Below are 111209 nucleotides of genomic sequence, written 5' to 3' on the forward strand. Positions count from 1 at the left end.
GCTGAGCCCCGGGGAGACCCGGCTGCTGTTCCGGTTGGTGGGCGAGATGGCGCGGCAGGGCATCACCTTCATCTTGATCAGCCACTTCCTCGACGAGATCCTCGAGAACGCCGACCGGGTGACCGTCATGCGCTCGGGTACCGTGCTGAGCACGCTCGATGTGGCGTCGACCACGGCACCCGAACTCATCGCGCTCGCGCTGGGCGAGGACTCGGGCGTCCTGGCCGGCACGTACTCGGATGTCGCGAGCGAGCTGCCCGAGCCCAAGGCCGGGCCGGTGGTGCTGGCGGCCCGTGACCTCAGCGTGGGATCGGCCGTCTCGCACGTCAGTTTCGATCTGGCGCAGGGCGAGATCCTCGCCATCTACGGCGAGCTCGGCTGCGGCAACGAGACGGTGGGTGAGGCGGTGTTCGGGCTCAGCCATCCGACGCACGGCGAGCTCACCGTGCTCGGGCACCGGCTCGCACGGCAGTCGCCCGACGAACTGCGGCGCATCGGGGTCGGGTACATCCCCGCCGACCGTCGCGCGGCGCTCGCGCTCGAGCAGCCGATCTACCGCAACATGACGCTCGCCGCGCTGCGGTTCGTGAGCCCGGCCGTGCTCCGGCCGGGGAAGGAGAAGTCGCTCGCGTCGGGGCTCATCGCGCGCCTCGGCATCCGCGGCGCCACCCCGGCGCTGCCCGTCGGCAACCTCTCCGGCGGCAATCAGCAGAAGGCGCTGATCGCCCGCTGGCTGATCGAGCTGCCGAAGGTGCTCGTGCTCGGCGAGCCCACCAGGGGCATGGATGTCGGCGCCAAGAGCGACGTGCTGCGCACCATCGAGTCCATCCGCGAGCAGGGCGTCTCCGTGCTGCTCATCACGAGCGAGCCCGAGACCGCGCTCGCCACCGCCGATCGCATCATCACGATGAGCCGCGGCGCCATCACCCACCAATTCGCGGGGGCCTCCGTCACCGCGCGAGACCTCGTGGAGGCAGTGTCATGACCACCCGGATCGTCATCCCGCAACGCCGCCAGAGCACCACGCTCTGGCTGGCCTCGAACGCCCGGCTCATCGGGCCCCTGTTCGCCCTCGTGCTCCTCGTCGCCATCTTCACCGCGCTCGCGCCGGGCAGCTTCCCGACCGGGGCGAACGTCACAAACATCCTGTCGCAGGTCTCGGTGCTCGCCGTGATGGCGGTGGGGCTCACCTTCGTGCTGCTGCTCGGGCAGATCGACCTCTCGGTGGCGAACGTCTCCTCGTTCGCGGGCGTGACCTGCGCCACCTTCTTCTCGGGCAACGCCTTCGGCCTGTTCCTGTTCGGCGAGGGCAAGTTCACGCCCGAGGTGACCTGGATCGCCATCCTCGGGCCGGTGCTGCTCGGCATCCTCCTCGGCTGGGGCTCGAGCCTCATGATCAACTACGCCGGCATCCCGAGCTTCGTCGCCACCCTCGCGGTGTTCGAGATCGCGAGCGGCTGGGCGCTGTACTGGAGCCAGGGCAACACGCTCTACGACATCCCGCCGTTCGTCAGCTGGCTCGGCTCCGGCGTGCTCGGGCCGGTGCCCGTGATCGCGCTGGTCGCCGCCGTCATCATGCTGATCGGCCACTTCGTGCTCCAGCGCACCCGCTTCGGCCGGCAGGTCTACATGACCGGCGCGAACAGGCGAGCCGCCGAGCTCAGCGGCGTTCCGGTGAAACGGGTCATGCGCAACGTGCTGATGATCTCCGGCGGCCTCGCGGCGTTCGCCGGGGTGCTCAACGTGGGCCGGCTCGGGTCGGCGCAGGCCGAGCTCGGCAACGACCTGCTGCTGCCCGCGATCGCGGCCGTGGTGCTCGGCGGCACGAGCCTGTTCGGCGGGGTCGGCGGCATGGGGCACACCATGCTCGGTGTGCTGATCTACGGCGTGCTCGACAACGGCCTCGACCAGCTCGACATCGACATCTTCCTGAAGCCGTTCATCCGCGGGCTCTTCCTCATCCTCGCCCTCGTGCTGAACGTGCTGGCCATGGGGGTGGCGGCGCGGTCGAGCCAGGCGCGCATCACCCAGATCAATGCGGATGTCGCGGCGCAGCCGGATACGTCGTCGCCGGGTGATGGCGCGCCCCGCGACCGGGAGCTGGTGACCAAGTGAGGGCCGCGCTGATGGACACGAGGGCCCACCGCGCCTTCGTCGACGAGCTGCCCGAACCGGCGCTCGCCCCCGGCGAGGTGCTCGTGGCCTCGAAGGTGGTGGGGCTCTGCCGCTCCGACATCGAGTTGCTGCACGGCAGCCTCGACGGGCAGCTGCCGGTGCCTGCGCCGATCGTGCCCGGGCACGAATGGAGCGGCGTCGTGGTCGCGGCCGCCGACGACGTCACGGGGTTCTCCCCGGGCGACCGTGTCGTCGGCGAATGCGTCATCGCCGACAACCACTGGTTCGGGTTCAGCTACCACGGCGCCGCGTCGGAGGTCTTCGCGGTCCCCGCCCGGCTGCTGCACCGATTTCCCGACTCGATGGGATTCGATGTCGCCGCGTTGATCGAGCCGTTCACCATCGCCTACAACGCCATCCGCGAGGTCGGCGGCGTTCAGCCGGGCGACACCGCGGTGGTGATCGGAGCCGGGATGATCGGGCTGGCGAGCACCAGCATAGCGCGGGCGATGGGCGCCCGGGTGGTGGTGATCGAGCCGTCCGAGCGGCGGGGCGAGCTCGCGCGGCAGTTGGGCGCGGCCGAGGTCCACGCGTCAGCCGGGGACACGTCGGGCGCCGACCTCGTGATCGAGGCGAGCGGCACGGCGGGCGGCATCGCCAGCACGTTCGGGCTCGCGCGCTTCGGCGGGCGCATCGCGCAGATCGGCATCTGCGGTGACGACGACATCACGGCCCCGTTGCGGCTCATCCAGGCCAAGAACCTCACGGTCCGCGGCGTGACCGGGTCGGCCGGGGTGTGGCCGGAGGCGATCGCCTTCCTGCTGCGTCACGAGATCGACCTGTCGCCGGTGATCACGGCGCGCTTCCCACTCGAACAGCTCGACGACGCGATCGCCGCGACGGCCTCGGGCAACGTCAAGGTGCAGCTGGTGGTCGATGAGCGGGACTGAGCCGGGCGACGACGCCTTGGCCGCCTCGGCCGCCGCGGCCGGCTCGGCCGGCACGGCCGGCTCGGCGGGCGCGCACCCGGTCGCGCTCGTCGCCGGGTCGGGCGGGGTGATCGGGCGGGCGGTGGTCGAGCGGTTCGTCAGGTCGGGCATCCGCACCCGGGGACTGAGCCGGCGGAGGCCTGAACGGGCGGCCGGCTGGGAACACGTCCCGGCCGACCTGCTCGCCCCCGCCGCGACGCGCGACGCGCTGGCCGCGGCGGGGGCCGGCGACACGACGCGACTGGTGTTCGCCGCGTACGTGGAGAAGGCGCATCCGGTCGAGCAGATCGATGCCAATGTGGCGCTGTTGCGGAACGCACTCGACGCCCTGGCTGCCGTCAGGGCGCCGCTAGAGCACGTGACGCTCTATCAGGGCATGAAGTACTACGGGGCGCATCTCGGCGCCTTCGCGACTCCCGCGCGAGAGGACGACCCGCGACTGATCGTGCCGAACTTCTACTACGACCAGGAGGACCTGCTGCAAGCGAGGGCGGCGGAGCGCGGTTTCGCGGTCACGCTGTTCCGGCCCGAAGGCGTGATGGGTCACGCGCAGGGCACACCGATGAACCTGCTGATGGTGCTCGCCGCCTACGTCGCCGTCAGCCGCGAGCTCGGACTGCCGCTGCGCTTCCCGGGCCCGCGGGCCGCCTATGACGGCGTGCTCTACCAGATGTCCGACGCGGCGTTGCTCGCGCGGGCGACCGAGTGGGCGGCCGGCGCATCCGCGGCGCACGGCGAGGCGTTCAACGTCACCAATGGCGACGTCATCCGCTGGCGGCAGCTGTTCACGGCGATCGCCGCGCACTACGGGATGCCGCTCGGCGAGCCGCAGCCGTTCCGGCTCGCCGAGTCGATGCCGTTGCACGAGCCGGTGTGGGATGCGATGGTCGCCCGGCACGGATTGGTGCCGACGCCTTGGGCGACGCTGGTCGACTGGCGGTTCGGCGACGCCATCTTCGGGGCGACCAGCGACAACGTCAGCTCGACGATCAAGCTGCGCCGGGCGGGCTTCGCCGGCTGCCTCGACACCATCGACCGCACGCTCGAACTGCTCGACGACCTCGCGGCGCGCCGCGTCGTGCCGGCGGCCGGCGCCGCCGCGGCTACGCCAGATTCTGGCGCGGCACCACGACCTTCTTGATGATGATCAGAATGGATGCGGTCACCGGGCACGCGATCAACGCACCGAGGAGCCCGAGCAGCGTTCCGCCCACCATCGCGCCGATCAGCACCAGGGAGCCGGGGATGCTGATGGCCTTGCCGACGATGCGCGGGGTCAGCACGTACGCCTCCACCTGCACGTAGACGAGCATCACGATGCCCACGACGAGCGCGGTGCCGGGCGAGGTGAACAGCGACACCACCGTGACGAGCACCAGGTTGATGACGCTGCCGACGAGCGGGATGAGCGTGATGGGAAAGGCGAGGGCCGCCATGATTCCGGCGTAGCGCACCCCGCAGATCGACAGCAGGAGGAAGGTGAACGCCGCGTTCATCGCCGCCAGGATCACCATGCCGCCTAGGTAGGAGCCCACCGACTTCGTGATCTCCTCCGAGATCTCGATGAAGCCCTCCCGCCTTGAGGCCGGCACGAGCGAGTAGACGGCCGCCTTGATGCTCTCGAGCCCGGCGACGAAGTAGAGGGTGAGCACCAGCACGAAGATCACGTTGAAGGTGCCGTTCAGGATGTTCACGCCCACCCTGAAGGCGCCGCCCCCGATCGCGAACCAGGTGTTCGGGTCGCTCGCGGTCTGCTGCAACCACTGCACCGCCGGCGTGAGCGCGCCGCCGAAGCTGTCGTTCAGCGACACGAACCAGTCCTGGGTCTCGATCTCGCCGAAGCCGTGCGGCAGGTACGTGAACAGCTCGGTGAGCTGCTCCACCACGACCGGCACGATCAGCCAGAGCAGCAGGAGCATCAGCACCACGAACCCGGCCATGACGGTGAGCACTGCGAGGGCCCGCGAGAACTTGCGGCGCTCAAGCCACTGCACCACCGGGTAGAGGCCGAGACACACGAAAAGCGCCACGAAGACGAGCGTGAGCGCCGTCGCGAGCGACGACACCGCGAGGCCGAGCAGCAGCGCGAGCAGCACGCCCAGGGTCGCGACGAAACCGAACCGGAACGGACCGCTGGTGAGGAGCTTGGGCATCGCCATGCGCTCAGACTAGGGGTCGCGGACGCGCGGGCGCAGCATCCGCGGCGAGCCGGGAATTTAGTTGTCGTTACAAGTGTTTAATTGACTATCATGACGAACGCATCCGATCTCCTCGCCCCCGACACCGTGATGGGAGCGGTCACCCTCCGCGTGGGCGACCTCGACCGCATGATCGCCTACTACCGCGACGCCGTCACCCTCGACGTCATCGCGCACGAAGGCGACAGCGCGGTGCTCGGGCGCGGCGGGGTGTCCGCCGTCATCCTGCAGCACGCGCCCGAGCTGAAGAACCCGGAGCCGCGATCGGCCGGGCTGTTCCACACCGCCATCCTGTTCGACTCCGAAGCCGCCCTCGCGGCGGCGGTGTACTCGGTGGCGACGCGGTTCCCGCACAGTTTCACCGGGTCATCCGACCACCTGGTGTCGAAGGCGTTCTACTTCGACGACCCGGAGGGCAACGGCGTCGAGCTGTACTGGGACCGCGACCGCACCGAGTGGAGCTGGACCCACGGACAGATCGAGATGTCGACCCTCTTCCTCGACCCCAACGCGTTCCTGCAGCAGAACCTGAGCCCCGAACTCGTCGCCGACCCGCGCGTGGGGAGCGCGGGCGTCGGGCACGTGCACCTCTCGGTGGGTGACGTGGCGCAGGCCCGCGACTTCTACGTCGACACGCTCGGCTTCGAGGTGACGACCGCGTTCGGGTCGCAGGCCCTGTTCGTCTCGGCGGGCGGCTACCACCACCACATGGCGATGAACGTGTGGAACTCGCGCGGCGCCGGGCGACGTCAGCAGACGCTCGGGCTCGGTCAGGTCGAGATCGTGCTGCCGGCCCCCGACGACGTCGCCGCCACCGACGAGCGGATGCGCCACCGCGGCCTCCAGACCGCCAACGACGGCCGCACCGTCACCGTCAGCGACCCCTGGAACAACATCATCCTCCTCCGCCCCGCGTCGGCGTGATGAGTTATTAACGGAATCCGGGGCACCGGGGGCGAAAAGCGCCCCGGTGCCCCGGATTCTGGTGGTTACTCGGGGTGTGCCGCTACTGGCAGACGGTCAGGTCTTCCACCGCCTCGGTGAGCGTGTTCACGCCACCGAGGAGGGTCGCCCGCTCCGCCCCCAGGTCACGGATCTGCGCCAGCGTCTCCGCCGGGACGCAGGTGCCGGGAACCGTGAACAGCGGGGCGTCGACCTGCGGTCCGAAGGCCGAGCCGGCCAGCGCATCCGGGAAGGTGACACCCGTCGCGATGAGCACCCGGCCCGCCTCGTCGAAGTAGTGTGCGTTGATCGCACGCGAGGCCGCGTAGCGGTCGGCACCACCCAGACGCACGGTCTTGGCGATCGACCAGGCGTCTTCGTAGATCCCCGACGAGACCGAGTTCGGCCCGCCCGCGATCACGATGTCCTCCACGCCGAGACCGTCGAGCAGGTCGGTGGTCGCCGCGTCGAGCGACTGCTTCGAGCCGTCCACGAGGATGACCGGAGCCGTGCCCGCGACCGCCGCTCCGGCCGACAGGGCGTCGGCGAAGGTGGCGCCCGAGGTGAGCACGGCGGAGTCGACCTGGTCGGGGAAGGTCGCCTCGGCGACGTTCCGCGAGACCTCGAAGCGGTCGGCACCGGCGATGCGCGTGACGTCGGCGATGGTGCCGAGGTCGGTGGCGATGGCCGCGCTGACCGACTTCTCGCCGCCGACGATCACGATGTCGGCCGGGTCGAGCCGCACGATCTCCGCCCGCACCGCGGCCGGCATGCCGGTCGTGGTGGTGAGCAGGATCGGCGCATCGTCGGCCGCCGCTGCCGGAGCTGCGGACAAGGCGTCGGAGAAGACCTCGCCCGACACGACGTAGACCGTGTCGGCGCCGTCCTTCCAGCCTTCCTTCGAGGTGTTCACCGCGACGTCGTAGCGGGTGGGCCCGTCGATGCGGTCGGTCGCGATCTTCAGCACCTCGACCGGCACGTGCACCACGGTTCCGCTCGGCTGGGCGGTGAGCACGAACTCCCCGGCCCCGGCCGCCGCGTCAGCCGGCACCGTGAGCGACACGGATGCCGCACCGTCGGTGACCGGGATCGGGTCGAACGTCGCGCTCGAACCTGTCCACGTGGCCGTCAGGCTGGTGTTGCGCGGGCTGCCGAGCGAGGTCAGGTCGAGACCAGCCACGTCGAAGCTCACGGTCGAGCCGCTGAGCACCGGCTCGGTCGGCGCACCCGTCACCTCGACGGCCTTGCGGTCGAACTCGGGGCTGAGCCCCTGGTTCGCCTGCAGGTAGGCGATCCACGCGTCGCGGTCGATCAGACCGGAGTCGCGCGCATCCGCACCCTTGGCCAGCTCACGGAAGTTGTCGCCGCCCGAGGTGAGGAAGCTGAACGTTCCGATCCGGTAGCTCGCAGCCGGGTCGATCGGCGCACCGTCGATCCAGATGCCCGTCACGTGCTCGCCCTGCGGCGCCGCGGCGTCGTAGGTGTAGTTCACGTTGTCGGAGAGGCCGAGCTTCAGGAACGGACGCGACGGGATGGTGCCGTCGGGGTTCGTCTGCCACTGCTGCTCGAGCACGGTCTTGAACTGGGCGCCCGTGAGCGACGTGGTCCAGAGGTTGTTCACGAACGGCAGCACCGCGTTCGCCTCCGCGAAGGTGACGACGCCGTCGGTGTTGGCCGGGTTCGACGTCGTGTCGCCGGCGAACCGGAGCTCGTCACGCAGACCGCCCGGGTTGACCACACCGATGGTCGCACCGCCACGATCGGCCGAGCTGAGGCTCGACACCAGCGAGTCGGCGACCAGGTTGCCCAGGGTCGACTCCGACGCACGGTCGTCGCGGTTGCCGCCGGCGTAGCCGGTGGGGCCGTAGGCGCCGCCCAGGAAGGCGGTGGTGATGTCGGCCGTGACCGATCCCACCGGCTGGTTGCCGATGATCGCCGCTGCGGCGAGCGCCGCGTCGGTGATCTCCTTCACCTTCGCCACCCGCGGGTAGTCCGCGACCAGCTTGGCGTCGAGCGCGGCGCTGTTGGCCGCTGTCTCGGCCGGGGTCGCGCCGGTCGCCGCGGCGAGCCGGGGCACGTTCCGCTGGGTGTAGCTCTGCACGTCTCCGGTCGTGGCGTCGACGGTGAGCTTGACGTTGCCGATGTTCTCGCCGTAGTTGCCGGTCTGGAGCACGGGGCGCGTCTTGCCGGTGACACCCGGGATCGGGCCGTCCCACGCGTACTGCTTGTGCGTGTGGCCGGTGAAGATCACGTCGACGGCGGCCGAGGTCTCGGTCACGATCTTCGCGAAGGCACCGCCGGCCGCGATCTCCTGCTCGAGCGAGGCGCCGTCGGGCGTGCCCGCGCCGGCCCCCTCGTGGTAGCTCGCGATGATCACGTCGGCCTCACCGTTCGACTCGTCGCCGTCGGTGAGCTGGGCCGCGACCCGGTTCGTGGCGTCGACCGGGTCACCGAAGTCGAGCGACGTGATGCCACCGGGCGAGACAAGGGTGGTCGTCTCCTCCGTGACGGTGCCGATGACACCGATCGTCAGGCCGTCGACCTCCTCGAGGGCGTACTCGGGCAGCGCCGGGGTGGTCGTGCCCTTCTCGTACACGTTCGCACCGAGGTAGTCCCACTTCGCGTTCGGCGCGTCGGACGGGCCCATGATGCGGTCCACCAGATCGGCGTAGCCCTGGTCGAACTCGTGGTTGCCCACGGCGCTCGTGCGCAGTTCGAGCGCGTTCAGCACGTCGATGGTGGGCTGATCCTTGGCCGAGGCCGAGGCGAACAGCGAGGCCCCGACGTTGTCGCCCGAGGAGACGAAGAGGGTGTTGTCCTCTCCGCCCTCGGCGCGCAGCTGCTCGATGGTTCCGGCGAACTTCACCGTGTTCGCATCGATCCGACCGTGGAAGTCGTTGATGTCGAGCAGGTTGAGGTCGACCGTCGAGGGAGCGGCCTCACCGAACGAATACCCGACGACCACCGGGTCGTGGTCGCTCGAGCGGTAGACGCTCTCGTCGTAGAAGTTGGTCGCGTTGTAGTTGTAGCGGCTGTACTCGAGGGCGATCGACTCGCCGGAGTTGATGTTCCAGATGTCGGTGCCGGTCACCTTCGCGTCGGCCGAGGGCGAGGCGAAGATGTGGTCGAGCGAACCGGAGGCACCGCTGAACGAGTAGCTGTACTTGCCCGACTTGGCACCCTGGTCGACGTACCCCGCGTCCGTGATCGCCACGGCCGGGTCTTCCTTCGAGTAGGCGTTGAAGTCGCCGATCAGGAAGACGTCGCTCGTGCCGAGTTCGGTCTGCAGCTCGTCGGAGAAGCCGAGCAAGGCGTTCGCCTGACGCAGCCGGTCGCCGTTGAAGTACCCCTGCGGCCCGTTGGCGTTGTCGCCCGATGCACTGTCGGAGCTCGACTTCGACTTGAGGTGGTTGACGATGGCGATGAACGCGTCGTCGTCATCCGTCGCCCCGGCCGGCTCGAACTCCTGCGCGAGCGGCTGCCGCGCGTTCGAGAACGCGGGGTCGACCAGCACGTGCGAGTCACCGACGGGCTGCACGGCGTCTTCCTTGTAGATGAAGGCGGTGCGGATGACGTCCTGCTGCGCCACGGGGGGCAGAGCGGATGCATCGGGCGAGGGCACGAAGGCCCACTCGCCCTCACCCTCGGGCAGCGCCGCGTTCAGCGCATCCGTCAGGGTGCTGAGAGCATCGTCGCGGTCGAGGCCGAACTTCACCGAGTTCTCGATCTCCTCGAGCGAGACGACCTCGGCGCCCAGGCCGTTGATGGCCGCGACGATCTTCGCCTGCTGGCGCTGCAGATCCTCGTCCTCCGCGGCACCACGGGCGTCGCAGCCGGTGTTGACCGTCACGGGGTCGCCGTCGCGGTCGACGTAGTACGAGCATCCGGAGAGCGAGTCGCCGGTGGTGGTGAAGTAGTTCAGCACGTTGAAGCCGGCGATCTGGATGTCGCCACCCACCTCCTCGGGAGCCGCGGCGCGCACGTTCGAGAACGTGGCCGGCGCGGTGCCGTCGGCGGTGAGCTGCGTGGTGGGCTGGAACTTCCAGGCGTTGTTGCGGTAGTCGAACACCACGGGTGCAGTGAAGCTCACCGCGGCGCCGACGGTGATCGGTGCCGTGTCGCCCGCCTTCAGGTACGGCAACGGGATGTCCTGGTTGTCGCCCCCGCCGTTCGGCAGGAAGTTGATGCTGGCGCCGTCATCGAGCGTCACCGCGCGGGCGGCGTTGTCGGCCACCGCGGTGTCGTACTCGGCCGTGCCGGGCCGGGCGATCTCGGTGGGCGTGATGAGCGGCGTCGTGCCCGAGGCCAGGCCGATCTCGGCGTACTGGTTGGTGCTGTACGTGTTGCTCACCGTGTAGTCGCCCTGCGGAGCGAGCAGCATGCCCTCGAGCGACTCACGGGCCGAGGCGTCGCGAGGCAACGCCACCGTGGCGGGCTCGGGCGCGGCGACGGTCGACTTGTCGAGCTGCACCAGGCCATCGGCGGAGGTGACGTTGAACTCCGTGAGGCCCTGGAACTCCGTGACCGTGCCGGTGACCTGCACGTAGTCGCCGATGGCGACGGATGCGGCGGTGGCGGCCGAGTAGACGAAGATCGCGTCGGAGGCGGTGTGCGTGGTCAGGTCGACCGCGCCGCCGGTGCCGGGCGTCTGGATGTAGTAGCCGTTGAACCCGCCCGTGGCGTAGGTCGCGGTGACGACACCGGTGGTGGTGACGACGGGCCCCGGGGTGGTGGCGAACGGTGAGGTGTCTCCCGTGCCCTGGAGCTCGGCGATGGTGTGCGCCTCGGGATCGGCCGGGTCGGTGGGATCGGTCGGGTCGGTGGGATCGGTCGGGTCGGTCGGGTCAGTGGGATCGGTGCCGGCGGAGTTCTGCGGGGTGACCGTGGTCGCGACGGAGAAGTCGGCCGAGTTCACGTCGCTGTCGGCGGCGTCGGTGCGGGTCAGCGATTCGGGCACCGAGTTGGCCGCCAGCGCCGGGGTGGCCGTGCCCTCCCAGGTGTTCGAGCCGTAGCCCACGAGGTCGACCACGTCGGCCGTGCCGGCGGCGTCGCCGACGGGCAGGGTGATCGGCGCGGCCGTGTCGGCCAGATAGATGGTGCCGTCGGTGCCCTTGGGGTTGATGGCGTTCGCGACGTCGAGATCGGGAGTGGGCAGGTCGGCACCGGTGGCACCGTTGCCGTTGATCTGCACGAGGTAGTAGCCGTCGGCCGCGATCGTGCCGCTCAGCGCAGCGACGCCGCTCGGCGCACCGGAACCGCTGGTCGCGCGGTATTGCAGCGACCAGCCATCGAGCGACACGTCGGCGTCGCCCGGGTTGAAGAGTTCGACGAACTTGTGGTTGTAGGGGGCGTTCGCTGAGCCGCCCTTGGTGTAGACCTCGTTGATCACGACGCCGGTTCCGTCGACGCTGGCGGAAGCGGACGACGCGACCCCGATGAGAGGCGCCGCGAACAGCGCACCCCCGAGGACCGTCGCGAGAGCCGCTTTCACGGATCTCGTGGCTGACTTTGACATGGATCTCCTAGAGCTCGCGGGTCACGGGGATTCGGCCATGCTAGAAGGCTCCGGTAACGAAAGGAAGAGTAAACATTTCGCGGAGGTTAACTTAGCAGAACTGAACTTATGTCACCCTTACGGGGGTCATAGGCTATCGGCAGGGCAAGCATCCATTCAAGGCTTCGAGGCGAATTTCTGAAGAATTTCACCCTCGAACAGGGGTGGCGGGTGGCGATCGCCCCGAGGCCGAGCCCAGACCGGCGGACGGTAGACTGGCAGCACCTCTTCCCGCCGATCCGCAGGAGCGCTCCGTGCCGAAAATCGTCGTCGACGTCATGCCGAAGGCCGAACTTCTCGACCCCCAGGGCAAGGCCGTGGCCGGCGCCCTCGCCCGCCTCGGCAACGAGCACTTCTCCGCGGTGCGGGTGGGCAAGCGCTTCGAGCTCACGGTCGACGGGCCGGTCGACGAGGCCGTGCTCAGCTCGGTGCGCGAGATCGCCGACGAGCTGCTGTCGAACTCGGTGATCGAAGACGTGGTGAACATCACCGTGGTCGACGAGGCCGGCGAGCACAGCGCCGCCGCGGCATCCGGAGCACTCGCGTGACCCGGGTCGGCGTCGTCACCTTCCCCGGTTCGCTCGACGACCGCGACGCCCAGCGGGCGGTTCGTTTCGCCGGCGGCACGCCGGTGGCCCTCTGGCACGGCGACCACGACCTGCAGGGCGTCGACGCCGTCGTGCTGCCGGGCGGCTTCAGCTACGGCGACTACCTGCGCTGCGGCGCCATCGCGTCGCACTCGCCGATCATGCGCGAGGTCGTCACCGCCGCCGAGCGCGGCGTGCCGGTGCTCGGCATCTGCAACGGCTTCCAGATGCTCACCGAGGCGCACCTGCTGCCGGGCGGCCTCATCCGCAACGATCACGGTTCGTTCATCTGCCGCGACCAGGTGCTGCGGGTCGAGAACGCCTCGACGGCCTGGACGAACGGGTACGCGGCCGGCCAGGAGATCACCGTTCCGCTGAAGAACGGCGAGGGCGGCTACATCGCGTCGGCCGAGACGCTGGAGCGGCTCGAGGGCGAGGGTCTGGTGGCGTTCCGCTACGTCGGCGTCAACCCCAACGGCTCGCTCAACGACATCGCCGGGGCCACGAACGAGCGCGGCAACGTGGTGGGCCTCATGCCTCACCCCGAGCACGCCGTCGAGCCCGGCTTCGGCCCCGACACCGCCGCCGCCATGCGCTCGGGCGTCGACGGCCTCACCATCTTCACCTCGGCCCTGCGCTCCCTCCTCGCCGTCTGAGCCGCACGCAGCCGGTGGGTCGGGGTCGCGGGCTGTACGGCGAGACGCTGATCCACGCCGACCTCGAGACGGTCTGGCGCCTCACGCAAGACCCGGCGCTGCATCCGCGATGGGACCTGCGGTTCAGCGCGATCGAACCGATCGGCACGGATGCGCGTGGCCGCACCCGGTTCCGGTACGAACGCGCGCTGCCGCTGCACCGCATCCGTGGCACCGGAGTCTCGCTCGGCGAACGCACCCGACCCGACGGCACCCGCACGTCAGCGCTCGCCTTCGACACGACCGACCGGTTCTCGCCGTTGCGCAGCGGCCGAGGGTACTGGCGCTATCGGCCCACTCCCGAGGGCGTGCGCTTCATCACGGGGTACGACTACGTGCCCGGATTCGGCCGGCTGCCCGACCTGCTCCTGCGGCCCCTCGTGCTGTGGCTGACGGCGTGGAGCTTCGACCGGCTCCGCATCTGGGCGGAGACCGGCGAACCGCCGGAGCGCTGGCGGCTGCGCTCGGTGCTCGCCTTCTGGCGCGCCGAGCGGCCGCGCGCGGCTCGGTGCCGCACCCGACTCCCACGAGCCGGGGCCATGGCCGATGCCCCGGCCACCTTGGCGGAGCTGGCGTGACCGACTCGATCTTCCGCACCGCTCTGGGCGAGGAGCGCTTCGCGCGCCTGCATCCGATGCTGCAACGGCGCTTCGGGGTCTCGCTCGAAGCCGGCTACGCCTGCATCGGCCGCGGCACGATGGACCTCATCCGGCGCGGGCCGTGGTGGACCGTGCCGTTCCTGCTCGTCGGACGTCTCCGGCACATCCTCGTCGCCGACACCGGAGTGCGGGTTCCCTTCACCATCGAGAACTACCCCTACCGCGACCCGTTCGGCCGTGAGACCGTCACCTTCGTGCGCGAGTACCGGGTTCGACGCCGACCGGCGCGGTTCGACGCGACGATGGTGCTGGATGCCCGGCGCGGCGTCGTGGTCGACTACCTCGGCACCCACCAGCACCTCGCGGTCGACCTCGAGCTCGACGTCGACGAGCAGGGCGGACTCGTGCTGCGCTCCGCCGAGCAACGCTTCTACGAGGGGCCGCTCGCGTTCCGCTTCCCGCTCCTGTTCTCCGGCTCCGCCGAGCTGCACGAGCGCTGGGACGAGGAGCGGAGCGCTTTCCACATCTCGCTCGTGGTGCGAAACCGGGCGCTCGGCTTCCTCTTCGGGTACGAGGGCTGGTTCGAGTGCGAGTTCCCGGCGGCGACGGACGCGCCGGCACGCCTCAAGCCCGTGCGGCACGAGCGGCGGCTCTGACCGGCCGAGGCCGGATCGTGGCCGGATGCGCCAGGGACCACCGGGCGCGATCGCTCACAGCCAGCGGGGCGCCTCCGGAGCGGGCCCACCGGCGCCCGTGGTGACGCCCGCCCGCGATCGTCCGGTCGTCCAGGCGAGGAGCGCCGGGAGGGTGGCCCGGATGCGCTCCGCCGGCTGAGCGGTCGACCCCGCGGCCCTGAACTCCTCCCCGGTCGCGGCGTCCACGAGCACGTACTCGATCGAATCGCGCGATGACCAGGTGGTGAGCACCTCACCGATGAGGCGGCGCGCGACGTGCGCCGGCACATCCTCGAATCGGCCGCCGTTGCCGAGGTCGATCGCGTGCAACCACACCTCGCGCGACCGCAGCCACACCGTCTCCGACACCGGCACCTCGCGGCCCTGGGCCGTGCGCACCACGAACGACCAGCGCTCCACCGGAAGGTCGCGCCACGCGACGTCCAAGGCGATGGCGGCGTGATCGGAGAGGTGACGCAGCGCCCGGGGCGCGAGGGTGGCGCCGAAGGAGATCTCGCTCGCCCGTGCGTCGGGCGACGAGTACATGGGTGACGGGACGCCGCTCTCGGCCCAGTCGACCAGACGGTTCAGCCCGCGGGCGTTGTAGCCGACGTGCGCGATGACGTGCGCGCGGGTCCACCCCGCCAAGCGCGACGGCTCGAGCAGCTCCGCATTGCGGAGTTCGTTGAGCTTGCGGCTGAAATAGGCCTGACCGAGCCGCACGTCACGCAGGTCCGAGAGCACCGCCGGATCGGTCGCCCGGTCGGTGAGAACGGTCATCGTTCGCGGCCCGCGACGTACGAGCGCTCGAAGCTCAGCCGTTCGATGACCGGGGCGTCGGAGAACCGGAACAGGTCGAGCTGGGTCTCGGCGCGGAACTCCCACGGCTCCCAGGAGGGCACCACCACGAGGTCGCCCTTCTCCAGGGTCCAGGTCTCACCCGCCACCGCCATCTCGCCGCGGCCCTCGAACACCTGCCACACCGAGGAGCCCACCTCCTGCCGGCTGGGCGTCTGCGTGCCCGCCCGCAGCCGGTGGAACTCGGCGCGGAGGGTGGGCATGACGTCACCCCCGTTGGTCGGATTGGTGAAGCGGATGCCCGCGTGGCCCTGTTCGACGGTGGCCGGGAAGCCCTCCTCCTCCAGCAGCAACTGCTCGCGCAGCGCGCGGTCGGTGTGCTCCCAGCGGTAGGCGGCGATCGGCGAGTTGACGTGCGAGTCGAGACCGGAGAGCGGGCGGAGGCCCGGGTTCGCCCACAGCCGCTCGGCACGGGAGACCGATGGCGTCGAGTAGTCGGTGACGCGCTCCGTGCCGAACTCGAAGAAGCCGACGTCGAGATGCTCGGCCAGCGGGACGTCCAGCCCGTCGATCCAGGCCATGGGCTGATCGGTCTCGTTGTGATGCCCGTGGAAGTTCCAGCCCGGCGTGAGTAAGAAGTCACCCCGGCGCATCGCGACCGGATCGCCGTTGACCACCGTCCACACGCCTTCCCCCTCGACGACGAAGCGGAACGCGTTCTGCGAATGCCGGTGCTCGGGTGCCGTCTCGTGCGGCCCGAGATACTGGATCGCGGCCCAGATGGTGGGGGTGGCGTACGGGCGTCCGTTCAGCCCCGGGTTGGCGAGCGCGATCGCCCGCCGCTCGCCACCACGCCCCACCGGGACGAGATCGCCGGAGCGAGCGGCGAGCGGCAGCAGCTCGTTCCACCGCCAGACGCACGGCTGCGCCTTCGAACGCGGCACGTCGGTCATCACCTCGCCGAGCTGGGTCCACAACGGGCTGAGATTCTTTGCGGCGAAGTCCGCGTACAGACGGCTGAGCTCAGGGCTCTCGCCGTCCATCGCGTTCTCGACGTCGTTCATCGTGTTGTGGTCGGTCATCCGAACTCCTTCGTTCTGCCAGAGCGGGGCCGCGCAGCGGGCTTCCACGGCGCGCTCAGATCAGCTGGAAGTGCACCCACTTCTGCCCCTCGGCGAGGCCGGCGAGCTGCCGTCCGGCCGACTGCAGGATGATCGGCGACGACGAGATGTGCTGCGTGCCGGCGTGCACGTCGCGGTACAGCCGCTGGAGCGTACCTCTCCGCAGGGCGTCGCTACCGGCGCTGCGGTAGACGAATCCGGAGATCTGGTCGAGTTGCTCGGTGGCGTTGCAGAGCGCGGCACGGTTCAACGTCTCCAGGCGCACCGACATCCGGTCGCCCTCGGCGAGCACGCCCTCGATCTCCTCCCACACGTCGTAGAGCAGGGCCTGGGCCGAGCGGAGCTTCAGCTCGGCGATGGCGTACTGCTCATGGAAGCTCGCGTTCTCGGCCGACGACCCCGCGCGGCCGGCCTTGGCACGCACGGTGGCGGCGAGCTCGTCGAGCAGGCGCCGGCCGACTCCGATGGCCCAGGCGCCGTGGTTGATGCTCGCGAAGTTGCCGATGCCCACCCGGTACAGCGATCCGCCGGTGACCGGCTCCACGCTCAGCGAGGGGTAGCTCATCTCCGTCGGCACGAACACGCCGTCGAGCGAGTAGTCGATGCTGGCGGTGCCGCGGAGACCGAGCACGTCCCAGTTGTCGACGAAGTCGACCTGATCGACCGGCACGATGAAGAAACGCGTCGTCCCGGACGTGGTGTCGGCGGCGGCGGTGTGCAGGTGGGTCGCGTGCTTGATGCCCGAGGCGAACGACCACTGGCCGCTCACCCGGTAGCCGCCGTCGACGGGCTCGGCTCGGCCGGCCCGGGTGCCCTGTCCGGCGATGCCGAGCCGCGGGGTCCGGAAGAGTTCCTCGGCCGCATCCCGCTCGAAGAAGGCGCCGGCGAGACCGGTCGACATCGCGAGCGCCATCGTGACCCAGCCCGTGGACGGGTCGGCGTAGGAGAGTGTGCGGTAGACGTCCATCGCCTGCCGCGGGGTCATCTCGCTGCCGCCGAGCTCGCGCGGCGTGATCACGCCGATCGCGCCGCTGTCGTACAGGGCCTCGACCACCGGTTCGGCGATCCGGCCGTCGATGTCGTTCTGCGGCCCGTGGGCGTCGACCAGGTCGTGCAACCCGCTCACCGCGGTGAGGACCTCGCTCGCGCTCGGCGCGCCGTCGGTGGACGCGAGGGTCCGGCGCTCGGCCAGCTCGGTCATGGTGAACTCCAATGTTCGTGGCGAAAGTACTCCTGGTGACGCTAGCCCGGCCCGGAATGTGCTGAACAGATGTCGTTGATAGGCATTCGCGGCGGAGTGAGAGCGATTGGTTATCGCGCCTGTCGCCCGTCGGCGGCGATCACCGGGCGCTATCACTGGCAGCGAACGGATATTGGAGAAGCGATCACGAAACGCGTAGACCTGGAGATCAGGAGCAGCGGTCATTGCCGACCGCTCGACGAAAGGTCACTTCGATGTCCATCACCGCACCCGCAACACCCCCCTCGCTCGCAGGCCAGTCCGACGAGCTCACCGCAGCCGACTTCCGGGCGGTCTGCTCGAGCTTCGTGACCGGTGTGACCGTCGTCACCGCGCGCTCGGCCGGCGGCGTGCACGGCAGCACCGTCAACTCCTTCACCTCTCTCTCCACCTCGCCGCCGCAGATCATCGTCTGCCTGGCGCGCACCACGGCGACGCTCGGCCACGTGCTCGCCAGCGGCAAGCTGGCCGTGAACATCCTGTCGCACGACCAGGAGCAGGTCGCCCGCGTGTTCGCGTCGAAGGAGAGCGACAAGCTCGGCCGCGTCGACTGGACGACCGGCACGAACGGGGCACCCCTCCTCTCCGGCTCGATGGCCTCGCTGGAATGCACGGTGACCGATGTGCAGGAACAGTCGACGCACATGCTGATCGTCTGCCAGGTCACCCGGGCCGTGCACGAGCCGGCCGCCGCGCCGCTCGTGTTCTTCCGCAGCGCGATGACCGCGGGCGAAGCCCTGCAGACCTCGGCGCTCGAGCGGGCGGCCGCGCGGGCCGCGGCGACCGTGGCGGCCGGGGCGGCGACTCCGGTCGCGGACGCCCGGTGAGGGCACTCGTCTGGCGCGGACCCTTCGTGCACGAACTCGCAGAACTCGACCGCCCGGCCGCGGGTACGGGCGAGGTTCTTATCGAGGTCGCTCGCGTCGGCATCTGCGGCTCCGACGTCACCGCGCACAAGGGCGTGATGGGCATCTCCAAGCCGGGTGCCGTCCGTGGCCACGAATTCGCGGGAACGGTGGCGGATGCCGGCGCTTCCGCGCTCACCGTCGGCACCCGCGTCAGCGTCGATCCCGTCGTCCCGTGCGGACGCTGCCGGGCCTGCGCCGAGGGGCGGACGAGCTCGTGCTCCGACATCCGGATCGTGGGGGTGCACCGGCCCGGGGGCTTCGCGACCTTCGCTGTGGTACCGGCTCGCAACGCCCATCCGGTGCCCGACACCCTTTCCTGGGAGGCTGCAGCCACGGCCGAACCGCTCGCGCAGGCCCGCCACGACGTGCGCCGCGCCGCCGAGCTCGGTCCCGTGGGGGACTGTCTGGTGATCGGCAGCGGCTCGATCGGTGTGCTGATCGTGCACGCTCTGCGGCTCGAAGGAGCGACGAGCATCACCGTCGTCGATCCGGTCGCATCGAAGCACGCAGCCGCGCTCGGCGCCGGCGCCACCGGCTGCGTGACGGACGTCGACGCCCTCGCCGCGGCATCCTTCGACACCGTCTTCGACGTCGTCGGTGTGCCGGCGACCCGGGGTGCGGCGATCGCCCGCGCGCGCAACGGCGGCACCGTCGTGGCCGTCGGCCTCGGTGCCGACGAGGTGGCGGTGCCCTGGTTCGACCTCGTGCGCCGTGAGGTCACGGTGCGCGGAGCGAATTGCTTCACGGCCGAAGACTTCGCCACGGCGCTGAGCTGGCTCATCGACGGCACCGTCACCCTCGCGGACGACCACCGGGTCGTCGACCTGGCGCGCGGCGCAGAGGTGTTCGCCGGAATCGTCGATCACAGCGATCCGTTCGCGGGCAAGACCTTCTTCGCGCCCTGAGCGACCTGTCAGACGTGCGCGTAGATCGGCGAGCGCACCGTGCGGGTCAACCGGGCGTCGACCACGAACGGTCCACGAGACCGGTCCCACGAAGCGAGTGCCGGTTCGAGATCGTCGATCGCCTGCACCACGGCGCTCTGCGCGCCCATGCCTGCGGCCAGGGCGGCGATGTCGCCGTAGCCGAAGATCGCCTGCTCGACCGGCACGCCCCAGTCCTGCATGTGCACGAGCTCAGATCCGGCGGCGCCGTCGTTCATGCACACCACCAGCAGCGGCACGCGCTCGCGCACGACGGTCTCGAGGTCGCCGAGGGTCATGTAGAGACCGCAGTCCCCGATGAAGAGGACCGATGTGGTCCCCGGGTCGGCGACGGCGCTCGCGAAGCTCGCCGCAAGGGCACTGCCGACCGCGCCGAAGTCGGGCATCCAGATCAGTGAACGGGGCTGCCGATGGCGGAGGTAGAGCATCGGGAACGCCCCGAAGTGCCCGTTGTCGACGACGATGCGGCGCCGGCGGGGCAGCAGCCGCTCGAGCTCCAGACTGAGCACGCGCGGGTCGAGCAGACCTCCGCCCGAACGGTCGTCGTCGCGGGCCACGCCTTCCGGGGCGAGGGGCTCGAGAACCCGCGGGCGTCGTCCGCGGGCGCGCAGCTCCGCCACCAGAGCGGATGCTCCGGCACGCGCGTCGGCGTCGATCACGACGGTGGCGGCGGCGCCCTCGATTGCGCCGGTCGCGGGATCGACGGATGCCCGGCGAACGATGTCGGCGGGGGTCGAGATGGCAGCGGTGGGCGCGGCGTCGATGCGCACCACGGTGCGCCCCCGGGTGAACTCGCCCTTGCGGGTCTGGAAGGTGTTGAGCGACACGCCGACGGCGATCAGGCAGTCCGCGCGCTCGATCAGTCGTTCGGTCTCACCGATCGAGAAGCCGCCGAAGGCCCCGATGACGGCCGGGTGCTCACCGAGCGCCCCCGACGCCGGAACCGAGGTCGCGACGCGAGCACCGAGCAGTTCGGCGAGCTCGAGCACCTCGGCGGAGGCATCCGCCTCCACCACTCCTCGGCCAACCACGATCAGCGGCGCGGCCACCCGCTCGACGGCGTCCGCCGCCGCCGCGACCTGGGCGGCCGACGGCTCCGCGGCCGCCACGGCGACGTCGACGGCGCCCTCACCGTGCGCGGCGGCGCGAACCGCGGCCGCGAGCGGCTCGGCGGTCACCTTGTCGAGGCCGGCCGGCATCACGAATGCGATCGCGCGCCGCTCCGTCCGTGCTCGCTCGATCGTCTCGATCAGCCGGGCACCGGCATCCGCACCGTCCGCTCGGACGCTCAGGATACCGAGCGGGTCGAGCAGCGCCTCGGGAGCGAGAGCCTGCATGCCGCCCGCGAACGGGAACCGCGCGGGGTCGAGATTGGACGAGTCGCTCACCAGCAGCACCATCGGGCTGCGGCCGCGATCGGCCGTGAGCATCGCCGTGATCGTGTTCGTGAAGCCGGGGCCCTGCGTCACGGTGGCCCAACCGAGTCGCCCGGTGCTCCTGGCGTAGCCGTCGGCGGCGCCGATCGCGCCGTTCTCGTGCCGCAGATGGTGGATGGCGACCCCGTGCTCCGCATCGAGGTGGTGCACCAGCCACAGATTTCCGGCGCCCATCAGGGTGAACAGGTGGTCGCATCCTGAGGCGGCCATGATCTCGGCGAGCTGTTGGGCGACGGTCTGCGGAGCACCGGACGGCTCCGCCTCAGCCCCGACCGCACCGGCGGCGGCGACGCTCATGCCGCGTGCGGTGCGTGCGGCATGACGAGGTCGAGCAGATGCCGCCGGAGGCCCAGGAACTCGTCGCTCGCCCGGGTGGCGACCTGCTCGCGCTGGCGCCCGAGCGGAACGTCGACCACCTCTCGCACCCGGCTCGGCGAGCCGGAGAGCACCACGATGCGGTCGGAGAGGTAGATCGCCTCGTCGATGTCGTGCGTCACGAGCACCACGGTGATGCCGAGGTCGCGTCGCACGCTGAGGATGAGGTCCTCGAGGTCGAAGCGGGTCTGGGCGTCGACCGACGCGAACGGCTCGTCCATCAGCAGCAGGTCGGGCTGGTAGGAGAGCGCGCGGGCGATGGCGACGCGCTGCTGCATGCCCCCCGAGAGCTCCCACGGGTACTGCTTCTCGACGTGGCCGAGACCCACGCTGGCGAGGATCTCGCTGACCCGGCGGGTGCGCTGCGCCTTCGGCACCCCGCGTGCGGCCAGCGGCAGACCCACGTTCTTGGCGTTGGTGAACCACGGGTAGAGCGAGCGACCGTAGTCCTGGAACACCAGACCGAGCTGGTCGGGCACCGCGGTCAGCGGCGCTCCCTCGAAGGCGAGTTTTCCGGAGCTGGGTTTGGCCAGTCCCGAGATGCAGCGCAGGAGTGTGGTCTTGCCCGCGCCCGAGGGGCCGACGATGCAGACGAACTCACCCTTGGTCACCGAGAAGCTCACATCGTCGATCGCCGTCTTGGCCTGTGGCTTGCCCTCGTTGTAGATCTTGCGCAGGCCTTCGACGCTGAGCACCTCGGAGCCGGCGGCGCGGGACTCGGCGGACGGCGTGGGCGACACGGTGGACTGGGACATGACGGGTTCTCCGGTTTCGTGGATGGCGGCGGGGAGGTTCAGGAGTTGCCGAGCGCGCGCGACCGGTAGTACCAGCGCAGCACGAATCGTTCGATCAGCACGAACAGGTAGTTCGCCACCGTGCCGATGATGGCGAGGGTGAGGATGCCCGTCCACATCGTGGTGACGGCGAAGACGGTCTGGGCCTGCAGGATGAAGTACCCGATGCCCTCCTTCGCGGCCACCATCTCGGTGACGACCATGAGGATGATGGAGGTCTGCAGACTCGCCCGGAGGCCCGCCGCGATCTGCGGTCCCGCTCCCGGGAGCACGAGCGAGAACAACACCCGCGGCGGACTCAGCTTCATCGCGCGAGCGGTGTCGAACTTCACCTGGTCGATGCCGCGCATGCCGTCGAGCGTGTTGAGCAGGGTGGGCCAGATGGCGCCGAAGGAGATCAACGCGATCTGACGCAGTTCACCGATGCCGAAGAGGGCGATCATCGCGGGCAGGAGCGCGGGCGCCGGCAGCACGTAGAGGAAGTAGACGATGGGGTTCGACACGCGCCGCATCGGCGGGAACCGCCAGAGCAGGGTGCCGAACACCAGGCCGATCGCGGCGCCGCCGACGTAGCCGAACAGCAGGTTGCGCAGGCTCGACGCCAGCTGGAACTTGGCGTCGCCGATCACCCACTGGTTCCACCACTCCTCGAGGATGCGGCTGAGCGGCGGAAAGAAGGGGGAGGTGCTGGATGCCGAGAGGAACCACCACAGCACGAGCAGCACGATGGGCAGCCAGACGGCGATGAGCACCCGCCGCAGCACGCTGCCGGGGGTACGGGTGCGCCGATCGGTGACGAGCAGATCGGTGGTCTCGCCGATCGATGGGCCGTCGGCGCGCTCGGGGGCGACGGTGGGCAGGGTGGTCTGGCTCACTTGAGTGCTCCCTCGGCGTTGGAGCGGATGTTCCGCTGCGACTCGTGCCAATGCATGACGTTGCGCTCGAGCAGGAAGAAGGCGCCGGTGAGCACGATCCCGAGCAGGCCCGCCGTCAGCAGGTAGGCGTACATGACCGGGTAGGCCGTCATCCCGCCGTTCTGCGCCTGCAGGATGTTGCGGCCGATCCCCGCCGCGCCGCCCACGAGTTCGGAGACGACCGCGAGGATGAGGGCCGACGCGGAGGCGATCCGGAGTCCGGTGGCGATGTACGGCGAGGCGCTCGGGATGGTGACGACGACGAAGCGGCGCACGCCCCGCACCCCGAGGGCCCGCGCCGTGTCCAGGACGACCGGATCCATCGACCGCACCCCGTAGATCACCTGGATGACGAGCGGCCAGAACACGCCGAAGCTGATCAGGAACACCTTCATCGGCAGTGTCGAGCCGAGCACCAGGATGACCAGCGGCAGGATGGCGATGGCAGGGATCGCCTTGAAGATCTCGATCACGCTGGCCGCGCTGCGGAACGCGAAATCGTTGAACGCCAGCGCCGAGCCGATGGTGATCGCCAGCACGCTGGCGATCACCATCCCCAGGAACCAGGCCTGGACGGTCGAACCGATGGAGATCCAGTACGCCGGGGTGGCGATCGCCTTGCCGAGGGCGAGGAGAGTGTCCACCATCGTCGGGAACTGGTCGGGCCGGAACAACCCGCCCGCGGTCACGAGCTGCCAGAGCAGCAGGGCCGCGACGACGGCGGCCGCCGGGGCCAGCCACCGGTACGACCGGCTCATCCTTGCATTCATCGTCCTGGAATCCTCTTCGACTCGGGCTGGTGCGGGCTGGGGCGGAGAACTAGTTGTTCTTCTCCAGCGCCCCCGGCCACACGAGCTCCGTCACGTCGAGCTCCTTCGTCTGGCCGGCGTACTTCGTGAGCAGTTCCTGCGCCTTCTCGAACCCTTCGGTGTTCACGTACGGGTTCGACCCGGTGTTCCACTTCGCCGCCTTGGCGGCCTCCTCGGTGAGGTTGAGGTTCGTCACCAGCGTCTCCTTGGCCTTGTCGATGTTCTCCGAGGCGTACTCCTGCGACTCCACCATCGCTGCGGCGAAGGCCTCGACCGTGTCGGGGTTCTGGTCGATGTAGTTCTGGCTGGTGGTGTAGAGGCCCACGGCCATGTCCGGGAAGGTCTCGACGTTGGGCTTGCCGATGATCGTGGCGCCCACGCCCTCGGCCTCGGCGATGAACGGCGCCTGCACGACGGCGGCGTCGATGTCGCCCGCAGCCAGTGCCGCCGGCATCTGCCCGAACGGCAGCTGCACGAGGTTGATCGATGTCGTGTCGACGCCCTCCTTGGCCGCCATGTCCCACGCCGCGAGCGTGTTCAGCGAGGAGAGACCGATCACACCGAGGGTCTTGCCGCCGAGGTCTCCGGCGGAGGCGATCCCGGAGTCCGGGCCGGCCACGAGCGCGTTGCCCTCGTCGGGCTCCTCCGTGGCCTTCTGCTGCCCCTCGACCGTTGCGACGGCCCGGATCGGGATGTCGTTGAGGTTGGCGTTGATGACGTGCACCACGGTGGCGAATCCGAAGTCGTACTGGCCGCTCGCCACGCCCGAGATGATGGCGGCGACGTCGGTCTGCGGCACCAGCTCGACCTCCAGGCCGTGCTCGGCGAAGATGCCGTCCTGGATGCCCAGGTAGATCGGCGCCGTCTGGGCCGAAGGGTTGGTGGCGACGGTGATCTTCGTCAGCTCGCCGGAGCCGGCGGCGGAGTCCGTGCCGGCGTCGGAGCTGCCGGCACAGCCCGCGAGCAGCGCCGTCGCTGCCACGAGTGCGCCGGCGGCGAGAAGTGATTTCCTAGACATTCGCGATGTCCCTTCGATAGGTGTGGGTGCTGGAGTCGCTCGTGGTCGAGGCCACCGCCATGACTGCTCCTTCGCAGCCGTGGCGAACGGGATCCGCCTGTGCTGTGTGCTCCGTCCGGGCAGGCGACTTCAGCATCGAGTTCGCCTGGGGCCGTGCGGCGCGGTGGCTGCGGGGCACGCTGTGCCCCCCGCGACTTTCGTTCAGGCTAATCTCCGTGTGATGCTCCGGAATGGCCCGAAAGCTATTACGTGATAACGCTTGGAACGACACCGGCGCCTAGTTCCTCGTGACCAGCACGCCACCGTCGATCACGAAGACCGAACCGGTGATGTGGCGGGCGGCGGGAGAGGCGAGGAGGAGGGCCAGACCCTCGATCTCCGCCGGATCGGCGATCCGTTTGGTGGCGGTCGCCGCGGTGAGCGCCTCGATCATCCCGGTGTTGCCGGGGTTCTTGGCGCCGATCGCGGTGAGGAACGATCCCGGGGCGATGACGTTCACGTTGATCCCCCGCGAGGCCAGTTCCGCCGCCGCGTTCTGGGCGAACAGGGTCACTGCCGCCTTCGAACTGGAGTAGGCGTATCCGACGAGCGGGTCGGGCGCGAGGCCCGCCACCGAGGAGGTCACCACGATGCGGCCGTCACCCTCGTTCATGTGCCGCGCCGCGGCGCGAACGGTGTTCATCAGGCCGGTGAGGTTCACGTCGATGACACCGTTCCAGCGCTCCTGGTCGATCTCGGCGAGCGCCCCGACGCCGAATCGGTGACCGAGGCCGGATGAGATGCCCGCGTTCGCGAACACGATGTCGAGCCCGCTGCCCCAGGCCGCCGCTTCGGCCATCACGGCGTCCATCGCAGCCAGGTCGCGCACGTCGGCGAGCGCCGCTCTGACGACACATCCTTCGGCGGCGAGATCGCCGACCGCGCGGTCGAGGGTGTCGGCGACCGCATCCACCAGCACGACCCGGGCTCCGTTGCGGGCGAGCACACGGGCCATGGCGAAGCCGAGGCCGCTGGCCGCGCCCGTCACCACCGCGCCACGACCCGTGACGGAGAAGAGCACCTCCGGATGTGAGGGGTGGGTAGCTCCGGACGAGCCCGCCCGGCCTGTGATCGAAGACTCCATGGTCACCTTCCGTTCCACGGGCGCATCTCGAGGAAGTTCGTCAGAACCGCCGGTTTCGCCACGTCGTTCCAGATCAGTCCGATGCTGAGCCTCGGCGGCACCCCGGCGATCGGCCGGTAGGCCACCCCCTGCTGCGGAGCCAGCTTCGCCGACGACGGGGCGAACCCCACGCCGAGGCCACCGGCGACCAGACCGAGGGCGACCCAGGTCGAGTTCACCTCGTGCGCGACCCGCGGACTGAAGCCGGCCTCGTTGCAGACCGAGAGGTAGTAGTCGTGGAGCGCGGGCTCCACCCGGCGATCGATGAGGATGATGTCCTCCTCGGCGATGTCGCTCAGCTCGATCTCCTCCTTCTCGGTGAGCGGATGCCCCTCAGGAAGCACGAGACTCACGTCCTGCGACGAGATGGCCTCGTAGGCGAGGTCGTCACGCAGCTCGACCGGCAGCCGGGTGAAGGCACAGTGCACCGTACGGCTCGCCGTCTGGTCGAGCGCCTGGCGACTGGTCAGCTCGGCGAGCCGGATGCGCACCTTCGGGTATTCCTTGCGATAGCGGCGGAGAGCGCGCGGCAGCAGGTCGGCGAGCGCGGGCTGGATGAAGCCGATGTTGAGATGCCCCACCTGCCCGCGGCTCACCGCGACGGCCCGGGCCTTCGCTCCGTCGGCTCGGGCCAGCACGGCGATCGCCTCCTCGAGGAAGGTCTTGCCGGCTTCGGTCAGGGTGACGTGCCGTCGGTCGCGTTCGAGGAGCATCAGGCCCAGCTCGTTCTCGAGGGCGCTGATCTGCTTGCTCAGGGCGGGCTGCACGATGTGCAGGTTCTCCGCCGCTTTGCGGAAGTGCAACTCCTCGGCCACCGCCACGAAGTACCGCAGGTGCCTCAGTTCCATGACGTCTCCGCTTCGAGCGCGATCGCCTCGAGCACCGCCTCGGGCCGTTCGACGTGCGGCAGATGCCCGGCGCGCGGGATAACCGTGCTCCGCGCATCCGGGAACACGGACTGCCAGCTCCGCAGGTAGGAGACCGGCACGATGCCGTCGGCATCGCCCCACACGAGGTCGACCGGGATCGCATGCTCACGCACGAGCGTCACGGCGCGGGCGCCGAGGCTCGGGTCGTGCATGTAGGGGTCGGCGGCAATGCGCTGCGCCGTCGCGCGGCTCCGGGCGAGGCGGGCGTGGACGAGCGGGTCGGGTGCCGCCTCCCGGGCAGCGCGACGCCGGTCCTCCGCGTACACGGTCGCTTCGAGGGCCGCGTCGGGGTGGAGTTCGAAGACGTTCGGTGCGCTGCCGTCACCGGCCAGACCGGCGGGGTCGATCAGGACGAGCCGGGCGACGCGCTCCGGCACCAGCAGGGCGAGCTCGACGGCCGTCCAGCCGCCGAGCGAACAGCCGACGAGAATCATCCGGTCGATGCCGAGGGCATCGAGCAGGTCGCGGTGGACTGCCGCGATGTCGGCGACGCTCCGGATGCCGCAGTCGTCGCTGTCGAGGAATCCTGGGTGGTCGGGTCGCACCACGCGGTGGTTCTCGGCGAGCATCGACAGGACGGGGAGGAAGCCCCCGGCATCCCCGACGCCGTGCAGGTAGACGAGCGCCGGCCCGCTACCCGCACTGAGCACCCTGATCGTGCCGCTCGGGAGAGCGAGGTGCTCGGTACCTACTGCAGTCACGGGTGCTCCTTCGCACGGTCACGCCTCATTGCGACGATCGGACTTCGGTGATCACTGTAAGTGTTGTTCGGGGCCGGTTGCTAATACCGGAAAGCATCATTGTGATCTCCACGAGTGATCACAGCTCCCCTGGGGCCCTGGCCGGTTCGGCGAGGCGAGTGACCGATCACCGCAAGTGCTCACAGGATCACGACTGGCGCTTGGCGATGATCGAACTCCGGCAAGTACCGTGAGGCCAACGCAATCGACGCCGTCGTCGGCGGGCCACGCTGCCCCTGCGCACGGCACATTACTTTGGGAGCAGCAGTGAAACTCGCCCTCTTCGACGAGCACCGCCTCGGTGTCGTGCTCGAGGACCGCATCGTCGACGTGACAACCGCGGTCACATCGCACGAGAGCGATCCGACCACCGCGGGATGGTGGCGTGGCCTCTGCCGGGACTGGGCGTCGCTCGCGCCGCGCATCGCCGATGCGGCACGCTCCCGGGAGTCGGTCCCGCTCGCCGACGTCACCATGCAGGCACCCGTGCTCAACCCGTCGAAGATCATCGCGGCGGCCAGCAACTACCGCGAGCACGTGGCGGAGATGCACGACGTGCAGGCCCGCACCCTCGGCACCGTGCACTCCTGGATGATGGAGTTCGACGTGTTCTTGAAGGCGCCCTCCTCGATCACGGGCCCGGCGGGGCCGGTCGTCCTGCCCCCGGCGGTGCTCGCCGACGGGAACGAGATCCATCACGAATCGGAACTCGTCGTCATCATCGGCACCGGCGGCAAGGACATTCCCGTCGACGAGGCCGCCGCCCACATCTTCGGTTACACCGTGGGGCTCGACATCACGGTGCGCAGTCCGGCCGACCGATCGCGACGCAAGAGCTACGACAGCTTCAGCCCCCTCGGGCCCTGGATCCGCGTGGCCGACGACGACTTCGACGCCTCGTCCCTCGAGATCCTGCTGACGGTCGACGGATCGGTGCGGCAGAACGTCCGCACGGCCGACCTCATCATGAGCGTTCCCGAGATCGTGTCGTACGCCTCGCACATCATGACCCTGAATCCCGGCGACGTGATCTTCACCGGCGCCCCTCCCGGTGTGGGCCCGATCGCCGCCGGGGAGACGTTGATCACCTCGATCTCGGGGATCGGCACCATGGAGACACTGGTCCGGTGAACGTGACCGATCAGCCGGGCGCGCGGCGCGGGCTGCTGGACGGCCAGGTGGTCGTGGTCACCGGGGGCTCCAGCGGCATCGGGCGCGCGACCTGCGTTCGTGTCGCCGAGGAGGGTGCGGCCGCCGTCATCGTGGCCGACCTGGCTCCCGAAGGCCGCGAGAGCGGTGCCGCCACGATCGATCTGCTCGCCGAACTCGGAACGACCGGTCGGTTCGTCGCCACCGACGTGGCGGATGCGGGTTCGTTCGCCGCGGTGGTCGAGGCTGCGGACGAGTTCGGCGGCGTCGACTGCTGGGTGAACGTCGCGGGCATCAGCGACCGCGTGGACTTCCTCGACGTCGATCCCGAGCGACTGCGCCGGGTGATGGCGGTGAACTTCGAGGGAACGTTCTTCGGGTCGCAGGCGGCCGCCCGCTCCATGATCGGCACCGGCAAACGGGGCACGATCATCAACATCTCCTCGGTCGGCGGGATGCGGGGCTTCGCCCACGCCTCGACCTACTCGGCCTCGAAAGGCGCGGTGCGCTCGTTCACCTACGCCCTCGCGGATGCCGTCGCCCCGCACGGCATCCGCGCGAACGTCGTGCATCCCGGTCAGGTCGACACCGAGATGCTGCGGGTGGAGATGCGCGGCGGTTCCCCCATCCGCATCCCCCTCGGGCGAAAGGGGCAGGCGCAGGAGATCGCGAACGCCGTCGTCTTCCTCGCCAGCGACCTCTCGAGCTACGTCAGCGGCGAATCCCTCGTCGTCGACGGCGGATACTCGGCGGTGATCTGATGCGGTCGCCCGGCACGCTGCCGGCGACGATGCGTGCGGCCGTGCTCTCGGCCGACGGGGTGGTGCGGGTGGAGCGGATACCGGTCCCCCGTCCGCGCAGCACCGAAGCCCTCGTCCGCGTGCACGCCTGCGGACTGTGCCACACCGACCTGCACGTGCTGAAGAACGAGGTCGGCTTTCCGAAACCGTGCGTGCTCGGGCACGAAGTGAGCGGTGTCGTGGTCGCGCTGGGCGACGCGCGCGACGCAGGGGTTGATACGGGCGCCGTCGACGTGAACGTCGGAGACCGGGTCGTCGGCGGCTTCATCATGCCCTGCACGGATTGCAGCGCCTGCCACGACGGTCGCGACGACCTGTGCGAGCGCTTCTTCTCGATGAACCGCGGCAACGGCACCCTCTACGACGGCGAGAGCCGGCTCGCGCGGGCCGACGGCGAGACGCTGGCGATGTACTCCATGGCCGGCCTGGCCGAGTACTGCGTGGTTCCGGTGTCCGGGCTCACCCGGCTGCCGGACGGGCTGCCCGTCGACGCCTCCGCGATCCTCGGCTGTGCCGCGATGACCGCCTACGGCGCCGTCGTGCGCGCCGCCGAGCTCTCCCCGGGCAGCACCGTGGCGGTCGTCGCCACCGGCGGGGTGGGGTCGAGCGTCGTCCAGGTCGCCCGGGGGCTGGGAGCCGCTCGGGTGATCGCCGTCGACGTCGACGCCGACAAGCTGGCCCTCGCGTCGATGCTCGGGGCCACCGACGTCGTCGACTCCCGGGCGGGCGACCCGGTCGCCGCCGTTCGCGCGCTCACCGGCGGCGCCGGTGTCGACATCGCGTTCGAGGCGCTCGGCCGCGCAGAGACATTCGAGCAGGCATCCCGGATGCTCGCCGACGGCGGCCGCCTGGTGGCGATCGGAATCGCCGCCGGCACGACCACGGCCGCCGTGGAGATCACCCCGTTGGTGCGGCGGAGCCAGCGGATCATCGGTTCCTACGGCGCGCGCACCCGGGTCGATCTGCCCGCGGTGGTCGCGCTCGCGGCCCGTGGCGGCTTCGACCTCGAGCACGCGGTCACCCGGCGTTACCCGCTCGAGGAGGTGGCGGCGGCGTTCGACGATCTCGGCGCCGGACGCATCCGGGGCCGCGCTGTCGTCACGATGGGGTGAGGAGAGTAGCGTGCGCCGTATGACGCACCTGATCACACCGCTGCGGGCCGACATCACGACGGTGGCCGGGGATGCGATCGTGAACGCGGCCAACAGTTCGCTGCTCGGCGGTGGCGGCGTGGACGGTGCGATCCACCGGGCAGGCGGGCCGAGCATCCTCGAGGCGTGCCGGGAGATCCGCCGCGCGCGCTTTCCGGACGGGATGCCTGCGGGCGAGGCCGTCGCCACCACCGCCGGGAGGCTGCCGGCCCGATGGGTGATCCACACCGTCGGCCCGGTGTGGAGCGTCCACGACGACCGGTCCGCGGTTCTCGAGTCGGCCTATCGGAGGTCGCTGGAGGTGGCTGCGGAACTGGGCGCGGCATCCGTGGTGTTTCCGGCGGTGAGCGCAGGGATCTACGGTTGGCCGCCGGATGACGCGGCTCGCATCGCGGTGGCCGCCGTGCGCGCGAGTCCCTACCCCGGCGAGGTCACCTTCGCGCTGTTCAGCGACGCGATGCTCGACCACTTCCGCGCCGCGCTCGACGAGCCGGCCGGTTAACCTTCGCCGTGCATAATACGGGCATGGCGAAGAAGACGAAGACGGCGCTCAAAGAGTTCGTGAAGGCTCTCGAGAAGCACGTGGAGGTGCTCGAGAACCCGAAGAGCAACCGCGCGAAACGCGAACGCGCCACCGCGCGGCTGCGCACGGCGGCCATCAACTACGCGTCGGTGCTGTACACGCGCACCGGCAGCGCGTCACCCTTCACCGACATCCCCGACCCGCAGCTCGACGAGTCGACGGTGAAGTCGCTCGCTGCGGAGAAGGCGGCCCTGCAGGCCCGCCAGGCCGCGAAGAAGGCGGCGAAGGATGCCGAGAAGGCCGCGCACGACGACGGCCGGCCGGCCGCCTCCTGAACCCACCCGGTTCACTCGCGAGACGACCGCGACTCCACCTCGGCCGGGTCGTCGCCGACCGCTGACAGCGCTTGGGTGTCGAGTGCGGCCTCCCCGTACCCCTTGGCACGACGATGGAACGCGGTGACCGCCCAGAGCACGATGCCGAGGGCGAGCAGCACGCCCGCGATCAGGTACTGTTCCCCGGGCCGGCCCGACGTCCACGGCAGCACCAGCGCCACGCAGACCACGACCCCGATGAGGGGCAGAGCGGTCGGCGTGCGGAAGTGGGTGTGTTCCACGCGCTGCCGGCGCAGCACCAGCACGCACACGTTCACCACGGCGAACACGGCGAGCAGCAGCAGCGACGTGGTGCCGCCGAGCAGCACCGCGATGGGGTTGTCCGGGTCGATCGAGACGTAGCCGGTGAGCGCGAGCGCGATCGCCGTGGTGAACAGGATCGCCGCCCACGGTGTGCGCCGCCCCGGCAGCACCTTCGACAGGAAGGGCGGGAGCACGCCCTGCTTGCTCATGCCGTAGAGCAGGCGACTGGCCATCATCATGTTGATCAGTGCACTGTTCGCCACGGCGAACAATGAGATGAACGGGATGAGCGCCGAGATCGGGAAGTCGGGCGCCGCCGTCTGCACGACCGTCACCAGAGGGGTGTCGTTGCCCGCGAGCTCCCCCACCGGCACGATGGCCACGGCGACGATCGACACCAGCACGTAGATGACTGCGGTGATGCCCAGGCCGGTGAGCATCACTCGGGGGAAGATCTTCGACGGATTCTTCGTCTCCTCGGCCATGTTCACGGAGTCTTCGAAGCCCACCATGGCGAAGAAGGCGAGTGAGGTGGCGGTGGAGATGGCGAGGAACACGTTCTTGTCGTCGGGGGTGGCGAACGCGACCACCCGCGAGAAGTCGGCCTGGCCACCGAAGATGGCGAAGAAGCTGATGAGGATCACCAGCAGCAGCCCCGACAGCTCCACGAGCGTGAGCACCACGTTCAGCCCGACGCTCTCGGCCACCCCACGGAGGTTCACGGCCGCGATCAGGATCATGAACGCGAGCGCCACGGTCAGCGCCGTCCCCGCTCCCTCACCGAGCCCGAAGCCGATCGCGAAGTTGCTCGCGAACGCTCCCGCGGCGGCCGAGGCGGACGTGATGCCCGACGACATCACGGTGAAGCACACCAGGAAGGTGATGATGTGGATGCCGAAGGCCTTGTGCGTGTACAGCGCCGCCCCGGCCGCCTGCGGATACTTCGTCACGAGTTCGAGGTAGGAGCAGGCGGTGATCGTGGCCACCACGAAGGCGATCAGGAACGGCAGCCACGCTGCGCCGCCCACTTCGGCCGCCACCTGACCGGTGAGCGCGTAGATCCCGGTGCCGAGGATGTCGCCGATGATGAACAGCAGAAGGAGCTTGGGCCCCATGACCTTCTTGAGTTCGGGCTGTGTCTCCGGCTGACCGGTCGACCGAGCTGTCGTCGTCATGCCTTTCAGCATGCCCCCGAAGCGGCCCGGCCGGGTCTACTTCGGACCGGCGATGTTGACGAGCCAGCCGATGCCGAACCTGTCGGTGACCTGCCCGAAGCTGTCGCCCCACGGCGCCTGCTCGAGCGGCACGGTGACGGTGCCGCCCTCGGCGAGCTTGTCGAAGTAGCCACGCAGCTCGGTCTCGTCGTCGCCGCTCAACGAGATGCTGATGTTGGTGCCGGAGGTGAAGTCCATGTGCGAAGGCACGTCGGAGATCATCAGCGTGAGCCCGCCGGGCGTCGTGAGCTGCGAGTGCATGATCAAGTCGGCCTCGTCGGGGCCGACGGGCATCTGGAACTCGGCGAAGGTGTTGCCGATCAGCTCGCCGCCGAAGACGGAGCGGTAGAACTCACCCGCCTCCTTGGCCTGGCCACGGAAGTTGATGTACGGATTCAGGATGGTGCTCACGACGGCCTCCTCCGGCTCGTGCCGCAGCCCGGGGCGGACGGCGACGTCTGCACGATAACAGAGAATGTGGACGCCGTACACATCATTGTGGTGAACACTGGTCAGGCGGCGCACGCCCCCGACGGCACCGGCTCGCTCGACCCGGCCGCCGCCACGACCGGAGCGATCTCGTCGAGCGTCATCGCGTATCCGGTCTCCGCGTCGATCGTCGAGCGCGCGAACACGACGCCCACCACGCTCCCGTTCTCATCGAACAGCGGCCCACCCGAATTACCCGGGCGCACTGTCCCGCGCAAGGAGTAGATCTCGCGGGTCACCTCGCCCTGCTCGTAGATGTCGCGGCCCACCGCATCCACCACCTCGCGCACCCGCGCGGGCACGACGGAGTAGCCGCCGTTCTCGGGATAGCCGGCCACGACGGCCGAGTCGGCCGCGGCGAGCTCGCTGCCGAGCGGCAACGGTGCGACGGGAAGCCCGGGCACCTCGAGCACCGCGAGGTCGCGCACCGGGTCGAACACGACGAGTTCGGCGGGCAGCAGCTCGCCCACACCGCCGACCTGCACGTAGAGGTCGGCCGAGCCGGCCACCACGTGGGCGTTCGTGACGATGCGGTCCTCCGCCACCGCCCAACCGCTGCCCTCGGCATCCGAGCCGCACGACGGAGCGGAGGAGAGCACCCGCACGACGCTGCCGGATGCGGCGTTGACCGCATCGGGGATGTTCGGGTCGGGCGGTTGAGCGGCCTGGATGGTCTCGGGGCCGAAGGCGAAGACCTGCGGGAACCCGGTGCCGTCGAGCGCGTCGCCGAGGGTGCCGAGAGCCGTGCTCGACGGCACCGGCGAGAGGGTGTTGAGCGTCGCGACGACACGAGAGGATGCGACGAGCTGCGTCACCGGCAGGATGCCGGTGGTCTGCAGGAATCCGGCCGCCAACCATACGACCACACCCCAGGTGAGGAGGCCGAGCGCCGCACCACCGAGCGAGTCGAGACCGCGACCGATCTTGACGGCGCCGATGACGCCGCGCAGCAGACGCGCGACCAGAGTGAGCAGGGCGACGGCGAGCACCAGGCAGAGCACCAGCACGACGGCTGCGGCGATGGTGCGCTGCAGCGCCGAGCTCCAGCCGAAACCGGCGAGCCAGTCGACGACGGGCGGCGCGACGACACGGGCGAGGAGCGCACCGCCGACGATGCCCGCGAGCGATGCCGCCGTCACGAGTGCGCCCCGGCGCCAGCCGGTCAGCACCGCCAGGAGGGCGATGCCGAGCAGCACGAGGTCGACGATGATGTCCATTGCGGGCCATGCTATTCAGCGCACCTGGGAGACACGCGTCGACCAGTGCAGGGTGCCGGCTACTTCAGTCCCGAACGGATGAAGGCGTCCACCACGTAGCGCTGCAGCACGATGTAGATCAGGAAGATCGGGATGCAAGCCAGTCCGCTCGCCGCCATCACGGCGCCCCAGTTGTTGCCCTCCTGACCGAGGAAGCTGCGGATGCCCACCTGGATCAGCGCATCCGACTGCTGCAGGATGAGCGTCGGCCAGAGGTACTCGTTCCAGGCCGAGATGAAGAGCATGATGCCGAGTGCGGCGAGGGCGGGCTTCAGGTTCGGCAGCACCACGGTCCACAGCGTTCCCCAGCTGGACCTGCCGTCCATGTGGCTGGCGTCGATGAGGTCGCGCGGGAAGGACTGCATGTGCTGCCGCATCAGCAGCACGGCGAAGGCCGAGCATAGATTCGGCACCACGACACCGGCGATGGTGTTGAGCAGGCCCAACTGGGAGACGAGGACGTAGTTCGGGATCATGGTCACCTGGAACGGCACCAGCCACGAACCGATGAACAGGAGGAACAGGATCTTCTTGCCCCGGAACTCCCACATGGCGAAGGCGTAGGCGGCGAGCACGGCAACGAACAGCTGCGCCACCGCCAGCACCAGCGACATGCCGAAGGTGTTCGCGATCATCGTGCCGATCGGGATGGTGTTCCAGACGTAGGCGATGTTCTCGAAGTCGAGCGGCCACACGAAAGGGTTCTGGGACAGCGCGTCCTCGGGCGCCCGGAAGGCGGTGACGAAAATCCAGTACACCGGGAAGATGCTGAACACGGCGAGCACGATGAGCAGCGCGTGGCCGATCGCCACCCGCGGCAGGGTGCGCGAGGCGACCGGGACGTCGCTCGCGCGCGAGCGGGACGCGGGACGCGCGCCCGGGCCGGCGGGCGCGGCACCGAGCGGTGCGGGGAGGGCGACGAAGGCCATGACGGATGCCTTTCCGGTCAGTTGTCGTGAAAGCTGAGCCGTTCGGAGATCTCGACGAAGAGCATCGCCACGAGACCGAACGCGAGGAAGAACAGCACCCCCGCCGCGGCGGAGAGCCCGGCGTCGAAGTTACGGAAGCCGAACTGGTAGAGCAGGTAGTAGATATTGGTGGATGCCCCGCCCGGGCCGCCCTGGGTGAGGATGTCGATGATGGGGTAGGTCCACTGCGCCGAGAGCAAGATCGTCATGAGCGCCAAGAAGACCAAGCTCGGGCTCAGCAGCGGCAGCGTGATGCGCCAGACGATCTGGCGGGCGCTCGCACCGTCGAGCGACGCGGCGGCCCCGTAGTCGGGGCTGATGCCCGCGAGCCCGGCCGACACCACGAGCACGCCGAAGCCGAGCAGTTGCCAGCCCACGACCACGATCACCGCACCCATCACGAGAGCCGGATCCCGGAACACGCTCCCGAGGTCCCACCCGAGCGTCGCCGCGATGCGGGGTATGGCGCCCCCGTTCTCGTCGAACAACCAGCGCCAGACGGCGCTCGTGGCCACCGGGGTGATGAGGAACGGCACGAAGATGAGCGCTTGGTAGAAGGTCTTCGCCTTGCCCTGGATGCCTCGCGAGAGCAGGGCGATCACCACCGGCAGCACCAGCGAGAACAGCATGAAGGCCAGGATGTAGAGCACCGTGTTGCCGACGGCCTGCTGGAGCTCGGGGAGCGTGAGCACGGTGGCGTAGTTGTCGAAGCCCACGAAGGTCTTGGGGCTGGTGGGGATGAGGTTCCAGTCGACGAAGGAGAGCCCGAAAGTCTGCACCAGCGGTGCGTAGACCCACACCACCAGCAGTGCCACCGCCGGCAGCAAATAGAGGAAGGGAGTGAACGACCACCACCGCACGCGGCGGCGGCGCGCGAGGACACGTGGGGCCCCCGGCGCCGTCGCTTCGCGGGTGCCGGCGCCCACGGCGACCGGAACGAACATCCGGTCAGCCCTCGACCGACGCGTTCACGAGGGCGAGCTGCTCCTCGGCGCTCTTCGCCATGAACGACTCGAGCATCTCGGCCGTCATCTCGTAGACGGTGGGGAACTGCCCGATCGGCACCACCGAGTGCAGCACGCGGTCGCCGTAGACATGCACGAGGTTGAACGACTGGGCGCCGTTCTGGCCGCGCGCCGCCGGGAACACCACGTTGAGGTCCTGCGTGTAGCAGGTGGCCGAAGCCACCGACACGGGCACGCCCGCGAAGGTCGACGTGGTGGAGTAGTGCAGGTGCCCACCCAGCACGCCACGCACATCCGTGCCCTCGATCACCGCGGCGAGCTTGTGCTGATCGCGCAGCTCGACCAAGGCGAGCAGGCCGAGCGGGCTGGGCACCGGCGGGTGGTGCAGGGCGAGCAGCGTGCCGTCCGGCGCCGGGGTGGCGAGCTCGGCGGCGAGCCATTCGAGCTGGTCGTCGGTGATCTCGCCGTAGTGCTGACCGGGCACGGTCGAGTCGAGGGCGATGATGCGCAGGCCGTTGACATCGAAGACACGGTCGATCGGCCCGGAGGTCGCCTCCTCATCGAGGAGGCCGGCACGGAACGCGCCGCGCTCGTCGTGGTTTCCCATCACCCAGATCACCTCGGCGCCCACGGCCGCTGCGGCCGGCTCGACCAGATCGCGCAGCCGCCGGTAGGCATCGGGACGGCCGGTGTCCGCGAGGTCGCCGGTGAAGACGATCGCCTCGGGGCGGGCACCGGATCGGGCGAAGTCGGCGAACAGCTGGGCGAGGTTGGCGTCGCTGTCGATGCTCTCGTGCAGCAGGTCGCCGTCACCCACGAAGTGGGTGTCGCTGACGTGGAGGATGAAGTGCTCCGGCGCGGGGTACTGCCCGACGAGTTCGGTCATGGTGTGCTCACTTTCTCTGGAACCGGGGTGGATGCTTCGGAAGAGGGTGTTGCGGTGTCGATCAGCGCGGTGCGCAGTAGCTCGAGATCGGCCCGGTCGAGGCCGTTGGCCACGAGGTACTCGGCGGCCGAGCCGTGCTCGGCGTCGATCTGGTCGAGGATGTCGGCGATCAACGCCGGCGGACTGGCACTGATGATCTGCACCAGATCCGGGCTCGCCGGGTAGCCGTGGGCGAGCATCCGCTCGAGCATCGCGCTCGCCCACTCTCCGCTCAGGTTGTCTTCGGTGGCGGCGTAGTCGGCGACCACAGCTGCCCGTTCCACGCCGACAGCCGAGAGGGCGAGGGCGACCACGAGACCGGTGCGGTCTTTACCGGCCGTGCAGTGCACGAGCACGCTCTCTTCGCCGGAGCGGGCGATGTGCCGCACGGCATCGGTGAGGGCCACCCCGTATTCGGCGATCATCAGCCGGTAGAGGCTGTCGAGGGTCACATCATCGAGGGTCGCGGCGGGTGCGGCTCCGGCGAAGATCGGGGCGTGCACCGTGCTGACTCCCAGCCCGTCGAGGCGGCTCGGCGAGCTGCTCAGTTCGTGGTCGTCGCGCAGATCGATCACCAGGGTGATGCCGAGGGCGGCGAAGCGCTCGCGGCTGTCGTCGGTGAGCTGGTGCAGCGCGTCGGAGCGGTAGAGCTTGCCCCAGCGCGTGGCGCCCTCGGGGGCGGGATAGCCTCCCGTGTCGCGCAAATTGTAGGTGCCGGTGAGGTCGTGCCGGCGGACGGTGGTCTCCACGCGCGTCACGGGACGAGGGCCTGGGCGCGCTCCTGCGCATCCGTCATCGTGGCCTCCGGGTCCTTGCCGTAGAACACCGAGTCCTCGATGGCGGTGGCCAGGATGTCGTCGATCTGCACGTAGCTGTTGCCGGGGTAGGAGACCCAGGGCTGCAGCTGGTCGAGCTGCTTCAGGTTCGGTTCGACGAGCGGGTTGCCTGCGGCCCACTCGGCGAGCGCGCCGTCGCCCTCGGTGAGGCTGGTGCGCAGCGGCAGATAACCGATGCCGGTGGTGATGACCTCGTAGGCGCGGTCGCTCGTCATGAACTTCATGAACTCCCAGGCGGCGCGCTGCTTCGCCGGGTCCTGGCTGAACATGAACAGGCCGGAGCCCGAGTTCGTGGGAACGGTGGGCTTGTCGCCGAAGGCGGGCATCACGGTGTCTTTCAGCACCCAGTTGCCGGCCTCGGCTGCCGCCATGTACGTGCTCTGCATCACCGAGGTCTGCAGTTGGATGACCGAGTCGCCGCGCGCGAACGCTTCGTACTGGGCCGCCGAGTCGAGGTTCGCCAGAACCCCGTCGTCGTAGAGGTCGCGCAGCATCTGCACGGCGCCGACGGCCTCCGGGCTGCCGAATTCGATCGTGGTGCGATCGTCGCTCAGCACGGCAGCGCCGTTCGACTTGAAGATGCCCTGCATGCACCAGTTGCCACCCTTGACGGCGCAGCTGATGGTGAGCGCCGGCTTGCCGGTCTTCGCGGTGACCTGCTCGGCCACGGCCTTCACCTTGTCCCAGGTGGACAGGTCGGGGTCGGCCGGCAGGCCCGCCGCCTCGAGTGCGGTGGAGTTGTACCAGAGCACCGGAGTCGAGAAGACGTAGGGCATGCCGTAGGTCACGCCGTCCCAGTCGCCGAGCACGGCGGCCTTCGGGTGGAAGGGGTGCTCGCCACCGAAGGCGCCCTCCACCTCCTTCGTTCCCACGAGCTTCTCCACCGGCTGAGCGCCGAGCTGGTTCACGGCGAAGTCGAGCGAGTCGAAGGTGATCTGCGCGACATCCGGCGGGTTGCCGGCGAGCATCTGGGTCTGCACGCTGCCGACCGTGTTGAGGCTTGCGGTGCCGCCCTGCGTGGGCTGGGCCTTGACGGTGATGTTCGGGTGCTGCTCCTCGAACTCGCCGATCAGCTGGTTGATGGTGTCCGACCAGAGTCCGGCCTGGGCGAGGTTGTAGCTCTCGAACACGATGTCGACCTTCTGGTCGGGCGCGAGTTCGGGAATCGTCCCTTCGAGCGTGGCAGACGCGTCGTCGCCGCTGCTGGCGCCGGCGGAGGCGCTGCAGCCGCTGATCAGGATCGCCAGACCGGCCAGGGTGGCCAGGGTGGCAGAGCGCGTGAAGATGCGCATGGTCGTTTTTCTCCTCGATTGGTGGAACGGGGCGGGATGGGAGGGGTCGAGCGGGCGCTCAGGCGGGCGTGAGCGCGCTGTCGCGGGGAGGTGTGCGGGGCGCGGAGGCGACGGTGACCGCCCCTGCGACGGCCGCGTCGGCTTCCGTGTCGGTGTCGGTGTCGGTGTCGGCGACCCATTCGAGTCGCCGACCGGAGTCGCGGTCGAACAGATGCACGTGCTCGGCCTTGGCGTGCAGCCGCACCTGTTGACCGGCGACGAGGGTGTCGGTGCGCAGCATCCGCACGGCCGTCCGGTGTGCGCCGATCGTGCAGTAGACGATCTCCTCGCTGCCGAGGTTCTCGACCGCGTCGATGACGCCGGTCGCGATCAGGCCGGATGCCTCGGGCCGGGCGAGCGCATCGGTGGCCGCGCCGGCCCACTCGACCTGCCAGTGCTCGGGGCGCACGCCCAGCGTCACCGGGAACGCCTCGGTCTCGCCCGCCCACATCGTGCCGCGAATGCCGTCGGCGTCGAGGCGGATCCGTCCGTCGACGGCGGAGACCGTGGCGGGAAGCAGGTTCATCGCCGGGCTGCCGAGGAATCCGGCCACGAAAGCCGACGCCGGGCGGTCGTAGACCTCGGCCGGCGTGCCGATCTGTTCGAGGTGACCGGCGTTCAGCACCGCGATGCGGGTGGCCATCGTCATGGCCTCGACCTGATCGTGGGTGACGTAGACGAAGGTGGCGCCGAGCCGGCGGTGCAAGCCCGTGAGTTCTTGACGCGTGGCGGTGCGGAGCTTGGCGTCCAGGTTCGAGAGCGGCTCGTCCATCAGGAAGGCGGCCGGGTCACGCACCAGCGCCCGCCCCACGGCCACGCGCTGCCGCTGCCCGCCGCTCAGCTCCTTGGGCCGGCGGGCGAGCAGGTGATCGATCTCGAGCATCCCGGCCACCTCCCGCACCCGCTGGGCGATGGCGGCCCTCGGCACGCGCTGAACGCGCAGGGGGAAGCCCAGATTCCGCTCCACCGACAGGTGCGGGTAGAGCGCGTAGCTCTGGAACACCATCGCCAGATCGCGGCGTTTCGACGGCTCCCGCGTGATGTCGCGTCCGTCGAGGAGGATCTGCCCGGAGGTCGGTTCGAGCAGGCCGGCGATCATTCGCAGCAGCGTCGTCTTTCCGCAGCCGCTCGGCCCGAGGAGCACCAAGAAGTCGCCGTCCTCGATGGTGAGGCTGACGTCGTCGACCGCGGTGTTCTTCGCGAACGTGCGCGAGACGGAGCGGATTTCGATGGTGCCCATTACTCTCCCTGCCGATGTCTGGAACGTGATTCCGTCAGAAGTGAGCCGGACGGAATATCGTTACAGGGAGAGAATCCTGGCTGAAGGTGAACGCGGTTCGACGGCGCGGAGAACGCTTCGCGAGCGCCTACCCAACAGTGTCGGCGCCGGTGGGGTAGGCCCCCTCCACGATTCCCATCACTTCGTCCATCACCGCGGGAGCGGTCTCGGCGGAGTTGTTCATGGCCACCGCCACCGCGTCCTGCAGGGCCGAGAGGATGAGCAGTTGCGCCACGTTGCCGGTGATGGCGCCGTCGGCCCAGGAGTGGAAGGCGGCGCCGGCGATCAGCGGATGCGTCGAGAGTTCGCTCAGGCGCGACCGGGCGTAACTGGTCACACCCACGATGGTGGCGCCGGAGGCAGCGGCCGCCTCCACGGCGCGGATGGTGGTGCTGTTCATGCCGCTGTCGCTCACTGCGATGCACACGTCGTCGGCATGCAACAGGCGCGCGCTGAGTTGTTGAGTGATCGAGTCGTAGGGCGCCTCGCACGGCCGATCAGTGGTGAGGAATCGCAGGGCCACCATCTGAGCGGCGGGTCCCGATCCGCCGTTCGCGACGATCAGGAGGCGCCTTGCCGACACGATCGCGGCGACCGCTGCGTCGAACTGGTCGTAGTCGAGCGCCCCCAGGGCCTCGCGCAGGTCTCGGGCCGCCGCTTCGAAGAGCGCAGGAACGCGATTGCGGCTGCCCTCACCCGCCTGCCCGGTGACCTCGTTGCGCGATTCGGCACCGAGATCCCGCAACAACAGCAGGCGCAGGTGCTGGAACCCCTTGAAGCCGAGGCTCTGACAGGTGCGGATGACCGTGGCCGAGGAGGTCTCCGTACGCGTGGCGAGGTCGGACACCGAGAGCATCGCCACCACGTCGGGGACATCGACCACTTCCTGGGCGACGCGCTGCTCGCGCGGGCCGAGTGAGGGGATCAGAGAACGGATCAGGGCCAGGGTCCCGCCGATCGGCGGGTCGACGGTGGCAGTGCTCATGGCGCCTGTCTAGCACAGGCGCGTGAACCGGCCCCGCCCGGAACCGCCGGTGGAGCATCCGCTGCAGCCGTTGCCGCCGGATGCGGCCGGGCGTTGACTGGGAGCCGAACCGATCAGCGTCGAAGGAGACGAGACAGATGAGCGACGAGAACACCACCAGCGCCGGCGAACCGTTCGATCAGACCAACGGGGTCGTCGATGGCCTCCACGGCGACGACGGGGGTTCGGTCGAGCCCGGCGAGCCCGACGGCCTGCTCACCGGCGCGGTGCGCGAGGCCGGCGACGTGCTGAGCGGCGACCGCGACGACGACGGCGCGACCGCGGAGGATGCCGACCCGGCCCGCACGCCGTACGGCGAAGAGGGCGCGCGCTAGACGGTCGGCGGCGGCCGCCCTACTCTCCCGCGCCCGCCCCGATCGACCCGATGCGGAGCAGCGACACGTCGGTGTTGGTGCAGGCCTGGTAGTCGGTGGTCGGCACGAAGATCGCGCCGGAATCGTTGGGCGGGAAGACCCGGAAGCCGTTGGCCGCCTGAACGGTGCAGTTCGGGTAGTTCGCTGCGGTCGCGATGAAGAGCATCGCGTCGACGCTGTCGCCCGGCACCAGCGTCACGGCTGCGACCACCTTGCCGTCCGGCACCGCCGCGGCACCGAGCTGCGTTCCGTTGTCGTCGCCCACGAAGGCGACCTGCGGGAAGCCCTGCAGCGTGCAGTCGTCGGATGCGGTGTTCGTGAACACGAGCGGCTGCTGCGACGTCCCGGCGGCGCCCTCGGCCTGCCCGAGCGTGATGCTGAGGTCATCCGCCGTGCAGGGCGCTGCCGCGGGCGGCGGGGTGGGCGAGCTCGTGGGGGTCGGCGTGGGCGTGGGGGTCGGCGTGCTCGTCGGGGTCGGCGCGGCAGAGGTGGGGGCCGGCGCGGGCGCGCTGGTCGCGGCGATCACACCCCAGACGACGGCGGCGACGATGGCGAGGCCGAGCACGATCGCGAGCACGATGAAGCCGGTGCGCCAGCCGTTGCCACGCGGCGGGGTTCCGCCCTGCGGCGGCACACCGGGCGCACCCTGCGGGGTTCCGTACTGCTGTGACATGCTGCTCCCCTTCACCGGCCGCCTCGACGCGTCCGCCCTCAGTCAACCAGGCAGCACCCCACCGCCCCGGCCAACGCGCCGAGGCATGATTCGGTGCGGGCAGATCGTCACATGTCGATAGGCTGGCGCCATGTCCGGATACATCACCCCGAAGAGTGCTTCTGCGCCCGCACCGGTCACGCTGCCGAAGCCTCTCAGCCGGGCAGCCGCGAGGTCGCTCTGGTTCGCCCTCGCGATCATCCTGGCGAACGTCGTCATCAACACCGTCACGCTCGCGTACGCGGGTGCCGGCGCGCCGGCGGGGCTCGCGTGGACGGTCCTCATCGCCCACGTGGTGATCGTGCTGGCCCTGTTCGGGTTCGCCCTCGCCGCCGGCGTCACCGGGTTGCGCGAGACGGCGGGCGGAGCGCTGCGCGGCCGCGGGCGGGCCATCGCGGGCATCGTGGTCGGCGGGGCGCTCGTGCTGATCAGCATCGGCGGCGGTCTGCTGCGGATCGCGCTCTCGTTCCTCAGCTAAGGCATGCCCTAGGCGCGAGACGCCATCGCGCGGGCGCCCACGAGGGCGCGGCCGGCCGACGCGAGCGAGCGCGCCACGGCCGCCGGGTCGTCGAGGTAGCCGCCCACGGCCGCGCCGTCGCGCAGCAGCATGAGCTCTCCCGCCGCCACGGCCGCGTCGGCGACACCGAGCGCGCCGAGCATCCGCTCGAAGGCGTCGAACTGCCAGCGCCGGTGCGCCGACACGACGAGGCGAACCGGATGCCCGGGGTCGGCGTACTCGGCCGCCGCGTTGATGAACGGGCAGCCGCGGTACCCGGGCGCGCAGGCCGCGGCCATGAGGGCGTCGATCGCGAGGTCGAGCGCACGCCGCGGGTCGGCACCGGCGAGGTCGACGACGCGCTCGATGGCGGCACGCTCGTCGGCCGCACGGGCCTCGAGGTAGGCCACCATGAGGTCGTCCTTCGAGCGGAAGTGCCGGTAGAAGGTGACTTTCGTGGTGCCGACACGCGCGATGATCTTCTCCGCGCTGACCGCGCGGAAACCCTCGGCGTAGAAAAGCTCCGAAGCAGCTTCGAGAAGTCGTTCCCGCATCGAGACCCCCTTTCTCGCAGGCATTCGGCAGCAGTAGAGTTACCGGTAAGTCTACCTGGATCATCCAATCGAAAGAAGAGCGCTCGTGACCGAGAACCTCGACCAGATCCCCCTCACCACCATCGACGGCGCCACCACCACGCTCGCCGACTACGCGCCGGTGAAGCTCATCGTGAACGTCGCGTCGCGCTGCGGGCTCGCGCCGCAGTACGAGAAGCTCGAGCAGCTGCAGAAGACCTACGGCGACCGCGGCTTCACGGTGCTCGGCTTCCCGAGCAACCAGTTCCTGCAGGAGCTCTCCGACACCGACAAGATCAAGGAGTACTGCTCCACCACCTGGGGCGTGACCTTCCCGATGTTCGACAAGGTGAAGGTGAACGGCAAGTCCGCGCATCCGCTCTACAGCGAGCTGACGAAGACGCCGGATGCGTCGGGCAAGGCCGGCCGGGTGAAGTGGAACTTCGAGAAGTTCGTGATCACGCCCGACGGCACCGTGCACCGCTTCCGCCCCACGGTGGAGCCGGATGCGCCCGAGATCGTCGCCCTCATCGAGTCGTCGCTCCCCGCGCAGGCCTGATCGGCCGGCCTCGATCGCGAGGGGTCAGAGGGCCCGCTCCATCCGGAAGCGGGCGAGCTGTTCGCCGCCCCGCGCGACGGTCTCCGGCTCGACGACGACGAAACCGGCCCGTTCGAACACCGGCCGCGCCACCAGGCTGGCGTGCGTGCTGAGACGGCGGATGCCGCGCAGCCGGGCCTCCTCGGCCACGCGCTCGAGCAGGGCAGCCGCCACCCCGCGACGCGCGGCATCCGGACTCACGAACAGGCGGTCGACGTAGCCGCCGTCGTCGAGGTCGGCGAATCCGATGACGTCCGATTCCGGCGGTTCGGCCTCGGCGACGTAGGTGTGCACGCGGGCCCGCTCGGCACCCCAGGCGTCCAGGTCACGAGGCGCACCGAGCCACGCCTCGACCTGGGCGGCCGTGTAGTGCGACAGCGCGGTCTCACGGATGGCCCGCTCGAACACCCGCAACGTGCCCGCCGCGTCGGGGGTTCGGTACGGCCGGATGTGCACGCGGCCACCCTACCGGCCGGCCCGGGGGATGCGCCGACGGCCGCCCGCGTAGAGTGAGCCGCGTGACCGAACCGCCCGCGCCCGACTCGCCGGCCGGAGCTTCTGACGGCTTCGGCGCGAATGCGGTCGCAGCATCCTCAGTGGTGGCGGGGGTGGTGCGACGACTGCGCGCTGCCGGATGCGTGTTCGCCGAGGAGGAGGCCGCCCTGCTGATCGAGGCGGCCGGCTCGGACGCCGAGCTGCACGAGCTGGTGGAGCGCCGCGCCGCGGGGCTGCCGCTCGAGCACATCCTCGGCTGGGCGGAGTTCGCCGGCCTGCGCATCTCGGTCGACCCCGGCGTCTTCGTGCCCCGCCGCCGCACCGAGTTGCTGGTGGCCGAGGCGCTTCCGCTGCTCCGACCGGGCTCCGTGGTGCTCGACCTGTGCTGCGGCTCGGGAGCGGTCGGCACGGCCCTCGCCGCAGGCGGCACGGGAGTGCGCGTGTACGCCGCCGACATCGACCGTGCGGCCGTGCGGAGCGCCCGCCGCAACCTGCCCGACGCCGCCGACGTGTTCGAGGGCGACCTCTATGACGCGCTACCGGCCGAACTCCGGGGTCGCTTCGACGTGATCGTCGTCAACGCACCCTACGTGCCGAGCGACGCCATCGCGACCATGCCGCCGGAGGCCCGCCTGCACGAGGCTCGAGTCGCCCTCGACGGCGGCGGCGACGGTCTCGACGTGCAGCGCCGGGTCATCGAGGATGCAAGCGACTGGCTCTCCACCGCGGGTCACCTGCTCATCGAGACGAGCGAACACCAGGCACCGGCGACCGCGGTCCTTTTCACGTCGGCGGGGATGCACCCGCGCATCGTGCACGACGACGACCTCGACGCGACCGTGGTGATCGGCGGCCGCTGACCCGCCGGACTCAGCCCTTGTAGGGCGAACGCACCATCTCGACGATCGCCATGATGCCGAGCACGCCGCCGACCAGGGTGATCAAGCCGACGATGCCGAGCAGTATCTCCGCCATGGACGTCTCCTGTTCTGTGGATGCGTCAAGGCTATCAAGACCCGCGCATCGCCCCGGTCATCCGTTCGGCAGCAACCGCGCGGTGAGGGCCCGGATGCGCTGGGTGATCATCCGGAACGCCCGCTCGAAGGCTTCGGGCGTGCCGGTGGCCGCCGGATCGGGGATCGACCAGTGCAGGTCGTCACGGCCGGAGAGTTCCTCGTGGGCGCTGTCGCACACCGTGATCACCAAGTCCTGCGCGGTGGCGACGTCGTCGACCTGCCGCGGCAGCCGGTCGTCGATCACGAGTCCGTGCCGGTTCGCCACGGCCACGGCGCCGGGATTGACCGAGGCGGCGGGCCGGATGCCGGCCGATGCCACCGGGATGTCGGTGGTGTCGCGCCAGATCGCCTCCGCGATGCGCGACCGCGCGGAGTTCGCGGTGCAGACGAAGAGCACGCGCTCCGGTGCGGGCACCGTGGCGGCCGCCAGTGAATCGAACGCCTCCGGGAGCAGGTGGATGTAGCTGCGGCGCCGATCCGACTCCGAGCGGGTGCGGGTGAGGATGCGCGCCCGTTCGAGCACGTCGAGGTGGTGCGCCACCAGGTTCGAACGGATGCCCAGCTGCTCCTGGATCTCGGTCGACGACAGGTCGCCGAGGGTGAGGAGATCGACGATGTGCAGACGATGGGGGTCGGACAGCGCGGCGAAGACCGCGGCTCGGCGTTTCAGCTCCGTCATCTCGATCACTTCTCGTTGAGTCAATCGTTCTTGACTCAATCATGGTAGGCATGAACGGAGATGGCATCCCGGGCACGCCGAACACTCAGCTTCGGCCCGGGCCCGTCGGTCGTGCGAACCTCTCGCACGACGCGATCGGAAGGAGATCTCATGGGAATCGGTACGGGCATCGCCCTGTTCGTGATCGGCGCCATCCTGGCGTTCGCGCTCAACATCGACACCGGCGGGTTCGTCGACCTCGCCCTGATCGGCTACATCCTGATGGGCGCGGGCGTGGTCGTCTTCGTCATCAGCCTCGTCTTCCTGCTGCGCCGCCGTCAGACCACGGCGACCACCCGCAGCGCGGTCGACCCCGCCTCGGGCGAGCAGGTCACACGTTCCACGCGCGAGAGCGACCCGCTGGTCTGAGCGACCCGCGAATCATCCCCTCATGACCGACCTTGCACCCGACCTGCCGGTCACCGGCGAGCTCCTCGACGGGCGATACCTGCTCGAGCGCCGAATCGGCGCGGGCGGAATGGGCGTGGTGTACCGGGCACGCGACGAGGCGCTGGGCCGCACCGTGGCCATCAAGCTGTTCCGGCCCGGAGCGGCGGATGCCACGGACACAGCCCACGCCGACCGCGTGCGCAGCGAGACGCGCCTGCTGGCCGCGCTCAATCATCCGTCGCTCGTCACGCTCTTCGATGCGCGGATCGATCCGGTGGCGCCCAGCTATCTGGTCATGGAACTGATCGAGGGGCCGACCCTGCGGGAGCGGCTGACGCAGGGGCCGCTGTCGCCGGCCGATGCGGTCACGCTCACCGGCGACCTCGCGGCCGGCCTGCACGCCGCTCACGCCGCAGGCGTGGTGCACCGCGACATGAAGCCCTCGAACGTCCTGCTGCGGCCCTCGGTTCTGCCGGGTGAACCGTTCCGGGCGACGCTCGCCGACTTCGGCATCGCGTACCTCATCGACTCCACTCGCGTCACCACACCGGGAACGCTCGTCGGCACGGCGGCGTACCTCAGCCCGGAGCAGGTGCGCGGCGCCGAACCCGCTCCGGCGTCGGACGTGTACGCGCTCGGGCTGGTACTGATCGAGGCGCTCACGGGAGAGCGGGCCTACCCGCAGAGCGGCACCGCCGAGTCGGCGCTGGCGCGCCTGCACCACGACCCGGTCGTGCCCCGCGCGTTCGGCTACGAATGGCGGTCGCTCCTCACCGCGATGACCGCACGCGATCCGGATGCCCGGCCCACCGCCCTCGACGTGATCGTCGCCGCGCGCACGCTGTCGACGGCGGCCTCCGAGTCGCTCACCGCGACCGCCGCGCTGCCCCCCACCGCCGCAGTGCCCGTCGTGGCTGCGGGCGGTCCGCCGGCGGCCGGCGAGCCCACCTCCGGCGGCACCGCCGCTGCGGTCGCGGTCCCGTCCAGCTCGAACACCGGCCCGACCGTCGTGATGCCCGCGGGTGCCGGCGCACCGGCCGGCCCCGTCGGTTCTCCCACCGCGGCCACCGTGGCTCTGCCCGCGGGTGCCGGCGCACCCGCCGAACCGGCCATCATCGGTCAGGGCGCGGCCCCGGGCGAGACGCCCCGCCGCGCCTCGCGCCGGCAGCAGGCCGAGCGTCGACGGCGGCTCACGGGATTGCTCGTGGCCGGAGCCGCCACCGTCGTGCTGGGCGCGTCGCTCGTCGCATGGAGCGCGGCGCAGGGTCAGGCGAGCACCCCCAGCGAGCAGCAGGTACAGCCGGCCGTCTCGTCGACCCCCGAACCGGTGGCGACGGACGCGGCCGAGCCCGTCGCCGACACCGGCGCCGAAACGGCCACCGACACCACGACCGGGACGGAGTCCGAGCCGGTCGCACCGGTCGGCACCGGTACCGGTACCGAAGGCAACCCGAATCAGGGTCCCGGCAACAACAACGGCGACAACGGGAAGGCCGACAAGCCCGACAAGCCCGACAAGGGTCCCGGAAACGGGAACAACAAGAACAAGTAGTTGTCCGCCCATCCGGGCGGCGGCGGCTCACCCGAGCCGCACATCAGAAGGAGATCATCATGAACATTCTGCTCATCGTCATCGCGGTCATCGCCGTGATCCTGCTGTTCACGGGCGGATTCGTCTCGTCGCTGAACTTCCTGCTCTGGGTAGGGCTGATCCTGCTCGTCCTCGCCGTGATCGTCTTCATCGTGCGAGCCCTCACCGGCAACCGCCGCGTCTGACCCGACGCCCCACGATCACCCCCTGACGCGGGCGCCACGCACAGTCGTGCCGCGCCCGCGTCAGCCGGTGGCGGCCGCGCGGCCCTGGCGCGTCAGTCGGTGCCGAGGTCGAACGCCGCGGCCTCGTTGGCCGCATCCGTCGCCGCCTCGAGCGACGACTCCGCGGCACCCGCGGTGATCTCCTCGGCAGCGCCCTCTTCGAGCTCGCCCAGCAACTGCGCGGTCGCCCCGCCCACGATGCCCTGACGCGCGTACTGCTCGAGCCGGGTGCGGCTGTCGGCGATGTCGAGGTTGCGCATCGTAAGTTGCCCGATGCGGTCGAGCGGCCCGAACGCAGCGTCACCCACGCGCTCCATCGAGAGCTTGTCGGGGTGGTAGCTGAGCGACGGACCTTCGGTGTTCAGCAGCGAGTAGTCGTCTCCGCGGCGCAGCTTCAGCGTCACCGTGCCGGTGACCGCCGAGCCCACCCAGCGCTGGATGGATTCGCGCAGCATCAGCGACTGCGGGTCGAGCCAGCGGCCCTCGTACATCAGGCGGCCCAGGCGGCGGCCCTCCTGGTGATAGTTCGCGACCGTGTCCTCGTTGTGGATGGCGTTCAGCAGCCGCTCGTAGGCGATGTGCAGCAGCGCCATGCCCGGTGCCTCGTAGATGCCGCGCGACTTGGCCTCGATGATGCGGTTCTCGATCTGGTCGCTCATGCCCAGGCCGTGCCGGCCGCCGATGGCGTTCGCCTCGAGAACGAGAGCGACGGCATCCGTGTACTCCGTGCCGTTGAGCGCGACCGGGCGGCCCGCCTCGAACGTGACACTGACCACCTCGGACTCGATCGCCACGTCGTCGCGCCAGAACGGCACACCCATGATGGGTTCCACGATCTCGACCCCGGTGTCGAGGTGCTCGAGCGTCTTGGCCTCGTGCGTGGCACCCCAGATGTTGGCGTCGGTGGAGTAGGCCTTCTCGGCCGAGGCGCGGTAGGGGAAGCCGCGCGCCACGAGCCATTCGCTCATCTCGGTGCGGCCGCCGAGCTCGGTCACGAACGCCTCGTCGAGCCAGGGCTTGTAGATGCGCAGCCGCGGGTTGGCAAGGAGGCCGTAGCGGTAGAACCGCTCGATGTCGTTCCCCTTGTAGGTGGAGCCGTCGCCCCAGATCTCGACGTCGTCCTCTTTCATCGCGCGCACGAGCAGCGTGCCGGTGACCGCGCGGCCGAGCGGCGTGGTGTTGAAGTAGGTCTTGCCCGCCGAACGGATGTGGAACGCACCGCACGCGAGCGCCACCAGCCCCTCTTCGACCAGCGGGGCACGGCAGTCGACCAGGCGCGCGATCTCGGCGCCGTACTCGCCGGCGCGGCCCGGTACGGCTTCGACGTCGGGCTCGTCCGGCTGCCCCAGGTCGGCCGTGTAGGTGCACGGCACGGCACCCTTCTCGCGCATCCAGGCGACGGCGACGGAGGTGTCGAGACCCCCGGAGAACGCGATGCCGACGCGCTCGCCGACGGGGAGGGACGTGAGGACCTTGGACATGGGTTCCAGCGTATCGAACCCGCGGCAGCCCGGCGGACGAGGAGCCCGGCGGACGCCTGAGCGGGCGCGACGCCGAGGGGGCGGGCGGTGTCAGCACCGGCCGCCCCCTCAGCGCATCCGCTCAGTCGGCGGTGTCGGCCGTCACGAACTGCGGGTCCTGCACGTCGCTGACCGCCGGCTCGTTCTCGATGACCTTCTGGTCGAACAGCAGATCGATCGTCTTCTGCCAGGTCTCGTCGTTCATCGTGCCGAGGCCGTCGGCCTCGGTGTCGGCGCTGGTGAAGGTGTTGTCGATGTCGGCCTGGATCTGCTCGGTGTAGAGCTCTTCGTTGCCCGCGAGCTGCGGGTCGGAGGCGGCGAGGATGCCCGCGGCCTCCTCCGGGTTGTCGATCGTGTACTTCAGGCCCTTGAGGTAGGCGTTGGTGAAGCGTTGCACCAGGTCGGGGTTCTCGGCGATCATCGTGTCGCTCGTGAAGACGCCGGTGCCGTAGGTGTCGTAGCCCCAGTCGGAGCCCATCAGGATGCTCAGCTTGCCGGCGGCCTCCTGCAGGATCGGCACCTCCGCGTCGGTGTAGCACGGCACGGTGTCGACCTGGTCGGTCACGAGATAGCTCTCGTAGGGCGGGCTCACCGACAGCTCGGTGAGCTCGCTCGCGTCGATGCCGTTCGCGGCGAGCAGCGCCTTGTAGAAGACATAGGTCGAGCCGGATGCCTGCACACCGACCGAGAGCCCGCGGAGGTCGTCGGGGCTGTCCAGCGTGAAGCGGTCGGCCTTCGTGCACATGGCCAGCGGAGAGGTCTGGTTGGTGGCTGCGAGCGCCTTCACCGGCACGCCCTGCGAGCGGGCGACGACGAGGGTCGGCAGGTCGGCGACACCGAAGTCGCCCTGACCCTGGCCCACCAGTCGCAGGGTGTCGCCCGAGCCCGAGCCGGTGAGGATGTCGTCCACGACGATGCCCTCGTCGGCGAAGAAGCCCTTCTCGTCGGCGACGAAGAGGGGCGCGTGCAGGCCGCGCGGCTGGTAGTCGAGCTGGATGGTGATGTGGTCGGCATCGGCGGGAGCGCTCGACGACGCATCCGTCCCGCCGTTCGACGAACAGGCGGCGAGGCCCGCGATCATGGTGCCGGCAGCGACCACGGCCGCTGTTCGGGTGAATCGTGACATGGGTGTGTTCCTCCGGTGTGATGGGGCGGATGAGGGATGGTGCGCAGCACGGCGGGAACGCCGCACCGAATGTCAGACCTCGGCGAGCGCGAGGTGCGGGAAACGGCGGCGGAACAGGTACTCCACCAGACCGACGAGGTAGTAGAGAACGAGCCCGAGCACCGACACGAAGATGAGCGCGGCGAACATCTGGGCCGTGTCGAGCTGGGTCGACGCGAATTGGATCTGATGGCCGAGGCCGTTCTGCGACCCGGCGAACTCGGCGACGACGGCGCCGATGACCGCCAGCGTGATGGCGATGCGGAGCCCCGCGAACAGGTAGGGCAGCGAGGTGGGCACCTGGATGCGGCCGAGGATCTCGTTCTTGCTCGAGCCCACGGAGTTCATCAGCAGCAGCAGGTCTTCATCGGTGCGCCGGAGCCCGAGCACCATGTTGAGGGTGATCGGGAAGAACGCGATCACGACGATCAGCACGAGCTTCGGCGTCATCGAGTAGCCGAACCAGAGGATGAAGATGGGGGCGAGCGCGACCTTCGGCACCACCTGGAACAGCACGATCAGGGGGTAGAACGCCCGATCGAGGAAGCGGAAGCGCACCACGGCCAGCGCGATCGCGACGCCCACGACGATGCTGATGAGGAAGCCGTAGACCACCTCCTGCGTGGTGACCCAGGTGTTCATGAGGAGCAGTTGCCAGTTCGAGACGATCTCGGCGGCGATCTGACTCGGAGTCGCGATGATGTAGCTCGAGACGTGGAAGACGTCGACCGCGAGCTCCCAGCCCACCACCACGACCACGGCGACGAGCAGCGGCGGCCACACCTTCGCCCAGCGCAGGCGCCACGACGAGCCGGCCGGGGCCGGCGAGGGCATGGTGCGGGTCTGGATGGCGGCGCTCATGAACCGACCACCGCCTCCTGGGGCACGACCAGCTGTTCGCGCAGCCGGGTCGAGTAGTTCGTGAACTCGGCGCTGTCGAGCAGGTCGGCGCGGCGCGGGCGGTCGATCTCGATGCCCACGCGATCGACGATGCGGCCCGGGTTCACACCCATGACGTTCACGGTGTCGGAGAGGAAGACGGCCTCGCCGATCGAGTGGGTGACGAAGACGATGGTCTTGCCGGTGGCGGCCCAGATCGAGGCCAGCGTCTCGTTCATCGAATCGCGGGTGATGGCATCCAGGGCGCCGAACGGCTCGTCCATCAAGAGGATGGCGGGGTCCATCGCGAGCGCCCGGGCGATCGAGACGCGTTGGGCCATACCGCCGGAGAGCTGGTGCGGGTAGCGGTCGGCCGCGTGCGCGAGGCCGACCAGCTCGAGCGCATGCTCCGTGGCGTCGCGACCCTGGGAGCGCGGTGCACCCTTGTCCTTGCCGGCGATCGCTCGCAGCATCGCCACGTTCTCCCGCGCCGTCTTCCACGGCACGAGGGCCGGCCGCTGCAGCACGAGCCCGATCTGCTTCGTCGCCACCGCCTCACGGGCAGGAGCGTCACCGATGCGCACCTCGCCGGTGGTGGGGGCGAGGATGCCGCCCAGAATCTTGAGCAGCGTGCTCTTGCCACAGCCCGACGGGCCGAGCAGCGTCACGAAACTCCCCGCCGGAACGTCGATGTCGAGCTGGTCGAGCACCACCGTCCGGCCGAAGGCCATTCCGATCCCGCGCGCTGAAATACCTGAAACAGCCATTGTTCACCCCGAACAAATTCTTATATCGTGAGGATGCTTTATCGCTCACAGATAGAATGCCGGTTCAAAGCGACCGGCACAAGCGTTTCGATGAGATTTAGCACCGCTGAAACATGGCCGAAACCTCCCCCGGTCGGGGGGCGAGCACCTGACGCGCCGGTCTCACGACCCCGGCGTCCTACTCGCTCTATGCGGTGACCGCCGTGCCCGACGGCTACACCGCCGCGGGAGCCAAGGTGAGCGCCGGCGTGGTGAATTCGAACGCGAGCTGCACCGCGAGCTGATCGGGCCGGTCAGCGCTGGGAGGGTCAGTGCTGCGCAGGATCGTCGGCGATCGCGGCGGCGAGACGCTCGCTGGCGCGGCCCAGGTGGCCGCGCAGGCGCTCCACGGCCTCCTCGGCGTCGCCGGCCGCGATCGACTCCAGGATCTGCTGGTGCTCGGCGGCGATCTGGCCCACTCCGAGCAGGCTCCGGCCTTGCACCTGGGCCATGCAGAGCCGCACCTCGTCGACGAGTGAGCGGTACATCCGCTCGAGTCGCGGGCTGCCGACGGCGTGCACGAGCGCTGCATGGAAGCGCATGTCGGGCTCGACCGACTCGAGCGCAGGGCCGGCGCCGGATGCCCGCACGCCCTCGTTCGCGTCCACCGCCGTCCCGGGCACCCGACGCTCGGCCGCCAGCTCGCGGATGGCTTCGCCCTCCAGGCGCAACCGGGTGCGGTAGATGTCGCGCACGTCGGCCGGGCCGAGCTCAGGCACCCGGGCGGTCTTGTGGGTGCCGCGCTGCAGCAGCCCCTCGGCCACGAGCTTCTCGACGGCGGCCTTCCCGGTCGACCGCGAGATGCCGTACTCGGTCGCGATCAGCACCTCGGTGAGGGCGGTGCCGCCCGCCAGCTCCCCCGCGAACAGGCGGCGCCGGAGGTCGTCGCCCACCGCGTCGACCACCGAGACGGCGCTGACTTCGCGGACCATCCTGCCCCTCCCGGTGTTCGTCGGCGGTGCCCCAGTCTACTGAGCCGAGTTACCCGGGTGATCGGCTAGCGTCGGAGGATGCCGCACCCCGGAGAACCCCTGACCAGCCTCGGCTTCCTCACCATCGGCCTGTTCGACCCCGCCGATCCCGCCGCCGGTCACGAGAGCACCCTGCGCATCATCGAACTCGGTGAGCGCCTCGGCTTCGACAGCGCGTGGCTGCGCCACCGGCACCTGCAGTACGGCATCTCGTCCCCGATCGCGATGCTGGCCGCCGCCTCGCAGCGCACCGACCGCATCCGCCTCGGCACCGCCGTTACCCCCATCGGCGCCGAGAACCCGTTCCGCCTCGCCGAAGACCTCGCCACCGTCGACCTGCTCGCGCATGGCCGCATCGAGCCGGGCTTCTCGGCCGGGCCGCCGATGAACATCGACCGCTACCGCGACGCCCTCTACCCGACCACCTTCGAGCTGGAGGACTTCGACTACGGCCGCCTGCTGCGCTTCCGTGACTACGTGCGAGGCGATGTCGTGTCGGACTTCGCGGGCACCCAGGGCATCGAGGTGTTCGCCGACACGGTGCAGCCACACTCCGCGGGTCTCGCCGAGCGGCTCTGGTACGGCGGCGGCAGCACCCGGTCGGCGGAGTGGGCGGGTGCGAACGGCTTCCACTTCCTCACCTCGAGCGTCGTGCAGGGCGAACTCGGCGACGACTTCGCCGAGAACCAGGTGCACCAGATTCGTGCCTACCGCGAGGCATGGCGCGCCGCGCATCCGTCGGCCGCACCGGGACGCGTCTCGCAGGGGCTCGTCGTCATCCCCACCGACTCGGCGAACGCGTCGCAGAGGGCGAAGTACGCCGCGTACGCGGAGAGCCGGGCCGCCCGGGTGGGTGTGCCGCAGGGGCCGAAGCGGATGCTCTTCGCCGCCGATCTCGTCGGCACCTCCGCCGAGATCGCCGAACTGCTGTACGCGGATGCGGCGTTCCGCGAGATCGACGAGGTGGCGTTCGCGCTCCCGTTCTCGTTCGAGGAGGCCGACTACGAGCAGATCCTGCACGACCTCGCGGAGCACCTCGGGCCCGACCTGGGGTGGCGTGCGGCCCGGTAGAATCGGCGGGTGAGCAACGCCGATACCGTCGAGAACGCCATCGCGACCCCCGAGCGGGAACAGCCCTATGAGGCCCTCGGCCTGAAAGCCGACGAGTACGCGAAGATCCGCGAGATCCTCGGCCGCCGCCCCACTTCGGGCGAGCTGGCGATGTACTCGGTGATGTGGAGCGAGCACTGCTCGTACAAGTCGTCGAAGATCTACCTGCGACAGTTCGGCCAGAAGGTGTCGCCGGCCATGAAGAAGAACCTCATGGTGGGCATGGGCGAGAACGCCGGCGTGGTGGACGTGGGCGAGGGCTGGGCGGTGACCTTCAAGGTCGAGAGCCACAACCACCCCTCCTACATCGAGCCGTTCCAGGGTGCGGCGACCGGCGTCGGCGGCATCGTGCGCGACATCATCTCGATGGGCGCGCGCCCGGTCGCGGTGATGGACCAGCTGCGCTTCGGCGACATCGCCGAGGCCGACACTGCCCGCGTGGTGCACGGCGTCACGAGCGGCATCTCGTTCTACGGCAACTGCCTGGGGCTGCCGAACATCGGCGGCGAGACGTACTTCGACCCGGTGTACCAGGGCAACCCGCTCGTCAACGCACTGTCGGTGGGGGTGCTGCGGCACGAAGACCTGCACCTCGCCAATGCGCGTGGCGTGGGCAACAAGGTGGTGCTCTTCGGGGCGCGCACCGGCGGCGACGGCATCGGCGGCGCATCCATTCTCGCCTCCGACACCTTCTCGGCCGGTGGGCCGACCAAGCGGCCCGCCGTGCAGGTCGGCGACCCGTTCGCCGAGAAGGTGCTCATCGAGTGCTGCCTCGAACTGTTCGCGGGTGAGCTGGTGGAGGGTATTCAGGACCTCGGGGCCGCCGGCATCTCGTGCGCCACCTCGGAGCTCGCGTCGAACGGCGACGGCGGCATGTTCATCGAGCTCGACAAGGTGCTACTGCGCGACCCCACGCTCACGGCGGAGGAGATCCTGATGTCGGAGAGCCAGGAGCGCATGATGGCCGTGGTCAAGCCCGAGAAGCTCGAAGGCTTCCTCGCGGTCACGGCCAAGTGGGACGTCGAGACGAGCGTCCTGGGCGAGGTCACCGACACCGGGCGCCTCGTCATCAACTGGCACGGCGAGGAGATCGTCAACGTCGAGCCCCGCACGGTGGCGGTCGACGGACCGGTCTACGAGCGGCCCGTCGCCTACCCCTCGTGGCTCGACGAGCTGCAGGCGTCGTCGGCCTCGCCGCTGCCCCGCTCGGCTTCGGGCGCAGAGCTGCGCGACGAGTTCCTGCGAGTGGTCGGTTCGCCGAACCTGGCGTCGAAGGAGTGGATCACCAACCAGTACGACCGGTACGTCATGGGCAACACCGCCCTGTCGTTCCCGGACGACGGCGGGATGATCCGGGTCGACGAGGAGTCGGGGCTCGGTTTCGCGCTCGCCTCCGACGCGAACGGCCGGTACTGCCAGCTCGACCCCTACCGGGGCGCGCAGCTCGCGCTGGCCGAGGCGTTCCGCAACGTCGCCGTCACCGGTGCGACGCCGGTCGCGGTCTCCGACTGCCTCAACTTCGGCAGCCCCGAGAACCCCGAGGTGATGTGGCAGTTCTCGCAGGCCGTCGAAGGGCTCGCCGACGGCTGCCTCGAGCTCGAGATCCCCGTCACGGGCGGCAACGTCTCGTTCTACAACCAGACCGGATCGCAGCCCATCCACCCCACCCCGGTCGTCGCAGTGCTCGGTGTCATCGACGACGTGGCGCGGCGCATCCCGTCGGGCTGGCAGGACGAGGGGTCGAACCTCTACCTCCTCGGCGTCACCCGCTCCGAGCTCGACGGCTCGGCCTGGGCCGGTGTGGTGCACGACCACCTCGGCGGCCGCCCGCCGCTCGTGTCCTTCGAGTCCGAGCAGGCGTTGGCGGGCCTCCTCCGCGCCGCCGCGCTCGAGGGGCTGATCGACTCGGCGCACGACCTCTCCGACGGCGGGCTCGCGCAGACCCTCACCGAGTCGGTGCTGCGGTTCGGTATCGGGGCGCGGGTGTGGCTCGACGAGATCATCTCGCGGGACGGCGTGAGCGCATCCGATGCCCTGTTCAGCGAGTCGACCGCGCGGGTGCTCGTGGCGGTGCCGCGGGAGGACGACGTGAAGTTCCGGGGCCTGTGCGAGGGCCGCGGCGTGCCCGCGCTCCGCATCGGGGTGACCGACGCCGAGTCCGGCAGCCTCGAGGTGCAGGGCCTGTTCGAGGTGCCGCTCGCGGAGCTCGCCGGCACCCACCGCGCCGCCCTGCCGGCGGCCTTCGGCCCCGTCGTCGGCGGCTGACCCGGCGCGCGTCCCGGACTTCGCCAAACGAAACGGATGCGGCCGGTTACTCGGAGTCGGCGTCGGCGGCGATGCGCTCGTGGTGGTGGATGACCTCCGCCACGATGAAGTTGAGGAACTTCTCCGCGAAGGCGGGGTCGAGGTGCGACTCCACGGCGAGCGCCCGCAGCCGGGTGATCTGCCGCGCTTCACGGTCGAGGTCGGCCGCGGGCAGGCCGTGTTCGGCCTTCAGCCGGCCCACCGTCTGGGTGAACTTGAAGCGCTCGGCCAGCATGTGGATGAGCGCCGCATCGATGTTGTCGATCGATTGACGGATGCTGTTCAGCCGGGCGTAGACGTCCGCCGAGCTGTCGAAACCACCCGTGGACACCGTTGAATCCGCATTCGCCATGCCATAACTCTAGCCAGCCGGGCTGACCTCGCCCTGCGCATCCGCTTTTCGGCGCAGTCGGAGCCGCCCCTGTGCGAAGAGGATGCCGACGAACACGAGCGCCGCCCCGACCGGCGCGTTCCAGGTGAGCTGCTCACCGAGCAGCAGGATGCCGAGCGCGACGCCGACCACCGGGGTGAGGTAGGTGACGGTCGACGTCGCCGTCGGCCCCCAGGCGTTCAGCACGTTCATGTACCAGTAGTAGGCGACACCGGTGCCGGCGATGCCGAGGGTGAGGAGGCTCGCGACGATCGGCAGGTCGAGCGCGATGGGCCCGACCGCGACGAACGGCGTCAGCACGAGCAGCACGACGGCTCCCATGCCCACCTGGAGGAACGCCGCGCTGAGCCCGGTGACCGGGTAGCGGCCCGTGATGAAGCGGCGGATGTAGCCGAAGGTGAAGCCGTAGCAGACCGCCGAGCCGAGGCAGGCGAGCTGGCCCGCGAGCTCGAGCACGAGGTCGCCGTGCGCGGCGTCGCTCGGCGCGAACGACCACGGGCCGATAATGACCACCACACCGAGGATGCCCGCCACCACGCCGAGCACCCGCGACCGGTCGAGCCGCTCCACGCGGAATGCCAGCGCCACCATGAGCGCGGTGGTGATGGGGGTGACGGCGTTGTAGATGCTGGCGAGCCCGGAGGTGACGTACTGCTCGGCCCAGGCGAACAGGAGGAACGGGATGGCGCAGCCGAACGCGCCGATGACCACGAAGTGCAGGTACACGGCGCGCTGCCGGGGCAGCCGGGTGCGCGTGACGAGGAGGAGCAGGGCGAGGGTGACGGCGCCGAGCGCCAGTCGCGCCCACGCGACCTGGCCGAACGAGACCCCGCCGAGGGCGACCTTCATGAAGAGGAAGCTCGACCCCCAGATGAGCCCGAGCGCTCCGAACTGCAGGGCGACGAGGGCTCGGCCGCGAGCGGGGATGGTGCGGGGTTGGGTCACCTCGCGACCTTATCGCGCGGCACCGACATCAGCGCGAGCGCGGGCGCTCGTTCAACCGGGTTGGCAGTCGAGCGCCCGCGATTGGCAGAAAGGGACGCCTGCGACTACTCGACGATGGTGAGGTCGACGTCGATGTTGCCGCGCGTCGCGTTGGAGTAGGGGCAGATGGTGTGCGCCTTCTCCGCGATCTCACGCGACTGCTCCGGCGTCACGTTGGGCACGTAGACGTCGAGTTCCACGGCCAGACCGAAGCCGCCCGCGTCGTTCTTGCCGATGGAGACGCTGGCCGAGACGGCCGCATCCGTGGTGTCGAGCTTCAGCTCGCGGCCGGCCGCGTGCACCGCGCCGAGGAAGCACGCCGAGTACCCGGCGGCGAAGAGCTGCTCGGGGTTCGTGCCTTCGCCGGAGCCACCCATCTCCTTGGGCGGGCGGGTGTCGAAGTCGAGGCGGTCGTCTTCGCTGCGGACGTGTCCATCGCGGCCACCGCCGGAGGCGTGGGCGATTGCGGTGTAGAGAGCTTCCATAGGGCTAGTTCACCATCAATCGAACGATTCGGCCAAAATCCGGATGCGTGTTCTCGGCGACCTCTCGGAAGGTTCGTCAGGAGTTCGCGAATTCCACAGGGCGGGCACCCCCTTGGTTGTCCACACGTTCACGCAGCGCGGCCCGAACGGCCGGCCATTCGTCGATGATGATCGAGAACACGGCGGAATCGCGCCAGGTGCCATCGGCTCGGGGCATGTCCCGGCGCACGATGCCCTCGAAGGTTGCGCCGAGTTTGGCGATCGCCGCGCGCGAGCGCGCGTTGATGACGTCGGCCTGGATCTTCACGCGGCCGAAGCCGTTGTCGAAGGCCAGACCGAGAAGGAGGAGTTTTGCTTCAGGATTCACCACCGTGCCCCAGACCCGGGGGTCGTACGCCGTCCAGCCGATGTGGGCCGCTTCCCGCCGCGTGTCCAGGTCGCCGAGGGTCGTCGTGCCCACCAGGGTTCCGTCATCACGGCCGCCGACGAGGCGGATGACGTAGGCGTTGCCGCCCTGCCACTGGTAGTAGGTCTCGGCCCACGCGACGAACCCGTCGACGGTGTCGCGGTAACCCGCCGGGCCGCCGCCGTAGCCGCCGGCGAACACCTCGGGGTGGCCGATCGCCGCGTGGAGCTCGGGGAGGAGCTCGCGCGTGAGCGGTTCGAGTCGGATGTAGCGGCCCTGAACAGGGGCGTGCTCGGGGCTGATGGCGGCCATGCCACCAGTCTCGCACCGGCATCGCTCGGGCGGGAGCTGTGCCACGATGGTCCGTATGGGCAGCGCAGCCATGTTCTTCCACTCCGCCACGGCGTTCCACGATCTCGTCACCCGAATCGACGACACGCAGTGGGAGTCGGTCGCGCTCGGCGAATGGACGGTGCGTTCGCTCGTGGGGCACACCACACGCGCCATCCTCACCGTCGAGAGCTACCTGCTGCTCGACGACCCGGGGTACCCGAACGTGCCCAATGCGGAGTCCTATTACGCCCGCGTGTATCGCGAGTTGACCGATCCGGCAGCGGTCGCCGCTCGCGGGGTGGAGGCCGGCGTGTGGCTCGGCGACGACCCGGCGCGGGCGATCGCCGACGCGCTCGGCCGCGCCGTGGCCCTGGTCGACGCCGCCCCACCGGAGCGGATCGTCTCGATCGGTGGTCTCGGCATCTCGCTCGCGGAGTACCTGCGCACGCGCATCTTCGAACTCGTGGTGCACTCCCTCGACATCTCGCGCGCGACCGGCCTGCCGCACGGCCAGTCGCCCGAGGCGCTGACCGCGACCCTCCAACTCGCCGCCGGCGTCGCGGCAACGCGGGGCGACGGCGAGACGCTCCTGCTCGCCCTCACCGGTCGCGCCACTCTCCCGGACGGCTACTCGGTCGTCTGACCCCCCACGGCGGACGACCGGGCATGCGTCCGGCGGCGCAGGATCGTTGTGGTGTGTGCGTGGAGCGGCGCGGACTCGCGGTGACCGGGCGCGGCCTGGGCGGCGCGGACTCGCAGGTACCGGACGCGGCGCGGGTGGCGCGGTGCGGCGCGGGCGGCGCAGCGCGGGTGGCGCGGAGCGCCAGCGCGGCGGGTGCAGCGGGCGGGCGCGCTGACGCCCGCGAGCTCAGGCGTCGTCGAGGGCGGCCAGGGCCGCTCGGAGGCCACTGACGAGGTGCGCGCGGTCGCGAGAAGGGATACCTGCCACCATTTGCCGCTCCACCTCCAGCAGGGCGGGGAAGACCTCGTCGATCAGAGCGGTTCCGGCGGGCGACAGGCTGATCAGGGCGCCGCGCCCATCGGCGGGGTTCGTCGACCGCTGAAGGAGTCCCCTGTCCCCCAGGGAACGGAGTCGCTTGGTGATCGCCGGGCCGGATGCCAGCGAGACCGTCCGCAACGAGCCCGGTGACCGCGGGACAGGCGCCCGCCGCAACGCCGCGAGGAGGTCGAACTCGCCCCGCGTGAGCCCGTAGCGGGCCAGGAACACGTCGCCTCGGCGACTGACCAGTGCGGCCGCCCGGAGGATGCGCCCGACGATGTCGATCGGCGTCGTGTCGAGCCCGGGATGCAGCTCGGCCCACGTTGCACGCACGCGATCGACGTCGTCGTCCTCGTGCGGCAGTTCTCCCGCTCGAGCAGCACGGGGCTCGGCGGCCGCGGACCGGTCGGAGGTCACCATATGACGACGATACAATAGTTCACGAGTAAACTACTTTCCGGGTCGACGGCGACCTCCGCCCGTCGCCCGAGGAGCCTCATGTCCGCATCCACCCCCACCCGATCGACGCCGCTCGCATCCGCCCACCCCCGGGGCGCCGTGCACCCCGGCCCGGGAGCCCAGCGGTTCTGGCCGCACCCGCGGCGCATGATCGAGCTGGGACCGCACGGCGGGGCTCATCGAGTCGCCGTGCGGGCGGGGCTCGCCATCGCCGTCCCGCTCGGCGTGCTGGCCGCCACCGGGCACATCGACCTCGCCCTCTACGCCGTGTTCGGCGCGTTCACCGCGCTCTACGGCCGCTCGCACAGCCACGTCACGCGACTCCGCATGCAGGCGAGCGCCGGCGCCGGACTGGTGCTCGCCGTCGTGCTCGGCACCGCAGTGAGCGTCTCGCCTGCCCGCGACTGGCTCGTGCTGCCCGTAGTGGCGGTGATCGCCGCGGGCGCCACCTTCGCCGGGGATGCTCTCGGCTGGCATCCGCCCGGCGCGCTCTTCTTCGTGTTCGCGCTGACCGCCTGCGCCGCCGTACCCTCCGACCCTGGCCGGGTGGTGGTCGCCCTCGTGCTCGCCGCCGGGAGCGCCGCGCTCGCCATCGCGATCTCCACGGTCGGACTCGCGCTCCCGAGCGCCCGGCGGCGCGAACGGACACACCTCGCCACGAAGTTCGCGGCCACGGCACGGAGCCGGGCCGAATACCTGAAGGTGCTGACCCTGGTCGTGGCGGTGGTCGCGGCCGGACTGATCCCGACGGCGACCGGGATCGGGCATCCGTACTGGGCGATGGTGTCCGCCACGGCCGCGCTCGGCGCCGCCGACACGACCGGGCACCTGGTGCGCGCCGGGCAGCGCGTGCTCGGCACGTTCATCGGCCTGGCCCTCGCCGCGCTGCTGCTCGCCGTGAGCGCAGGGCAGATCGAGCTGATCGTGATCATCGCGCTGCTGCAGGTGGGGGCGGAGCTCTTCGTGATGCGCAACTACGGCGTGACGATGATCTTCGTCACGCCGCTCGCGCTGCTGATGACCCAACTCGCGCACCCCGTCGACGAGGCCGGGCTGCTGCGCGACCGCGCCCTCGAGACCGTGCTGGGCGCCGCGGTCGGCATCGCCGTCAGCGCGATTGCCTTCGCTCTCAGCCGCCGCTCCACCGGCACCGCCCCGGCCGGCCACGCGGAGGCGCCGGTGACGGAGTCCGAACCGCCGGCGACGTCCGCGACGGCGGCAACGGCGTCACCGCCGGCCCCCTCCCGCGACCGCGATGCAGCGGGCGCAGCGGATGCAGCGGCGCGAACTAGCCGCGGGCGCCCGTGAGGTGCTCGAGGGCGAGCTGCTGCAGGCGCACGAAACCGAAGCCCTTGCCGTCGAAGTAGGCCGATGCGTCGAAGTCCTCGAACGCAGAGCGGTCGGCCAGCAGCTCGGCGTAACCCTCGCCCGCAGCGAGGGTCGGCTCCGAGAGCTCCGTCACCCGCGACGCGGCGAGCGCCTCCTGCACCTCCGGGTCGGCCCGGAAGGCCGCCGCGCGCTCCTTGAGCAGGAGGTAGGTGCGCATGTTGGCGGCGGCCGACTCCCAGACCCCGGTGGAGTCCTCGGTGCGTGACGGCTTGTAGTCGAAGTGGCGCGGCCCGTCATAGGTGGGTCCGCCCGACGGGCCGCCGTTCTCGAGCAGGTCGACCAGCGCGAACGCGTTCTGCAGATCGCCGTGCCCGAACACGAGGTCCTGGTCGTACTTGATGCCGCGCTGACCATTGAGGTCGATGTGGAACAGCTTGCCCTGGTAGAGCGCCTGCGCGATGCCGGCCGCGAAGTTGAGCCCGGCCATCTGCTCGTGCCCGACCTCGGGGTTCACGCCGACCAGCTCGGGGCGCTCGAGCGTCTCGATGAAGGCGAGCGCGTGACCCACGGTCGGCAGCAGGATGTCGCCCCGGGGCTCATTCGGCTTCGGCTCGATCGCGAACCGGATGTCGTAGCCCTTGTCGGTGACGTACTGCCCCAGCAGGTCGACCGCCTCGCGGTAGCGCTCGAGCGCCGCACGGATGTCCTTGGCCGCGTCATATTCGGCCCCCTCGCGGCCACCCCACATCACGAAGGTCTTGGCGCCGAGCTCAGCCGCGAGGTCGAGGTTGCGCAGCACCTTACGCAGCGCGAACCGACGCACGGCGCGGTCGTTCGAGGTGAAGCCGCCGTCTTTGAACACGGGGGCCGAGAACAGGTTGGTGGTCACCATCGGCACCACGATTCCGGTGTCGGCGAGCACCTGCTTCAGCCTGTCGATCTGGGTCTGGCGCTCCGCATCCGTGGAGCCGAAGGCGAACAGGTCGTCGTCGTGGAAGGTGAGGCCGTAGGCGCCGAGCTCCGAGAGCTTCTCGACCGCGTGCACCACATCCAGCGGCGCCCGCGTCGGGCCACCGAAGGGGTCGGTGCCGTTGTAGCCGACGGTCCAGAGACCGAACGAGAACTTGTCTTCGCGAGTGGGGGTCAGGGACATGAGTGCTCCAGTGCAGATTCAGTGCCAAAAGTGGTTACGAACAACATATTGACGGATGGATGGGATGTCAAAGAAGAATTCGGAGATCAATATCAGCGAATAGAGGCAACGCTCGACGGCCGCAAAAGCCGTTGGCAACATCAAACGCACGACCAATCATCAGGTCATGTCCAGTTCGACGGTCACGTACGAGTGCGGCGGCAGATCGACCCGCAGTTCGGTGCCGAACGGGCCCGGCTCGAAGAGCACCGGATGATCACGCACCACGACGGCGTCCGGCGCGGCCGCGGTGTTGTGCGCGTCGATCGAATCGGCGGAGAGGATGCGCGCCCGCGCACCCGACACGACGCGGCCACGGAGGTCGAGCAGCACCGGCAGCGCCCGCTCGGCATCGAGATTGCTGATCGACACCAGGGCGGTGTCTCCGTCGGCCGAGGACCTCGTCGACGCCGACGCCGAGACCAGGTCGAGGCTCCCTGCGGCCACCGGCCGCACCCACGACGGAGCGTCGACGTGCACCCGCAGCGACGCCGCGTCGTGGTGCCCCACGTTCATCCGGAACACGTGGTAGCTCGGCGTCAGCACCAGCGCCCCGCTGTCGGCGTCGGTGAGGATCATCGCCTGCAGCACGTTCACCGTCTGCGCGATGTTCGCCATGCTGAGCCGGTCGGCATGCCGGTGGAACGCGTCGAAGTGCACACTCGCCACCAGCGCGTCGCGCAGCGTGTTCTGCTGGTAGAGGAAGCCGGGGTTGGTGCCCTCCTCGACGTTCCACCAGGTGCCCCACTCGTCGAGCACCAGACCGATCGTCTTGGCCGGGTCGTAGACGTCCATCACCGCGGCGTGACCGCGGATGAGCTCCTCGACGTGCCGCGCCTTCACCATCGTGGCGTAGTAGTCGTCGAGGGTGAACCGGGTGGCGTCGCCCTTGTCCTCCCAGGGACCGGGGATCGTGTAGTAATGGAACGACAGGCCCTGGAAGATGTCCTTCGGCCCGTCCCCGCAGCCGACGCAGCCGACCGACTTCATCATCGTCTCGGTCCACCGGTAATCGTCGTCGGAGGCGCCGGCCGCCACCCGGTACAGGCGGTTGTCGCCGTGATCGCGCAGGAACGTGGCGTACTGGCGCGCCAGATCGGCGTATGCCTCTGCGCGCATGTTGCCGCCGCAGCCCCAGGCCTCGTTGCCGATGCCCCAGAACGGCACCCGCCACGGCTCGTCGCGCCCATTCGCCCGACGGAGGGAAGCCATCGGCGACTCGCCACCGCGGGTGAGGTACTCCACCCACTCGCTCATCTCGCGCACCGTGCCCGAACCCACGTTGCCGTTGACGTACGGTTCGGCACCGAGCAGTTCGCAGAGCGCCATGAACTCGTGCGTGCCGAAGGAGTTGTCCTCCACCACGTCGCCCCAGTTCGTGTTCACCATCCGGGGCCGCTGATCGCGCGGCCCGATGCCGTCGCGCCAGTGGTACTCGTCGGCGAAGCATCCGCCGGGCCAGCGGAGGTTCGGGATACGGAGTTCGCGCAACGCCTCCACCACGTCGAGCCGGATGCCGCGCACGTTCGGGAGCTCGGACTCCTCACCCACCCAGAACCCCCCGTAGATGCAGCGGCCGAGGTGTTCGGCGAAGTGCCCGTAGAGGTGCCTGCTGATGCGCGGCCCCGGCAGATCGAGGTCGATCACGAGGCGGGCGGATGCGGTGGTCATCGATGTCCTCCGGATGAGATGTGGCGATCGCGGCTCAGGCGAGCCACTGCGACGGCGGGGTGAGCGGTACGAGCGGCGGCAGTGTCACGGTCGAGTTCACCGGGACGCGGCGCCCCGAGTGCGCCGATTCGAGCACCGCGGTCATCACCTCGAGTGCGTGCAACCCGATGGCCCCGGCCGCCCGTGGCGCGTCCGGTTCGCCGAAGACGAAATCGATGAGCCCGACCCCGCGGCCGCCCTCCTCGAACCCGGCGCTCGGCGCGACCGTCGACCAGCCATCCGCTCCCGCCGCGAAGCGCCGCACCTCGCCGCCGAACCAGTTCGGGTCGGGCACCGCGAGCGTGCCGAGCTCGCCGTGGATCTCGATCGGATTCGCATCCGTGTGCACCCCGTCGAAGCTCGTTGTGAGGGTGGAGAGCGCACCGTTCGCGTGCTCGAGGATGCCCGTGACATGGGTGTCCACCCCGACCGGGATCTCCTCCCCCGCCCGCGGACCGGTCTGGATGACACGCCGCGAGCGCAGCCGGCTCGCGGCACCCGTCACCGCGGTGACGGGCCCGAGGGTCTGGATGAGCGAGGAGACGTAGTACGGGCCCATGTCCAGCAGCGGCCCGCCCCCGGGCGCGTAGTAGAAATCGGGGTTCGGATGCCAGGCCTCGTGCCCCGCGGCCACCCAGGTGGCGGTCGCCGAGATGGGCCGTCCGATCAGCCCCGACTCCACGGCGGCGCGCGCGGTCTGGGTGCCCGTTCCCAGCACCGTGTCGGGCGCGCTGCCGACCCGCACACCGGCCGCTGCCGCAGCCGCGATCACCTGGCGCGCCTCGTCGAGGGTCGCCGCGAGAGGCTTCTCCCCGTACACGTCCTTGCCCGCAGCAATGGCCGCCAGCGCCACCTCCGCGTGCGCCGCCGGGATGGTGAGGTTCAGCACCGTCTGCACCTCGGGGTGCGCGAGCGCCTCGGCCACGTCGAGTGCCATCGCGCCGGTCTGCTCGGCCACCGCCGCGGCGCGCTCGGGCGCCAGGTCGGCGACCGCCACGATGCGCAGCCGCGGATGCCGGATGAGTGTCTCGAGGTAGGCCCGGGAGATGACCCCGAGGCCCACGATCGCTATGCCGTGCGGGCCGCCCACAGCATCCCCCTTTCGATGATGGTGCGTACGTTCTCGTCCTGCAGCACGTCGACGCTGTGCCCCGGTGTCGCCACGACGACGCGGCCGGCACCCCACTCCCGGGTCCAGACCGCGGGCGACACGACCGGTCGGTGCCACGGGTGCCAGGCCGGCGCCGGATGCGTCGTGGTGGCCAGCACGTCGATCAGGTCGTCGTGCAGCACCCAGTACTGCTCGGTGTGCAGGACGAAGTCCGCGAGACCCGCGGTGATCGGATGCTCGCGTCCCGCATCCGTCAGCTCCACCCGGTAATCGAGGAAGTTGTCCGTCTCGTCACCGACCCGACCATCGGGAGCGGCGGCCGGATGGGTGGCGAACTGGCCGCCGATCAGCTGCAGGTAGTCGGACTCGTTGCGGAACGAGTCAGCGATTCCGCCGTGCCAGCCCACGAGCCCGAGGCCGCCCGCGACCGCGTCGCGGAGCCCCGCCACGGCCTCCCGCGAGATGGTCGACATGGTGACGCACTGCACCACCAGGTGCTGCGCGGCCAGCAGCTCGGTGTCGGCGTAGACCTCGGGTGTCTCGTGGATCTGCACCGCGAAGCCCTGCTGCTCGAGGAAGGGCAGGAACAGTTCGGTCGTCTCGACCGGGTGGTGGCCCGCCCAGCCGCCGCGCACCACCAGCGCTGATCGCTCGCTCATCGCGCCCTCAGCTCGCATCGGCGAGGGCTGAGACGTCCGCGCCCCGTTCGTCGCTGTTGACGGCCGCGGTCACGGTCACGGTCGCCGTGGCCACCCGCGCATCCGCCAGGGTGACGACGTGCTCGGGCCCGACGAGCCGGATGCTCGTGGCCGTCTCGCGCTCGGCGACCGACGGCCCCACCCAGAGCTCCACCTCGCCCGGCTCCACGACGCGCTCGTAGCGGAGCCCGGTGAACGCGAGCCGCGCGGTCGGCACGTCGAAGCGCACCACCGCCTCGGCACCCGCGGCGAGCTCGACCCGCTGGTAGGCGAGCAGTTGCGCGACCGGTCGCGTGACACTGGCCTGCACGTCGCGGGCGTACAGCTGCACCAGATCGGTGGCGGCCCGCCGGCCGGTGTTGCGGATGCGCACCGACGCCGAGAACACGCCCCCGGCCGGCACGGCGTGGTCGGCGACCAGCTCGGTGCGCTCGAAGGTGGTGTAGCTCAGGCCGTAACCGAACGGGAGCACCGGCGTGTTGTCGGCGCTCGTCACCTCCGAAGGGCCACCGAGGATCGGGTGCAGGTAGGAGTACGGCTGTGCACCCGCCGAGCGCGGCAGCGACACGGGAAGGTGACCGGAGGGCACCACCGCGCCCGTGAGCACGTCGGCGAGGGCGGCTCCACCCTCCTCGCCGGGGAAGAAGGTCTGCAACACGGCGGCCGGGCGCTCGGCGCCGTTCACCGCCCAGTCGACGGCGTAGGGCCGGCCCGAGCAGATCACCAGCACCACCGGAGTGCCGGTCGCCAGCACCGCCTCGACGAGCTCGCGCTGAACGCCGGGGAGCTCGAGACTCTCGACGTCGTTGCCCTCGCCCACCGTTCCGCGGCCGAAGAGACCGGCGCGGTCGCCGACCACCACGACCGCGACCTCGGCGGCACGAGCGGCGTCGACGGCGGCCGCGAACCCCGACCGGTCGTCACCCTCGACATCCGCCCCGCGCACCGCGTGGATCTCGGTGTCGGGCAACGCTCCGCGCAGCGCGTCGAGAACGGTGGGGATCTCGAAGCCGATCGGCATGCCCGGGTGGTGGGCGAGCACGTGGTTGACGAAGGAGTAGCAGCCCATGAGCGCCTCGGGCGAGTCGGCGTTCGGGCCGATCACGGCGAGCGTCGCCGGGGCGCGTCGGCCGTCGGCGAGCGGCAGCACCCCGTCGTTCGTGAGCAGCACGATGGACTCCTCGGCGATGCGGCGCGCGATCGCCCGGTGGGCGGGGGTGTCGAGGTCGACAGCCGTGGGGGCGTCGTCGAACCGGGCATCCAGGAGTCCGAGTTCCTCCTTCTGCGCCAGCAGCCGCAGCACGGCGCGGTCGACGAGCGCCTCATCGGCGAGGCCCGACCGGATGCGATCGGCCAGCGGCCCCAGGAACGCGTCGCCGGTCGGGAGCTCGACGTCGATGCCGGCCGCGAGCGCGAGCTCGGCCGCCTCACCCCCGTCGGCGGCCACGGCGTGCATCAACTGCAGGAAGGCGACCGAGAAGTAGTCGGAGACGACGACGCCGTCGAAGCCCCAGCGCTCGCGCAGCAGCTCGGTGAGGTACTCGGGCGTGGCCCCGACCGGTGCGCCGTCGATCTCGGCGTAGGAGTTCATCACCGAGCGCGCCCCGCCGTCGAGCAACGCCATCTCGAACGGCGGCAGCAGCACGTCGTTCAGCTCGCGCCGGCCGAGGTGCACGGGAGCGTGGTTGCGCCCCGCCTGCGAGGCCGAATAGCCCACGAAGTGCTTGAGCGTGGCGTGCACGCCGGCGCTCTGCAGGCCCCGCACATAGGCGGTGCCGATCGTGCCCACCACGTAGGGGTCTTCGGCGATGCACTCGTCGACCCGGCCCCACCGCGGGTCGCGCACGACGTCGAGCACCGGCGCGAGACCCTGGTGGATGCCGAGCTGCCGCATGGACTCGCCGATCAACCGCCCCATCTCGGCGACCGCGTCGGGGTCGAACGCGGCCCCCCACGCCAGCGGCGTGGGGAACGTCGCGGCTTTCCAGGCGGCGAGCCCGGTGAGGCACTCCTCGTGCACGAGGGCCGGGATGCCCAGCCGCGTCGTCTCGATCAGCCGTCGTTGCTCGGCCCACAGCCACTCGGCCCGCTCCAGCGGGTCGACCGGTCGCGTGCCGTAGACGCGGGTGAGGTGCCCGATGCCGTGCACCGTCGCATCCGCGTACCCCGTCGATGTCGCCATCTCGCCGGCGAGGGGCGCGACGACCTCGCCGCCCTGGTCAACCCAGTACCCGACGATCTGCGCCAGCTTCTCCTCGAGGGTCATACGGGCGTGCAGCTCGCGAACCCGGTCGGAGACGGCGGGCAGGTGCGGAAGGCTCACGGAAGCGTCACTTTCTTCGAACGGCACCGGTCAGCCCTTGACGGCGCCGGTGAGGCCGCCGACGATGCGGCGTTCGAACAGGCTGAAGAACAGCAGGGCGGGGATCATCGAGAGCGAGGTGAACGCCAGCACCTTCGCCGTGTCGACGGAGTACTGCGACGAGAAGGCCTGCACGCCGAGCGGCAACGTGAAGGCGGCCTCGTTGTTGAGCAGGAACAGCGGCAGCAGGTAGCTGTTCCAGCTGGCGATGAAGGCGAGGATGCCCACGGTGATCACCCCGGGCATGGCCAGCCGCACCACCATCCGCCAGAAGAAGCCGAGCCGGCCACAGCCGTCGATGAACGCGGCCTCCTCGATCTCGCGCGGGATCGCGCGGAGGAACGGCACCAGGATGATGATGGTGGTCGGCAGGGCGAAGGCGATCTGCGGCAGGATGACCCCGGCGAGCGAGTTCATGAGGCCGATGTTCTTCACCACGATGTAGAGCGGCGTGATGGCCACCGTCATCGGGAACATCAGGCCTGCGGCGAACACGGAGTACATCACCCCGCGGCCACGGAACTGATAGCGGGCGATGACGTAGCTCGCCATGAGACCCAGCGCGACGACGCCGAGGGTGGTGACGGACGCCGCGATGGTCGAGTTCAGCACCTGGCTCCAGAACACACCCCCGGTGAGCACATCGAGGTAGTTCGCGAGGTTCCACGGGTTCGGCAGCCCCGAGGGGTCGACCGTGATCTGCGAGTTCGTGCGGAATCCGCCGAGGATGATGTACACGACGGGCGCGAGCATCAGGGCGATGACGACGAGCGCCACGAAGTAGACGAGCGCGTTCCCGCGCTGCATCGGCGTGCTGCCCTTCGAGCGGCGCTTGCGGGAGAGCCCCTCGCCCGAGCGGTCACCCGGGGCGGATGCGCCGGCGGCGCGGGCGGTCGAGGCGATGGTGGCGGTCATCCGCGGCGGCCTCCCTTTCCGGTGAGCGCGCCCTCGGTGTCGCGCCGCAGCACGAACCGCTGGTAGACCAGGGCGACGACGAGTGAGATGACGAAGAGCACCACCGCGACGGCGCTGCCGTAGCCGTAGCTGCCGGCGTTGCGCCCGTTCGTCACCATGTAGGTGACCATGGTCGAGGTCCCGGCCGTCGAGGAGACGTACTGCCCCCAGATGATGTAGACGAGGTCGAACAGCTGCAGCGAGCCGATGATCGACAGGAACGCCCAGATTCGGAGGGTCGGTCCGAGCAGGGGCAGCGTGATGCTGCGCTGGATCTGCCAGAACGACGCGCCGTCGATGGCCGCCGCTTCGGTGAGTTCGTCGGGGATGCCCTGGAGCCCGGCGAGGAAGAGGATGACGGCGAAGCCGACGTACTTCCAGGTGATGATGCCCATCAGGGTCCAGATGGCGATGTCGGGGTTGGCCAGCCAGTCCTGCGCGAGACCGCCCAGCCCGATGTTCTCGAGCAGGCCGTTCAGCGCGCCGTTGGTCTGGAGCATCAGGCTCCAGCCGGTGCCGACCACGACCTCGGAGATGACGTAGGGCACGAAGATGAGCACCCGGATGATCGACTGGCCACGCAGCTTCCGGTTGAGCAGGAGCGCGAGCAGGATGGCGACCGGGCCCTGCAGCACGAGCGACAGCACCGCGATGATGCCGTTGTGCAGCAGTGCGTCGTGGAACGTCGGGTCCTGCAAGATCGTGATGTAGTTCTGCAGCCCGACGAAGTCGACGGCGGGTCCGTAGCCCTGCCAGCTGAAGAAGCCGTAGTACCCCGCCACCACGACCGGGAAGATCACGAAGGCGAGGAAGATCACCAGCGCAGGTCCCGCCAGCAGCGCGATCTCGAGCCGGGTGGTCCAGCTCGTCGTCGCGCGGCGGGGCTTCCGCGCAGGCGCCGAGGGCGGCGGCGTGGTGCCGCCGCCCTCGGTCGTCTCGAGATCGGCCGCCGTGTCGAGCACGGGGGCCGCCTTCTCGCGAACCTGCATGTCGGGGCTCCTAGCCCTTCTTGGCGGCGTCGTTGACCGTCTGCACCAGCTGCTCCGGGGTGCTCTTGCCGGCGAGCAGGTCGACCACTCCGACGTTCAGCGCGTTGCCGACGTTCAGGCCGTACACGGTGTCGAGCCACTGCGACACGTAGGGTGCCGCGTTGTAGGCCTTCAGGATCTCCTGGAGGTACGGCTCGGTGACGGCGCCCTGGGCCTCGGTGTTCACCGGCGGAGCGTTGAAGGCCACGTAGTAGGCCTCCTGCACCTCAGGGGTGGCGATGTAGTTGAGGAAGTCGACACACTGCGGCGGAGCATCCACCGCGCAGGAGTAGCCGTCGACACCGCCCAGCATGGAGCCGGGCTCGCCCTCGCCGCCCTGGACCTCGGGGAACGGGAACCAGGAGAGGTCGGGCAGTGGCTTGGCGTCGGGCGTCAGCGACGCGATCACTCCCGGGTCCCAGGCGCCCATGAGCTCCATGCCGGCCTGGCGGTTGGCGAGGAGACCGGCCGAACTGCCGGCACCCTGCTGAGCCGAGGTGGTCAGGAACCCCTCGTTGAAGGGATCGGTGGCGGCGAAGGCCTCGAGGTCTTCGCCCGCCTTGATCCAGCACTCGTCGTCGAAGCTCTTCTCGTCGGCGGCCTTGGCCAGGGTGTCGGGGCTGCACTCGCGGAGCGCGAAGAAGTAGTACCAGTGCGCGGCGGGCCAGGCATCCTTCGCGCCGAGCGCGATGCCCTGGGTGCCCGAGGCCTTGAGCTTCTGGGCGGCGGCCTCGAGGTCGTCGACGGTCGTCGGCGTCTCGGTGATGCCGGCGGCCGTGAAGAGGTCCTGGCTGTAGAAGAAGCCGCCCGGCAGCACGGCGACCGGCATGGCGTAGGTCTTGCCGTCGAGCTGCTCGGCCTTGAACGAGCCCTCGGGGATCTGGCTCTTGGCGTCGGCCGAGATCTTGTCGGTGATGTCCATCACCTGGCCGGCGGCGACCATGGCCGCCATCTTGCCGCCACCGCGCTGGAGGAAGATCTCGGGGCCGTCGCCGGAGTTCATGGCGGTCTGGAGCTTGCCGTCGAGGTCTTCGTTCTGCACGGTCTGCACGTCGATGGTGACGCCCGGATTGGCCGCCTCGAAGTCGCTTGCCGTCTTCTCCCAGAACGCCTTGCCCGGGCCGGTGGTGGAGTTCTGCCAGAGCGTCATGGTCACTGCGCCGTCGCTCGAGCCGGAATCCGATCCGGCGCTGCACGCGCTGAGTCCGAGCGCCCCCAGAGCGAGGATCGCAGATCCGGCGAGGATCTTTCGTGCCTTCATGTGGTCAACCTGTTCTCTTCGTCGAGCGGCACCATCGTCGTCGCGGTGCCAGGGATGTGAAGTGCGGGGTGGTGTGGAACACCCTCGGTGCCAGAATCCTCGCCGGGCTCGCGGAGAGTGTCAAACGTTTTCGAAAACATTTTCCATTGCCGCGCTATGCTGTGCGGATGAGCCGACGAACGACCATCCAAGACGTCGCCGCAGCCGCCGGCGTCTCGGTGTCGACCGTGTCGAAGGCGGTCAACGGGCGGTACGGCATCTCGAGCGAGACCACCCGGCGGGTGCTCGAGGTGGTGCAGGAGCTCGGCTATGAATCGAGCCTCATCGCCAGCAGCATGCGTTCGCGGCGCACCGGTGTGATCGGGGTGCTGGTGGCGGATTTCGAGCCGTTCAGCGCCGAGATCCTGAAGGGCGTGGCCTCGGCGCTGCACGATTCTCGGCTCGATCTGCTCGCCTACAGCGCCTCGCGCCAGCACGAGGGCGCCGGCTGGGAGCAGCGTTCGCTCAGCCGGCTGAGCGGCACCCTCATCGACGGTGCCATCATCGTCACGCCGACGGTCATCGGTGTGAACACCGAGGTTCCGATCGTCGCCGTCGACCCGCACACCGGGCGCGCCGATCTACCCACCGTGGAGTCGGACAGCTTCGGCGGGGCGATGCAGGCCACCACCCACCTGATCGAGCTCGGCCACACCCGCATCGCCTTCGTGTCGGGCCGGCCCGACCTGCGCTCCTCCGTGCTGCGGGATGCCGGCTACCGGCGCGCAATCGAGGTGGCACGCATCCCGTTCGATCCGTCGCTCGTGCGGGTCGGGCTCTACGAGTCCGAGACGGCCAGGAGCACGGCGGCCTCACTGCTCTCGTCGCCGAACCGGCCCACCGCGGTGTTCGCCGCCAACGACCTTTCGGCGATCGCCATCATCCAGACCGCCGCCGAACTCGGGCTCGAGGTGCCGGGCGACCTCTCGGTGATCGGCTTCGACGACGTGCCCGAGGCGTCGCGGCTCACCCCGCCGCTCACCACCATCCGGCAGTCGATGCAGACCATGGGCGCCGCCGCCGCAGGCCTCCTGGTGCAGCTGATGAACGGGGAGACGCCCGACACCACGCACATCCGGCTGCCCACCCGGCTCGTGCGCCGCGCCACCACCGCGCCGCCGCGCGCCGACTGACGCGGCCCGACCCGCGCCCGGGCGCTACTCGAGCAGGTCGTGCCGCACGACGATGGCGTCGCGGTCGGGGCCGACACCGATGGCCGAGATGCGCGACCCGCTCATCTCTTCGAGGGCGAGCACGTAGCGCTGCGCCGCCGCGGGCAGGTCGCCGAACTCGCGCACGCCCGTGATGTCTTCGCTCCAGCCCTCGAACTCCTCGTAGATGGGCACCGCGTGGTGGAAGTCGCTCTGCGAGACCGGCACCTCGTCGACCCGCACGCCGTCGACGTCGTAGGCGACGCAGACGGGGATGGTCGTGAGCCCGGTGAGCACGTCGAGCTTCGTGAGCACGAAGTCGGTGACACCGTTGATGCGGGTGGTGTAGCGGGCGATCGGCGCGTCGTACCAGCCCGTGCGACGCGGGCGACCGGTGGTGGTGCCGAACTCGAAGCCCTGCGAGCGCAGGAACTCGCCCGACTCGTCGAAGAGTTCGGTGGGGAACGGGCCGGCGCCGACGCGGGTGGTGTACGCCTTCACGACCCCGATCACGCGGTCGATGCGGTTGGGCGCGACACCCGAGCCCGTGGCGGCTCCGCCCGAGGTGGCGTTCGACGACGTGACGAACGGGTAGGTGCCGTGATCGACGTCGAGCATGGTGGCCTGGCCGCCCTCGAAGAGCACGGTCTTGCCCTCTTTCAGGGCACGGTCGAGCACCAGCGAGGTGTCGGCCACCATCGGCCGCAGCCGCTCGGTGTAGGAGAGCAGTTCGTCGACCACCTCGTCGGCGGCGATGGCACGCCGGTTGTACACCTTGACCAGGATGTGGTTCTTGACGTCGAGCGCGCCCTCGACCTTCTGGCGCAGGATGCCCTCGTCGAAGAGGTCTTGGATGCGGATGCCGACCCGGTTGATCTTGTCGGCGTAGGCCGGCCCGATGCCGCGCCCGGTGGTGCCGATCTGGCGCTTGCCGAGGAAGCGCTCGGTCACCTTGTCGAGGGTGCGGTGATAGGCGGTGATGACGTGCGCGTTGGCGCTGACGAGCAGCCGTGAGACGTCGACGCCCCGCGACCCCAGCGCCTCGAGCTCGTTGAACAGCACCTCGACGTCGACCACGACGCCGTTGGAGATGACCGGGGTGACACCAGGGGTGAGGATGCCCGAGGGCAGCAGGTGCAGCGCGTACTTCTTGTCGCCCACCACCACCGTGTGGCCGGCGTTGTTGCCGCCGTTGAACTTGACGACGTAGTCGACGCGGCTGCCGAGCAGGTCGGTCGCCTTACCTTTTCCTTCGTCGCCCCACTGGGCGCCGATCAAGACGATCGCTGGCATGTGGATTTCCCTCCAGTTGACGATCGATTCTATCGTGGGGCGTCCGGGCATCCTGGCGCTGGGGAATCCGAGCGGGCCGTCCTCGGTTGTGCAGGAGAGGAGGACGGCATGGCCGAATTGAGCGTCACCCTGTATTCGTCGAGCTTCTGCGGCGCCTGCTCGAGCACGCGCGCGACACTCGACCAGGTTGCGCCCTTGGTCGGCGACCGCGTCGAGTGGCGCGAGGTGAACGTGGCCGACGCTCCCGACGAGAGCGAGGCGCGCGGCATCGTGGCGACGCCCACCATCGTCATCACCGACGCGGCTGGGGTGGAGCGGATGCGCGCATCCGGGGTCCCGACGCCCACCCAGGTGCTCACGGCCCTGGCGTCGGCCCTCCCCTAGCCGGCGGCCTGCGGCGTGTGGGCGACCAGGGCACCGGACTCCATCGCCACCCAGACGGTGCCGTCGGGGGCGACCGCCACCCCGTGCGGCTCGGAGTGCACGCCGGGGAGGTCCAGCACCTCGAAGTGCACCTCCCCGTCGGGAGTGGTGAGGTGGGCGAGCTGGTTCGAGCCCCAGAGGCTCACCCAGAAGCCGCCGGCGGGGTCGGCCGCGATGGCGTGCGGCTTCGACTCGTGCCACGGCAACGGATGCTCGGTCACCCTCCCTGCACGGTCGACGCGCCCGATCGCCCCCGCCAGGATCTCGCAGAACCACGCGGCGCCGTCGGCACCGACCGTGATGCCGACCGGGCCGGCGTGCGGCGTCGGCAGCTCGAACAGCTGCACCGCCGAGTCGCCGCCGCGGATGTAGCCGATCGCGTTCGCCTGGTTCGCCGTGAACCACAGGCTCTCGCCGGCCGAGGCGATCATCGACACGAAGCCCTCGTGGGTGCCGGAGGGGAACTCGGTGACCCGCCCGAGCAGATCGATGTGGCCCAGCGCGTCGCGGCCGAGCTCGGTGAACCAGGCGGTGCCGTCGGCCTGGGTGGTGATGCCGAACGGCTGCGCGCCGGCGGTCGGCACGGGGATGCGGCGCAGCACGCCCTCGGGCCCGACGAGCAGCACGGCGTCGCCCGCCGTGTCGGTGACCCACACGGAGTCCTCGCCCGCAGCGGCGACCTGCGCGGTCTGCGCGCCACCGGCACCGCCCGCAGCCTCCGCGGACCGCGCCGGCTCGCCGCCGCCCGCGTCGCTCACCAACTCGAACCGGCGCACCGAGACCCCACCCGACGCATCCGGAACCACTCGCAGCACCGCTCCGGCGTGCACGAGCGTGCACCACACCGCGCCGTCGGCGGTGACCGCCACCCCGTACGGGCCCTCGGCGTCGGACGCGACCTCGTGCACAGCGAACGAACTCATCCCCCGAGACTACCGACCGCCGCCCGCCGGTCGGTGGACGATTGCGGCCCGCGAGTGCCTGAGAATGGTGGCGAGGGGAGGAGCCGCATGAGCGCAGTGTCGTTCGACGGAGCACCCGCGCCCTCGAAGGCCTTCCTGACGGCGGGCCGGCTCGTGGCGAGCACGCTGCCCGGCGCCCCGCCGGCCTCACCGGCGGACGTGGACGAGCTCGCCACCATGGCGTCCGGCGCGGCGCCGGAAGTGTGGTCGGAGCGCTCGGTCGTCATCCTCACCGGATTGATCCTCGCCGCCACCCGCGCCGGACGGGTGCAGAAGGCGGTCGCGCTGGCCGAGGAGCACTTCGACGACAACGCGCTGCGGCGCCCGGCACGAGCCAGCGCGGCGACGACGACCGCCCTCCTCGCCGCGGTCGCCGAAGCGTATGCGGCCGCGGGCTGGCCGCGCCGGGCGACCCGGTTCGCGTCCCGATCCTCGGTGAACGCCGAGAACGCGCGGGATGCGTCCGCCGAGTTCCGCGCGCAGGCGCTGCTCGGCCTCAGCCGGGCCATCAACGGCGAGTACGAGCACGCCCAGGCGAGCCTCGCGCGCTGCCGCGAGTTGCAGCAGACGAACGGCTGGGCAGAGACCGAGGCGTTCTACCCGCTCCTGCTCGCCGAGACCCTCGTCGCATCCGCCGAATTCGACGTGGCGGCTCTGCAGCGCATCACCACCACGCTCAGAACCGTCGCACCGCTCGATCCCACCTGGCAGCTCACCGCGTCGGCGACCGAGGCGATGGGCCTGCTCCTCACCCGCGACCTCAACCGGGCGATCCCTCTGCTCGTCTCGATCATCCACAGCACCGACCGCGGCGACGACTTCTCCATGGTGCAGGGCTTCGTGCTGGGCATCTACGCCGATCTGCTGCTCTCCCGCGGCGACGCCCGCCGGGCCCTGTCGGCGCTCGAGAACCATGTCTCCCCACCAGGCCACGCCCTGTGCTTCGACATGCAGCGCTCGGCGGCCCTGCTGCAACTGGGCCGCAATCGTGAGGCGCTGGTCGTGACCGATCCCTGCCTCCGGCTCGGCGCCGATCACTGCCTGCGCACCATACCGCCGCTGCTGTTCCGGCGCGCGATCGCCCACCAACGCCTCGGCAACCTCGCCGCCGCCGACGACAGCTTCGAGGAGGCCTTCCACCTCATCACCGCATCCGGATCGGCGACGCCGCTGCTCACCCTGCCGCGCGACGAGGTCGCCGAGCTCCTCGGGAGGTTGCAGAGCCGCCGGCCGGATGCGCAGGCCGAGATCGAGGAGGTGCGCCGCAGGCTGGCGGCCGTGCCCGAGGTCGATGTCCGGCGCTCACAGCTTCCGGCGCTGACCCCGACGGAGGAGCGGCTCGCCGCGAACATCCGCGAGCCCTTGTCGTACGGCGAGATCGCAGCGCGATCCTTCGTGTCGCTCAACACACTGAAGACCCAGGTGCAGAACCTCTACCGCAAGCTCGGCGTGACGAGCCGGGCGGATGCGCTCGCCAGGCTCGAGCAGGCCGGCTTCTACGACTGACCACCCGCTGGCGGCGGTCCGCCGCCCCCTCAGCTCGCGGCGACGACCGCGTTGTTCAGCTCGTCGGGGTCGACGCCCACCCGCCGCACGTCGAGCAGGTTCGTGAGCAGCACGAAGCAGAGGTCGAGCTCGGGGTAGAGCCACCACTGACTGCCCGACCAGCCCTCGTGCCCGAACGCGTTGCGGTGCAGGAGCGCCGTCGAGGCCTGGCGGATGTTCCAGGTGAGCCCGAAGTCACGCCGCGGGTCGCCGGGCACCGGCTCGGGCAGCCCGATGGTGCGCGGCTCGAGCATGCCCCGCAGCGTCTCGCGGTGCAGCACCTCGCCGCGCGCACCGCCGAGCGCGCGCAGCAGCGAGCCGCCCACCTCGAGCAGCCCCGCAGCGGTGCCGTTGACCCCGGCGGCTGGATGCCGGTGCCGCGCCATCGCGGCGTAGTCGAGCCCCACGTCCGCCTGCCCGAACACCTCGTGCGGGTCGGCCGCGGGGTCGAAGGTGAGGCCCGCGGAGAGGCCTTCGACCTCATCCTGCAGCGTGCGGCCGGTGACGGCGGAGAGGATGCGCGCCGCCCCGTGGAAGGCGATGTTCGAGTAGCGCGTCATGGTGCCGGGCGCGAAGTCGGGCCGGGCGCGGTCGAGCGCCTCGTCGAGTGGGCGGGGGTCGTCGAGCGGCGGATCGGCGAGACCCGCGGTGTGCGAGAGCAGGTGCTCGAGCCGGATTCCCGCACGCCACGGCTCGTTCGCCGGGGGCGCGTCGGGGAACGCCGACGCCAAGGATGCCCGGAGGGAGAGCTCGCCGCGCTCGAACGAGCGCGCGATCACGATGCCCGAGAGCGGCTTCGAGACCGAGAACAGTGCGTAGTGGTCGTCGACCCGCGCCGTGCGGGGGTCGCTCCCGGTGAAAGCCTCGACGTGCTGCGTGCCGGCCGACGTGGCGACGCCGAACACCGCCGACGGCAGCGGCCCCTCCTCCACCTGCCGTCGCACCCAGCGCACCGCGTCGTCCAGCACCAGTGTTCCCACGCTTCCCCCGCTCACCGTCTCCTCCCCCGATTACACCGCACCCGCCCCGCCGATCGCCAATCCGCGTCGGCAATCTGATCTGATTTGATCAGATTCAATAAGGAAAGCTTTATAAACAGTGATAGATTGTGATTCGTGGAGACTGCTCCTAATCCATTCAAGCCAGGTGCCGGCCGAGTGCCACCGGAGCTGGCAGGTCGGTCCGCGCTCATCGACGAGTTCGTCGGGGTGCTGTGGGAATCCCGGCAGACCGGAGAGGGTCAGCGCCCCTGGGTGCTCTCCGGTCTTCGCGGGGTGGGCAAGACCGTCTTGCTCAATCAGTTCGGGCGGGAGGCCCAGGAGCTAGGTCTTCTAGTCGTGAAGGTCGAAGCTTCGCCCGGGCAATCTCTCGCCGCCGCTCTGTCGAAGCAACTCAATCTGACCCTGCGGCGCATCATCTCCACATCGGAGAAGGCTCGGCAGCTCTGGCTTCGTGCAGCGCGCGTACTGAAGTCGTTCCAGATCCGAGTCGATCCGAGCGGCAGCTACACCTTCGGCGTCGACCTGGAGGCTGAGACCGGAGTCGCAGACAGCGGAGACCTCGCGGTCGACCTCCAAGAACTCCTCGAAGCGATCGGCGTCGCAGCGCGCGATGTCGGCAGCACTCTCTTGGTGATGGTCGATGAATTGCAGGAGGCCCCGGAAAAGGAATTGGCCGCTCTGAACGTCGCGCTGCACAACCTCGGCCAGAGCCCCTTCCCTCCGCCGATCGTCTTCGTGGGAGCAGGCCTGCCGTCTCTGCCGAGCGTGCTCGCCGACGCGACGAGCTATGCCGAGCGTCTCTACGACTACCGACCGGTCGACCTGCTCGACGAGCCCGCGACGAGGAACGCACTCGCCGTGCCGGCACGGGGGTACGGCGTCGAGTGGAAAGAGGATGCACTCGCAGCGGTCGTGGCGGTGACCGGCGGCTATCCCTATTTCATTCAGGCCTGCGGCAGCCACGTCTGGTCGGCCAGAACCTCTGATGTCATCACGCTCGACGACGCCGAAATCGGGATCGACCTCGCGCGTGCGGAGATCGACCGCGGGCTCTACCGATCCCGCTGGGAGCGTGCGACGCGCGCCCAACAGTCCTTCATGCTCGCGATGGCCGACGACGACGACGCCCGGTCGACGATCCGCGATCTCGCCACTCGGTTGGGAAAGAAATCGACCGACCTGTCGGTCGCCCGCCGCGATCTCATTCGTAGCGGCAACATCTACTCTCCGGAACGCGGGTATGTGGCCTTCACCGTGCCGGGGATGGCCGCGTTCATCAAGCGACAGGCGGGCTGAGCAAGGGCGGCTTCGAACGCTCCGGGCGGCACTCAGAAGGCCCGGGTAGACTGAGGGCTGCCCCTCTCCCCGACATGATGAGGGCTGCCCCTCTCCCCGACATGAGGAGATCCGCGTGATCCTGGTCCTGCTGCTGTTCGCAGGACTTGCAGCGCTCACTCCGCTTCTCACCCGGCTGCTGTCGACACGGGTGTTCTACCTCATCGCGGCGCTGCCGGCCGGCGCATTCGTCTTCACGCTGACGCAGAGCGAGCAGGTGCTGCACGGCGGGGCCGCCACCGAGACCGTGCAGTGGATTCCCCAGCTCGGCATCGCCCTGAGCTTCCGGGTCGACACCCTGGCCTGGCTCCTCGCCCTCGTCGTGACCGGCGTGGGCGCCCTGGTGCTCGTGTACTGCGCCCGGTACTTCTCTCCCCGCGAACCCCAGCTCGGCCGTTTCGCCGCGCTGCTGCTCGCCTTCGCCGGCACCATGTACGGCCTCGTCACCGCCGACGACATCTACATCATGTTCATGTTCTGGGAGATCACGAGCGTGCTCTCCTACCTCCTCATCGGCCACTACACCGACCGCAAGGAGAGCCGCGGCGCCGCCCTGCAGGCGCTGCTCGTCACCACCTTCGGCGGCCTTGCGATGCTGGTCGGCATCGTGCTGCTGACGGTGGATGCCGGCACCAGCTCCATTGCGCGCCTGGTCAGCGACCCGCCGGCCGGTTCGGCACTCGTCACCACGTCGATCATGCTCATCCTGGTGGGCGCTCTGTCGAAGTCGGCGCTCGTGCCGTTCCACTTCTGGCTCCCCGCCGCCATGGCGGCACCTACTCCGGTGAGCGCCTACCTGCACGCCGCCGCGATGGTGAAGGCGGGCATCTACCTCATCGCCCGGCTCGCCCCCGGCTTCGCCGACACCCCCGGCTGGACGCCCGTGCTCGTCAGCCTCGGTGTCTGGACGATGCTGCTCGGCGCCTGGCGCTCGATGCGCCAGAACGACCTCAAGCTGCTGCTGGCCTACGGCACGGTCAGCCAGCTCGGTTTCCTCACCGTGGTCGTCGGCTTCGGCACACGAGACGCCGCCCTTGCGGGCGCAGCACTCCTCCTCGCCCACGCCCTCTTCAAGGCCACCCTCTTCCTCGTGGTCGGCATCGTCGACCACGACGAGGGCACCCGCGACCTCCGCGAGATCTCCGGCCTCGGCCGCCGCCGCCCCGTCCTCGCCGCCATCGCCCTCATCGCCGTGGCGAGCATGGCCGGCCTCCCGCCCCTCCTCGGCTTCGTCGCCAAGGAAGCAGTCCTCACCGCCTTCCTCGACTCCACCACCGCCGGCAACCCCTGGGGAGCCGTCGCCCTCATCGGAGTCACCCTGGGCTCCATCCTCACCGTCGCCTACTCCGCCCGCTTCTTCTGGGGCGCTTTCGCCACGAAGCCGTCCCGCCCGGAGCCCCACGAGCACCACAAGCCGGACACCCTGATCCTGATCGCCCCGATCATCCTGACGCTGGCCACGATCGCCGGCGGCCTGGCAGCCACCCCCCTGGGCCACGCCCTCGAGACCTACGCCGACACCGTCCCCCCAGCCGGCGACTACCATCTCGCCCTCTGGCATGGCCTGGAGCCCGCTCTCGGCATCTCCGCCCTCGTCATCGCGGCTGGTCTCGCCCTCTTCGCGCTCCGCAAGCCGGTCGCCCGCCTGCAGAAGAAGGTGCCCCCGCTCATCGACGCGTCGCGCACCTACTGGCAGATCGTGCGCGGCGTCGACCAGCTCGCCGCTCGGGTCACCCTCACCGCCCAGAAGGGCGGCCTGCCGCAGTACATCGGCACGATCCTGCTCGTGTTCGTGCTCTGCCTCGGCGCGGCGACCGCTCTCAACCGCACGTGGCCCACCGAGTTCGTGGCCTGGGACTACCCCGCGCAGGTGTTCGTGGCGGCGGCGATGGCGGTCGCCTCGGTGATGGCGGCACGCGCATCCCACCGGCTCGCCGCCGTGCTGCTGGTCGGCGCCACCGGTTTCGGCCTCGTGGTGCTGTTCGCCTTCCACGGCGCGCCCGACCTCGCGCTCACCCAGGCCCTGGTCGAGAGCGTGACGATCGTGGTGTTCGTGCTGGTGCTGCGTCGCCTGCCGGTGAAGATCGCGCAGCACAACACCCCGGTGCGGAAGGGCTGGCGCATCCTCATCGGCACGTTGGTGGGCGTGACCATGGGGCTGGTAGGACTCATCGCCCTCGGCGCACGCCAGGCCCCCGGCCTCGGCGAAGACCTGGCGCGGCTGGCGGTCGACGTGGGGCACGGCAAGAACGTGGTGAACGTGATGCTCGTCGACATCCGCGCCTGGGACACCATGAACGAGCTGAGCGTGCTCGTGGTGGTGGCCACCGGTGTCGCGAGCCTCATCTTCGTCACCGGCCGCAACTTCACGGTGCCGCGCCTGCGCGAGTCGAAGAAGCGCCGCAGCGGCATCCAGCGCACCCGTCTGGTCGACGACCCGCACACCTCGAGCTCCACTGACGACACCGATTCCCGCCAGCACTCCTGGCTCCTCGGCGGCAAGACGCTCTCGCCCGAGAACCGCTCGCTCATTCTCGAGGTGCTGGTGCGCCTGGTCTTCCACCCCGCGATCGTGGTCTCGATCTACCTGCTCTTCGCCGGGCACAACGCGCCGGGTGGCGGCTTCGCGGCGGGCATCCTCGCCGGGCTCGCCCTCATCGCCCGCTACCTCGCCGGCGGCCGCTACGAGATCGGCGAGACGCTGCCGATCGGCCCGGGCGTGCTGCTCGGCGCCGGCATGCTGCTGGCCACCGGAACAGCGGTCGGCTCACTGTTCTTCGGCGGCGAGATCCTCCAGTCGGCGTATTTCGAGACCGACGTGCCGCTGCTCGGCCATCTCTCCTTCGGCACCTCGACGATCTTCGACATCGGCGTCTACCTCGTGGTGATCGGCGTCGTGCTCGACATCCTGCGCGCCCTCGGCGGCGAGGTCGACCGGCAGCAGGCCGAGGACGACGTCGACGCCGCTCCCGACGACCACTCCGTCGTGGCCGACGAGGCCGAGACCCGGGGCCGCGTCGCCAGCCGCGCCACGAGCGGGCCGACCGGGGGTGATGCCGCGTGAGCGCCTCCCTCACCCTCGTGGTGCTGATGGCCGTGATGTACGGCACGGGCGTCTACGTGATGCTCGAACGCAGTCTCACGCGCATCCTGATCGGCTTCCTGCTCGTCGGCAACGCCACGAACCTGCTCATCTTCCTCATGTCGGGCCGCTCGGGCGAGTCGCCCATCATCGACGGCGCCACCCAGCCCGCCGACATCGTCGACCCGGTGCCGCAGGTGCTCATGCTCACCGCCATCGTCATCAACTTCGGCGTGACCGCGTTCATCCTGGCGCTCATCTACCGCTCGTGGTGGCTCTCGAACCTCGGCGACGAGGGCGACGACGTGACGAGCGACGAAGACGAGCAGGATGCCGCGGAGGCCGACGCGGCCCTCGCGTTCCACCAGAACCTCGAGGGCGACGACGAGGCGGTGCGGTCGGTGCTCGGCGAGGGCGACGACGACGAGTCCGACGGGCCGACGGATGCGCGGGGCGCCGCGCCCGAAGAGCCCAGCGAGCGCGATCGGGACGTGATGCGATGAACGCCCTGGTCCCGCTGCTCGTCATCATCCCGCTCGTCGGAGCGGCGATCACCCTCATCCTCGGCCGCTATCCGCGGGTGCAGATCGCCATCAGCGTCACGGCGCTGACCGCGGTGACCGCCGCCGCCGCCCTTCTCCTGGCCGAGGTCGACCGCACGGGCGTGCCGGCCGTGGTGGAGGTGGGCGCCTGGCCGCCGCCCTTCGGCATCGTGCTCGTGGTCGACCGGCTGGCCGCGATCATGGTCGTGGTCTCGGCGCTCATGCTCCTCGGCGTGCTCGTGTTCGCGGTGGGCCAGGGCATCGCCGACCGCGATCGCGACACCCCGGTCTCGATCTTCCACCCCACCTACCTCATCCTCGCCGGCGGCCTGTTCGACGCCTTCATCGCGGGCGACCTGTTCAACATGTACGTCGGCTTCGAGATGCTGCTCGCGGCCAGCTACGTGCTGCTGACGCTCGGCGGCACCGGGTCGCGCATCCGCGCCGGCGTCACCTACGTCGTGGTGAGCCTGGTGTCGTCGCTGCTCTTCCTCGGCGCGATCGCGCTCATCTACGGCGCCACCGGAACGGTGACGATGGCGTTGCTCAGCGACCGCATCCGCGAACTGCCGCTCGACGTTCAGGTGATCCTGTGCGCGGCGCTGCTGATCGGATTCGCGGTGAAAGCGGCCGTGTTCCCGCTGTCGTTCTGGTTGCCGGACTCGTACCCGACCGCCCCAGCGCCGGTGACGGCGGTGTTCGCCGGGTTGCTGACGAAGGTCGGTGTGTACGCCATCATCCGCACCGACAAGCTGCTGTTCTTCGACGTGCCGCTGACCGTGCCGCTGCTCATCATCGGCGGACTCACGATGCTGGTCGGCATCCTCGGCGCGCTCGCCCAGGCGGATGTGAAGCGCCTGCTGTCGTTCACGCTGGTGAGCCACATCGGGTACATGATCTTCGGCGTCGCCATCGGCACCGAGCTCGCCACCGGCGCCACCATCTACTACATCGTGCACCACATCACGGTGCAGACGGCCCTGTTCCTCGTGGTCGGGCTGGTCGAGCGGGTGGGCGGATCGACGTCGATCACGCGCCTCGGCGGACTGCTGAAGAAGGCTCCGTACGTCGCGATCCTGTTCTTCATCGGCGCCCTGAACCTCGGTGGCATCCCTCCGTTCTCGGGCTTCCTCGGCAAGATCGGCCTGTTCGAGGCCGGCGCGGCGTCGCCCTCGCCGCTCGTCTACGTGCTCATCGGGGCCGGTGTCATCACGTCGCTGCTCACCCTCTACGCGCTGATGCGGGTGTGGAACATGGCGTTCTGGCGGCCCAAGGAAGACGTGGAAGGGTACTCGTCGCCGATGATCGAATCGCTCCAGGAGAGCCCGGAGTCGACGAACGGCACGGCGACGGGCGTCGCGCCGGCGGTCGGCACCTCGCGCCTGATGGTGGGCGCGGCCACCGGCCTGATCGTGCTGACCCTGTGCCTCACCGTCTTCGCCGGTCCGCTTTTCGCCCTTGCTCAGCGCGCGGCGGGGAACGTCGCCACGCCGACGGCCTACGTCGACTCGGTGTTCCCCGGGGGTGCGCCGTGAGAGCGCGGATCGCGAGCGGGGTGGTCCCCTTCCTCGGCCTGGTGCTGCTGTGGATGCTGCTCTGGGGCTCGTTCAGCTGGCTGAACCTCGCTACGGGCGTCGTTCTCGCGCTGCTGGTGTCGATCGCGTTCTACCTGCCGGCGGTGGCACTGAGCGGGCGGCTCAACATCCTCTACGCGCTCGCCTTCCTGGTGCGGTTGCTGGCCGACATCGTGCGCGCGTCGCTGCAGATCGCCTGGACCGCGGTGAGCCCGCGCTATCGGCCGAGCAATGCGATCTTCGCCGTGTCGCTGCGCACCCGGTCCGACCTCGTCATGACGTTCACCGCTGAAGCCGTCTCACTCGTGCCCGGTTCGATCGTGCTCGACGTCGACCGCGAGAACGCGACCCTGTACCTGCACGCGCTGAACGTGCGGTCGGCCGACGACGTGCCGGCGCTGAAGCGCTCCGTGCTGGCCACGGAGCGGCGGCTCATCCTCGCCGCCGGCTCGGCGGCCGATCTGGCGCGGCTGCGAGAGGAGGACTCCCGATGATCGTCGTCGTCGTGATCGCCGGCCTGCTCATGGCGGCCGGCGCGGTGGGGGCGCTCTGGCGCATCATCCGCGGGCCGTCGGCGCTCGACCGGATCATCGCATCCGATGTCCTGGTGGCCACCGCCATGTGCGCCATCGGCGCCGAGATGGCCATCAACCGGCACACCGACACGCTGCCCGTGCTGCTGGGGCTGGCGCTGTTCGGCATCGTCGGTTCGGTGAGCGTGGCGCGGTTCCTGGCCTCGAGGGACGACACATGACCGGCCCGCTCGACCTCGGCTTCGACTTCGACCTGCGCGACATCGTGACGGCGGTGCTCGTGCTGCTCTCGGCGCTGATGTGCTTCGCGGCGGGCGTGGGCCTCATCCGGTTCCCGGATGTTCTGTCGCGGCTGCACGCGGCCACGAAGCCGCAGATCCTCGGCATCATGGCGATCGTGGCGGATGTCGCGGTGACCAACCCGTCGGTCGGCACGATCACGCTGGCGGTCGCCATCGTGTTCTTCCAGAGCCTCACGGCGCCGGTGTCGGCGCACATGGCGGGCCGGGCGGCCTATCGCACCGGCCACTTCCGCGCCGACACCCTCGTCGTCGACGAGTTCACGCCCCCGCCGCCGCCCACCCGCTGAGGCCGCTGAGGCGCACGGCGGAGTGCACCCCGCCGACGTAGTCCGCGGGCTGTTCCCAGGCGGCGAAGTGTCCACCGCGCGCGAACTCCTGCCAGCCCTGCACCCGGAAGAACCGGTCCGCGAACTCACGCGGTGCGTTCACGAGGTCGCGGGGGAACACGGTGAACGACGTCGGCGCTTCGATCCTGCCCCAGGGCTTGGCGCCGCTTTCGGCGTACGGAGTGAATGACGTGCCGATCGAGTCCGTCACCCAGTAGGCCGTGATCCAGGTGAGCAGCTCGTCGCGCGTGAACACCGAATCCAGGTCGCCGTCGTTGTCGGTCCAGCTGCGGAACTTCTCGGCCAGCCACGCGGCCAGGCCGGCCGGGGAGTCGCCCAGAGCGGCTGCGATGGTCTGCGTCTTGGTGCCCTGCTCGTGCATGTAGCCGCCCTCCTCGGCTTGCCAGCGATGACCGTAACGCACGTACTCCACCTCGGCCGCGGAGAGGTCCGTCGGCGGGTCCACGAGGAAGTGGTACTGCGACACGTCGGTGAGGTGCAGCGCCGCCACGCGCTCCGGGTATCTCGCCGCGAGCGCCTCCGCGACGTCGCAGCCGACGTCGCCCGCCGAGATCACGTAGCGCTCGTAGCCGAGACCGGCGACGGCGTCGGCGACCGCGTCGGCGAGCTTCACGGCCGAGAGGCCGCCTTCCGGAATGGGCGCCGCGAAGGGGAACCCGGGCAAGGCAGGCACGACGACGTTCAGGTCGGTCAGGAGCGGCAGCACGCGTTCGAAGCGGAGGATCGAGTCGGGCCAGCCGTGCAGCAGCACCACGGGAACGGCGGCGGGGTCGGGCGCCGTCTGATGGATCATCCGCACCGGCCAGCGCTCACCGGCTGCCGTCCAGGGCAGCTCACGGATGCGCTGCTCGTGCACCATCCAGTCGTAGTCGTTCGCCCAGTAGTGGATGAGGTCGGCGAGGTAGCCGGGGTCCACCCCGCGTGCCCACGGCTCGGCGGCGGCGGTGGGCACCGGGCGGAAACGCAGCAGGCGCTCCCTCAGGTCGGTCAGGACGGCGGCGGAGACGGCGGGCGGCGACGACGGAGTGATCGGCATGACTCTGTTCTACTCGTGTCCGTGCCGGGCCGCGTCAAGCAAGTTCTGCTCCGGCGAAACTCGCGCCAGTTCGGTGGCAGTGTCATATAGTTGGGGTACTGACTATCAGCGGCGACGACGTCGCGACAGGAGAGGACCTGCGATGCAGCAGATGGACGGCTCGGCCGACAGCCCCGAGCTCGAGCAGCTCTACCGCGACTTCGCCGCCAACGACATGGCGCCGCTCTGGACCCAGCGGGACGACCTGATGCCGATGACCCCTGCGCCCCAGGCGGTCGCGCACGTCTGGCGGTGGAAGACGCTCTTCGACATCGCCAAGCGCTCCGGCGAGCTCGTGCCCGTCGGCCGCGGCGGCGAGCGCCGCGCGGTCGGCCTCACCAACCCGGGCCTGCCGGGCACCGGCTACGCCACCCCCACGCTCTGGTGCGCCATCCAGTACCTCGGCGGCCACGAGACCGCCCCCGAGCACCGCCACTCCCAGAACGCCTTCCGCTTCGTGGTGGAGGGCGAGGGCGTCTGGACGGTGGTGAACGGCGATCCGGTGCGGATGAGCCGCGGCGACCTCCTGCTCACCCCCGGCTGGAACTTCCACGGTCACCACAACGACACCCCGAACCCCATGGCCTGGATCGACGGCCTCGACATCCCCTTCTCCAGTCAGATGGACGTCGGCTTCTTCGAGTTCGGCTCGGAGCGGGTGACGGATGAGGCGAGCCCGCCGTTCTCGCGGGCCGAGCGACTCTGGGCGCACCCCGGCCTCCGCCCGGTGTCAGCGCTCGAGAACACGGTGAGCTCGCCGCTCAGCGCCTACCGGTGGGAACACACGGATGCCGCGCTCACCGAGCAGCTGCGACTCGAGGACGAGGGCTACCCCGCCACCGTGTCACAGGGGCACGCCGCCATCCGGTACGTCAACCCCACCACCGGCGGTGACGTGATGCCCACCATCCGGTGCGAGTTCCACCGGCTGCGCGCCGGCGCCTCGACCGCCCCGACGCACGAGGTCGGCTCCGCCGTCTGGCAGGTCTTCGAGGGCTCCGGCACGGTCGTGCTCGGCGACACCGAGACCCGGCTCGAGACGGGCGACCTCTTCGTCGTGCCGAGCTGGGTGCCCTGGTCGCTGCACGCCGACTCGCAGTTCGATCTGTTCCGTTTCACCGACGGCCCGATCATCGACCGCCTGCACTTCGCCCGCACCTTCGTCCCGTCCGCCCCGTAGAGCCCGTCCGCCCCGTAGACCCCGTTCGCCCCGTAGAAAGGGTCCTCATGAAACTCGCCACCCTCCGCACGCCCGCCGGCACCGTCGCCGTTCGCGTCGACGACACCGCCGCGGTCGAGATCGACGGCATCGCCGACGTCGGCGCCCTGCTCGCGCACGCCGACTGGAAGGCGACTGCCGCCGCGGCCACCAGCACCGCGCATCCGCTCGACGCCATCGCCGGCACCGACTGGGCGCCGGTCGTGACCGCCCCCTCGAAGATCGTGTGCGTCGGCCTCAACTACCGCAATCACATCCTCGAGATGGGGCGCGAACTGCCCGAACACCCGACGCTCTTCGCGAAGTACCCCGAGGCGCTGATCGGCCCGTACGACGACATCGTGCTGCCCGAGTACGCCTCGCACGCGGTCGACTGGGAGGCGGAGCTCGCGGTCGTGATCGGCCGAACCGCGCGTCGGCTCAGCCCCGAGCAGGCCGGCGACGCCATCGCCGGCTACTCCGTGCTGAACGACGTCACCATGCGCGACTACCAGTACCGCACCCCGGAGTGGTTCCAGGGCAAGACCTTCGAAGCCACCACCCCGCTCGGGCCGTGGCTGGTGACACCGGATGCCTACGGCGTCGACACCGACATCCGCACCGAGGTCGACGGCGAGGTGATGCAGCACTCGAACACGAGCGACCTCGTCTTCGACCCGGCCGCGCTCGTGTCGTACATCTCTCAGATCGTCACCCTCAACCCGGGCGACGTGATCGCGAGCGGCACCCCGGGCGGCGTCGGGCACGCCAGGAAGCCGCCGCGCTACCTCAGCGACGGCTCGGTGCTCACCACCGTCATCGAGGGCCTCGGCACCCTTCAGAACACCGTGCGCCGGGAGCCCTGACCGTGGCGGCGCGCACCGACCGCACCACCGATCCCGCCATCGCGGCCGCGCTCCTGCTCGCCCGCCGTGGGCAGGCCTACTTCTCGCGCAAGCTGAACGAGCTGAGCGATGCCGATTTCGACGGCCCCACCCTTCTCGCCGACTGGGATCGGCGGCACCTGATCGCGCACGTCGGGCTGAACGCCCGGGCCCTGACACGGCTGGTGGAGTGGGCTCGCACCGGTGTTGAGACGGCGATGTACGCGTCCCCGGAGCAGCGCAACGCCGAGATCGACTTCTCGGCGACCCTTCCGGCCCAGGCGTTGCGCAACCTCTCCGACCACGCGGCCATCCACCTCACCGTCGAGTGGCGCGATCTGCCCGACGAGGCCTGGTCGAACGAGGTGCGCACCGCCCAAGGGCGGGTGGTACCGGTGTCGGAGACGGTGTGGATGCGCACCCGCGAGGTCTGGATGCACGCTGTCGACCTCGGCAACGGCGGTCGCTTCGACGACTTCCCGCCCGAGCTGGTCGACGCGCTGCTGGCCGACATCCTCGGGGCATGGGACCGGCGCCGCGCCGCGGAAGCACTGCCGTCGTTCGCGCTCGAACCCGTGGATCGGCCAGGGCGGACGGCGGGGACTCCGCCGGGCGCGGCGTCGGCCGCTTCCGGCCCGGCTCCTGTCGCGCTGCGCGGCACCAGCGCGGCCCTCCTGCGCTGGGCGGCCGGCCGGGGCAGCGACGGCGTGCAGACAGTCGACGGAACACCCCCGCCGGCTGCGCCGCGCTGGCTCTGAGCCCCGTGGACTCTGCGAGAATCGGAGCGATGGCAGAGCAGCACGACGTCTCCGAGTACACGGGCTACCTCATCCGCCGCGCCCAGCAGGCGCACGTCGCGGTCTGGCAGCGCGAGGTCTCGGCGGATGTGACGAGCGTGCAGTTCGGCGTGCTGAATGTGCTCGCGGGTACGCCGGGCGCCAGTCAGCAGCACCTGGTCGAGCGGCTCGACCTCGACCGGTCGACCATCGCCGACATCGTGGCCCGGCTGGAGCGCCGCGGCCTGATCGAGCGCATCCGCGACGGCGCCGACAAACGGCGGAACGTGCTGCACCTCACCGAGCTCGGCGAGCGCGAGCTGGCGGCCCTGCTGCCGCGAGTCGCGCGGGTCGACGAGGCGCTCACGGCCGGGCTGAGCGAGGCGGATGCCCGCGACCTCCGCCGCATCCTCACCCGCCTCCTCGACTCCCCGTCGGTGCGCCGCCCGGCCGACTGACCCCGGCGCGCGTCGGCGGGTGTCGACGGATCACTCGGCGGGGATGTGGGCGCGGGTGATCCGCGAGCGGAAGACCCAGTACGTCCAGCCCTGGTAGGCGAGCACGACGGGGAGCGCGATGGCGGCGACCCAGGTCATGACGGTGAGCGTGTAGGGCGTGCTCGAGGCGTTGGCGATCGTCAGCGAGTTGGCGGGATCGTTCGAGGCGGGCATGACGTCGGGGAAGAGGGCGGCGAACAGGCTGAGCACCGCGACGCCGATGGTCGCCGCGGTGAGCGCGAACGCCGTGCGCTCGGCAGCTCTCGCGGCAGCGAGCACCGCCGCGATGAGGAGCACGGCGGCCACCGCCGAGAGCAACCACGATGCCGCCGTTCCGTAGGCGAGGCCCGTCCAGAGCAGGAACGCTGCCGCCACCACGACGGTCACGACTCCGGCTCGGACGGCCAGCCGGCGTGCTCGCGCCCGGATGTCGCCATCGGTCTTGAGAGCGACGAACACGACACCGTGCGTGAAGAACAGCAGCAGCGTCGTCGCTCCACCCAGCAACGCGTACGGGTTCAGCAGATCGACGAGCGTGCCGAGGTAGGTGTGGTGGGCATCCATCGGCACACCGCGCACGATGTTCGCGAAGGCGACGCCCCAGAGCAGGGCCGGAACGGCCGAGCCGACGATGATCATGCCGTCGAACCATTTCGTCCACCGCGCACCCCGCCCTTGGTGGCGGTATTCGAACGAGACCCCGCGGAGGATCAGGGCGAGCAGGATGAGCAGCAGCGGCAGGTAGAAGCCGCTGAAGAGGGTCGCGTACCACTCCGGGAAGGCCGCGAACAGCGAGGCTCCGGCCACGATCACCCAGGTCTCGTTGAGGTCCCAGACCGGGCCGATGGTGTTGATCAGCACGCGCCGATCGGTGTCGTCGCGGCCGAGGAAGGGCAGCGACATCCCGACGCCGAAGTCGAAGCCGTCGAGCACGAAATACCCGATGAAGAGGAAGCCGACGATCCAGAACCAGAGGGTGGCGAGATCCATGTGCGTGTCTCCTAGTAGACCGTGGTCGGGACGACGGGGTGCTCCTGTGCTCGATCACCTTCGGGCACAGCGGGCTCGGGCCCCTTCCTGATGGCCTTCGTGATGAGCCGGAACTCCACCACCGCCAGAGCGCCGTAGACGAGCGTGAACGCGACGAGGGAGGCGACGACGTCCCATCCGTTGATCCCCGGCGAGACCGCATCCTGGGTCTTCAGCAGGCTGAACACGATCCAGGGCTGCCGGCCCATCTCGGTGAAGGTCCAACCGACGATCATCGCGGCCAGAGGCAGCGGGAACGCCCAGACGCCGATGCGCCACACCCACCTGCGGGACGGCATGCGGCCGCGCCGGGTGAGCCAGAGGCCGGCGATCGCGATCACGACCGAGACCACGCCGAGGCCGATCATCCAGCGGAACGACCAGTAGGTGATCCACACGGTGGGCATGTAGTCGCCCGGCCCGTACAACTGCGTGTACTGCGCCTGCAGGTCATTGAGCCCTTCCACCGTCCCGTCGAGCGTGTGGGTGGAGAGGAACGAGAGCAAGTAGGGGATGCGGATGGAGAACAGCTCGCTCGAGCCGTCCGGGGTGCCCCAGGTGAACAGGGAGAAGGAGGCGTTCGCGCCCGAGGCGGTGTTGTAGAGCGCCTCGGCGGCGGCCATCTTCATCGGCTGGGTGTCGACCATGACGAGGCCCAGCTGGTCGCCGGAGAGCACCGTGCCGACGCCGGCGATCACCATCATCCAGAGACCGACCTTCAGGACGGGGCGCATGGTGTCGAGCTCACGTTTGCGCCCGAGATGCCAGCAGGCGGCCGCGATCAGGATGCCCGCCGTCACCATGAACGCACCGAAGATCGTGTGCGGGAATGCCGCCAGCGCGACCGGGTTCGTCACGACCGCGACGATGTCGGTGAGCTCGGCCCGCCCCTGCACCGCGTCGATCTGGTACCCGACCGGATGCTGCATGAACGCGTTCGCGGCGAGGATGAAGTACGCCGAGAGCACGGTCGCCGCTGCCGTCAGCCAGATCGACGCGAGGTGGACGCGTTTGGGCAGCTTGTCCCAGCCGAAGATCCACACGCCGATGAAGGTCGCCTCGAGGAAGAACGCGAGCAGCCCCTCCATGGCGAGGGGAGCTCCGAAGATGTCGCCCACGAAGCGGGAGTAGTCGGACCAGTTCATGCCGAACTGGAACTCCTGCACGATGCCGGTGACCACGCCCATCGCGAAGTTGATGAGGAACAACGTGCCGATGAACCGGGTGATCCGGAGGTAGTGCTCCTTCCCGGTGCGCACCCACGCGGTCTGGAACAGTGCCACCGTGGTGGCCAGCCCGATGGTGAGCGGCACGAAGAGGAAATGGTAGATCGTCGTCAGCCCGAATTGCCAGCGCGACAGCAGGAGGGGGTCGAGGAGGTCGGTCACCTGCTCAGTTTCTTTGCTGCCCCACGGCCGACTCGGGACTTAAGGCCTACGGGGTCGGATCCGCCCCCCTGGTGAGCACCGGCGGCATCAGGAGGCTGTCGTGCAGCGGGACTCGGCGTGGATGGTGGCCGTCACAGCCGTGCCGTCGGGCACCACGCTCACGTCGACCGACACCGGCGTCTTGCCGCCGAGGTGCGCCTCCTGGCCGCCCCCGGCGGCGGCACCGGTGGTCACGGTCCAATCCAGCAGCTCGTAACCCTGCTTGATCTCGGCGATCACCGCGCCCGGCACCACGGTCGTCGGCAGCGACTCCGTGCGGGTGATGCGGTACTGCTGCCCCTCGCCCCCGTCGGGGCAGGGCACGACCTCGGTGGCGTCGGCCGGGGGCTCGAGCGGGTCGCCGAGCACCCCCGTGATCGTGTCGACCTCGGTCATGGCCTCGGCGGTCACCTCGTCGAGGGTGGCGGGAGTCCTGGGTTGCGTGACGGCGATCCCGATGCACACCGCCGCGATCAGCACGCCGACGATGCCGGCCGTGATCAGCGTCGCCGGCCGCAGCATCCCGCCCCACTTCTCGCCCCGGTCCGGCAGTCGCGGAGGCTTCTTGGGCGCGAACAGCCGCCAGGTGCGGGCATCGGGAGCACTCATCCTTACCAGCGTACGCACCCGCATGGCGATCGTCCCGGCCGATGAGGCAGGAGAGAGATGAGTCGCATGGGGGTGACATCCACGCAAATGTCACCTATGTGTTACATTGATGATGATGTCGCACCATTGCAACATCCAATCCGATGTAACACGGATGTGACACGGGTGAGGAGAGACGGGGATGCGGATACGTCGCCCGGCCGACCTCGGAGCTGTGGCCCGGCAGCAGCGTCTGGACCTGGGCCTGTCACAGGACGGGCTGGCAGCCGAGGCCGGAGTGAGTCGGCAATGGCTCATCCGCTTCGAGCAGGGTGGCAGCGACGTGTCTGTGACCAAGGCCTTCGCCGTGCTCGACGCGCTCGATCTGGTCACCACGGTCGAACCGCGCACACCGCCGGAGACGACGGCGGCGCCACGAATCAGAGTGGATGCCACTGAGGGACTGTCGCGACGGTGGACCGATCTTGCGCGTCAGCTCCGAGACATTGACGCCGCCGAACTCCGTCGACGCGCCGACACCGACCGGCGCGCGACCGACGAGCAGAGATCGTGAACGACACCCTCTACGTCGACCTTTACGGCCGGCGGGCCGCCACCCTGAGCCGGCTCGGCGCCGACGACGTCCGTCTCGAGTACGACCGCACGTGGGCGATGGCGCCTGACACGATCCCGTTGTCACTCTCCCTTCCGCTGCCCCGGCGCGAACACCGCGGCCAGGTGGTGTCCGACTTCATCGACAACCTGCTCCCCGACAGCCCCGATGTTCGCGAACGCTGGGCGACCGAGGCCCGGCTGTCGACGGCGGAGCCCTTCGGCCTCCTGCGCCACTACGGTCAGGACGTCGCCGGGGCACTCTCGTTGCATGCCGGCGACACCGCACCGTCCGGCACGCTGGTCGCGGTCGACGACGCCGGCATCGCCGGCCGCATCCGCACCACGCTCGACGATCCGGCGGCCTGGCACGACGATCGTCAGCCCTACGACGGGCAGTTCTCGCTCGGCGGCGCCCAAACCAAGTTCTCCCTGGCCCGGCGAGACGGCGAATGGTTCGAGGCGACCGGCAGCGAGCCGTCGACCCACATCTTCAAGCCCCGGGTGAAAGGCGTGCCGGACGGCGAGATCATCGAATACTTGACCATGCGAGCCGCTGCGGCCACGGGAATCCCGGCCGCCGGAGTCGAGCTGCTCACCTTCGAGGGCGAGCACTCCTTGGTGGTGGAGCGTTTCGACCGCACGATCAGCGGCAGATCGGTCGGCCGCCTCCACCAGGAAGACCTCATGCAGGCGCTCGGCCGGCCCCGCCTCGTGAAGTACGAGCGAAACGGTGGGCCCTCGATCGACGACATCGTGGCCTGCCTGACCGATGACGGCGGGGTGTACGCCGCCGAGTCCACTGCGCGGCTCGCGCGTGTTCTCGCCTTCTCCTGGGTGATGCTGAACTCCGACGCCCACGCCAAGAACCACTCCGTCTTCATCGATCCGGACGGCGCCCAGCTCACCCCGCTCTACGACGCCTCCTCACTCATCCCCTATCTCGGCCCGAGCGGCCTCGACCGCGAGTCGGTGCTGCAGCGGGCCGGCACCCGAAAGCTCGCGATGAGATATGGCGCATCCTTCGAGGCCGGCGACATCGGCGGTTTCGAGATCGGCGCCATCGCCCGCCGGTGCGGCCTCGCCTCGGCCGACCTCGTGACCGAGACCGCCGGCCGCTGCCTCGCGCTCCCGGGAGTCCTCAGCGAGCTCGCCGGCGCGCTTCCCGGTCACCTGCAGACGGAGGCGGTGGCGCGGTTCGTCGAGTGGATGCCCGTGCGCGCCGATCAGGCCATCGAGTCCCTGGTCCCGTTCCTCTGACCTCAGCGCTGCAGACGGTCAGCGGAGCCGGGTGGCGGTGAACTGCAGCCGTGGGTGGGCGAAGAACTCCTGCGACTCCACCAGTCGCAGCTCCCGTTCGCCCGACGCCAGGGTCGCGTCGATGAGGTCGAACACGCTCGACGCGGTGCGCTCGAGCGCGGTCGCCGCGCTCCCCGTCTCGAGGTAGTGCGCGGTGAACAGGGCGGCGGTGACGTCGCCCGATCCGTTGGCCTTGATCGGCAGGAGCGGGGTGCGCACCGACCAGGCGCCGGTGTCGTCGGCGGCGATCATGCCGATCGTCCCCGGCTCGGCCGCGGGGTCCTCGACGCTCGTGACGAGCACGGTGCGGGGCCCGGATGCACGAACCAAGTCGACCGAGGCGAGCGTCTCGTCGATCGTGCGGGGCTCCGTGCCGGTGAGGAAGCCCAGCTCGAACTGGTTGGGCGTGATGATGTCGGCCACCGGCACCACCCGCTCGCGCAGCAGCACCGGGATCTCGGGGGCCACGAAGCAGCCCGACTTCGCGTTGCCCATCACGGGGTCGCAGGAGTAGACGGCGTTCGGGTTGGCCGCCTTCACCCGCGCGACGGCGTCGATGATGACGTCGGCGATGCCCACGCTCCCCTGGTAGCCGGAGAGCACGGCGTCGATCTGGCCGAACGCCCCGCGCTCCTCGATGCCGGTGATCACCTCGGCGACGTCCTCCGCCGGGATGAGCGGCCCGCGCCAGGCGCCGTAGCCTGTGTGGTTGGAGAAGTTCACCGTGTAGACGGGCAGCACCTCGACGCCGATGCGCTGCAACGGGAACACGGCCGCGGAGTTGCCCACGTGCCCGAACGCCACGGCCGACTGGATGGAGAGGATCTTCACCCCTCTACTCTCTCAGGTCTGGACGGGTGCCGGGCCTCACACCGTCATCCGGTGAAGCAATCCGCGGACGCCCTCCGTGCGGAGCTGCGTCCACGCGTCCGTGACAGGCCCCGTGAACGCGGCGTCGGCGGCGAGCTCGCCGAAGAACGCGGTCGAGAGGACGGTCTGCTCGAGCGAGGCGGCAGAGGCGGCCGGCGGCGCCGACCGGGCGCGCTCGAGGTGAGCGGCCAGCACGGTCGCGCAGGCGGTGATGGGCCGGCCGGCGGCGAGGAGGTCGCGCACCACGGGCAGGAGGAACGTGGCGAGCCGGTTCTCCGCGTCCATGGCGAGCCGCTCGACCGTGTCGCGCACGCCCGGGTTCGAGTACCGCTCGAGCAGGGTCTCGCAGTACGCGGCGAGGTCGACGCCCGGCACGGGCGGGAGCGTCGGCAGGGCCTCGGCGTAGTAGGCGCGCAGCAGGGCGACCACGTCGGGGTCGGCCATCGCCTCGTCGACCAGAACGTGCCCGAGCAACGACGACGGATGCGCGAGCGCCTGGTGCGAGGCGTTCAACAGCCGCAGCTTCATCGTCTCGTACGGCGCCACCTCCGCGGCGAACTGGGCGCCGACGCGCTCGAACGGTGGCCGGCCGAGGGCGAAGCGGTCTTCGATCACCCACTGCGCGAACGGCTCGGCCACCACCGGCCAGGCATCGTCGACGCCGAAGACCTCGCGCACGAGCATCCGGTCGTCGTCGGTCGTGATCGGGGTGATGCGGTCGACCATGGTGTTCGGGAAGACGACGTCGGCCGCGATCCACTCGGCGAGCGCCGGATCGACCGCCCGTGCGAAGGCGATGAGGCTGGTGCGCGCCACCTGGCCGTTGCTCTGCACGTTGTCGCAGCTCAGCACGGTGAACGGCCGGATGCCCCGAGCCCGCCGTTCCCGCAGCCCCGCCAGCAGGAAGCCGAACACCGACCGCGGCGCCTCGCCGAGCGGAAGGCCGCGCAGGTCGGCGAGCACCCCCTCCGACGTCGGCGCGAAGCGGCCCGACGCCGGGTCGATCTCGTAGCCGCCCTCGGTGATGGTGAGCGAGACGATCCGGATGCGCGGGTCGGCCAGGCGCTCGATCACCGCCGCCGGGTCGCTCGGCGCGTGCAGGTGCTCCACCACCGAGCCGATGGCGTGCGCCTCGAGGTGCCCGTCGGCGTGCTTGAGCACCTGGGTGTAGCGGCAGTCCTGCGCGAGCATCACCTCGTGCATCCGCTGGTCCTGCGGCAGCACGTTGACGCCGACGATGCCCCAGTCGAGCGCGAGCCCCTCGTTCATCAGCGCGTTGAGATAGGCGGCCTGGTGCGCGCGGTGGAAGGCGCCGAAGCCGAAATGCAGGATGCCCGGGGTCACCGCCGCGCGGTCGAACCGGATCGGGGCCACCGGCAGCCGGCCGTGCGAGACCGCCGTGGGAGTCGAGACCGTCATGAGATCGCCTCCGTGCGCGTCGAGGTGCGCGCCGTGGTGCGGAGCAGCTGCAGTGCGTCGAGGCACCGGTCGAGGGCGCGCCGGGCTGCGGGCACGCGAGCCGCCTGGTCGAGCCAGCCGTGGATGAGCGCGGGCTCCGGCAGCGACACGGTGACGACCCGGTCGGTGACCAGCCGCGCGGCGTACACGTCGCCCTCGTCGCGGAGCGGATCGAACCCCGCCGTCGTCACCACCGCCGGCGCGACGCCGGCGAGCGAGCCGGCCGCGAGGGGCGAGCACCGCCAGTCGTCGGCATCTCCCGCGCCCGCCGCGTAGCTCGCCCAGTAGTACCGCATCGCGTCGCCGGTGAGCAGGTATCCGTCGCCGAACCGGGCGTGCGACGCCGCGTGCATCGACGGGTCGAGCGCCGGGTAGAACAGCAGCTGCGCGTCGAGCCGCAGCCCGGTGTCGCGTGCGGCGAGAGCGACGGCCGCGGCCAGGTTGCCGCCCGCGCTGTCGCCCGCGACGGCGAGCCAGCCCGAGCTGCGTTCCCGCTCGGCACGCAGCACGGCGAGGCAGTCGTCGAATGCGGCGGGAAACGGATGCTCGGGCGCCAGCCGGTAGTCCACCGCGACGACCCGCACGTGCATCCGTTCGGCGATGGCCCTGGCCGACGGCTCGGCCGAGGCGAGGTCGCCGAGCACCCAGCCGCCGCCGTGGAAGAACACGACGGTGTCGTCGCCTCCGGCGCCCTCTGCGGGAATCCAGGTGCGGGTGGGGATGCGGATGCCCGCTGCCTCCACCACCCCGTCGACGACCCGACCGTCGAACGGCGTCGGAGACGACGCCGGCGCCGACGCCGGCTCGGGCGCCAGCAGCGCGAGCAGCTCGCCGAAGCTCGCGCGCAGCTCCTCGGCGAGGGTGCCGGGACCGACCGGCGGAGCGGCGGCGTTCAGCGCTGGCAGCAGCCGGGCGACGTCGGGGTCGAGCGCTGCGGTGGTCGGGTCGGCCATGGGAACTGGTTCCTTTCTGAACGCCCGGGAGGGCGCGGGGGTGGGGGCGGTGGCTGCGGTCAGCGGCGCTTGTAGAGCTGCTGACGGCGCAGGTAGTCCACGGCGACCGCGCAGACGAGGATGGCGCCGACCACGATGTTGTTGTACTGCGGCGGGATCGACGCCACGATGAGCGCGTTGTCGATCAGTGAGAGCAGCACGGCACCGACGGCGACGCCGGTGATGTTGCCGAGGCCGCCGAGGAGGCTGACCCCGCCGATGAGCACGGCCGTCACCACGACGAGGGTCGTGGCAGAACCCCCGGCCTCCACCTGGCCCGCACCCACGCGGGCCGAGTAGAGCAGCCCCGCGATACCGCCGGTCACCGCGGCGATCATGTAGAGCGCGAGGTCGAGCCGCTTGATCCGCAGCCCGTTGCCCACAGCCGCCTGACGGTTGCCGCCGAGCGCGCGCACGTTCACGCCGAAACGGGTGTGCTCGAGCACGAACCAGGCCACGACGCCCACCAGCACCGCGATCCAGATCACGTTCGGGATGCCGATGAAGTAGCCCTGGCCCAGCCGCACGAAATCGGCCGGGAGCGGAAGCACGTCGAGTCCGCCGGTGACGAGCGCGTTGATGCCGAGCACCATGAAGAAGGTGCCGAGCGTCGCGATGATCGGCGGCACGTGCCAGTAGGTGATGATGAGGTGGTTCAGCACCCCGACGAGCGCCGCGACCACGAGCGCCGCCAGGATGGCGACCGGCACCCAGACGCCGAGTTTCATGAGCGAGGTGCCGGTGAGGGCGCTCAGCGTGAACACCGCGCCGACCGAGAAGTCGAGGCCGCCACCGATGATGAGGAGCGCGGCGCCGCAGCCCATCACGAAGTAGATCACCGAGCTGCGGAGGATCTCGGTGAGGTTGTCGGGCGAGATGAACGCCGGGTTCACCACGGTCGCGGCGATCACGATGACGGCGACGACCCCGAGCAGCGACGCCTCCTGCCGCAGCAGCACGGAGGCGATGCGGCGGGTGGACCGCGCGGGCGGCGGCGCCTCGGGGGCGCTCGCCGGATTCGCGATGCGGCCGGTGACGGTGATGCGGGTCATGGTGTCTCCTTCTGGGCGTCGCGGGGGATGGCGCCGGTGATCATGCCGAGGATCTCGTCCCGGGTGGTGTCGGCCACCACCCGGGTTCCCACGCTGTTGCCGAGCCGGAGCACCGTGATGCGGTCGGCGTGCCGGAACACGAAGTCGAGGTCGTGGCTGATGCAGATCACGGCCTTGCCGGCGGCGCGCAGCTCGTCGATCATCCGGCCGACGTGCGCGGTCTCCTGCACGCCGAGCGCCGCGGTGGGCTCGTCGAGCAGCATGATCGGCTTGTCCATCCGCACCGCCCGGGCGATCGCGACCACCTGGCGCTGGCCGCCCGAGAGCAGGCCCACCGGCGTCTTCACGTCGCCGACCCGCACGTTGAGGTCGGCCAGCACCTTCTGCGCCTCGCGGTCCATCCGCCGGCGGTCTAGCACGAGGCCGAACCGCTTGGGCAGGTTGCCGAGGGCCATGTTGGTGGCGATGTCGAGGCACTCCACCAGCGCGAGGTCCTGGTAGACCACCGCGATGCCCTTGTCGAGCGCCTCGCTCGCGCCGTGCACCGCATCCATCCCCTCGCCGTCGACGATGATCTCGCCGCCGTCGCTCTTGTGGATGCCCGTGACGATCTTGATGGTGGTCGACTTGCCGGCGCCGTTGTCGCCGACGATGGCGTGCACCTCGCCGCGGTAGGCGGCGAAGTGCACGTCTTCGAGGGCGGCGACGGAGCCGAACGACTTGCGGATGCCGCGGAGCTCGAGCGCGGGGACGGCTGCGGGCGCGGTCGGCGTCGTGGCGCCGGCCATCACGCCCACCCCTGCTCGATCAGCTCGGCGTAGTCGTCTTTCGTGGCCATCTTCGTGCCCACGGTGATGAGCTTCGCCGGTCCCCCCGCGGCCTCCCCGCTCTCGATGCGGTCGACGGTCTCGTCGAGCGCATCCGCACCGGCCTGGCAGAGCGCCTGCAGCAGGAAGCGGTACTCGGCGCCGCTCTCGATCGCCTCCTTGCCGCCGTTGTCGGGGCCGTTGCCGATGAACGAGACCTTGCCGGTCAAGCCCTTCGCCTCGATGGCCGAGACGGCGCCCTGGGTGACGGTGCCCATGTTGGTGGCGATCACGTTCACCTCGGGGTGCGCCGTGAGCAGGGCGTTGGTCTGCGCGAGGGCCTTCGCCGAGTCGTCGCCGGTGTAGACCTCGCCGACGATCTCGATGTCGTCGGTGTCGGCCACCGCCGCCTTCACGCCGTCCATGAACGACTTGCCGATGCCGGTGTCGCCGGGGGCGATCAGGCCGAGCTTCTTGTCGCCCGGGAGCTTCTCGACCTCGGCCACGTAGATGGCGCCGAGCTCGGTCCAGTCGATGCCCACGTTGATGTCGGCGCCACTGCCGTCGGCGCCGTCGCCGTACATCGTGGTGGTGACGATGCCCGCGTCCCGCGCCTGGTCGAGCAGGGGTCCGAAGGCGTCGCTGGCCGGGAGGGTGATGATGCCGCTCTTCTTGTTGGCGATCGCGCCCTGGATCTGCTCGATCATCGTGGTCGGGTCCATCGCCTGGCCGGTCGGGCCGGTCTCGGTGAAATCGACACCGCGGGTCTTGGCCTCATCGGCCATGCAGTCGCCGATCAGCCGCCAGGCGGGGTAGTTGGGCAGCGGGTTGACGAACTGGATGCTCGTCGCACCGCCTTCGCCGCCGTCGGCGGCGCCGGACGCGGACGTCGTCGTCCCCGGCCCGTCGCTGCAGCCGGTGAGTGCGAGGGCGACGGCGGCGGTGCCGGCGAGGGCCATCGGGAGGAATCGTGATCGCATGGTGGTGTGCCTTTCGTGGGATGGGTCGGGTGCTTCGGGTTGGGTCGTGGAGTCAGGTGTCCGGGTCGGGGGACAGGTGGTCAGACGCGCTCGACGTGGGGGCCGAGAGCGGCGAACCGCTGGGCCTGCCGGAGCGGCAGCGCCTCTTCGGTGATGAGGAGTTCGAAGTCCTGCACCCGGGCGAAGGTGCAGAAGCTGGTCACCCCGAACTTGGTGTGGATGCCGATGAACACGCGCCGCCGCGAGACCTCCACGGCGGTGCGCTTCACCTCCGCCACCGCGGGATCGGGGGTGGTGAGGCCGTGCTCGACGGTGATGCCGTTGGCGCCGAGGATGGCGAGGTCGAGGTTCAGCTGGGCGAGCATCCCGGTGGCCCAGTGATCGACGGTGGCGAGGGTGCGGCTGCGCACCCGGCCGCCGAGCACGAGCACCGAGTGGTGCGGCGCCTTGCCGATGGCGATCGCGTTGGCGAGCGACGCCGTGACCACCGTGAGCGGATGCGTGAGCTCGGCGATCGCCTCGGCGATGAGCATGGGGGTGTAGCCCTCGTCGAGGAAAATGGTCTGCGCATCGCCGATGGCCTCGACGGCGGCAGCCGCAATGCGGCGCTTCTCGGCCAGGCGGGTCTGCGCCCGGTGGTCGAGCGCGGTCTCGAAGCTCCCGCTCTCGACCGGGACGGCGGCACCGTGCACACGCTGCAGCAGGTGGCGGTCTTCGAGCAGACGCAGGTCGCGACGCACGGTCTCGACGGCCACGTCCAGGTCGCTCGCGATGTCCTGCACCTCGCGACGGCCGCCGGATCGCACCAGATCCAGGATGCGCTTGCGACGCTCCTCGCCCGAACGGGCCATGGCCCCCACCTCCTCGTCGAGTCGGGTACGACCGCACCGTGCGGTCATGGTGACCATCATGCGGGCTGTTTTTGCCCGCGAACCACCCGTTTCGCCCTTTTTTCCGCCCGATACGTGCCCGCTTGGGGTGGACCGCGACCGTTACGGGCGCAGTGCAGCAGCGGCGCGGCGCACCCGCGTGGCCCGGTCGGCCTGGGACGCTTCGGTGCGCTCGCGGTGGGACTGCAGCACCTCGGCCGGGGCGGTGTCGGGCGAACCGGCCTCGAAGGGCGGGTGCGGGTCGTATTCGAGCTGCAGCTGCACGCCCTCGGCGACCGACCGCCCGAAGAGTTCGGCGACGAGGTGCAGACCGAAATCGATGCCCGCCGTCACACCGCCGCCGGTCATCCGGTCGCGGTCGATGCACACCCGCGAGCGCACCGGGGTGGCGCCGAACAGCTCGAGGAACTCGATGGCGCTCCAGTGGGTCGTCGCGCGATACCCGTCGAGCAAGCCGGCGGCGCCGAGCAGCAGGGCCCCGGTGCACACCGAGGTGACGTACCGGGCGCCCTCGGCCTGCCGGCGCAGGAACGCCAGCAGCGCCCGATCGTCGAGCACGAGATTGACGCCCTGACCGCCGGGCACGCAGACCACGTCGAGCTGGGGGCAGGCGTCGAGCGTGATGGTGGGCGCGAGCGCGAGCACGGTGTCGGTCGGCACGGGGTCGAGGCTCGCGGCCACGAGGTGCACCTCCACGCCCGGCACGGCCGAGAACACCTGCAGCGGCCCGGTCAGATCCAGCTGGGTCACCTTCGGAAAGAGCACGAACCCGATCCGCACCACATCGCTCACCGCATCCGCCTTCCGTCGCCCGTTCACGTCCCTCCATCATCCGCCCGGACCGCGCACGGCTGTTGCCCGATCACCCGCGGCCGCCGCCCGATCCCATAGAGAAAGGTGTATAAATATTCGTATAGCCGAAGGATTATGCATCGTGGAGATCTCAACGGCCGAAGCAGCTGCGCAGCTCGGCATTTCCCAGGACCGCGTAGGTCAGTTGCTGCGCGGCGGCGAGCTGGTCGGGCGGCGTCTGGGTCCGAAGCACTGGGCGGTCGATCTTGCATCCGTGCAGGATCGACGGCAGTTGTCGGCAGCTCCCGGCCGCCCATGGTCTCCTCGAACGGCAGCGGCGATCATCGCCGCCTTGTCCGACGACACCGAGCTCGATGCACGCTCCCGCGATCTGTTGCGATCGACCAGCACGGACGACCTGTGGAGGAAGATCTCCCAGTTGATCGAGATCAGACCCTACTTCGCTCGAGACCCCGAGGCCGCAGCCAGCCATCTCGCCCCCACGGGCGCCAGTGCCTCCGACCTGCTCGGCACGCATCTCCTCGGACGGTCTCGTGTGCTGCACGGCTATGTCGTCGGGATCTCCCTCGGCGATCTGCTCGATGAGGCAGGCATGGCCGCCGATCCCGACGGAGACATCGCACTCCACACGGCCAGCTTCCTTTCGGCGTCGCCCGCTGCACGGAACACGCCGCGTGCGCTCGTAGCCGTCGATTGCTGTCGCGACACCGACACGCGCGTGCGCCGCGTGGGGTTGGATGCGCTGGATACGATGAAGGCACGATGGCTGGCCAGACGCACCTGATCGATATTCCAGGGGCCGAGGAGCCATGGGCCGTCCTGGCCGAGGTCGCCCTGGTCACGCCGCCGGAGTCGTGGGTCCTGGTGGGCGGGCTCATGGTGCAAGCCCACTCACTCCGCGCAGGTATCCAGACCATGCGCTCCACCAGGGACGTCGATCTCCTGATCGACATCGCGAGCGCCAGCGTCGGGCTGGTGGCGGGGCCCCTCCAGCAGATCGGTTTCGAAGCCGTGAAGCCGGGACTGTCGCCGTTCATCCACCGGTTCGTACGCGGCGACGACGTAGTCGACGTGATGGTGGAGCGTGGGCGCGGCACCCCGAGATGGCACGGTCATGCAATCTTTCAGACCTCCGCTGCTCGGCAAGCGATCGAGCGTCAAGACAGGTACGAAGTACGGATTGCCAGTGAATCCGTGATCATCTCAGTGCCCGATGCCCTGGGCGCGGTTGTGGTAAAGAGTGCCGCCTATCGAGACGACAACCGGGATCGTGGCCGACATCTGGAGGATCTGGTCAACCCTGCTCGCCGCTTCTGGCGGTCGGCTCGGGCTGGGGATGGATCGAGCCACCCTCAAGGACCGGCGGGATCTCCGGCCCGCATTCGCCGTGCTGGCGGATGACTATCACCCTGCATGGGGCGCGGTTTCGGCCAATGATCGTGCCGTGGCGCAACGCGCCGCCGCCGCGATCCGGGAGACGCTTTGAGCTACGACGCGGGGCAACAATCGAGGAGGGGCGGATGAGCGCACAGGTGCAGTACACGGAGTTGGGCGGGCCGGAGGTGCTCCGGTACGTCGAGGTTCCCACGCCTGAGGCCGGCAGCGGGCAGGTCGTGGTCGAGACGCGGGCGATCGGCGTGAACCCGATCGACTCGAAGCTGCGCTCCGGCACGCGCCCGAGCCCGCCGTTCACCGGGCCCCGCGTGCCCGGGTCGGATGCGTCGGGCGTGGTCGTCGAGACGGGCGACGGCGTCGACGGGTGGAGCGTGGGCGACGAGGTCTTTCTGCGCGGGGCGCACGGCACCTACGCGACGCACGTCGTCGCATCCGTCGACCAGCTGGTGCGGAAGCCCGCCGCGGTCGGCTGGGACGAGGCCGCCGCGATCGGCGTGCCGGCGTCGACGGCGTACCAGGCGCTGAAGTCGCTCGGCGTCGAACTCGGCACGACGGTGCTCGTGCACGGCGGCTCGGGCGCGGTGGGGCAGGCCGTCATCCAGTTCGCCCGCAACTGGGGCGCGACGGTGATCGCCACCGGCGGCGAGCGCAACCAGGCCCGGATGGGCGAGCTCGGCGCCATTCCGGTGGAGTACGGCCACGGCCTCCTCGAGAACATCCGCGCCGCCGCACCCGGCCCGATCGACGCCGTGCTCGACGCGGCGGGCACCGACGAGGCACTCCAGGTGTCGTTCGAGCTGGTGGCCGACCGATCGCGCATCGGCACCGTCGTGGCGGGGGCGCGCGCGGCCGAGCTCGGCATCCTCGCCTGGGCGGGCGGCAACCCGCTCCCGCTCTCCGAAGAGGATCAGGCCTGGCGCGCCGAGGCGTATGCGGTCGCCGCCGAACTGATCGAGCTGGGCGAGTTCGAGGTGGAGATCGGCGCGCGCTACCCGCTCCGCGCCGCCGCTGAGGCGCAGCGGGCGAGCATGAGCGGCGAGGTGCGCGGCAAGATCATCCTCGACCCGCGGGGCTGACCGGGCACAGTCTGAAAAAGGACTGTCAACCCCGTGGCAGGCGGCCACTGCGGGCGTTCGCTGAAGGGACGACATCCGACCGCTAGACCCCTAGGAGCACACCATGGTCCAGATCATCGAGAGCATCGACGTCAACGTCCCCGTCTCGACCGCGTACAACCAGTGGACTCAGTTCGAGAGCTTCCCCCAGTTCCTGCAGGAGGTCGAGTCGATCAGCCAGACGAGCGACACCCTCACCCACTGGAAGGTGAAGGTCGCCGGCGCCGAACGCGAGTTCGACGCCGAGATCACCGAGCAGCACCCCGATGAGCGCGTCGCCTGGAACAGCGTGGGCGGCGACACCGAGCACGCCGGCGTGGTGACCTTCCACAAGCTGAGCGACGACACCTCGCGGGTCACCGTGCAGATCGACTGGGAGCCGGAAGGCTTCGTCGAGAAGGCAGGCGCCGCACTCGGCGCCGGCAAGCACGCGGTGAAGAAGGATCTCGAGAACTTCAAGGAGTTCATCGAGCGCGCCGGCACCGAGACCGGTGCCTGGCGCGGCGACGTCCAGGCCTGACCCCGGCGCGTTCGCGCTGACGCCGGGTCAGGCGTACTGGGGGCGGCCGCCGACGCGGTAGGTCTGCGCGACCACGCCCGTGCTGAAGACGCGGTGACCGATCAGGTCGAGGGCGTAGTCGGGGCCGTGCTCCGGGAAGAAGCGCTTGCCCTCGCCGACGATGACGGGGAACTGCACGATGTCGAGCTCGTCGACCAGGCGCTGCTCGAGCAGCCAGCCGGCGAGGGCGGCGCTTCCGACGACGAGCAGCTCCCCGCCCGGCTGTGCCTTGAGTTCACTGACCGCCGCGGCCACGTCGCCGGAGAGGACGGTCGTGTTCTGCCACTCCGGCTCGGTGAGCGTGTTCGACACGACGTATTTGGGTTTCAGGGTGATGGCGTCCCCGAACCCGCCGTCGCCCACCTGCGACCCCCAGTAGGGCGCGAAGAGGTCGAAGGTCGTGCGGCCGAGCAGGAACGCGTCCGGCCGGCGCCAGGCCTCGAGGATGTAGGCGACGCCCTCCTCGTCGCCGAGCGGGAGCGCCCAGCCGCCGCGGGTGAACCCCGGGTCGGTGGTCTCGTTGTTGCCGCCGTTGGCCTGGGCCACGCCGTCGAGGGTGATCTGGATGTGCACGGTGAGCTTCATGTCAACGTCTCTTAGCCGGTGTGAACTATGTATGTCAACCCCTGGAAGGCTCGTTGGACACATATTTCACCCTCTGGCATATTCGAAGCATGAACGATCTGATCTGGCGGGTTGCCGACGAGGGATTCTGGGTGGGCACGCGGGATGGCGGCTTCGCCGGCACGATCGATCAGCACGGGGCGCACTTCTACGTGCGCAACGAGTTCGCCGAGTACCTCGGCGACTACGCCGACTTCGAACGGGCGCAGGCTGCGCTCGAAGCTCAGCCCGGCCGCCTGCCACGGCAGCCGGAGCCCGAACCGGTGACGCAGCCCATCGCCGTCGCCGTGCCGCTGGCCGAGTCGCGCCGCGAGCCGGTCCTGCGCCGGGTGGCCTGATGCCGCAGAACGTCGTGCGCCGCGAGGCCGAGCACCTGTACGCGGACGAGCCGGGCTCCACCGCCGCGCGCGACGCCGTGCGCGCCCTGCTGCGGGTGCAGAACACCGAGGAGCAGGCGATCGACCGCGTGCGTGTGGCGAGCGGTCTCAGCGAAAACGAGTTCCGCGCCATCCGCTACCTGCTGCAGGCCCAGCGCGAAGATCGCGATACCGGCCCCAAAGACCTCGTCGTGATGCTCGGCATCTCCAACGCCTCCGTCACGAACGTCATCGACCGGCTCGAGCGCATGGGCGATCTCGAGCGGTTCCCCCATCCGTCCGACCGGCGTGCGCAGTTGCTGCGCCCGACGGTCGCCGCCGCCGAGAAGATCGGCCACGGCTATCACGACTTCCACCAGACGGTGGTGGATGTGATGGCCGGCCTGAGCGAGGACGACGCGACCACCGTCGCGCGCGTGCTCAATGAAGTATCCGACCGTATCGAGAAAGGCCACACCTCATGAAGACTGCATGGATGAACTCCGCCGGCCACCTGTTCCTGGTGCGGCGTTATGACGACGGCAGCTACGGCATCAGCGAAGACGACGAGTTCCGCGGTTTCGTGGTGCGCGCCGACGGCAGCTACGTGGCGATCGACGACGACGGCGGCGTGCGCGGGGAAGCGGCGTCGCTCGGCGCGGCCGCGCGACTGCTCGCCGGTCCGGCGGTCGAGCTCGCATCGGCGCTGCCGCTCACGGTCGCGGCCTGAGGACACGCGCCAGCACGGTTCCGCCGCGCCGTCAAGCCCCAGCACTTCGGCTGGGTCGGGTGTTGTGTGAGAAGAGCGCGAGGGTGCGCGCGAGGCAAGGGGTGAGATCTGATGGGTGAATCAGCGGTGTTGGACGAGACGGCGGCACGCACGATGGTGTGGCGCTGTGTGCAATCGGGCCTGTGGGTGGCGTCCGATCACGACGGACGGGCCCTCGGCATCGTCTCTGAGCGGTGGACGCGCGGCTTCGTCGTGACGTCGGCGAACGGACGTGACCTCGGCCGGCACGGCACGCTCGAAGCGGCGAAGGCCGTGCTGGAGGAGTGGGTCGTCGCCTGAAACCGCTCGCCGCTGCTGGTCACCCTTCGGTGACGAGCACCGGCGCCGTGTCGGCGACGGACGGTGTGCACCGTACCACCCAGGCGCCCGGCGCGAGCAGCGCCCGCTCGAGCGGCAGTTCGTCGCGGCCCGCCCGGGCATCGACCACGCCGTGGGCGGTCTGCCACTGGCCGAGCAACCCGCCTCCTTCGGCGACGTTCACGACGCGCGACGACCGTTCACCGAGAAGCTCGGCCGCCGCAGCACGCACCTCGGCGCCGCCGGAGCCGAACGTGAGCTCCTGCACGCCGATCGCGAGCAGCGCCCGGGCCACCACCACGGCGTGCTCGTCTCCGCCGAGGAGGATGACGCGCCCCCCGAGCACGAGCCGCCCCTTGCCGCGGAGCACCGAGCGGAAGGCGACGAGCTCCTTCGCCACGGCGTCGACGCGCGTGTCGTCGGTCGCACCGGCACTCGGCGTCATCGGCGTTGCTCCTCGGGTCTCGTCACGGCCCGTGTCGTCACAACCCGCTGGGTGCATTTTTCGTGACGACGGCCCCGCTTGTCAATCGCGTGACGGCCGATTCCCAGTCGTGCGGTGCAGCGCCAGGAGCTCGGCGAGATGGCGGCCACTCACGCCCGCGAGCTGATCGGCCTGGGTGCGGCACGACACACCGTCGGCCAGGAAGACCACGCCGGGCGGGGCGGCAGCCAGCGCAGGCAGCAGCGACGTGCCGGCCACTGCCACCGACACCTCGTAGTGCCCGCGTTCCATGCCGAAGTTGCCGGCCAGGCCGCAGCACCCTGCGAGCTCGGTGACGGTCGCGCCGCAGCTCGCGAGCAGAGCGCGATCGGCCGCGAAGCCCATGACCGAGTGTTGGTGGCAGTGCGGCTGCACCACGACGTCGACGCCCGTGAGGTCGGGCGGCGACCACCGGCCGTCGGCGAGCGGCCCGGTCAGGAGCTCGGCGAGCGTGCGGGTGGCGGCACCCACCTCGGCCGCG

Annotated in this window: 114 protein-coding genes (2 of these 114 cut by a window edge); 51 read left to right on the forward strand and 63 right to left on the reverse strand. The window is 70.0% G+C overall.

The annotated features are described in order from the left end of the window. The 4 genes in view from AC3WLB_RS12965 to AC3WLB_RS12980 are tightly spaced (at most 11 nt apart) and all read left to right on the forward strand, a layout consistent with a single transcriptional unit that may run on beyond the window. Window positions 1–985 carry the 3' portion of a sugar ABC transporter ATP-binding protein gene (locus AC3WLB_RS12965; protein WP_022898793.1) on the forward strand. The gene continues 572 nt to the left of window position 1, outside the view, so only the last 985 of its 1557 coding nucleotides appear in the window; the start codon falls outside the window, past its left edge; its stop codon occupies window positions 983–985. Continuing rightward, window positions 982–2115 (forward strand): ABC transporter permease, encoded by a 1134-nt coding sequence (locus AC3WLB_RS12970; RefSeq protein ID WP_492506574.1) that lies wholly within the window; start codon window positions 982–984, stop codon window positions 2113–2115. The genes AC3WLB_RS12965 and AC3WLB_RS12970 overlap by 4 nt, the downstream gene beginning before the upstream one ends. Window positions 2116–2126: 11 nt before the next feature. Beyond that, window positions 2127–3065, forward strand: a complete 939-nt coding sequence (locus tag AC3WLB_RS12975) for a zinc-dependent alcohol dehydrogenase (protein WP_492506576.1) — start codon at window positions 2127–2129, stop codon at window positions 3063–3065. Then, a complete protein-coding gene (locus AC3WLB_RS12980; RefSeq protein WP_492506578.1) occupies window positions 3052–4245 on the forward strand; it encodes an SDR family oxidoreductase in 1194 nt (397 codons plus the stop codon). Before AC3WLB_RS12975 ends, AC3WLB_RS12980 begins: the two co-directional genes overlap by 14 nt. On the opposite strand, the gene AC3WLB_RS12985 is transcribed toward AC3WLB_RS12980, so the two are convergent. Beyond that, on the reverse strand, window positions 4208–5263 hold the full coding sequence (locus tag AC3WLB_RS12985; protein WP_492506580.1) for an AI-2E family transporter: 1056 nt from the start codon (window positions 5261–5263) through the stop codon (window positions 4208–4210). The genes AC3WLB_RS12980 and AC3WLB_RS12985 overlap by 38 nt on opposite strands. A 90-nt stretch (window positions 5264–5353) precedes the next feature. On the opposite strand from AC3WLB_RS12985, the gene AC3WLB_RS12990 reads away from it, so the two are divergent. Further along, the gene (locus AC3WLB_RS12990; protein ID WP_492506582.1) at window positions 5354–6226 is read left to right on the forward strand and encodes a VOC family protein; all 873 of its coding nucleotides are present in this window, start codon (window positions 5354–5356) and stop codon (window positions 6224–6226) included. A gap of 82 nt (window positions 6227–6308) precedes the next feature. Here the strand turns inward: AC3WLB_RS12990 and AC3WLB_RS12995 are convergent, their stop codons facing one another. Further along, window positions 6309–11759, reverse strand: a complete 5451-nt coding sequence (locus tag AC3WLB_RS12995; protein ID WP_492506584.1) for an ExeM/NucH family extracellular endonuclease — start codon at window positions 11757–11759, stop codon at window positions 6309–6311. 293 nt (window positions 11760–12052) lie between these two features. On the opposite strand from AC3WLB_RS12995, the gene purS reads away from it, so the two are divergent. The 4 genes from purS to AC3WLB_RS13015 are packed head-to-tail and all read left to right on the forward strand — an operon-like array spanning window position 12053 to window position 14335. Then, entirely contained in the window at window positions 12053–12346 is a 294-nt protein-coding gene (gene purS / locus AC3WLB_RS13000; protein ID WP_022898349.1) for a phosphoribosylformylglycinamidine synthase subunit PurS, read from the forward strand. Beyond that, entirely contained in the window at window positions 12343–13041 is a 699-nt protein-coding gene (purQ, locus tag AC3WLB_RS13005; RefSeq protein ID WP_492506586.1) for a phosphoribosylformylglycinamidine synthase subunit PurQ, read from the forward strand. Before purS ends, purQ begins: the two co-directional genes overlap by 4 nt. 14 nt (window positions 13042–13055) lie before the next feature. Then, window positions 13056–13658, forward strand: coding sequence for an SRPBCC family protein (locus tag AC3WLB_RS13010; protein ID WP_492506588.1), 603 nt, complete (start codon window positions 13056–13058; stop codon window positions 13656–13658). Beyond that, a complete protein-coding gene (locus AC3WLB_RS13015; protein WP_492506590.1) occupies window positions 13655–14335 on the forward strand; it encodes a DUF4166 domain-containing protein in 681 nt (226 codons plus the stop codon). The genes AC3WLB_RS13010 and AC3WLB_RS13015 overlap by 4 nt, the downstream gene beginning before the upstream one ends. Window positions 14336–14389: 54 nt before the next feature. Here the strand turns inward: AC3WLB_RS13015 and AC3WLB_RS13020 are convergent, their stop codons facing one another. The 3 genes from AC3WLB_RS13020 to AC3WLB_RS13030 are packed head-to-tail and all read right to left on the reverse strand — an operon-like array spanning window position 14390 to window position 17473. Further along, window positions 14390–15133: a maleylpyruvate isomerase family mycothiol-dependent enzyme gene (locus AC3WLB_RS13020; RefSeq protein ID WP_492506592.1), complete on the reverse strand. Its 744-nt coding sequence runs from the start codon at window positions 15131–15133 to the stop codon at window positions 14390–14392. Then, a complete protein-coding gene (locus AC3WLB_RS13025) occupies window positions 15130–16233 on the reverse strand; it encodes a cupin domain-containing protein (RefSeq protein ID WP_022898354.1) in 1104 nt (367 codons plus the stop codon). Before AC3WLB_RS13025 ends, AC3WLB_RS13020 begins: the two co-directional genes overlap by 4 nt. A 55-nt stretch (window positions 16234–16288) precedes the next feature. Next, entirely contained in the window at window positions 16289–17473 is a 1185-nt protein-coding gene (locus tag AC3WLB_RS13030) for an acyl-CoA dehydrogenase family protein (protein ID WP_492506594.1), read from the reverse strand. Between the two features lie 254 nt (window positions 17474–17727). Here AC3WLB_RS13030 and AC3WLB_RS13035 point away from each other — a divergent pair, with 254 nt between their 5' ends. Together AC3WLB_RS13035 and AC3WLB_RS13040 are read left to right on the forward strand one after the other, a co-directional pair. Then, complete coding sequence (locus AC3WLB_RS13035; RefSeq protein WP_492506596.1) at window positions 17728–18339, forward strand: flavin reductase family protein; 612 nt, start codon at window positions 17728–17730, stop codon at window positions 18337–18339. Beyond that, window positions 18336–19325, forward strand: a complete 990-nt coding sequence (locus tag AC3WLB_RS13040) for a zinc-dependent alcohol dehydrogenase (protein ID WP_492506598.1) — start codon at window positions 18336–18338, stop codon at window positions 19323–19325. The genes AC3WLB_RS13035 and AC3WLB_RS13040 overlap by 4 nt, the downstream gene beginning before the upstream one ends. An 8-nt stretch (window positions 19326–19333) precedes the next feature. Here AC3WLB_RS13040 and AC3WLB_RS13045 read toward each other — a convergent pair whose 3' ends face one another. The 8 genes from AC3WLB_RS13045 to AC3WLB_RS13080 all read right to left on the reverse strand — a co-directional run bounded on the left by AC3WLB_RS13045 (window position 19334) and on the right by AC3WLB_RS13080 (window position 27502). Then, window positions 19334–21097: a thiamine pyrophosphate-binding protein gene (locus AC3WLB_RS13045; RefSeq protein WP_492506600.1), complete on the reverse strand. Its 1764-nt coding sequence runs from the start codon at window positions 21095–21097 to the stop codon at window positions 19334–19336. Then, window positions 21094–21930: an ABC transporter ATP-binding protein gene (locus AC3WLB_RS13050; RefSeq protein ID WP_022898858.1), complete on the reverse strand. Its 837-nt coding sequence runs from the start codon at window positions 21928–21930 to the stop codon at window positions 21094–21096. The genes AC3WLB_RS13045 and AC3WLB_RS13050 overlap by 4 nt, the downstream gene beginning before the upstream one ends. A gap of 38 nt (window positions 21931–21968) precedes the next feature. After that, window positions 21969–22844 carry an ABC transporter permease subunit gene (locus AC3WLB_RS13055; RefSeq protein ID WP_022898859.1) on the reverse strand — a complete coding sequence of 292 codons (876 nt, stop codon included), beginning with the start codon at window positions 22842–22844 and terminating at the stop codon, window positions 21969–21971. Beyond that, window positions 22841–23641 carry an ABC transporter permease gene (locus AC3WLB_RS13060; protein ID WP_492506603.1) on the reverse strand — a complete coding sequence of 267 codons (801 nt, stop codon included), beginning with the start codon at window positions 23639–23641 and terminating at the stop codon, window positions 22841–22843. Before AC3WLB_RS13060 ends, AC3WLB_RS13055 begins: the two co-directional genes overlap by 4 nt. A 61-nt stretch (window positions 23642–23702) precedes the next feature. Further along, the gene (locus AC3WLB_RS13065; RefSeq protein ID WP_492506605.1) at window positions 23703–24710 is read right to left on the reverse strand and encodes an ABC transporter substrate-binding protein; all 1008 of its coding nucleotides are present in this window, start codon (window positions 24708–24710) and stop codon (window positions 23703–23705) included. 277 nt (window positions 24711–24987) lie between these two features. Further along, entirely contained in the window at window positions 24988–25833 is an 846-nt protein-coding gene (locus AC3WLB_RS13070; protein WP_492506607.1) for an SDR family NAD(P)-dependent oxidoreductase, read from the reverse strand. Between the two features lie 2 nt (window positions 25834–25835). Beyond that, complete coding sequence (locus AC3WLB_RS13075) at window positions 25836–26720, reverse strand: LysR substrate-binding domain-containing protein (protein WP_022898863.1); 885 nt, start codon at window positions 26718–26720, stop codon at window positions 25836–25838. Beyond that, complete coding sequence (locus tag AC3WLB_RS13080; protein ID WP_492506609.1) at window positions 26711–27502, reverse strand: alpha/beta fold hydrolase; 792 nt, start codon at window positions 27500–27502, stop codon at window positions 26711–26713. Before AC3WLB_RS13080 ends, AC3WLB_RS13075 begins: the two co-directional genes overlap by 10 nt. A gap of 306 nt (window positions 27503–27808) precedes the next feature. Between AC3WLB_RS13080 and AC3WLB_RS13085 the strand changes: the two genes are divergently transcribed. Genes AC3WLB_RS13085 through AC3WLB_RS13105 form a run of 5 tightly spaced genes read left to right on the forward strand, consistent with a single transcriptional unit; the run spans window position 27809 to window position 31499 of the window. Continuing rightward, window positions 27809–28672 carry a fumarylacetoacetate hydrolase family protein gene (locus AC3WLB_RS13085; protein ID WP_492506611.1) on the forward strand — a complete coding sequence of 288 codons (864 nt, stop codon included), beginning with the start codon at window positions 27809–27811 and terminating at the stop codon, window positions 28670–28672. After that, window positions 28669–29451, forward strand: coding sequence for an SDR family oxidoreductase (locus AC3WLB_RS13090; protein WP_022895856.1), 783 nt, complete (start codon window positions 28669–28671; stop codon window positions 29449–29451). Before AC3WLB_RS13085 ends, AC3WLB_RS13090 begins: the two co-directional genes overlap by 4 nt. Beyond that, window positions 29451–30602, forward strand: coding sequence for a zinc-binding dehydrogenase (locus tag AC3WLB_RS13095; RefSeq protein ID WP_492506613.1), 1152 nt, complete (start codon window positions 29451–29453; stop codon window positions 30600–30602). Before AC3WLB_RS13090 ends, AC3WLB_RS13095 begins: the two co-directional genes overlap by 1 nt. A gap of 19 nt (window positions 30603–30621) precedes the next feature. Then, window positions 30622–31143, forward strand: coding sequence for an O-acetyl-ADP-ribose deacetylase (locus AC3WLB_RS13100; protein WP_492506615.1), 522 nt, complete (start codon window positions 30622–30624; stop codon window positions 31141–31143). A 23-nt stretch (window positions 31144–31166) separates the two neighbouring features. Further along, window positions 31167–31499, forward strand: a complete 333-nt coding sequence (locus AC3WLB_RS13105) for a hypothetical protein (RefSeq protein WP_492506617.1) — start codon at window positions 31167–31169, stop codon at window positions 31497–31499. Window positions 31500–31510: 11 nt separating this feature from the next. Here AC3WLB_RS13105 and AC3WLB_RS13110 read toward each other — a convergent pair whose 3' ends face one another. From AC3WLB_RS13110 to AC3WLB_RS13155, 10 genes are all read right to left on the reverse strand, one after another. Next, complete coding sequence (locus AC3WLB_RS13110) at window positions 31511–32977, reverse strand: APC family permease (protein WP_492506619.1); 1467 nt, start codon at window positions 32975–32977, stop codon at window positions 31511–31513. Window positions 32978–33013: 36 nt separating this feature from the next. After that, window positions 33014–33427: a VOC family protein gene (locus AC3WLB_RS13115; protein WP_031281753.1), complete on the reverse strand. Its 414-nt coding sequence runs from the start codon at window positions 33425–33427 to the stop codon at window positions 33014–33016. Between the two features lie 101 nt (window positions 33428–33528). Then, on the reverse strand, window positions 33529–34722 hold the full coding sequence (locus AC3WLB_RS13120) for a MarP family serine protease (protein WP_492506621.1): 1194 nt from the start codon (window positions 34720–34722) through the stop codon (window positions 33529–33531). A gap of 59 nt (window positions 34723–34781) precedes the next feature. Further along, the gene (locus AC3WLB_RS13125) at window positions 34782–35690 is read right to left on the reverse strand and encodes a carbohydrate ABC transporter permease (RefSeq protein WP_492506623.1); all 909 of its coding nucleotides are present in this window, start codon (window positions 35688–35690) and stop codon (window positions 34782–34784) included. Window positions 35691–35707: 17 nt separating this feature from the next. Beyond that, window positions 35708–36673: a carbohydrate ABC transporter permease gene (locus tag AC3WLB_RS13130; RefSeq protein ID WP_492506625.1), complete on the reverse strand. Its 966-nt coding sequence runs from the start codon at window positions 36671–36673 to the stop codon at window positions 35708–35710. 4 nt (window positions 36674–36677) lie between these two features. Next, window positions 36678–37580 carry a phosphodiesterase gene (locus tag AC3WLB_RS13135; RefSeq protein WP_492506627.1) on the reverse strand — a complete coding sequence of 301 codons (903 nt, stop codon included), beginning with the start codon at window positions 37578–37580 and terminating at the stop codon, window positions 36678–36680. Continuing rightward, window positions 37577–38368 carry a tyrosine-protein phosphatase gene (locus AC3WLB_RS13140; RefSeq protein ID WP_492506629.1) on the reverse strand — a complete coding sequence of 264 codons (792 nt, stop codon included), beginning with the start codon at window positions 38366–38368 and terminating at the stop codon, window positions 37577–37579. The genes AC3WLB_RS13135 and AC3WLB_RS13140 overlap by 4 nt, the downstream gene beginning before the upstream one ends. 5 nt (window positions 38369–38373) lie before the next feature. Beyond that, window positions 38374–39747: an ABC transporter substrate-binding protein gene (locus AC3WLB_RS13145; protein ID WP_492506631.1), complete on the reverse strand. Its 1374-nt coding sequence runs from the start codon at window positions 39745–39747 to the stop codon at window positions 38374–38376. A gap of 58 nt (window positions 39748–39805) precedes the next feature. After that, the gene (locus tag AC3WLB_RS13150; RefSeq protein ID WP_492506634.1) at window positions 39806–41026 is read right to left on the reverse strand and encodes an ABC transporter ATP-binding protein; all 1221 of its coding nucleotides are present in this window, start codon (window positions 41024–41026) and stop codon (window positions 39806–39808) included. 127 nt (window positions 41027–41153) lie between these two features. Continuing rightward, window positions 41154–42050 (reverse strand): MurR/RpiR family transcriptional regulator, encoded by an 897-nt coding sequence (locus AC3WLB_RS13155; RefSeq protein WP_022895077.1) that lies wholly within the window; start codon window positions 42048–42050, stop codon window positions 41154–41156. 137 nt (window positions 42051–42187) lie between these two features. Between AC3WLB_RS13155 and AC3WLB_RS13160 the strand changes: the two genes are divergently transcribed. Continuing rightward, on the forward strand, window positions 42188–42424 hold the full coding sequence (locus AC3WLB_RS13160; protein WP_022895078.1) for a hypothetical protein: 237 nt from the start codon (window positions 42188–42190) through the stop codon (window positions 42422–42424). A 19-nt stretch (window positions 42425–42443) separates the two neighbouring features. On the opposite strand, the gene AC3WLB_RS13165 is transcribed toward AC3WLB_RS13160, so the two are convergent. Further along, window positions 42444–43136, reverse strand: a complete 693-nt coding sequence (locus AC3WLB_RS13165) for a DUF4232 domain-containing protein (protein ID WP_051047623.1) — start codon at window positions 43134–43136, stop codon at window positions 42444–42446. 130 nt (window positions 43137–43266) lie between these two features. Here AC3WLB_RS13165 and AC3WLB_RS13170 point away from each other — a divergent pair, with 130 nt between their 5' ends. Next, on the forward strand, window positions 43267–43653 hold the full coding sequence (locus AC3WLB_RS13170) for a hypothetical protein (protein ID WP_492506637.1): 387 nt from the start codon (window positions 43267–43269) through the stop codon (window positions 43651–43653). Between the two features lie 8 nt (window positions 43654–43661). On the opposite strand, the gene AC3WLB_RS13175 is transcribed toward AC3WLB_RS13170, so the two are convergent. Continuing rightward, complete coding sequence (locus tag AC3WLB_RS13175; protein ID WP_492506639.1) at window positions 43662–44225, reverse strand: TetR/AcrR family transcriptional regulator; 564 nt, start codon at window positions 44223–44225, stop codon at window positions 43662–43664. An 85-nt stretch (window positions 44226–44310) separates the two neighbouring features. On the opposite strand from AC3WLB_RS13175, the gene AC3WLB_RS13180 reads away from it, so the two are divergent. After that, window positions 44311–44802: a glutathione peroxidase gene (locus AC3WLB_RS13180; protein ID WP_492506641.1), complete on the forward strand. Its 492-nt coding sequence runs from the start codon at window positions 44311–44313 to the stop codon at window positions 44800–44802. 24 nt (window positions 44803–44826) lie between these two features. Here the strand turns inward: AC3WLB_RS13180 and AC3WLB_RS13185 are convergent, their stop codons facing one another. Beyond that, entirely contained in the window at window positions 44827–45297 is a 471-nt protein-coding gene (locus AC3WLB_RS13185) for a GNAT family N-acetyltransferase (protein ID WP_492506643.1), read from the reverse strand. Window positions 45298–45437: 140 nt separating this feature from the next. Between AC3WLB_RS13185 and AC3WLB_RS13190 the strand changes: the two genes are divergently transcribed. Beyond that, window positions 45438–46196, forward strand: a complete 759-nt coding sequence (locus AC3WLB_RS13190) for a putative protein N(5)-glutamine methyltransferase (RefSeq protein WP_492506784.1) — start codon at window positions 45438–45440, stop codon at window positions 46194–46196. A 172-nt stretch (window positions 46197–46368) separates the two neighbouring features. Here the strand turns inward: AC3WLB_RS13190 and AC3WLB_RS13195 are convergent, their stop codons facing one another. Beyond that, window positions 46369–47031 (reverse strand): arsenate reductase/protein-tyrosine-phosphatase family protein, encoded by a 663-nt coding sequence (locus AC3WLB_RS13195; protein WP_492506645.1) that lies wholly within the window; start codon window positions 47029–47031, stop codon window positions 46369–46371. 150 nt (window positions 47032–47181) lie between these two features. Here AC3WLB_RS13195 and AC3WLB_RS13200 point away from each other — a divergent pair, with 150 nt between their 5' ends. Genes AC3WLB_RS13200 through AC3WLB_RS13210 form a run of 3 tightly spaced genes read left to right on the forward strand, consistent with a single transcriptional unit; the run spans window position 47182 to window position 49236 of the window. Continuing rightward, the gene (locus AC3WLB_RS13200; RefSeq protein WP_022895086.1) at window positions 47182–47439 is read left to right on the forward strand and encodes a DUF6458 family protein; all 258 of its coding nucleotides are present in this window, start codon (window positions 47182–47184) and stop codon (window positions 47437–47439) included. A 22-nt stretch (window positions 47440–47461) separates the two neighbouring features. Further along, on the forward strand, window positions 47462–49012 hold the full coding sequence (locus tag AC3WLB_RS13205; RefSeq protein ID WP_492506647.1) for a serine/threonine-protein kinase: 1551 nt from the start codon (window positions 47462–47464) through the stop codon (window positions 49010–49012). 59 nt (window positions 49013–49071) lie between these two features. Then, entirely contained in the window at window positions 49072–49236 is a 165-nt protein-coding gene (locus AC3WLB_RS13210; RefSeq protein ID WP_022895088.1) for a hypothetical protein, read from the forward strand. 92 nt (window positions 49237–49328) lie between these two features. Here AC3WLB_RS13210 and argG read toward each other — a convergent pair whose 3' ends face one another. The 5 genes from argG to AC3WLB_RS13235 all read right to left on the reverse strand — a co-directional run bounded on the left by argG (window position 49329) and on the right by AC3WLB_RS13235 (window position 54577). Beyond that, the gene (gene argG, locus AC3WLB_RS13215) at window positions 49329–50756 is read right to left on the reverse strand and encodes an argininosuccinate synthase (RefSeq protein WP_492506650.1); all 1428 of its coding nucleotides are present in this window, start codon (window positions 50754–50756) and stop codon (window positions 49329–49331) included. Between the two features lie 121 nt (window positions 50757–50877). Continuing rightward, window positions 50878–51921, reverse strand: a complete 1044-nt coding sequence (locus tag AC3WLB_RS13220) for an ABC transporter substrate-binding protein (protein WP_492506652.1) — start codon at window positions 51919–51921, stop codon at window positions 50878–50880. A gap of 72 nt (window positions 51922–51993) precedes the next feature. Continuing rightward, window positions 51994–52821, reverse strand: a complete 828-nt coding sequence (locus tag AC3WLB_RS13225; RefSeq protein WP_492506654.1) for an ABC transporter permease — start codon at window positions 52819–52821, stop codon at window positions 51994–51996. Next, entirely contained in the window at window positions 52818–53570 is a 753-nt protein-coding gene (locus tag AC3WLB_RS13230; protein ID WP_492506656.1) for an ABC transporter ATP-binding protein, read from the reverse strand. Before AC3WLB_RS13230 ends, AC3WLB_RS13225 begins: the two co-directional genes overlap by 4 nt. A gap of 344 nt (window positions 53571–53914) precedes the next feature. Then, window positions 53915–54577 (reverse strand): GntR family transcriptional regulator, encoded by a 663-nt coding sequence (locus tag AC3WLB_RS13235; RefSeq protein ID WP_492506658.1) that lies wholly within the window; start codon window positions 54575–54577, stop codon window positions 53915–53917. A 78-nt stretch (window positions 54578–54655) separates the two neighbouring features. Here AC3WLB_RS13235 and AC3WLB_RS13240 point away from each other — a divergent pair, with 78 nt between their 5' ends. Next, window positions 54656–55687 (forward strand): LLM class flavin-dependent oxidoreductase, encoded by a 1032-nt coding sequence (locus AC3WLB_RS13240; RefSeq protein WP_492506660.1) that lies wholly within the window; start codon window positions 54656–54658, stop codon window positions 55685–55687. 9 nt (window positions 55688–55696) lie between these two features. Continuing rightward, window positions 55697–57991, forward strand: a complete 2295-nt coding sequence (gene purL / locus AC3WLB_RS13245) for a phosphoribosylformylglycinamidine synthase subunit PurL (protein WP_492506662.1) — start codon at window positions 55697–55699, stop codon at window positions 57989–57991. Window positions 57992–58037: 46 nt separating this feature from the next. Here the strand turns inward: purL and AC3WLB_RS13250 are convergent, their stop codons facing one another. From AC3WLB_RS13250 to AC3WLB_RS13265, 4 genes are all read right to left on the reverse strand, one after another. Continuing rightward, a complete protein-coding gene (locus tag AC3WLB_RS13250) occupies window positions 58038–58382 on the reverse strand; it encodes a chorismate mutase (protein ID WP_051047662.1) in 345 nt (114 codons plus the stop codon). A gap of 9 nt (window positions 58383–58391) precedes the next feature. Next, on the reverse strand, window positions 58392–59366 hold the full coding sequence (locus tag AC3WLB_RS13255; RefSeq protein WP_492506665.1) for a DMT family transporter: 975 nt from the start codon (window positions 59364–59366) through the stop codon (window positions 58392–58394). Between the two features lie 104 nt (window positions 59367–59470). After that, window positions 59471–59890 (reverse strand): organic hydroperoxide resistance protein, encoded by a 420-nt coding sequence (locus AC3WLB_RS13260; protein WP_022895476.1) that lies wholly within the window; start codon window positions 59888–59890, stop codon window positions 59471–59473. Window positions 59891–59966: 76 nt separating this feature from the next. Continuing rightward, window positions 59967–60608 (reverse strand): GNAT family N-acetyltransferase, encoded by a 642-nt coding sequence (locus tag AC3WLB_RS13265; RefSeq protein ID WP_492506668.1) that lies wholly within the window; start codon window positions 60606–60608, stop codon window positions 59967–59969. Between the two features lie 55 nt (window positions 60609–60663). Here AC3WLB_RS13265 and AC3WLB_RS13270 point away from each other — a divergent pair, with 55 nt between their 5' ends. Next, entirely contained in the window at window positions 60664–61272 is a 609-nt protein-coding gene (locus AC3WLB_RS13270) for a maleylpyruvate isomerase family mycothiol-dependent enzyme (RefSeq protein WP_492506670.1), read from the forward strand. A 225-nt stretch (window positions 61273–61497) separates the two neighbouring features. Here AC3WLB_RS13270 and AC3WLB_RS13275 read toward each other — a convergent pair whose 3' ends face one another. Then, window positions 61498–62049, reverse strand: coding sequence for a MarR family winged helix-turn-helix transcriptional regulator (locus AC3WLB_RS13275; RefSeq protein WP_492506672.1), 552 nt, complete (start codon window positions 62047–62049; stop codon window positions 61498–61500). A 78-nt stretch (window positions 62050–62127) separates the two neighbouring features. Here AC3WLB_RS13275 and AC3WLB_RS13280 point away from each other — a divergent pair, with 78 nt between their 5' ends. Then, window positions 62128–63396 carry an FUSC family protein gene (locus tag AC3WLB_RS13280; protein ID WP_492506674.1) on the forward strand — a complete coding sequence of 423 codons (1269 nt, stop codon included), beginning with the start codon at window positions 62128–62130 and terminating at the stop codon, window positions 63394–63396. Here the strand turns inward: AC3WLB_RS13280 and xylA are convergent. The 8 genes from xylA to AC3WLB_RS13320 form a co-directional block, all read right to left on the reverse strand. Then, window positions 63377–64570: a xylose isomerase gene (gene xylA / locus AC3WLB_RS13285; protein ID WP_492506676.1), complete on the reverse strand. Its 1194-nt coding sequence runs from the start codon at window positions 64568–64570 to the stop codon at window positions 63377–63379. The two genes, AC3WLB_RS13280 and xylA, sit on opposite strands and share 20 nt — an antisense overlap. 159 nt (window positions 64571–64729) lie before the next feature. After that, window positions 64730–66280, reverse strand: coding sequence for an alpha-N-arabinofuranosidase (locus AC3WLB_RS13290; RefSeq protein ID WP_492506678.1), 1551 nt, complete (start codon window positions 66278–66280; stop codon window positions 64730–64732). A 34-nt stretch (window positions 66281–66314) separates the two neighbouring features. Then, the gene (locus AC3WLB_RS13295) at window positions 66315–67409 is read right to left on the reverse strand and encodes a Gfo/Idh/MocA family protein (protein ID WP_492506680.1); all 1095 of its coding nucleotides are present in this window, start codon (window positions 67407–67409) and stop codon (window positions 66315–66317) included. Further along, window positions 67388–68089, reverse strand: coding sequence for a ThuA domain-containing protein (locus AC3WLB_RS13300; protein ID WP_492506682.1), 702 nt, complete (start codon window positions 68087–68089; stop codon window positions 67388–67390). Before AC3WLB_RS13300 ends, AC3WLB_RS13295 begins: the two co-directional genes overlap by 22 nt. A 7-nt stretch (window positions 68090–68096) precedes the next feature. After that, a complete protein-coding gene (locus tag AC3WLB_RS13305; RefSeq protein ID WP_492506684.1) occupies window positions 68097–70451 on the reverse strand; it encodes a beta-xylosidase/alpha-l-arabinosidase in 2355 nt (784 codons plus the stop codon). A gap of 30 nt (window positions 70452–70481) precedes the next feature. Further along, a complete protein-coding gene (locus AC3WLB_RS13310) occupies window positions 70482–71405 on the reverse strand; it encodes a carbohydrate ABC transporter permease (protein WP_022895465.1) in 924 nt (307 codons plus the stop codon). Beyond that, complete coding sequence (locus tag AC3WLB_RS13315) at window positions 71402–72433, reverse strand: carbohydrate ABC transporter permease (RefSeq protein WP_492506686.1); 1032 nt, start codon at window positions 72431–72433, stop codon at window positions 71402–71404. Before AC3WLB_RS13315 ends, AC3WLB_RS13310 begins: the two co-directional genes overlap by 4 nt. 10 nt (window positions 72434–72443) lie before the next feature. Then, entirely contained in the window at window positions 72444–73733 is a 1290-nt protein-coding gene (locus AC3WLB_RS13320) for an extracellular solute-binding protein (protein ID WP_492506688.1), read from the reverse strand. Window positions 73734–73900: 167 nt separating this feature from the next. Here AC3WLB_RS13320 and AC3WLB_RS13325 point away from each other — a divergent pair, with 167 nt between their 5' ends. Next, entirely contained in the window at window positions 73901–74905 is a 1005-nt protein-coding gene (locus AC3WLB_RS13325) for a LacI family DNA-binding transcriptional regulator (RefSeq protein WP_492506690.1), read from the forward strand. 24 nt (window positions 74906–74929) lie between these two features. Here AC3WLB_RS13325 and AC3WLB_RS13330 read toward each other — a convergent pair whose 3' ends face one another. Then, a complete protein-coding gene (locus AC3WLB_RS13330) occupies window positions 74930–76216 on the reverse strand; it encodes an adenylosuccinate synthase (RefSeq protein ID WP_492506692.1) in 1287 nt (428 codons plus the stop codon). A gap of 108 nt (window positions 76217–76324) precedes the next feature. Between AC3WLB_RS13330 and AC3WLB_RS13335 the strand changes: the two genes are divergently transcribed. Further along, window positions 76325–76600 (forward strand): thioredoxin domain-containing protein, encoded by a 276-nt coding sequence (locus AC3WLB_RS13335; protein ID WP_022898399.1) that lies wholly within the window; start codon window positions 76325–76327, stop codon window positions 76598–76600. Here the strand turns inward: AC3WLB_RS13335 and AC3WLB_RS13340 are convergent. Beyond that, a complete protein-coding gene (locus AC3WLB_RS13340) occupies window positions 76597–77562 on the reverse strand; it encodes a Vgb family protein (protein WP_492506695.1) in 966 nt (321 codons plus the stop codon). The two genes, AC3WLB_RS13335 and AC3WLB_RS13340, sit on opposite strands and share 4 nt — an antisense overlap. An 87-nt stretch (window positions 77563–77649) precedes the next feature. On the opposite strand from AC3WLB_RS13340, the gene AC3WLB_RS13345 reads away from it, so the two are divergent. Then, window positions 77650–79107, forward strand: a complete 1458-nt coding sequence (locus AC3WLB_RS13345) for a hypothetical protein (protein WP_492506697.1) — start codon at window positions 77650–77652, stop codon at window positions 79105–79107. A 29-nt stretch (window positions 79108–79136) separates the two neighbouring features. Here AC3WLB_RS13345 and AC3WLB_RS13350 read toward each other — a convergent pair whose 3' ends face one another. After that, entirely contained in the window at window positions 79137–80141 is a 1005-nt protein-coding gene (locus tag AC3WLB_RS13350) for a serine hydrolase domain-containing protein (RefSeq protein ID WP_492506699.1), read from the reverse strand. A 162-nt stretch (window positions 80142–80303) separates the two neighbouring features. Between AC3WLB_RS13350 and AC3WLB_RS13355 the strand changes: the two genes are divergently transcribed. From AC3WLB_RS13355 to mnhG, 7 genes are all read left to right on the forward strand, one after another. Continuing rightward, window positions 80304–81443, forward strand: coding sequence for an ATP-binding protein (locus AC3WLB_RS13355; RefSeq protein ID WP_492506701.1), 1140 nt, complete (start codon window positions 80304–80306; stop codon window positions 81441–81443). A 115-nt stretch (window positions 81444–81558) separates the two neighbouring features. Further along, complete coding sequence (locus AC3WLB_RS13360; protein WP_492506703.1) at window positions 81559–84546, forward strand: Na+/H+ antiporter subunit A; 2988 nt, start codon at window positions 81559–81561, stop codon at window positions 84544–84546. Continuing rightward, on the forward strand, window positions 84543–85067 hold the full coding sequence (locus AC3WLB_RS13365) for a sodium:proton antiporter (protein ID WP_492506705.1): 525 nt from the start codon (window positions 84543–84545) through the stop codon (window positions 85065–85067). The genes AC3WLB_RS13360 and AC3WLB_RS13365 overlap by 4 nt, the downstream gene beginning before the upstream one ends. Further along, the gene (locus AC3WLB_RS13370; protein WP_492506707.1) at window positions 85064–86641 is read left to right on the forward strand and encodes a Na+/H+ antiporter subunit D; all 1578 of its coding nucleotides are present in this window, start codon (window positions 85064–85066) and stop codon (window positions 86639–86641) included. Before AC3WLB_RS13365 ends, AC3WLB_RS13370 begins: the two co-directional genes overlap by 4 nt. Then, the gene (locus tag AC3WLB_RS13375; RefSeq protein ID WP_492506709.1) at window positions 86638–87174 is read left to right on the forward strand and encodes a Na+/H+ antiporter subunit E; all 537 of its coding nucleotides are present in this window, start codon (window positions 86638–86640) and stop codon (window positions 87172–87174) included. The genes AC3WLB_RS13370 and AC3WLB_RS13375 overlap by 4 nt, the downstream gene beginning before the upstream one ends. Continuing rightward, complete coding sequence (locus tag AC3WLB_RS13380; RefSeq protein ID WP_022898580.1) at window positions 87171–87434, forward strand: monovalent cation/H+ antiporter complex subunit F; 264 nt, start codon at window positions 87171–87173, stop codon at window positions 87432–87434. The genes AC3WLB_RS13375 and AC3WLB_RS13380 overlap by 4 nt, the downstream gene beginning before the upstream one ends. After that, window positions 87431–87802, forward strand: coding sequence for a monovalent cation/H(+) antiporter subunit G (gene mnhG, locus AC3WLB_RS13385; RefSeq protein ID WP_492506711.1), 372 nt, complete (start codon window positions 87431–87433; stop codon window positions 87800–87802). The genes AC3WLB_RS13380 and mnhG overlap by 4 nt, the downstream gene beginning before the upstream one ends. On the opposite strand, the gene AC3WLB_RS13390 is transcribed toward mnhG, so the two are convergent. After that, entirely contained in the window at window positions 87774–88898 is a 1125-nt protein-coding gene (locus AC3WLB_RS13390) for an epoxide hydrolase family protein (RefSeq protein WP_492506713.1), read from the reverse strand. The two genes, mnhG and AC3WLB_RS13390, sit on opposite strands and share 29 nt — an antisense overlap. A 142-nt stretch (window positions 88899–89040) precedes the next feature. Here AC3WLB_RS13390 and AC3WLB_RS13395 point away from each other — a divergent pair, with 142 nt between their 5' ends. From AC3WLB_RS13395 to AC3WLB_RS13410, 4 genes are read left to right on the forward strand one after another with little or no spacing between them, the layout of a single operon-like run. Next, a complete protein-coding gene (locus tag AC3WLB_RS13395) occupies window positions 89041–90117 on the forward strand; it encodes a cupin domain-containing protein (RefSeq protein ID WP_492506715.1) in 1077 nt (358 codons plus the stop codon). Window positions 90118–90164: 47 nt separating this feature from the next. Further along, entirely contained in the window at window positions 90165–91001 is an 837-nt protein-coding gene (locus AC3WLB_RS13400) for a fumarylacetoacetate hydrolase family protein (RefSeq protein ID WP_492506717.1), read from the forward strand. Between the two features lie 2 nt (window positions 91002–91003). Then, entirely contained in the window at window positions 91004–91777 is a 774-nt protein-coding gene (locus AC3WLB_RS13405; RefSeq protein ID WP_492506719.1) for a maleylpyruvate isomerase family mycothiol-dependent enzyme, read from the forward strand. Window positions 91778–91806: 29 nt separating this feature from the next. Further along, window positions 91807–92253, forward strand: a complete 447-nt coding sequence (locus AC3WLB_RS13410; RefSeq protein ID WP_492506721.1) for a MarR family winged helix-turn-helix transcriptional regulator — start codon at window positions 91807–91809, stop codon at window positions 92251–92253. A 30-nt stretch (window positions 92254–92283) separates the two neighbouring features. On the opposite strand, the gene cydB is transcribed toward AC3WLB_RS13410, so the two are convergent. From cydB to AC3WLB_RS13425, 3 genes are all read right to left on the reverse strand, one after another. Then, window positions 92284–93282: a cytochrome d ubiquinol oxidase subunit II gene (gene cydB, locus AC3WLB_RS13415; RefSeq protein WP_492506723.1), complete on the reverse strand. Its 999-nt coding sequence runs from the start codon at window positions 93280–93282 to the stop codon at window positions 92284–92286. An 11-nt stretch (window positions 93283–93293) separates the two neighbouring features. After that, window positions 93294–94709 carry a cytochrome ubiquinol oxidase subunit I gene (locus AC3WLB_RS13420; RefSeq protein WP_492506725.1) on the reverse strand — a complete coding sequence of 472 codons (1416 nt, stop codon included), beginning with the start codon at window positions 94707–94709 and terminating at the stop codon, window positions 93294–93296. An 87-nt stretch (window positions 94710–94796) separates the two neighbouring features. Continuing rightward, window positions 94797–95357, reverse strand: coding sequence for a hypothetical protein (locus AC3WLB_RS13425; RefSeq protein ID WP_492506727.1), 561 nt, complete (start codon window positions 95355–95357; stop codon window positions 94797–94799). Window positions 95358–95538: 181 nt separating this feature from the next. On the opposite strand from AC3WLB_RS13425, the gene AC3WLB_RS13430 reads away from it, so the two are divergent. Further along, a complete protein-coding gene (locus AC3WLB_RS13430; RefSeq protein ID WP_492506729.1) occupies window positions 95539–95910 on the forward strand; it encodes a helix-turn-helix transcriptional regulator in 372 nt (123 codons plus the stop codon). Then, a complete protein-coding gene (locus AC3WLB_RS13435; RefSeq protein ID WP_492506731.1) occupies window positions 95907–97208 on the forward strand; it encodes a HipA domain-containing protein in 1302 nt (433 codons plus the stop codon). The genes AC3WLB_RS13430 and AC3WLB_RS13435 overlap by 4 nt, the downstream gene beginning before the upstream one ends. A gap of 18 nt (window positions 97209–97226) precedes the next feature. On the opposite strand, the gene pdxY is transcribed toward AC3WLB_RS13435, so the two are convergent. The 8 genes from pdxY to AC3WLB_RS13475 form a co-directional block, all read right to left on the reverse strand. Then, the gene (gene pdxY / locus AC3WLB_RS13440; protein ID WP_492506733.1) at window positions 97227–98078 is read right to left on the reverse strand and encodes a pyridoxal kinase PdxY; all 852 of its coding nucleotides are present in this window, start codon (window positions 98076–98078) and stop codon (window positions 97227–97229) included. Between the two features lie 36 nt (window positions 98079–98114). Beyond that, window positions 98115–99536 carry a mannitol dehydrogenase family protein gene (locus AC3WLB_RS13445; protein ID WP_492506735.1) on the reverse strand — a complete coding sequence of 474 codons (1422 nt, stop codon included), beginning with the start codon at window positions 99534–99536 and terminating at the stop codon, window positions 98115–98117. Further along, window positions 99533–100528, reverse strand: coding sequence for an alpha/beta hydrolase (locus AC3WLB_RS13450; RefSeq protein ID WP_492506737.1), 996 nt, complete (start codon window positions 100526–100528; stop codon window positions 99533–99535). The genes AC3WLB_RS13445 and AC3WLB_RS13450 overlap by 4 nt, the downstream gene beginning before the upstream one ends. Window positions 100529–100587: 59 nt before the next feature. Continuing rightward, complete coding sequence (locus AC3WLB_RS13455; RefSeq protein WP_492506739.1) at window positions 100588–101619, reverse strand: ABC transporter permease; 1032 nt, start codon at window positions 101617–101619, stop codon at window positions 100588–100590. Then, window positions 101616–102407, reverse strand: coding sequence for an ATP-binding cassette domain-containing protein (locus AC3WLB_RS13460; RefSeq protein ID WP_492506741.1), 792 nt, complete (start codon window positions 102405–102407; stop codon window positions 101616–101618). The genes AC3WLB_RS13455 and AC3WLB_RS13460 overlap by 4 nt, the downstream gene beginning before the upstream one ends. Beyond that, window positions 102407–103405, reverse strand: coding sequence for a sugar ABC transporter substrate-binding protein (locus tag AC3WLB_RS13465; RefSeq protein WP_492506743.1), 999 nt, complete (start codon window positions 103403–103405; stop codon window positions 102407–102409). The genes AC3WLB_RS13460 and AC3WLB_RS13465 overlap by 1 nt, the downstream gene beginning before the upstream one ends. A gap of 80 nt (window positions 103406–103485) precedes the next feature. After that, complete coding sequence (locus tag AC3WLB_RS13470; RefSeq protein WP_492506745.1) at window positions 103486–104304, reverse strand: DeoR/GlpR family DNA-binding transcription regulator; 819 nt, start codon at window positions 104302–104304, stop codon at window positions 103486–103488. 93 nt (window positions 104305–104397) lie between these two features. Further along, window positions 104398–105114, reverse strand: coding sequence for a DJ-1/PfpI family protein (locus AC3WLB_RS13475; RefSeq protein WP_492506747.1), 717 nt, complete (start codon window positions 105112–105114; stop codon window positions 104398–104400). Between the two features lie 115 nt (window positions 105115–105229). Here AC3WLB_RS13475 and AC3WLB_RS13480 point away from each other — a divergent pair, with 115 nt between their 5' ends. From AC3WLB_RS13480 to AC3WLB_RS13495, 4 genes are all read left to right on the forward strand, one after another. Next, window positions 105230–105892, forward strand: a complete 663-nt coding sequence (locus tag AC3WLB_RS13480) for a hypothetical protein (RefSeq protein ID WP_492506749.1) — start codon at window positions 105230–105232, stop codon at window positions 105890–105892. After that, a complete protein-coding gene (locus tag AC3WLB_RS13485) occupies window positions 105871–106509 on the forward strand; it encodes a hypothetical protein (protein ID WP_492506751.1) in 639 nt (212 codons plus the stop codon). Before AC3WLB_RS13480 ends, AC3WLB_RS13485 begins: the two co-directional genes overlap by 22 nt. 119 nt (window positions 106510–106628) lie before the next feature. After that, complete coding sequence (locus AC3WLB_RS13490; protein WP_492506753.1) at window positions 106629–107579, forward strand: NADP-dependent oxidoreductase; 951 nt, start codon at window positions 106629–106631, stop codon at window positions 107577–107579. 103 nt (window positions 107580–107682) lie between these two features. Then, complete coding sequence (locus tag AC3WLB_RS13495) at window positions 107683–108138, forward strand: SRPBCC family protein (protein ID WP_492506755.1); 456 nt, start codon at window positions 107683–107685, stop codon at window positions 108136–108138. A gap of 27 nt (window positions 108139–108165) precedes the next feature. On the opposite strand, the gene AC3WLB_RS13500 is transcribed toward AC3WLB_RS13495, so the two are convergent. Continuing rightward, complete coding sequence (locus AC3WLB_RS13500) at window positions 108166–108762, reverse strand: dihydrofolate reductase family protein (protein WP_492506757.1); 597 nt, start codon at window positions 108760–108762, stop codon at window positions 108166–108168. An 89-nt stretch (window positions 108763–108851) separates the two neighbouring features. On the opposite strand from AC3WLB_RS13500, the gene AC3WLB_RS13505 reads away from it, so the two are divergent. The 4 genes from AC3WLB_RS13505 (at window position 108852) to AC3WLB_RS13520 (ending at window position 110226) form a co-directional block, all read left to right on the forward strand. Next, window positions 108852–109139 (forward strand): hypothetical protein, encoded by a 288-nt coding sequence (locus AC3WLB_RS13505; protein WP_492506759.1) that lies wholly within the window; start codon window positions 108852–108854, stop codon window positions 109137–109139. Further along, entirely contained in the window at window positions 109139–109642 is a 504-nt protein-coding gene (locus tag AC3WLB_RS13510; protein ID WP_492506761.1) for a MarR family winged helix-turn-helix transcriptional regulator, read from the forward strand. The genes AC3WLB_RS13505 and AC3WLB_RS13510 overlap by 1 nt, the downstream gene beginning before the upstream one ends. An 11-nt stretch (window positions 109643–109653) precedes the next feature. Then, entirely contained in the window at window positions 109654–109887 is a 234-nt protein-coding gene (locus AC3WLB_RS13515; RefSeq protein ID WP_492506763.1) for a hypothetical protein, read from the forward strand. A 111-nt stretch (window positions 109888–109998) separates the two neighbouring features. Beyond that, complete coding sequence (locus tag AC3WLB_RS13520) at window positions 109999–110226, forward strand: hypothetical protein (protein ID WP_492506765.1); 228 nt, start codon at window positions 109999–110001, stop codon at window positions 110224–110226. A gap of 19 nt (window positions 110227–110245) precedes the next feature. On the opposite strand, the gene AC3WLB_RS13525 is transcribed toward AC3WLB_RS13520, so the two are convergent. Beyond that, window positions 110246–110689, reverse strand: a complete 444-nt coding sequence (locus AC3WLB_RS13525; protein ID WP_492506767.1) for a hypothetical protein — start codon at window positions 110687–110689, stop codon at window positions 110246–110248. An 81-nt stretch (window positions 110690–110770) separates the two neighbouring features. Next, window positions 110771–111209 carry the end of an FAD-binding and (Fe-S)-binding domain-containing protein gene (locus AC3WLB_RS13530; protein WP_492506768.1) on the reverse strand. 2480 nt of this gene lie beyond the right edge of the window, so 439 of the gene's 2919 nt are visible here — the last part of the coding sequence; its start codon lies off the right edge, out of view; the stop codon is at window positions 110771–110773.

This window comes from Herbiconiux sp. FW305-C-125 (assembly GCF_058783455.1).

Excerpts from the sequence above, each read along its gene's own strand:
- AC3WLB_RS12970 (WP_492506574.1), top strand. The coding sequence starts at position 982 with ATGACCACCCGGATCGTCATCCCGCAACGCCGCCAGAGCACCACGCTC.
- AC3WLB_RS13370 (WP_492506707.1), top strand. The coding sequence starts at position 85,064 with ATGAACGCCCTGGTCCCGCTGCTCGTCATCATCCCGCTCGTCGGAGCG.
- AC3WLB_RS13290 (WP_492506678.1), bottom strand. The coding sequence starts at position 66,280 with ATGACCACCGCATCCGCCCGCCTCGTGATCGACCTCGATCTGCCGGGG.
- AC3WLB_RS13130 (WP_492506625.1), bottom strand. The coding sequence starts at position 36,673 with ATGTTCGTTCCGGTCGCCGTGGGCGCCGGCACCCGCGAAGCGACGGCG.
- AC3WLB_RS13430 (WP_492506729.1), top strand. The coding sequence starts at position 95,539 with ATGCGGATACGTCGCCCGGCCGACCTCGGAGCTGTGGCCCGGCAGCAG.
- AC3WLB_RS12980 (WP_492506578.1), top strand. The coding sequence starts at position 3,052 with ATGAGCGGGACTGAGCCGGGCGACGACGCCTTGGCCGCCTCGGCCGCC.
- AC3WLB_RS13425 (WP_492506727.1), bottom strand. The coding sequence starts at position 95,357 with ATGAGTGCTCCCGATGCCCGCACCTGGCGGCTGTTCGCGCCCAAGAAG.
- AC3WLB_RS13390 (WP_492506713.1), bottom strand. The coding sequence starts at position 88,898 with ATGCCGATCACTCCGTCGTCGCCGCCCGCCGTCTCCGCCGCCGTCCTG.
- AC3WLB_RS13205 (WP_492506647.1), top strand. The coding sequence starts at position 47,462 with ATGACCGACCTTGCACCCGACCTGCCGGTCACCGGCGAGCTCCTCGAC.
- AC3WLB_RS13100 (WP_492506615.1), top strand. The coding sequence starts at position 30,622 with ATGACGCACCTGATCACACCGCTGCGGGCCGACATCACGACGGTGGCC.
- AC3WLB_RS13195 (WP_492506645.1), bottom strand. The coding sequence starts at position 47,031 with ATGACGGAGCTGAAACGCCGAGCCGCGGTCTTCGCCGCGCTGTCCGAC.
- AC3WLB_RS13070 (WP_492506607.1), bottom strand. The coding sequence starts at position 25,833 with ATGGAGTCTTCGATCACAGGCCGGGCGGGCTCGTCCGGAGCTACCCAC.
- AC3WLB_RS13445 (WP_492506735.1), bottom strand. The coding sequence starts at position 99,536 with ATGACGGTCTCGACTCCCACGGCGGTCTCGCACGGCCGGCTGCCGGTG.
- AC3WLB_RS13310 (WP_022895465.1), bottom strand. The coding sequence starts at position 71,405 with ATGACCGCCACCATCGCCTCGACCGCCCGCGCCGCCGGCGCATCCGCC.
- AC3WLB_RS13340 (WP_492506695.1), bottom strand. The coding sequence starts at position 77,562 with ATGAGTTCGTTCGCTGTGCACGAGGTCGCGTCCGACGCCGAGGGCCCG.
- AC3WLB_RS13300 (WP_492506682.1), bottom strand. The coding sequence starts at position 68,089 with ATGAGCGAGCGATCAGCGCTGGTGGTGCGCGGCGGCTGGGCGGGCCAC.
- AC3WLB_RS13400 (WP_492506717.1), top strand. The coding sequence starts at position 90,165 with ATGAAACTCGCCACCCTCCGCACGCCCGCCGGCACCGTCGCCGTTCGC.
- AC3WLB_RS13035 (WP_492506596.1), top strand. The coding sequence starts at position 17,728 with ATGTCCATCACCGCACCCGCAACACCCCCCTCGCTCGCAGGCCAGTCC.
- AC3WLB_RS13160 (WP_022895078.1), top strand. The coding sequence starts at position 42,188 with ATGAGCGACGAGAACACCACCAGCGCCGGCGAACCGTTCGATCAGACC.
- AC3WLB_RS13230 (WP_492506656.1), bottom strand. The coding sequence starts at position 53,570 with ATGGCCTTCGGCCGGACGGTGGTGCTCGACCAGCTCGACATCGACGTT.
- AC3WLB_RS13490 (WP_492506753.1), top strand. The coding sequence starts at position 106,629 with ATGAGCGCACAGGTGCAGTACACGGAGTTGGGCGGGCCGGAGGTGCTC.
- AC3WLB_RS13150 (WP_492506634.1), bottom strand. The coding sequence starts at position 41,026 with ATGGGCACCATCGAAATCCGCTCCGTCTCGCGCACGTTCGCGAAGAAC.
- AC3WLB_RS13060 (WP_492506603.1), bottom strand. The coding sequence starts at position 23,641 with ATGAGCCGGTCGTACCGGTGGCTGGCCCCGGCGGCCGCCGTCGTCGCG.
- AC3WLB_RS13325 (WP_492506690.1), top strand. The coding sequence starts at position 73,901 with ATGAGCCGACGAACGACCATCCAAGACGTCGCCGCAGCCGCCGGCGTC.
- AC3WLB_RS13250 (WP_051047662.1), bottom strand. The coding sequence starts at position 58,382 with ATGGCGAATGCGGATTCAACGGTGTCCACGGGTGGTTTCGACAGCTCG.
- AC3WLB_RS13485 (WP_492506751.1), top strand. The coding sequence starts at position 105,871 with ATGGCTGGCCAGACGCACCTGATCGATATTCCAGGGGCCGAGGAGCCA.
- AC3WLB_RS13395 (WP_492506715.1), top strand. The coding sequence starts at position 89,041 with ATGCAGCAGATGGACGGCTCGGCCGACAGCCCCGAGCTCGAGCAGCTC.
- AC3WLB_RS13455 (WP_492506739.1), bottom strand. The coding sequence starts at position 101,619 with ATGACCCGCATCACCGTCACCGGCCGCATCGCGAATCCGGCGAGCGCC.
- AC3WLB_RS12975 (WP_492506576.1), top strand. The coding sequence starts at position 2,127 with ATGGACACGAGGGCCCACCGCGCCTTCGTCGACGAGCTGCCCGAACCG.
- AC3WLB_RS13410 (WP_492506721.1), top strand. The coding sequence starts at position 91,807 with ATGGCAGAGCAGCACGACGTCTCCGAGTACACGGGCTACCTCATCCGC.
- AC3WLB_RS13465 (WP_492506743.1), bottom strand. The coding sequence starts at position 103,405 with ATGCGATCACGATTCCTCCCGATGGCCCTCGCCGGCACCGCCGCCGTC.
- AC3WLB_RS12995 (WP_492506584.1), bottom strand. The coding sequence starts at position 11,759 with ATGTCAAAGTCAGCCACGAGATCCGTGAAAGCGGCTCTCGCGACGGTC.
- AC3WLB_RS13045 (WP_492506600.1), bottom strand. The coding sequence starts at position 21,097 with ATGAGCGTCGCCGCCGCCGGTGCGGTCGGGGCTGAGGCGGAGCCGTCC.
- AC3WLB_RS13210 (WP_022895088.1), top strand. The coding sequence starts at position 49,072 with ATGAACATTCTGCTCATCGTCATCGCGGTCATCGCCGTGATCCTGCTG.
- AC3WLB_RS13270 (WP_492506670.1), top strand. The coding sequence starts at position 60,664 with ATGGGCAGCGCAGCCATGTTCTTCCACTCCGCCACGGCGTTCCACGAT.
- AC3WLB_RS13265 (WP_492506668.1), bottom strand. The coding sequence starts at position 60,608 with ATGGCCGCCATCAGCCCCGAGCACGCCCCTGTTCAGGGCCGCTACATC.
- AC3WLB_RS13065 (WP_492506605.1), bottom strand. The coding sequence starts at position 24,710 with ATGTCTAGGAAATCACTTCTCGCCGCCGGCGCACTCGTGGCAGCGACG.
- AC3WLB_RS13095 (WP_492506613.1), top strand. The coding sequence starts at position 29,451 with ATGCGGTCGCCCGGCACGCTGCCGGCGACGATGCGTGCGGCCGTGCTC.
- AC3WLB_RS13165 (WP_051047623.1), bottom strand. The coding sequence starts at position 43,136 with ATGTCACAGCAGTACGGAACCCCGCAGGGTGCGCCCGGTGTGCCGCCG.
- AC3WLB_RS12985 (WP_492506580.1), bottom strand. The coding sequence starts at position 5,263 with ATGGCGATGCCCAAGCTCCTCACCAGCGGTCCGTTCCGGTTCGGTTTC.
- AC3WLB_RS13050 (WP_022898858.1), bottom strand. The coding sequence starts at position 21,930 with ATGTCCCAGTCCACCGTGTCGCCCACGCCGTCCGCCGAGTCCCGCGCC.
- mnhG (WP_492506711.1), top strand. The coding sequence starts at position 87,431 with ATGACCGGCCCGCTCGACCTCGGCTTCGACTTCGACCTGCGCGACATC.
- AC3WLB_RS13505 (WP_492506759.1), top strand. The coding sequence starts at position 108,852 with ATGAACGATCTGATCTGGCGGGTTGCCGACGAGGGATTCTGGGTGGGC.
- AC3WLB_RS13260 (WP_022895476.1), bottom strand. The coding sequence starts at position 59,890 with ATGGAAGCTCTCTACACCGCAATCGCCCACGCCTCCGGCGGTGGCCGC.
- AC3WLB_RS13450 (WP_492506737.1), bottom strand. The coding sequence starts at position 100,528 with ATGGCCGACCCGACCACCGCAGCGCTCGACCCCGACGTCGCCCGGCTG.
- AC3WLB_RS13460 (WP_492506741.1), bottom strand. The coding sequence starts at position 102,407 with ATGGCCGGCGCCACGACGCCGACCGCGCCCGCAGCCGTCCCCGCGCTC.
- AC3WLB_RS13020 (WP_492506592.1), bottom strand. The coding sequence starts at position 15,133 with ATGACCGTTCTCACCGACCGGGCGACCGATCCGGCGGTGCTCTCGGAC.
- AC3WLB_RS13235 (WP_492506658.1), bottom strand. The coding sequence starts at position 54,577 with ATGGTCCGCGAAGTCAGCGCCGTCTCGGTGGTCGACGCGGTGGGCGAC.
- AC3WLB_RS13500 (WP_492506757.1), bottom strand. The coding sequence starts at position 108,762 with ATGAAGCTCACCGTGCACATCCAGATCACCCTCGACGGCGTGGCCCAG.
- AC3WLB_RS13335 (WP_022898399.1), top strand. The coding sequence starts at position 76,325 with ATGGCCGAATTGAGCGTCACCCTGTATTCGTCGAGCTTCTGCGGCGCC.
- AC3WLB_RS13200 (WP_022895086.1), top strand. The coding sequence starts at position 47,182 with ATGGGAATCGGTACGGGCATCGCCCTGTTCGTGATCGGCGCCATCCTG.
- AC3WLB_RS13120 (WP_492506621.1), bottom strand. The coding sequence starts at position 34,722 with ATGGACATCATCGTCGACCTCGTGCTGCTCGGCATCGCCCTCCTGGCG.
- argG (WP_492506650.1), bottom strand. The coding sequence starts at position 50,756 with ATGTCCAAGGTCCTCACGTCCCTCCCCGTCGGCGAGCGCGTCGGCATC.
- AC3WLB_RS13345 (WP_492506697.1), top strand. The coding sequence starts at position 77,650 with ATGAGCGCAGTGTCGTTCGACGGAGCACCCGCGCCCTCGAAGGCCTTC.
- AC3WLB_RS12990 (WP_492506582.1), top strand. The coding sequence starts at position 5,354 with ATGACGAACGCATCCGATCTCCTCGCCCCCGACACCGTGATGGGAGCG.
- AC3WLB_RS13240 (WP_492506660.1), top strand. The coding sequence starts at position 54,656 with ATGCCGCACCCCGGAGAACCCCTGACCAGCCTCGGCTTCCTCACCATC.
- AC3WLB_RS13315 (WP_492506686.1), bottom strand. The coding sequence starts at position 72,433 with ATGCAGGTTCGCGAGAAGGCGGCCCCCGTGCTCGACACGGCGGCCGAT.
- AC3WLB_RS13520 (WP_492506765.1), top strand. The coding sequence starts at position 109,999 with ATGGGTGAATCAGCGGTGTTGGACGAGACGGCGGCACGCACGATGGTG.
- AC3WLB_RS13105 (WP_492506617.1), top strand. The coding sequence starts at position 31,167 with ATGGCGAAGAAGACGAAGACGGCGCTCAAAGAGTTCGTGAAGGCTCTC.
- AC3WLB_RS13175 (WP_492506639.1), bottom strand. The coding sequence starts at position 44,225 with ATGCGGGAACGACTTCTCGAAGCTGCTTCGGAGCTTTTCTACGCCGAG.
- AC3WLB_RS13030 (WP_492506594.1), bottom strand. The coding sequence starts at position 17,473 with ATGACCGAGCTGGCCGAGCGCCGGACCCTCGCGTCCACCGACGGCGCG.
- AC3WLB_RS13495 (WP_492506755.1), top strand. The coding sequence starts at position 107,683 with ATGGTCCAGATCATCGAGAGCATCGACGTCAACGTCCCCGTCTCGACC.
- AC3WLB_RS13170 (WP_492506637.1), top strand. The coding sequence starts at position 43,267 with ATGTCCGGATACATCACCCCGAAGAGTGCTTCTGCGCCCGCACCGGTC.
- AC3WLB_RS13380 (WP_022898580.1), top strand. The coding sequence starts at position 87,171 with ATGATCGTCGTCGTCGTGATCGCCGGCCTGCTCATGGCGGCCGGCGCG.
- AC3WLB_RS13075 (WP_022898863.1), bottom strand. The coding sequence starts at position 26,720 with ATGGAACTGAGGCACCTGCGGTACTTCGTGGCGGTGGCCGAGGAGTTG.
- AC3WLB_RS13025 (WP_022898354.1), bottom strand. The coding sequence starts at position 16,233 with ATGACCGACCACAACACGATGAACGACGTCGAGAACGCGATGGACGGC.
- AC3WLB_RS13220 (WP_492506652.1), bottom strand. The coding sequence starts at position 51,921 with ATGTCACGATTCACCCGAACAGCGGCCGTGGTCGCTGCCGGCACCATG.
- AC3WLB_RS13110 (WP_492506619.1), bottom strand. The coding sequence starts at position 32,977 with ATGACGACGACAGCTCGGTCGACCGGTCAGCCGGAGACACAGCCCGAA.
- AC3WLB_RS13155 (WP_022895077.1), bottom strand. The coding sequence starts at position 42,050 with ATGAGCACTGCCACCGTCGACCCGCCGATCGGCGGGACCCTGGCCCTG.
- AC3WLB_RS13515 (WP_492506763.1), top strand. The coding sequence starts at position 109,654 with ATGAACTCCGCCGGCCACCTGTTCCTGGTGCGGCGTTATGACGACGGC.
- AC3WLB_RS13525 (WP_492506767.1), bottom strand. The coding sequence starts at position 110,689 with ATGACGCCGAGTGCCGGTGCGACCGACGACACGCGCGTCGACGCCGTG.
- AC3WLB_RS13510 (WP_492506761.1), top strand. The coding sequence starts at position 109,139 with ATGCCGCAGAACGTCGTGCGCCGCGAGGCCGAGCACCTGTACGCGGAC.
- AC3WLB_RS13275 (WP_492506672.1), bottom strand. The coding sequence starts at position 62,049 with ATGGTGACCTCCGACCGGTCCGCGGCCGCCGAGCCCCGTGCTGCTCGA.
- cydB (WP_492506723.1), bottom strand. The coding sequence starts at position 93,282 with ATGGATCTCGCCACCCTCTGGTTCTGGATCGTCGGCTTCCTCTTCATC.
- AC3WLB_RS13145 (WP_492506631.1), bottom strand. The coding sequence starts at position 39,747 with ATGCGCATCTTCACGCGCTCTGCCACCCTGGCCACCCTGGCCGGTCTG.
- AC3WLB_RS13225 (WP_492506654.1), bottom strand. The coding sequence starts at position 52,821 with ATGAGCGCCGCCATCCAGACCCGCACCATGCCCTCGCCGGCCCCGGCC.
- AC3WLB_RS13330 (WP_492506692.1), bottom strand. The coding sequence starts at position 76,216 with ATGCCAGCGATCGTCTTGATCGGCGCCCAGTGGGGCGACGAAGGAAAA.
- AC3WLB_RS13320 (WP_492506688.1), bottom strand. The coding sequence starts at position 73,733 with ATGAAGGCACGAAAGATCCTCGCCGGATCTGCGATCCTCGCTCTGGGG.
- AC3WLB_RS13135 (WP_492506627.1), bottom strand. The coding sequence starts at position 37,580 with ATGACCGAACTCGTCGGGCAGTACCCCGCGCCGGAGCACTTCATCCTC.
- xylA (WP_492506676.1), bottom strand. The coding sequence starts at position 64,570 with ATGTCCCTGACCCCCACTCGCGAAGACAAGTTCTCGTTCGGTCTCTGG.
- AC3WLB_RS13280 (WP_492506674.1), top strand. The coding sequence starts at position 62,128 with ATGTCCGCATCCACCCCCACCCGATCGACGCCGCTCGCATCCGCCCAC.
- AC3WLB_RS13125 (WP_492506623.1), bottom strand. The coding sequence starts at position 35,690 with ATGGCCTTCGTCGCCCTCCCCGCACCGCTCGGTGCCGCGCCCGCCGGC.
- AC3WLB_RS13470 (WP_492506745.1), bottom strand. The coding sequence starts at position 104,304 with ATGACCGCACGGTGCGGTCGTACCCGACTCGACGAGGAGGTGGGGGCC.